The organism is Hymenobacter endophyticus, assembly GCF_032464715.1.
Lineage (GTDB): Bacteria > Bacteroidota > Bacteroidia > Cytophagales > Hymenobacteraceae > Hymenobacter > Hymenobacter endophyticus.
On record NZ_JAWDJT010000010.1, the window covers coordinates 57,672 to 171,822 of the forward strand.

103 protein-coding genes and 2 tRNA genes (2 of these 105 only partly in view) are annotated in these 114,151 nt (G+C 58.6%); 31 read left to right on the forward strand and 74 right to left on the reverse strand.

Translation table 11 applies throughout. The features are described 5' to 3' along the window. From ROI90_RS14895 to ROI90_RS14935, 9 genes are all read right to left on the reverse strand, one after another. Nucleotides 1–164, reverse strand: partial view of an SDR family oxidoreductase gene (locus ROI90_RS14895; protein ID WP_315999149.1) — the beginning only. Its footprint begins 904 nt before the window's first position; the window shows 164 of its 1,068 coding nt (coding positions 1–164); it begins with the start codon at nt 162–164; its stop codon lies off the left edge, out of view. A 173-nt stretch (nt 165–337) separates the two neighbouring features. Then, nucleotides 338–1,150 (reverse strand): SDR family NAD(P)-dependent oxidoreductase, encoded by an 813-nt coding sequence (locus tag ROI90_RS14900; protein ID WP_315999150.1) that lies wholly within the window; start codon nt 1,148–1,150, stop codon nt 338–340. Between the two features lie 140 nt (nt 1,151–1,290). Continuing rightward, a complete protein-coding gene (locus ROI90_RS14905) occupies nt 1,291–2,115 on the reverse strand; it encodes an alpha/beta fold hydrolase (protein WP_315999151.1) in 825 nt (274 codons plus the stop codon). 24 nt (nt 2,116–2,139) lie between these two features. Beyond that, nucleotides 2,140–3,144, reverse strand: a complete 1,005-nt coding sequence (locus ROI90_RS14910; RefSeq protein WP_315999152.1) for a hypothetical protein — start codon at nt 3,142–3,144, stop codon at nt 2,140–2,142. 101 nt (nt 3,145–3,245) lie between these two features. Further along, nucleotides 3,246–3,509 (reverse strand): barstar family protein, encoded by a 264-nt coding sequence (locus ROI90_RS14915; RefSeq protein WP_315999153.1) that lies wholly within the window; start codon nt 3,507–3,509, stop codon nt 3,246–3,248. 114 nt (nt 3,510–3,623) lie between these two features. Continuing rightward, a complete protein-coding gene (locus ROI90_RS14920) occupies nt 3,624–3,959 on the reverse strand; it encodes an REP-associated tyrosine transposase (RefSeq protein ID WP_315999154.1) in 336 nt (111 codons plus the stop codon). A gap of 27 nt (nt 3,960–3,986) precedes the next feature. Beyond that, on the reverse strand, nt 3,987–5,798 hold the full coding sequence (locus tag ROI90_RS14925; protein WP_315999155.1) for an ABC transporter ATP-binding protein: 1,812 nt from the start codon (nt 5,796–5,798) through the stop codon (nt 3,987–3,989). A 141-nt stretch (nt 5,799–5,939) separates the two neighbouring features. Further along, complete coding sequence (locus tag ROI90_RS14930; protein ID WP_315999156.1) at nt 5,940–6,914, reverse strand: proline iminopeptidase-family hydrolase; 975 nt, start codon at nt 6,912–6,914, stop codon at nt 5,940–5,942. Between the two features lie 94 nt (nt 6,915–7,008). Continuing rightward, complete coding sequence (locus ROI90_RS14935; RefSeq protein ID WP_315999157.1) at nt 7,009–7,830, reverse strand: alpha/beta fold hydrolase; 822 nt, start codon at nt 7,828–7,830, stop codon at nt 7,009–7,011. 271 nt (nt 7,831–8,101) lie between these two features. Between ROI90_RS14935 and ROI90_RS14940 the strand changes: the two genes are divergently transcribed. Then, nucleotides 8,102–9,676 carry a M28 family metallopeptidase gene (locus tag ROI90_RS14940; protein WP_315999158.1) on the forward strand — a complete coding sequence of 525 codons (1,575 nt, stop codon included), beginning with the start codon at nt 8,102–8,104 and terminating at the stop codon, nt 9,674–9,676. A 211-nt stretch (nt 9,677–9,887) separates the two neighbouring features. On the opposite strand, the gene ROI90_RS14945 is transcribed toward ROI90_RS14940, so the two are convergent. From ROI90_RS14945 to ROI90_RS14955, 3 genes are all read right to left on the reverse strand, one after another. After that, nucleotides 9,888–11,339, reverse strand: coding sequence for a carbohydrate-binding protein (locus tag ROI90_RS14945; protein WP_315999159.1), 1,452 nt, complete (start codon nt 11,337–11,339; stop codon nt 9,888–9,890). A 306-nt stretch (nt 11,340–11,645) separates the two neighbouring features. Next, nucleotides 11,646–12,053 (reverse strand): hypothetical protein, encoded by a 408-nt coding sequence (locus tag ROI90_RS14950; protein WP_315999160.1) that lies wholly within the window; start codon nt 12,051–12,053, stop codon nt 11,646–11,648. A gap of 158 nt (nt 12,054–12,211) precedes the next feature. Continuing rightward, nucleotides 12,212–13,072 carry a dienelactone hydrolase family protein gene (locus ROI90_RS14955; protein WP_315999161.1) on the reverse strand — a complete coding sequence of 287 codons (861 nt, stop codon included), beginning with the start codon at nt 13,070–13,072 and terminating at the stop codon, nt 12,212–12,214. A gap of 197 nt (nt 13,073–13,269) precedes the next feature. Here ROI90_RS14955 and ROI90_RS14960 point away from each other — a divergent pair, with 197 nt between their 5' ends. The 3 genes from ROI90_RS14960 to ROI90_RS14970 all read left to right on the forward strand — a co-directional run bounded on the left by ROI90_RS14960 (nt 13,270) and on the right by ROI90_RS14970 (nt 16,139). Further along, nucleotides 13,270–14,043 (forward strand): hypothetical protein, encoded by a 774-nt coding sequence (locus ROI90_RS14960; protein ID WP_315999162.1) that lies wholly within the window; start codon nt 13,270–13,272, stop codon nt 14,041–14,043. A 212-nt stretch (nt 14,044–14,255) separates the two neighbouring features. After that, complete coding sequence (locus ROI90_RS14965) at nt 14,256–15,305, forward strand: sensor histidine kinase (protein WP_315999163.1); 1,050 nt, start codon at nt 14,256–14,258, stop codon at nt 15,303–15,305. A 69-nt stretch (nt 15,306–15,374) separates the two neighbouring features. Then, nucleotides 15,375–16,139, forward strand: coding sequence for a LytR/AlgR family response regulator transcription factor (locus ROI90_RS14970; protein ID WP_315999164.1), 765 nt, complete (start codon nt 15,375–15,377; stop codon nt 16,137–16,139). Nucleotides 16,140–16,226: 87 nt separating this feature from the next. Here the strand turns inward: ROI90_RS14970 and ROI90_RS14975 are convergent, their stop codons facing one another. Further along, nucleotides 16,227–16,595, reverse strand: a complete 369-nt coding sequence (locus ROI90_RS14975) for a cupin domain-containing protein (protein WP_315999165.1) — start codon at nt 16,593–16,595, stop codon at nt 16,227–16,229. 68 nt (nt 16,596–16,663) lie between these two features. Next, a complete protein-coding gene (locus tag ROI90_RS14980; RefSeq protein WP_315999166.1) occupies nt 16,664–16,909 on the reverse strand; it encodes a Kazal-type serine protease inhibitor family protein in 246 nt (81 codons plus the stop codon). Nucleotides 16,910–17,171: 262 nt separating this feature from the next. Here ROI90_RS14980 and ROI90_RS14985 point away from each other — a divergent pair, with 262 nt between their 5' ends. Together ROI90_RS14985 and ROI90_RS14990 are read left to right on the forward strand one after the other, a co-directional pair. Then, entirely contained in the window at nt 17,172–17,606 is a 435-nt protein-coding gene (locus ROI90_RS14985) for a CsbD family protein (protein WP_315999167.1), read from the forward strand. Between the two features lie 149 nt (nt 17,607–17,755). Then, the gene (locus ROI90_RS14990) at nt 17,756–18,121 is read left to right on the forward strand and encodes a YtxH domain-containing protein (RefSeq protein WP_315999168.1); all 366 of its coding nucleotides are present in this window, start codon (nt 17,756–17,758) and stop codon (nt 18,119–18,121) included. Between the two features lie 567 nt (nt 18,122–18,688). On the opposite strand, the gene lysS is transcribed toward ROI90_RS14990, so the two are convergent. From lysS to ROI90_RS15025, 7 genes are all read right to left on the reverse strand, one after another. Then, nucleotides 18,689–20,251 (reverse strand): lysine--tRNA ligase, encoded by a 1,563-nt coding sequence (gene lysS, locus ROI90_RS14995; protein WP_315999169.1) that lies wholly within the window; start codon nt 20,249–20,251, stop codon nt 18,689–18,691. 221 nt (nt 20,252–20,472) lie between these two features. Further along, entirely contained in the window at nt 20,473–21,510 is a 1,038-nt protein-coding gene (locus ROI90_RS15000) for a hypothetical protein (RefSeq protein ID WP_315999170.1), read from the reverse strand. A 234-nt stretch (nt 21,511–21,744) separates the two neighbouring features. After that, a complete protein-coding gene (locus ROI90_RS15005) occupies nt 21,745–23,892 on the reverse strand; it encodes a carboxy terminal-processing peptidase (RefSeq protein ID WP_315999171.1) in 2,148 nt (715 codons plus the stop codon). A 318-nt stretch (nt 23,893–24,210) separates the two neighbouring features. Then, a complete protein-coding gene (locus ROI90_RS15010; RefSeq protein ID WP_315999172.1) occupies nt 24,211–25,041 on the reverse strand; it encodes a hypothetical protein in 831 nt (276 codons plus the stop codon). Nucleotides 25,042–25,224: 183 nt separating this feature from the next. Further along, complete coding sequence (locus ROI90_RS15015; protein WP_315999173.1) at nt 25,225–25,593, reverse strand: hypothetical protein; 369 nt, start codon at nt 25,591–25,593, stop codon at nt 25,225–25,227. Between the two features lie 138 nt (nt 25,594–25,731). After that, on the reverse strand, nt 25,732–26,922 hold the full coding sequence (locus ROI90_RS15020) for a proline dehydrogenase family protein (protein WP_315999174.1): 1,191 nt from the start codon (nt 26,920–26,922) through the stop codon (nt 25,732–25,734). A gap of 170 nt (nt 26,923–27,092) precedes the next feature. Beyond that, a complete protein-coding gene (locus ROI90_RS15025) occupies nt 27,093–27,467 on the reverse strand; it encodes a hypothetical protein (RefSeq protein WP_315999175.1) in 375 nt (124 codons plus the stop codon). A 209-nt stretch (nt 27,468–27,676) separates the two neighbouring features. Between ROI90_RS15025 and aroB the strand changes: the two genes are divergently transcribed. Then, a complete protein-coding gene (aroB, locus tag ROI90_RS15030) occupies nt 27,677–28,720 on the forward strand; it encodes a 3-dehydroquinate synthase (RefSeq protein WP_315999176.1) in 1,044 nt (347 codons plus the stop codon). 105 nt (nt 28,721–28,825) lie between these two features. Then, complete coding sequence (locus tag ROI90_RS15035) at nt 28,826–30,064, forward strand: 3-phosphoshikimate 1-carboxyvinyltransferase (protein WP_315999177.1); 1,239 nt, start codon at nt 28,826–28,828, stop codon at nt 30,062–30,064. Between the two features lie 234 nt (nt 30,065–30,298). On the opposite strand, the gene ROI90_RS15040 is transcribed toward ROI90_RS15035, so the two are convergent. The 7 genes from ROI90_RS15040 to ROI90_RS15070 form a co-directional block, all read right to left on the reverse strand. Next, nucleotides 30,299–31,054 carry a helical backbone metal receptor gene (locus tag ROI90_RS15040; RefSeq protein ID WP_315999280.1) on the reverse strand — a complete coding sequence of 252 codons (756 nt, stop codon included), beginning with the start codon at nt 31,052–31,054 and terminating at the stop codon, nt 30,299–30,301. Nucleotides 31,055–31,111: 57 nt separating this feature from the next. Beyond that, a complete protein-coding gene (locus ROI90_RS15045; RefSeq protein ID WP_315999178.1) occupies nt 31,112–31,696 on the reverse strand; it encodes a hypothetical protein in 585 nt (194 codons plus the stop codon). 68 nt (nt 31,697–31,764) lie between these two features. Next, the gene (locus ROI90_RS15050) at nt 31,765–32,835 is read right to left on the reverse strand and encodes a M42 family metallopeptidase (RefSeq protein WP_315999179.1); all 1,071 of its coding nucleotides are present in this window, start codon (nt 32,833–32,835) and stop codon (nt 31,765–31,767) included. 312 nt (nt 32,836–33,147) lie between these two features. Then, nucleotides 33,148–34,716, reverse strand: a complete 1,569-nt coding sequence (locus tag ROI90_RS15055) for an acyl-CoA carboxylase subunit beta (RefSeq protein WP_315999180.1) — start codon at nt 34,714–34,716, stop codon at nt 33,148–33,150. Nucleotides 34,717–34,827: 111 nt separating this feature from the next. Next, nucleotides 34,828–35,211, reverse strand: coding sequence for a hypothetical protein (locus ROI90_RS15060; RefSeq protein WP_315999181.1), 384 nt, complete (start codon nt 35,209–35,211; stop codon nt 34,828–34,830). 93 nt (nt 35,212–35,304) lie between these two features. Continuing rightward, nucleotides 35,305–37,929: an ATP-dependent Clp protease ATP-binding subunit gene (locus tag ROI90_RS15065; protein ID WP_315999182.1), complete on the reverse strand. Its 2,625-nt coding sequence runs from the start codon at nt 37,927–37,929 to the stop codon at nt 35,305–35,307. Between the two features lie 121 nt (nt 37,930–38,050). After that, on the reverse strand, nt 38,051–38,689 hold the full coding sequence (locus tag ROI90_RS15070; RefSeq protein WP_315999183.1) for a WbqC family protein: 639 nt from the start codon (nt 38,687–38,689) through the stop codon (nt 38,051–38,053). Nucleotides 38,690–38,963: 274 nt separating this feature from the next. Here ROI90_RS15070 and ROI90_RS15075 point away from each other — a divergent pair, with 274 nt between their 5' ends. Together ROI90_RS15075 and ROI90_RS15080 are read left to right on the forward strand one after the other, a co-directional pair. Then, nucleotides 38,964–39,845, forward strand: coding sequence for a hypothetical protein (locus tag ROI90_RS15075; RefSeq protein ID WP_315999184.1), 882 nt, complete (start codon nt 38,964–38,966; stop codon nt 39,843–39,845). Then, entirely contained in the window at nt 39,842–40,747 is a 906-nt protein-coding gene (locus ROI90_RS15080; protein WP_315999185.1) for a lysophospholipid acyltransferase family protein, read from the forward strand. The genes ROI90_RS15075 and ROI90_RS15080 overlap by 4 nt, the downstream gene beginning before the upstream one ends. 58 nt (nt 40,748–40,805) lie before the next feature. On the opposite strand, the gene ROI90_RS15085 is transcribed toward ROI90_RS15080, so the two are convergent. Together ROI90_RS15085 and ROI90_RS15090 are read right to left on the reverse strand one after the other, a co-directional pair. Beyond that, nucleotides 40,806–41,435, reverse strand: coding sequence for an L-threonylcarbamoyladenylate synthase (locus tag ROI90_RS15085; RefSeq protein WP_315999186.1), 630 nt, complete (start codon nt 41,433–41,435; stop codon nt 40,806–40,808). Between the two features lie 214 nt (nt 41,436–41,649). After that, the gene (locus ROI90_RS15090; protein WP_315999187.1) at nt 41,650–43,602 is read right to left on the reverse strand and encodes a Calx-beta domain-containing protein; all 1,953 of its coding nucleotides are present in this window, start codon (nt 43,600–43,602) and stop codon (nt 41,650–41,652) included. Between the two features lie 190 nt (nt 43,603–43,792). Here ROI90_RS15090 and mltG point away from each other — a divergent pair, with 190 nt between their 5' ends. From mltG to ROI90_RS15125, 7 genes are all read left to right on the forward strand, one after another. Beyond that, nucleotides 43,793–44,872, forward strand: coding sequence for an endolytic transglycosylase MltG (gene mltG / locus ROI90_RS15095; protein ID WP_315999188.1), 1,080 nt, complete (start codon nt 43,793–43,795; stop codon nt 44,870–44,872). Between the two features lie 88 nt (nt 44,873–44,960). Then, entirely contained in the window at nt 44,961–45,449 is a 489-nt protein-coding gene (locus ROI90_RS15100) for an acyl-CoA thioesterase (RefSeq protein ID WP_315999189.1), read from the forward strand. Nucleotides 45,450–45,608: 159 nt separating this feature from the next. Then, nucleotides 45,609–46,568 (forward strand): YihY/virulence factor BrkB family protein, encoded by a 960-nt coding sequence (locus tag ROI90_RS15105; RefSeq protein ID WP_315999190.1) that lies wholly within the window; start codon nt 45,609–45,611, stop codon nt 46,566–46,568. A 139-nt stretch (nt 46,569–46,707) separates the two neighbouring features. Continuing rightward, nucleotides 46,708–46,794, forward strand: a tRNA-Ser gene (locus ROI90_RS15110). 81 nt (nt 46,795–46,875) lie between these two features. Beyond that, nucleotides 46,876–46,960, forward strand: a tRNA-Ser gene (locus ROI90_RS15115). 197 nt (nt 46,961–47,157) lie between these two features. After that, complete coding sequence (locus ROI90_RS15120; protein ID WP_315999191.1) at nt 47,158–47,517, forward strand: hypothetical protein; 360 nt, start codon at nt 47,158–47,160, stop codon at nt 47,515–47,517. A gap of 33 nt (nt 47,518–47,550) precedes the next feature. Next, entirely contained in the window at nt 47,551–48,813 is a 1,263-nt protein-coding gene (locus ROI90_RS15125; RefSeq protein ID WP_315999192.1) for a PAS domain-containing protein, read from the forward strand. 86 nt (nt 48,814–48,899) lie between these two features. Here ROI90_RS15125 and ROI90_RS15130 read toward each other — a convergent pair whose 3' ends face one another. From ROI90_RS15130 to ROI90_RS15145, 4 genes are all read right to left on the reverse strand, one after another. Further along, the gene (locus tag ROI90_RS15130) at nt 48,900–50,060 is read right to left on the reverse strand and encodes an efflux RND transporter periplasmic adaptor subunit (protein WP_315999193.1); all 1,161 of its coding nucleotides are present in this window, start codon (nt 50,058–50,060) and stop codon (nt 48,900–48,902) included. Between the two features lie 47 nt (nt 50,061–50,107). Then, on the reverse strand, nt 50,108–51,361 hold the full coding sequence (locus ROI90_RS15135; RefSeq protein ID WP_315999194.1) for a TolC family protein: 1,254 nt from the start codon (nt 51,359–51,361) through the stop codon (nt 50,108–50,110). Nucleotides 51,362–51,511: 150 nt separating this feature from the next. Further along, complete coding sequence (locus ROI90_RS15140) at nt 51,512–54,673, reverse strand: efflux RND transporter permease subunit (protein WP_315999195.1); 3,162 nt, start codon at nt 54,671–54,673, stop codon at nt 51,512–51,514. Nucleotides 54,674–54,879: 206 nt separating this feature from the next. Then, nucleotides 54,880–55,296: a hypothetical protein gene (locus tag ROI90_RS15145; protein ID WP_315999196.1), complete on the reverse strand. Its 417-nt coding sequence runs from the start codon at nt 55,294–55,296 to the stop codon at nt 54,880–54,882. A 217-nt stretch (nt 55,297–55,513) separates the two neighbouring features. Between ROI90_RS15145 and ROI90_RS15150 the strand changes: the two genes are divergently transcribed. Next, a complete protein-coding gene (locus ROI90_RS15150) occupies nt 55,514–56,785 on the forward strand; it encodes a zinc dependent phospholipase C family protein (RefSeq protein ID WP_315999197.1) in 1,272 nt (423 codons plus the stop codon). 183 nt (nt 56,786–56,968) lie between these two features. Here ROI90_RS15150 and ROI90_RS15155 read toward each other — a convergent pair whose 3' ends face one another. The 4 genes from ROI90_RS15155 to ROI90_RS15170 form a co-directional block, all read right to left on the reverse strand. Next, nucleotides 56,969–57,151, reverse strand: a complete 183-nt coding sequence (locus ROI90_RS15155; RefSeq protein WP_315999198.1) for a hypothetical protein — start codon at nt 57,149–57,151, stop codon at nt 56,969–56,971. Between the two features lie 294 nt (nt 57,152–57,445). Next, a complete protein-coding gene (locus tag ROI90_RS15160; RefSeq protein ID WP_315999199.1) occupies nt 57,446–58,897 on the reverse strand; it encodes a TolC family protein in 1,452 nt (483 codons plus the stop codon). A 27-nt stretch (nt 58,898–58,924) separates the two neighbouring features. Next, nucleotides 58,925–62,005 (reverse strand): efflux RND transporter permease subunit, encoded by a 3,081-nt coding sequence (locus tag ROI90_RS15165; protein WP_315999200.1) that lies wholly within the window; start codon nt 62,003–62,005, stop codon nt 58,925–58,927. Between the two features lie 88 nt (nt 62,006–62,093). Continuing rightward, nucleotides 62,094–63,257: an efflux RND transporter periplasmic adaptor subunit gene (locus tag ROI90_RS15170; protein WP_315999201.1), complete on the reverse strand. Its 1,164-nt coding sequence runs from the start codon at nt 63,255–63,257 to the stop codon at nt 62,094–62,096. A gap of 273 nt (nt 63,258–63,530) precedes the next feature. Between ROI90_RS15170 and ROI90_RS15175 the strand changes: the two genes are divergently transcribed. Both ROI90_RS15175 and ROI90_RS15180 read left to right on the forward strand, forming a co-directional pair. Beyond that, on the forward strand, nt 63,531–63,887 hold the full coding sequence (locus tag ROI90_RS15175) for an MGMT family protein (RefSeq protein ID WP_315999202.1): 357 nt from the start codon (nt 63,531–63,533) through the stop codon (nt 63,885–63,887). 96 nt (nt 63,888–63,983) lie between these two features. Then, complete coding sequence (locus tag ROI90_RS15180; protein ID WP_315999203.1) at nt 63,984–66,734, forward strand: TonB-dependent receptor; 2,751 nt, start codon at nt 63,984–63,986, stop codon at nt 66,732–66,734. 79 nt (nt 66,735–66,813) lie between these two features. Here ROI90_RS15180 and ROI90_RS15185 read toward each other — a convergent pair whose 3' ends face one another. The 8 genes from ROI90_RS15185 to xseA all read right to left on the reverse strand — a co-directional run bounded on the left by ROI90_RS15185 (nt 66,814) and on the right by xseA (nt 72,186). Then, a complete protein-coding gene (locus ROI90_RS15185) occupies nt 66,814–67,239 on the reverse strand; it encodes a response regulator (RefSeq protein WP_315999204.1) in 426 nt (141 codons plus the stop codon). After that, nucleotides 67,236–68,048, reverse strand: a complete 813-nt coding sequence (locus tag ROI90_RS15190; protein ID WP_315999205.1) for a sensor histidine kinase — start codon at nt 68,046–68,048, stop codon at nt 67,236–67,238. Before ROI90_RS15190 ends, ROI90_RS15185 begins: the two co-directional genes overlap by 4 nt. Nucleotides 68,049–68,101: 53 nt before the next feature. Further along, a complete protein-coding gene (locus ROI90_RS15195) occupies nt 68,102–68,866 on the reverse strand; it encodes a hypothetical protein (RefSeq protein ID WP_315999206.1) in 765 nt (254 codons plus the stop codon). A 134-nt stretch (nt 68,867–69,000) separates the two neighbouring features. Beyond that, complete coding sequence (locus ROI90_RS15200) at nt 69,001–69,225, reverse strand: hypothetical protein (protein WP_315999207.1); 225 nt, start codon at nt 69,223–69,225, stop codon at nt 69,001–69,003. Between the two features lie 77 nt (nt 69,226–69,302). Further along, the gene (locus tag ROI90_RS15205; RefSeq protein WP_315999208.1) at nt 69,303–69,995 is read right to left on the reverse strand and encodes a hypothetical protein; all 693 of its coding nucleotides are present in this window, start codon (nt 69,993–69,995) and stop codon (nt 69,303–69,305) included. A 15-nt stretch (nt 69,996–70,010) separates the two neighbouring features. Beyond that, nucleotides 70,011–70,370, reverse strand: coding sequence for a hypothetical protein (locus ROI90_RS15210; protein ID WP_315999209.1), 360 nt, complete (start codon nt 70,368–70,370; stop codon nt 70,011–70,013). Nucleotides 70,371–70,451: 81 nt separating this feature from the next. Further along, the gene (xseB, locus tag ROI90_RS15215) at nt 70,452–70,676 is read right to left on the reverse strand and encodes an exodeoxyribonuclease VII small subunit (protein ID WP_315999210.1); all 225 of its coding nucleotides are present in this window, start codon (nt 70,674–70,676) and stop codon (nt 70,452–70,454) included. A 16-nt stretch (nt 70,677–70,692) separates the two neighbouring features. Beyond that, a complete protein-coding gene (gene xseA, locus ROI90_RS15220; protein ID WP_315999211.1) occupies nt 70,693–72,186 on the reverse strand; it encodes an exodeoxyribonuclease VII large subunit in 1,494 nt (497 codons plus the stop codon). A gap of 187 nt (nt 72,187–72,373) precedes the next feature. On the opposite strand from xseA, the gene ROI90_RS15225 reads away from it, so the two are divergent. Continuing rightward, complete coding sequence (locus tag ROI90_RS15225) at nt 72,374–74,485, forward strand: M13 family metallopeptidase (RefSeq protein WP_315999212.1); 2,112 nt, start codon at nt 72,374–72,376, stop codon at nt 74,483–74,485. A gap of 164 nt (nt 74,486–74,649) precedes the next feature. Then, nucleotides 74,650–75,012, forward strand: coding sequence for a hypothetical protein (locus ROI90_RS15230; protein WP_315999213.1), 363 nt, complete (start codon nt 74,650–74,652; stop codon nt 75,010–75,012). A gap of 127 nt (nt 75,013–75,139) precedes the next feature. Here ROI90_RS15230 and ROI90_RS15235 read toward each other — a convergent pair whose 3' ends face one another. Together ROI90_RS15235 and ROI90_RS15240 are read right to left on the reverse strand one after the other, a co-directional pair. Next, nucleotides 75,140–75,868 (reverse strand): peptidylprolyl isomerase, encoded by a 729-nt coding sequence (locus tag ROI90_RS15235; RefSeq protein ID WP_315999214.1) that lies wholly within the window; start codon nt 75,866–75,868, stop codon nt 75,140–75,142. Nucleotides 75,869–75,972: 104 nt separating this feature from the next. Further along, nucleotides 75,973–77,226, reverse strand: coding sequence for a zinc dependent phospholipase C family protein (locus ROI90_RS15240; RefSeq protein WP_315999215.1), 1,254 nt, complete (start codon nt 77,224–77,226; stop codon nt 75,973–75,975). A gap of 151 nt (nt 77,227–77,377) precedes the next feature. On the opposite strand from ROI90_RS15240, the gene ROI90_RS15245 reads away from it, so the two are divergent. Beyond that, nucleotides 77,378–78,421 carry a hypothetical protein gene (locus ROI90_RS15245; protein WP_315999216.1) on the forward strand — a complete coding sequence of 348 codons (1,044 nt, stop codon included), beginning with the start codon at nt 77,378–77,380 and terminating at the stop codon, nt 78,419–78,421. 243 nt (nt 78,422–78,664) lie between these two features. Here the strand turns inward: ROI90_RS15245 and ROI90_RS15250 are convergent, their stop codons facing one another. From ROI90_RS15250 to ROI90_RS15260, 3 genes are all read right to left on the reverse strand, one after another. Next, nucleotides 78,665–79,165: a CinA family protein gene (locus ROI90_RS15250; RefSeq protein ID WP_315999217.1), complete on the reverse strand. Its 501-nt coding sequence runs from the start codon at nt 79,163–79,165 to the stop codon at nt 78,665–78,667. Between the two features lie 177 nt (nt 79,166–79,342). After that, the gene (locus ROI90_RS15255; protein ID WP_315999218.1) at nt 79,343–80,002 is read right to left on the reverse strand and encodes a hypothetical protein; all 660 of its coding nucleotides are present in this window, start codon (nt 80,000–80,002) and stop codon (nt 79,343–79,345) included. Between the two features lie 65 nt (nt 80,003–80,067). Continuing rightward, nucleotides 80,068–81,360 (reverse strand): amidohydrolase family protein, encoded by a 1,293-nt coding sequence (locus tag ROI90_RS15260; RefSeq protein ID WP_315999219.1) that lies wholly within the window; start codon nt 81,358–81,360, stop codon nt 80,068–80,070. A 128-nt stretch (nt 81,361–81,488) separates the two neighbouring features. Between ROI90_RS15260 and ROI90_RS15265 the strand changes: the two genes are divergently transcribed. Beyond that, complete coding sequence (locus tag ROI90_RS15265; RefSeq protein ID WP_315999220.1) at nt 81,489–81,740, forward strand: acyl-CoA-binding protein; 252 nt, start codon at nt 81,489–81,491, stop codon at nt 81,738–81,740. A 75-nt stretch (nt 81,741–81,815) separates the two neighbouring features. On the opposite strand, the gene ROI90_RS15270 is transcribed toward ROI90_RS15265, so the two are convergent. Together ROI90_RS15270 and ROI90_RS15275 are read right to left on the reverse strand one after the other, a co-directional pair. Beyond that, nucleotides 81,816–82,097: a CDGSH iron-sulfur domain-containing protein gene (locus tag ROI90_RS15270; RefSeq protein WP_315999221.1), complete on the reverse strand. Its 282-nt coding sequence runs from the start codon at nt 82,095–82,097 to the stop codon at nt 81,816–81,818. A gap of 47 nt (nt 82,098–82,144) precedes the next feature. Then, on the reverse strand, nt 82,145–82,657 hold the full coding sequence (locus ROI90_RS15275; RefSeq protein ID WP_315999222.1) for a GNAT family N-acetyltransferase: 513 nt from the start codon (nt 82,655–82,657) through the stop codon (nt 82,145–82,147). 162 nt (nt 82,658–82,819) lie between these two features. Here ROI90_RS15275 and ROI90_RS15280 point away from each other — a divergent pair, with 162 nt between their 5' ends. Then, nucleotides 82,820–83,482, forward strand: coding sequence for a DUF6565 domain-containing protein (locus ROI90_RS15280; protein WP_315999223.1), 663 nt, complete (start codon nt 82,820–82,822; stop codon nt 83,480–83,482). A gap of 70 nt (nt 83,483–83,552) precedes the next feature. Here the strand turns inward: ROI90_RS15280 and ROI90_RS15285 are convergent, their stop codons facing one another. Then, nucleotides 83,553–84,011, reverse strand: coding sequence for an STAS/SEC14 domain-containing protein (locus ROI90_RS15285; RefSeq protein WP_315999224.1), 459 nt, complete (start codon nt 84,009–84,011; stop codon nt 83,553–83,555). 114 nt (nt 84,012–84,125) lie between these two features. On the opposite strand from ROI90_RS15285, the gene ROI90_RS15290 reads away from it, so the two are divergent. Next, nucleotides 84,126–84,749: a deoxynucleoside kinase gene (locus ROI90_RS15290; RefSeq protein WP_315999225.1), complete on the forward strand. Its 624-nt coding sequence runs from the start codon at nt 84,126–84,128 to the stop codon at nt 84,747–84,749. An 81-nt stretch (nt 84,750–84,830) separates the two neighbouring features. Here the strand turns inward: ROI90_RS15290 and ROI90_RS15295 are convergent, their stop codons facing one another. From ROI90_RS15295 to ROI90_RS15315, 5 genes are all read right to left on the reverse strand, one after another. After that, nucleotides 84,831–85,508, reverse strand: a complete 678-nt coding sequence (locus ROI90_RS15295; RefSeq protein WP_315999226.1) for a DUF2461 domain-containing protein — start codon at nt 85,506–85,508, stop codon at nt 84,831–84,833. An 89-nt stretch (nt 85,509–85,597) separates the two neighbouring features. Then, nucleotides 85,598–86,398 carry a DUF547 domain-containing protein gene (locus tag ROI90_RS15300; RefSeq protein WP_315999227.1) on the reverse strand — a complete coding sequence of 267 codons (801 nt, stop codon included), beginning with the start codon at nt 86,396–86,398 and terminating at the stop codon, nt 85,598–85,600. A 268-nt stretch (nt 86,399–86,666) separates the two neighbouring features. Then, nucleotides 86,667–87,482 carry an MOSC domain-containing protein gene (locus tag ROI90_RS15305; RefSeq protein ID WP_315999228.1) on the reverse strand — a complete coding sequence of 272 codons (816 nt, stop codon included), beginning with the start codon at nt 87,480–87,482 and terminating at the stop codon, nt 86,667–86,669. A gap of 256 nt (nt 87,483–87,738) precedes the next feature. After that, nucleotides 87,739–88,689 (reverse strand): YitT family protein, encoded by a 951-nt coding sequence (locus ROI90_RS15310; protein WP_315999229.1) that lies wholly within the window; start codon nt 88,687–88,689, stop codon nt 87,739–87,741. Between the two features lie 177 nt (nt 88,690–88,866). Further along, nucleotides 88,867–90,513, reverse strand: a complete 1,647-nt coding sequence (locus ROI90_RS15315; RefSeq protein WP_315999230.1) for a S8 family peptidase — start codon at nt 90,511–90,513, stop codon at nt 88,867–88,869. 325 nt (nt 90,514–90,838) lie between these two features. Between ROI90_RS15315 and ROI90_RS15320 the strand changes: the two genes are divergently transcribed. The 4 genes from ROI90_RS15320 to ROI90_RS15335 all read left to right on the forward strand — a co-directional run bounded on the left by ROI90_RS15320 (nt 90,839) and on the right by ROI90_RS15335 (nt 96,300). Next, nucleotides 90,839–93,427, forward strand: a complete 2,589-nt coding sequence (locus ROI90_RS15320; RefSeq protein WP_315999231.1) for a PIG-L family deacetylase — start codon at nt 90,839–90,841, stop codon at nt 93,425–93,427. A gap of 257 nt (nt 93,428–93,684) precedes the next feature. Beyond that, nucleotides 93,685–94,320, forward strand: a complete 636-nt coding sequence (locus ROI90_RS15325) for a phosphatase PAP2 family protein (RefSeq protein WP_315999232.1) — start codon at nt 93,685–93,687, stop codon at nt 94,318–94,320. Nucleotides 94,321–94,468: 148 nt separating this feature from the next. After that, the gene (locus tag ROI90_RS15330) at nt 94,469–94,609 is read left to right on the forward strand and encodes a hypothetical protein (protein WP_315999233.1); all 141 of its coding nucleotides are present in this window, start codon (nt 94,469–94,471) and stop codon (nt 94,607–94,609) included. Continuing rightward, on the forward strand, nt 94,606–96,300 hold the full coding sequence (locus ROI90_RS15335; RefSeq protein WP_315999234.1) for a sodium:solute symporter: 1,695 nt from the start codon (nt 94,606–94,608) through the stop codon (nt 96,298–96,300). The genes ROI90_RS15330 and ROI90_RS15335 overlap by 4 nt, the downstream gene beginning before the upstream one ends. A gap of 155 nt (nt 96,301–96,455) precedes the next feature. On the opposite strand, the gene ROI90_RS15340 is transcribed toward ROI90_RS15335, so the two are convergent. The 13 genes from ROI90_RS15340 to ROI90_RS15400 form a co-directional block, all read right to left on the reverse strand. Beyond that, complete coding sequence (locus ROI90_RS15340) at nt 96,456–97,349, reverse strand: DUF2911 domain-containing protein (protein ID WP_315999235.1); 894 nt, start codon at nt 97,347–97,349, stop codon at nt 96,456–96,458. Between the two features lie 111 nt (nt 97,350–97,460). Next, nucleotides 97,461–97,994, reverse strand: a complete 534-nt coding sequence (locus tag ROI90_RS15345; RefSeq protein ID WP_315999236.1) for a hypothetical protein — start codon at nt 97,992–97,994, stop codon at nt 97,461–97,463. Then, nucleotides 97,994–98,587 (reverse strand): hypothetical protein, encoded by a 594-nt coding sequence (locus tag ROI90_RS15350; RefSeq protein WP_315999237.1) that lies wholly within the window; start codon nt 98,585–98,587, stop codon nt 97,994–97,996. The genes ROI90_RS15345 and ROI90_RS15350 overlap by 1 nt, the downstream gene beginning before the upstream one ends. Then, nucleotides 98,577–99,221 (reverse strand): hypothetical protein, encoded by a 645-nt coding sequence (locus ROI90_RS15355; RefSeq protein ID WP_315999238.1) that lies wholly within the window; start codon nt 99,219–99,221, stop codon nt 98,577–98,579. Before ROI90_RS15355 ends, ROI90_RS15350 begins: the two co-directional genes overlap by 11 nt. Before the next feature lies 1 nt (nt 99,222). Further along, complete coding sequence (locus ROI90_RS15360; protein ID WP_315999239.1) at nt 99,223–99,789, reverse strand: hypothetical protein; 567 nt, start codon at nt 99,787–99,789, stop codon at nt 99,223–99,225. A 110-nt stretch (nt 99,790–99,899) separates the two neighbouring features. Beyond that, nucleotides 99,900–101,708, reverse strand: a complete 1,809-nt coding sequence (locus ROI90_RS15365) for an ABC transporter ATP-binding protein (RefSeq protein ID WP_315999240.1) — start codon at nt 101,706–101,708, stop codon at nt 99,900–99,902. Between the two features lie 133 nt (nt 101,709–101,841). Beyond that, a complete protein-coding gene (locus tag ROI90_RS15370) occupies nt 101,842–102,327 on the reverse strand; it encodes an energy transducer TonB (protein WP_315999241.1) in 486 nt (161 codons plus the stop codon). 195 nt (nt 102,328–102,522) lie between these two features. Then, complete coding sequence (locus tag ROI90_RS15375; RefSeq protein WP_315999242.1) at nt 102,523–104,004, reverse strand: sodium:solute symporter; 1,482 nt, start codon at nt 104,002–104,004, stop codon at nt 102,523–102,525. 139 nt (nt 104,005–104,143) lie between these two features. Further along, entirely contained in the window at nt 104,144–105,706 is a 1,563-nt protein-coding gene (locus ROI90_RS15380; protein WP_315999243.1) for a TolC family protein, read from the reverse strand. An 8-nt stretch (nt 105,707–105,714) separates the two neighbouring features. Beyond that, nucleotides 105,715–107,091, reverse strand: a complete 1,377-nt coding sequence (locus ROI90_RS15385; protein WP_315999244.1) for an HlyD family secretion protein — start codon at nt 107,089–107,091, stop codon at nt 105,715–105,717. Further along, nucleotides 107,084–108,097 carry an ABC transporter transmembrane domain-containing protein gene (locus ROI90_RS15390; protein WP_315999245.1) on the reverse strand — a complete coding sequence of 338 codons (1,014 nt, stop codon included), beginning with the start codon at nt 108,095–108,097 and terminating at the stop codon, nt 107,084–107,086. Before ROI90_RS15390 ends, ROI90_RS15385 begins: the two co-directional genes overlap by 8 nt. Before the next feature lie 375 nt (nt 108,098–108,472). Continuing rightward, nucleotides 108,473–109,489, reverse strand: a complete 1,017-nt coding sequence (locus tag ROI90_RS15395) for an MBL fold metallo-hydrolase (protein WP_315999246.1) — start codon at nt 109,487–109,489, stop codon at nt 108,473–108,475. A 107-nt stretch (nt 109,490–109,596) separates the two neighbouring features. Beyond that, nucleotides 109,597–110,178, reverse strand: a complete 582-nt coding sequence (locus ROI90_RS15400) for a hypothetical protein (protein WP_315999247.1) — start codon at nt 110,176–110,178, stop codon at nt 109,597–109,599. A 272-nt stretch (nt 110,179–110,450) separates the two neighbouring features. On the opposite strand from ROI90_RS15400, the gene ROI90_RS15405 reads away from it, so the two are divergent. Then, nucleotides 110,451–111,611, forward strand: coding sequence for a glucose-1-phosphate adenylyltransferase family protein (locus ROI90_RS15405; protein WP_315999248.1), 1,161 nt, complete (start codon nt 110,451–110,453; stop codon nt 111,609–111,611). Between the two features lie 194 nt (nt 111,612–111,805). Here the strand turns inward: ROI90_RS15405 and ROI90_RS15410 are convergent, their stop codons facing one another. Further along, nucleotides 111,806–113,647, reverse strand: a complete 1,842-nt coding sequence (locus tag ROI90_RS15410) for a M61 family metallopeptidase (RefSeq protein WP_315999249.1) — start codon at nt 113,645–113,647, stop codon at nt 111,806–111,808. Between the two features lie 132 nt (nt 113,648–113,779). Next, nucleotides 113,780–114,151: the 3' portion of a class I SAM-dependent methyltransferase gene (locus tag ROI90_RS15415; RefSeq protein WP_315999250.1), read on the reverse strand. 276 nt of this gene lie beyond the right edge of the window; the window shows 372 of its 648 coding nt (coding positions 277–648); its start codon lies off the right edge, out of view; its stop codon occupies nt 113,780–113,782.

The following is a 114,151-nucleotide window of genomic DNA, read 5'->3' on the forward strand; positions in this document are numbered from 1 at the left end:
CTGCCGGGTGATAGTAAGTCGGCCGGTACGGGGTGCAGGCCGGGTACATCGGTACGGGGTGAGCGGGCCAGGCCGTAGGTTGGCCAGCCGTGGGCCAACAGCTCCTGGGCCAGGTTGCTGCCAATGATGCCGCTGGCACCTACTATAAGCGCTGTATTTGACATTATGCGAAAGAAAAAAGGGGGGTAGTGAGTCGCGCTGTATGGGGCGGAAGCTACTATAACCGCTCAAACCGCAAATCTTCCCGCACCATATGGGAAATAAGTACTGCCCAGCTTGCCAAAAGCCCGGCCTTGTTTGGGCCGGGCCTGCACGGAAATGCTACAAAATGCCGGCTCTAGTGCGCGCTTTCGTTGTCATCAAGGGGCTTGCTTTCCTGATGAACTTTCGCGGCAACCAGCTCATCGGGTAGCATGTTGCTTACTGTTACCTGGGCCTTATTCATGAACCCAGAAATTACCCGGTTTTCGCCCGCCATCAGTGCTTTGTAGCCATCCTTGGCCACCTCCGCCGCCACCGACATGCCGCTTTTCTCGGCTACGTTCTTGGCCCGGGCCATGTCGGCTTTGTTGAAGAAGTCGGTGTCGGTAAGGCCGGGCAGCAGGTTGGTGATGGTGACGCCCTTGTCCTTGTTCTCGTTCTGAATGGACTCGGCGAAAGAATTCACGAAAGCCTTAGTGCCGTGGTACACCGCCTGCAGGGGGCCAGGCAGCTCCCCGGCAATGCTGCCTACCAGTAGAATTTTGCCTTCGCCCCGGCCCAGCATTTCCTGCAGGTACAGCTTGGTAAATGTCACGTAGGCCCCAATATTCAGCTGAATAATGTCCAGCTCCCGGTTGATGTCGGTGGTATCGAAGGTGCCATATTGGCCCTGGCCAGCATCGTTTACCAGTACGTCAATCTGCGTGCCGCTGGCCTTTACCTGCTCATACACTTCAAACGGAGCTTCGCGCTTAAATAGGTCCTTGGCAATGGTAGTCACCTCTACGCCGTGCTGCTGCTTGATTTCCTGAGCTGCCTGGTCGAGCTCCTGCTGATTGCGGGCCACCAAAATAAGGTTGTACTGATCCTGGGCAAAGCAAGTAGCCAGCTCCCGGCCAATGCCGCTGGTGCCGCCCGTAATAAGGGCCGTTTTGGATGTGGATGCCATAAGAATGGGAAGGCTAAGTTAGGCTAGGGCTAACGCACCCTTTTCGCACCCGGTTATTGTCGGGTTTTAAGTACATAGCCCCGGCACTCGCAAATTGTCAGGAAGCCGCTACTCACAGGTGCTTGAGTGTGAAGATGTTGTTAGTGAGCCGGGGCCGATATGGACTTGGCCCGGAAGAACTCATCCACCTTGCGGTTGAACTCATCGGCGTGCTCGTGCAGGGTGGCGTGGCCGCTGTTGGGTATAATCCAGAGCCAAGCCCGGGGTACGCTCTGGTAAATAGCTACCGTATGCTCCGGCCGAATCACGTCCCGGTCACCGGCAATAATGAAGGCGGGAGCTTTGATGCCCGCCAGCATTGGCAACGGCACGTGCGGGTGCCGCCAATCCAGCAGAAACACTTTCCAGTCGTTGCGGCGCTTGGGGTCAGTGAAGGTCTGGGTGCGGCCTTCCTGGTAGCCCCGTTTCATCTGCTGCCACAACTCGGGCATCAGGGCCGTGGAGTCGGGCCAGAGGTTGGCACCGGTAACAGCCAGGCGCTTTACTTTGCCCGGATGACGCTGCGCCAATAGCAGGGCAGTAATGCCCCCGTCGCTCCAGCCCAGCACGTAGGCCGAGTCGAGACGGAGGTGGGTGAGCAGAGCGGCGCAGTCATCGGCCAGCAGTTCAAAGCTCAGGGAGTCGCCGGCATCTACCGATTGGCCGTGGGCCCGGCTGTCGAGAGCAATGACGCGGTGCTTTCTGGCGAAGTAGGGAATGGTTTTGGCGAAATCCTGGCTGCTGCCACCGTTGCCATGTAGTAGCAGCAGTGGAGCGCCCGTGCCATACGTTTCGTAGTACAGCTTTATGCCGCGCACCGTGGCAAACTTGCCAGCGGCCGGATTTTGGCCGTATGGTACGGCCTTTTGGCCCCAGGCCAACTGGCCCAACACTAAAAATAACAGGATCAGTGGGCAGCGTGGCATAAGTAGCGGGTGTAAACGGAGGCGTTACTTCCTCTGAAGATACAGTAACGTGGATTGGCCCGAAGGCCCGTACTTGTCATTTATCAGAAAATACCCGCCCCGGTAGGCGGCCAGGCCTTCCCAGTTGTAGGTCATGTACTCCCGCGGCAGCTCGAACAAGGGCTTCCAGGTGATTTTGTCACGTCTATAGCGCAAACTAATTAGGCGGCAATAGTTGTGGTAGCTGCTGCCGTTTTGGATGAAGCGGGCGTTTGGGTCGGTGCCAGGCGCGCGGTACACGCTGTCTTCGTCGCCTTTGTAGAAGTAATTAATGGCCGTAAAGCGGTTTTTACCCTCGTACACCAGGTCGGTGATACGGAAGGGCAGGCGCTGCACCGGCACATAGTGCGGAATATCATTCCGGACGGCCGCGGTAGGCAGCTGGAAGGCCACGTTGTCGTGGGTGAAATAGTTGTACTCGAAGAGGAATAGCAGGCTCTGATTGTAGCCAGTGGCCGCCTCAAAACCAGCGTTGTGAATATGGGTGCCATTGGTAAGCGCCGGTTTTGCCAGCGGCGCCAGGTAGTTGGTGTCCATGGTGATAGTGGCGCTTTCTTCGCTCAACAGGCCTTTCACCACGTAGCAGTACGCCGATTGAGTAGCTGTTTCAATAGTGAAGTAGGCGTCGTTGCCAATCATAGTAAGGCCCTCCAGCCCCTCGTACAGTTGGCAGGCGCTATCAATTCGGGCCTTTATCCGGTCGAGCCCCTGAATACGGTATTTCTTGAACGCAGCAGTGGTTGAGCGGCCAGCTAGTTGGTCGTCCAGACTGCCAAGGCTGATGCCATACACTTTTGCCTCAGCGCGGTCCTGCAAGCGGCTTTCGGAGAGGAGCAGCAGCTCCTTGCCGCGCAAGAATAACCCGGAAAACTGGTTGTTCTTATCCGCAATTTCTGGGGGCAGCGAGATAGTACGAATAGTAAACGACGCTTTCTGAGCGCAGACCGGAAGCTGGGCTAGCAGTAGCGCAATAAGCAGGAGGTACTTCATCAGTTGCGAGGCAAATAGGCAGCGTAAAGGTAAACCTTCCTCTAGGCCGATACGATTAGCCAAAGGTTCTTCTATTCCTTTCCAACCACTTGCCGCATCATTTATCCCAGTACAATCCGCTTCGGGCGCATCTCCTCCTCATAATCCTGTATTACCTGCCGCAGAATCTCCATGTCGCGAGGGCAGCAACGGGCAAATTCCTCCCAGTTAGTGAGCGTTAGCACGGGTGGCATTTCCACAATGGCAATGATGGAATCCCAAAAGGCGTCCCAACTCGGGCCGTACCACTCTTCAAAGCCCAGCTGCTCTTTGAACAGCTGGTGAATGGCGGCTTTGCTGGTGATGCCGGTGAGGTCGAGGGTCATGGGGCTAAATGTAGCGCGAACTTTGTAGTTCGCGTCCCCGCGCCGGTTGGGCGGATCCAATGGCGCGGGGACGCGAACTGCAAAGTTCGCGCTACTGCTGTGTTGCTGTGGTTGTTATGTTACTTCGGGCCAGTACGTGTAAGGCCATTGTTCCCAGCTTTCGACTAATCCAGCTTTCACCGGGTTGTTCACCACGTAAGCAATTATCCGCTGCATTTCCTCACTGTTGCGTACAATATGGTCATAGGTTTCGCGCTGCCAGAACTGGCCAGTGCGGCCTAATAGCTTGTTGGCCTGTAGAGCGGTGTAGCCTTTGATGCGTTGTAGTGTTTCGGCTAATGATGGGGCATTTTCCGGCGGGGAAACAATTACGTGCACATGATTCGGCATAATGCAGTAGCAGAGCAGTTTATACGCTTTGCTATGGAAATGATGCAGGGAAGCCGCCACAAGGTGAGCTACGGTTGGTTCGCGCTACTACCCCGCCGTGTCGCCTACCTCATCTTCCTCATCTACCATCACCCGGGCCAGCTTCTCAATGTTGAGGCTGCGGGCGGAGGCGTCGAAGATTTCGCGGTAGGTGCCGCGCAGGTCGTAGAGGTACTCGTGGGTGCCGCTTTCCACCATACGGCCCTGCTTCATCACGTAGATGCAGTCAGAATCCACGATTTGGGCCAGGCTGTGGGAGATGATAACCACGGTGCGGCCCTGCTTGATGGCGTCGAGGGAGTTCTTGATTTGCTCGGTGGCAATGGCGTCGAGGGAGGCGGTGGGCTCATCGAGGAAGATAATGGGCGGGTTTTTCAGGAACAGCCGGGCAATGGCAATGCGCTGCTGCTGGCCCCCGGAGAGCTGCTGGGCGTCGCTCTGGTAGCCTTTCGGGAGCTCCATGATTTGCTCGTGCAGATACGCCTGTTTGGCGGCTGCCTTGATCTGGTCGAGGGTGGCATCCATTACCCCGTAGCGGATGTTTTCCTCAATGGTACCCTTGAAAATGTGGTTTTTCTGGAGCACCAGCCCAATTTGCTGGCGCAGGGCGTGGGTGTCGTAGTCGGCCAGGGGCTTGCCATCGAGCAGCATTCGGCCGTGGTCGGGGGCGTAGAACTTACACAGCAGGTTGATGATGGTGCTCTTGCCGGCCCCGCTGAGGCCCACCAGCGCCGTGGTTTTGCCCGCCTCAATGGTCAGGCACACATCATGCAAGGCCTGGGTGCCGCTGGGGTAGGTGAAATCCACGTTGCAGATATCGAAGGTGCCTTGCAGGTGGTCGGGCTTGAGCGGGCCGGTGGGCTCCACGGCCTCGTGAGCATCGAGAATATCGAAAAAGCCCTCGGAGTAGGTGAGGGCGTCGTTCATTTCATCGTAAATGCGGTGCAGCTGCCGGATAGGGGCCGATACGTTGTTGAACAGCAGGATATGGAACATGATGGCCCCAATGCTGATTTGCCTATCGAGCACCAGGTAGGCCGTCAGGATGATGATGAACACCACCCCAATCTGCTCGGTGAAGGTTTTGAGGCCGTCGTAGAGAAAGTTGGTTTTGCGGGTTTCCAGCTGGGCTTCCTGCAGGTTCTGCTGTACCTGGGCCTGCTTCTGCTCCTCATAATCCTCGCGCACGAAGCTCTTGATGACCACCGCCGAATCAATCAGATTCACGAGGCCCTGGCTTTTGGCCTCGCGCAGCCCGCGCAATGCCCGGCGGGTGCCGTTAAGCTTATCGGCCTGGCGGTAGCTCAACCAGAAGTACACGGGCAGCACCGCCACGGCCACCAGCCCCACGTACACGTTGGCCATAAACATAATTACCAACGCCACAATGGAGTTGGCAAACAGCGGCAGAATATCAATAAAGAAGTTCTGCACCAGCTTCATCAGGCTCTCCACGCCCCGATCAATGCGGGTCTGGAGCTTGCCGGTCTGGTTGCCGCTGTCGGAATAAAAGCCCAACTCGTAGCTCAGCACCTTGTGCACGGCATCCTGGGAAAGCGTGCTGGACACGTTGATGCGGATTTTCTCCCCGTAAAACTTCTGCCCGAACTGAATGAGCGTGTTGATGATTTCCTTGCCCAGCAGCAGCCCACTCACCAGCAGCAGTAGGTTGGCCCCGTGCACCAGTCCCTGGTTGCGGTCCAGCATTTCTTGCACCGTATCCACGGTGTAGCGTAGTACGAAGGGGTTGACCTGCGCCGCCAGCGAACCGACCAGCGTGAGCAGCAGCGTGGCAATGACGAGCCCCCGGTAGGGCCGCACGTAGGGCAGCAGGCGCTTAATAATTTCCCAAAGGCTCATGCAGCAGCAGCTAAGTAAGAACTAGCCGGTTAGACGAGCGGGGCAGGGGTGGGGTTATGGTAGGTGAATAGGTAAATCGAAATGGCAAATCGGCTAGTCAATTTGCTCTGCATTCTATTGGTCAGCCCAAAAACACCAGAGTTACCCTTTCCGCTCCGTTTTGCGCAGGAACTTGATCAGGGCCGGGAAGTAATGCTCGGGGTCGTCCCACATGGCGTAGTGCGAGCCTTCGGGGCAAACGTAAGCTTGGCAGTTGGGAATGTGCTTTTGCATGTAGGCAATGTCAACGGGCGGCACGAAATCGTGCTGGGCACCGATAACCAGCGTGGGCGGCTTGATGGCAGCCATACGGTCGGAGAAGTCCCAGGCCAACATGTAGGGCATAAAGTATGCTCCGTATGTACGGGTGATATGCGCCTGGCTGCGCGTGAACGTGGGGTGCTCCGGCTGGCGGCGCATCATGTGCAGGCTGCGGAACTCCGTGGTGACGGCCGGCGTGATGTAGGGTCCGAGGCTCATCAGCCCCATCGTATCAAGGCCGGCAATGACTTTCCCTTCCTGGGCCGCTTGCCGCCGAATAACGGCCGCGTACTGGCTGAACCGGTGCTTGTTGAACACGGTGGCCTTGTAGCCGATATTGGAGGTGATAAGCCCCTTGATATGTTCGGGGTGTTTGGCGGCGTACTCCAGGGCTAGCATGCCGCCCCAGGAGTGGCCCAGCAGGTAAAACTGCTCCAGGGCCAAGCCTTGGCGCACCTGTTCCACCTCCTCCACGAAGCGGGAAATAGCCCACACGCTTTTATCGTCGGTTTTATCGGAGTGGTAGGAGTTGAGCTGGTCGTAGTAGTAGATTTCCACGCCCTCCTTGGCCAGGTACTGAGGGAAATTCTCGAAGTATTCGTGGGTGTTGCCGGGGCCGCCGTGCAGCACCAACAGCTTTATTTTACCCGTGCCCACTTTCTGGGTCCATACCTTATACTTATTATCGATGGGTATCATCTTCACCCCCGGGGCTTGCAGCTTGGCCGCGTAGCTGCTGTCGGGGGCGGGCGTTTGGGCAGTGGCCAACCAGGGCAAGGTGCACAGCAGAGTGAATAACAGGGAGCGAAGCAACACGCAATAGCGAATAAATGTGAATCACAGAATGAAGCCCAATATCCGCAAAGATTTTGCTTGTTCAGTAGTGCGGCCTTCCAGCAGCGCCGTTGCGCTAGGCTGCCGCAAAAGCCTCAATGGCATTCAGAACCTCGGTGGGGGCGCTAACGTGGGGGCAGTGGCCGGCTACCGGTAGTGTGAGGAGGGTGGCGCCCATAATAGTCTGGCGCAGAAACTCGCCTACCTCCGGAGGGGCCACAAAATCCTGGGCGCACTGCACCAGCAGGCAAGGCGTCCGGAGCTGTTGCACGTCGGGGCGGTTATCGGAGAGGAAGGTGACGCGGGCGAACTGCTTGGCAATGACGGGGTCGTTCTGGCAAAAGCTATGAATCAGTTCTGCGGAAAGTGTGGGCCGGTCGGGGTTGCCCATAATGAAGGGGGCGAAGGAGTCGGCCCATCCCACGTAATCCTTTTCCATGAAGGCTAGCATCTGCTCAATATCGGCCCGGTCGAAGCCCCCGTGGTAGCCCGGCTCGTTCACGTAGCAGGGGGAGGGACACAGCAGCACTAGCTGCCGGAAAAGCTCCGGCTCCTGAATGGCGGCCAGCATACCAATTGTGGCCCCCACCGAGTGGCCTACCAAAGTAACCTGCCTCAGGTCCAGGGAGTGGCAGATTTCCAGTACATCCTGGGCGTAGCCATTGAGAGAGTTGTATTTGGTGTGTTCATAGGCTGCCACCTCCGAGAGGCCCAGGCCAACGTGGTCGAAGAGAACAAGCTGGAAACGCTCGGAAAGGGCCGGAAGTAAGTAGCGCCAAATACTTTGGTCACAGCCGAAGCCATTCACGAACAGTAGTGTGCGGCTTCCCTGACCAGCTACATGCACATTGTTGCGCTTCAGCACATTCATGGGTGTAGCATTATGTGAAAATAACATTGATTAATAGTAATATTTAATAAAATTACTATTCAAATCCTACGAATTATCAAAATAGGAACAAGCTGAACTGTACAGAGAGTAAGCACGGCATGAAACAGGCTGGCATAGTACTAAAACGAGAAATATTTTGTCAGTCCGCTTGTACCCACACAGTAGGGCCCGACCACCTCACCATTGCGGGAAATGACGCCCTGGTGCATAGTCTGCAACGTCAGCGGGTTTTGTGGTTCTTTAGCGGTAGAAACCTCCACTCTACAACCAACCCCGAATGAACAAACTTCAACTCCTGGCGCTGGCCGGCGGCCTGGCCCTAGCGGCTCCCGCTTTTGCCCAGCAAGGCACCAAAGCCGACCCGGCCATGCTGGCCAAAATCAAAGATGAGGGTATGAACCGCTCCAAAGTGATGGAAACGGCCTTTTACCTCACCGACGTGTGCGGCCCCCGCCTGGCCAACTCGGCCGGTCTGGCCCGCGCTAACGAATGGACGCAGAAGCAGTTCACTACCTGGGGCCTGAGCAAAGCCACCATCGAGCCCTGGGGTACCTTCGGGCGGGGCTGGGATATTGAGAAGTCGTACGTAGCTATGACGGCCCCGTACTATCACACCCTCATCGGAGCCCCTAAAGCCTGGACGCCCAGCACCAACGGCCCCCTCAAAAAGCAGGTGATTGTGGTGAAAGCCACCACTGAGGCGGAACTGGATAAGTACAAAGGCCAACTGCGCGACAAGGTAGTGTTGCTGGATGTGGCCAACCCGCCCAAGCCCAGCTTCGAGGCAGACGCCCGGCGCTATACTGCGGAGGAGCTGCAAAAAATGGCCGATTTCAAGCCCGAATCCCCCGCCGCTACGCCTGACGCCGCCGAAATGGAGAAGCGTATGGCCCAGCGCCGCACCATGATGGCCCTGCGCACCAAGATGTCGGATATGATTCTGAGCGAAGGTGCGGCGGCAATCCTGAGTACCCGGGGCGGTTCCGATGGTACCTTCTTTACCAGCAACGGCGCCCCTTACGCCGCCGATGCCAAGCCCGTACTGCCCGAGCTGGAAATGGCCCCCGAAGACCAGCTGCGCCTCATCCGTCTCGCCGAAGCCGGCATTCCGGTGGAAATTGAGCTGGAAACCCGCACCCGCTTCCAAACCCAGGATTTGAAAGGCTACAACGTGGTGGCTGAAATTCCGGGCACCGATAAAAAGCTGAAAAGTGAAGTGGTGATGCTGGGCGCCCACATTGACTCCTGGCACGCCGCCACCGGCGCTACCGACAACGCCGCCGGCTGCGCCGTGATGATGGAAGCCGTACGCATCCTGAAAGCGGCCGGCGTGCAGCCCCGCCGCACCATTCGGGTAGCGCTGTGGGGTGAGGAAGAGCAGGGTCTGTTTGGTTCGCGCGGCTACGTGAAAAACCACTTCGCCGACCCCGCCACCATGAAGCTGCTGCCCGAGCACGAGAAGCTGGCCGCCTACTTCAACCTCGATAACGGAGCCGGAAAAATCCGGGGCATTTACGCCCAGGGCAACGAGGCCGCCGCGCCCATCTTCCGGGAGTGGCTCCAGCCCTTCGCCGAGTTGGGGGCTACCACCGTTACGCTGCGCAACACCGGCGGCACCGACCATCTTTCGTTCGACGCGGTGGGCCTGCCGGGCTTCCAGTTCATTCAGGACCCCCTGGACTATGGTACCCGCACCCACCACACCAACATGGATACCTACGAGCGTTTGCCCGCCGATGACATGAAGCAGGCTTCCGTAGTGGTAGCGTCCTTCGTGTACCAGGCCGCCATGCGCGACGCCAAGCTGCCCCGCAAAACCCTGCCTGCCGCCAAGCCCGAGCAGCGGATGTAGCAGTAAGGGTGAAATTGTGAGGTGGCGAAATTGTGAGGCCATCTTATAAAGCACCAACTTCTGACCTATACAAAAGCCCCTGACGTCCGTGCTGGCGTCAGGGGCTTTTGCGTAGGTTGAGAGCTGGTGCTTCGTGAAGGATAGATTGCTTCGCGCTGCTCGCACTGGCAGCCCGTTCACAAGTTCACCATTTCACAACCTCACCCTTGTGCTATTGCACCAACAGCTTCTTCGTGACTTTGCCAGCGGCGTTGGTGGCCCGGATCAGGTAGAGGCCGCCGGGCAGGCTGCGGCTTACTTCCACCGAGTTGCCGAAGGCCGTGTGCTGCCACACCTGCCGGCCACTCGCATCCAGCACCTGCACGGTGGTGGGCTGGGTGAGGTCGGCGTTTTCCAGCTGAATGCTGAGCGGGGCGCCGGCTACCTGCGGGTTGGGGTACACGGCCACATCAAAGGGGCCGGTTGCTGCTGCGGGTGAGGCTGCAGCCGTGGCCGCAGAGCCGGCGGTCCGGGCGCTGCTGGCCCGGGAAATCCGAATCCAGTTGAGGTTCCAGCCGCCGGTTTGGGCAAACACGCCAAAATTGTAGGTACCCGCATTCACGTACACGGTTTTCGATACGGTAGTCCAGTTCTGCCAGCCGCCCGTGGCCGGAATGGCGGTGTTGCCCAGCTGCACGGCGCCGGCGTTCAAATCCGACGACAAGGTGCCGCCCGAGGGACTGGCCACGCGGTACTCAAGCAGGTAATTGCCGGAAGTGGGGAAGTTGACGCTGTTGTAGGCCAGCCAGTCGCCGGCGTCCACGTAGGCCACGTTCTGGCCCCCGCCTGTATCCGAGGTGGCTTCTACCTGCACACCGTTCATGGCGCTGTAGCTTTCGGCCTGCAAGGTTGTAGCCGTAGAGGCCGTGGTTTTCTGGTACACCCGCACATAATCTACCGACATGGTGGCGGGCAGCTTGCTCTCGTCCACCGTCTGGCCGGGCCAGTTGCCGGCTACGGCCAGGTTCAGCAGCAGGAAGAAGGGGCGCTGAAATTCCTCGGTGCCGCCCGCGTTGTTGCTGATGTTGATTTCGTGAAACTTAGTGCCATCCACAAACCAGCGGATGTAGGTAGGCTCCCACTCCACGGCGTACACATGGTAGGCATCGGGTGAGGTGATGGTGTTGCCGCCGTATTCGGCGTGGCCGTTGTTGTCCCAGTGCACGGTGCCGTACACCTTGTTTTCGGTGTTAACGTGCTCCATCACGTCAATTTCGCCGCAGGCCGGCCAGCTCACCGTATTGATGTTGCTGCCCAGCATCCAGAACGCCGGCCACAGACCCTGGCCCAGGGGCATCTTGATGCGCGCTTCTACCTTACCGTACTTAAACTCCTTGGTGCCCTGGGTTTTCATGCGGGCCGAGGTGTAGGGCATACCACCCACGGTTTGCTTGCGGGCAGTAATCTGCAGCTCGGTGCTGGTAACGGTGGCGTTGGCGCGCTGGTAGTACTGCTTCTCGTTGTTGCCCCAGCCGCCGCCGCCGGTTTCAAATACCCAGCTGGAGCTGATGCTGCCGTTGAACTCATCGGCCCACACCTGCTGGTAGGTCTGGGCTTGGGCAGTAAGGGAGCCGAGCAGGCACAGAGCCGCTGCTCCCAGAAGGGAGGTAAACTGGTGTTTCATTGGTTGTGTGGGAATTGGTGGAACGAAAGAGCGGTAGTAGGCCAGCTGAAAACCGGCCGCAACCCGGTGGCAAGGCCTTTGGGGTTGGCTAAGGTTTCACCCATTTTTCCTCAAATGCAAGCCTTGCTCCACCGGTCAACTGCCCCTTGTTGAACAGCTTATACGCCTACCGCACAACGCTCAAACCACCCCAAACCGGCAAAAAAGCGGCCCGCGCAGCTGGGTAGCTGGCGGGCCGGTGCGGCTAAAAAACAAGAAAAAAAATACTGGCTTTGCACTCCAGTAAGGCCAACGGTTGGTGAATAGCTACCCCGCCTGCAGCAGAAGTAGCTTCCGTAACTCCGCCACCATACGTGTAAGGGCGACCTTATCGGCAGGCGAGGATATGGTTGAATAGTCAATACACTGCCGGTCATAGCGTCGGAGGTAGTCACGAATTTCCGGCTGCCCTAGGTGGCGCAGAGAAGAAGCATCTGGCTGCCAGCCCTGTTGCGTTTTCCACCAGGAAAAATCAGCTAGCGTAATTTCATCTACGGCCGCCGCCTTATCCGCTGGAAAAGCTGATTGCTGATGTAGATAAGACATAAACGTATCTGGCAGCCGCACGGCATGATGTTCCAGGTAGTGAAGCATGCTTTCGGGCCAGTAGTATGCGCCATCAGTACAGCCCGTGCTGTGCAGGCGTTGTCCGCAGCCCAAAAGGCAGCGTTCCATACCCATCCAGTAATGCAGTGGGCGGCCTTGATGGAGATACTGTAAAGTAGTTTGGCGTTCCGCCTCGGGCCAGCTGTCATCTACAAAGCAGGCTACGTCCGGGTACTGAGGTTTCATTGGATTCCGCCATTCACCTAACCCAATCAACTCGGCCACCATTACCCCAGCTGCTCTTTAAACAACTTCAGCGTGCGGCTCCAGGCCAGCTGGGCGGCCTCGGCGTTGTAGCGGGCGGGGGAGGAGTCGTTGTTGAAGGCGTGGTTGACGCCCTCGTACACATACTGCTCGTAATGCACGCCGGCGGCTTTCAGGGCGGCTTCCCAGGCGTCTTTACCGGCGTTTACCCGCTCGTCGAGGCCGGCGTAGTGCAGCAATAGGTGCGCTTTGATGCGGGCCGCTTCGGGCGCGGGGGGCTGAGTGCCGTAATAGGCCACGGCGGCGTTCAGCTGGGCATCGTGCACGGCGAGGCTGTTGGCCAGGGCCCCGCCCCAGCAGAAGCCCACGCAGCCGGTTTTGCCGTTAGAGTCGGGGCGCTGGCGCAGGTAGCGCAGGCCGGCCAGGTAGTTTTCCAGGTTCTGCTGCTTATCTAGCTTGCCGATGAGCGTGCGGCCCTCGTCCTCATTGGCCGGCGTGCCCCCGAACACCGACAGCGCGTCAACGCCCAGCGCCAGGTAGCCGGCTTGGGCCACGCGCCGCGTCACGTCCTTAATATGCGGCGTGAGGCCCCGGTTTTCGTGGATGACCACCACCGCGCCACGCTTCTTCTTACCTTTGGGGTGCACCAGGTAGCCCTTCATTTCGGTGCCGGCCGCCCCGGGCCAGCTGACCGTTTCCTCCACCAGCTTGTCATCCGCTATGGATACCGTGGCGGCCTGGGCGTAGCCGGGTTCCAGCACGGCCAGGGCCGCCGCCGCCAGGGCCGCGCCGCCCGCCAGCTGGTGCAGCCGGTCCAGGAAGTCGCGGCGGCTGAGCGGGGCGTGGGTGTACTCGTCGAAGAGGTTGATGATGCGCTGGTCCATGCGGCGGGAGGGAGAAGTGGTGGTAGTCAGGGAAAGATAGACAAACCGGCCCGAAGCTGCACCGCCGTTCTGGCTTCACTCGCGCCCTGGTTTCCGGCACTCCCACGATTTTTCCGGCACTCCCGCGAAAAGGCCTGCATTCGGGCCGGCGGGGCCGCAGCTTTGGCGCATCAATCACCCGTAACAACCCCCTGCTCATGGATACGCACCAACTAGCCCGCGACGTAAAATTCCTCAAAGCCTACGCCCTGGGCGCTACGCTGGTCCCAATGGTAGCCCTGCTCTGCGCCTTCGGCAAGCCCGATAAACCCGTACGGTTCAGGGAAATTTCGGTGGAGCGCATCAACCTGGTGGAGGCCGATGGCACCCTGAAAATGATGATGAGCAACAAGGCCCGGTTTCCGCAGGGCGTTACCATTGATGGCAAGCACATCAGCTACAAGCGGGAGCACCCTGGCATGCTGTTTTTCAACGATAAAGGTGAGGAGTGCGGTGGCCTGATCTTCGGTGGGGAGCAGGGCAAGGACGGCAAACCCTCGGCCGGCGGGCACCTGTCGTTTGATCGGTTTGGGCAGGATCAGGTTATTGCCCTGAACTACCAGGAGCAGGGCGGCGGCTACAAAGCGGGGCTCACCTTTAGTGACGCGCCCGACGAATCGATGAGTGCTCTGGAAGAGAAATATAAGAACGCCACGCCCGAGGAAAAGCAGAAAGCCGTGCAGGAGGGTAAGCTGGGCCTGATGCGCCGCCTGTACGTGGGCACCACCGCCGGCCGCTCCTCCGCCATGATTATGGCCGACCAGCGCGGCGCTACCCGCGTGATGCTGGTCGCCAACACCGACCAATCCACCCTCGATTTCAAGGACAGTCGGGGCCGCACCCGCCTCACTATCGGCGTCGATAAGGATAACCAGCCCGTGCTGCGCTTCCTGGATGAGAATGGCAAGGATGCTAGGCCGGCCGGGCAGTAGGCCGTAGATGCAGGTTGGCCAGCGTACGAAACCACACTACTATACCCTCATGCTGAGCAAAGCCGGAGGCGTAGTCCAGGCATCTTTACCGCTTCGTTGCATTGCCTGTCGGCTGGGCGGAGATAGAGGTGCTTCGGCTTCGCTCAGTGTAATGGGCTGAATCTTCCATCGAAGGCAAACTCACCGTAGCTTGCCGCCGCATATTTCCTCTCATGCGTAAAAAGCCCTGGTTTTACTCGTTTGTGCTGGTGCTGTCGGTGCTGCTGGCACTCTACACGCGCCTGACTATGGCGGTAACGGTTGAGGAATTCTACCTGTTTCCGGACGCGCCGTTCTGGCTGTTTCTGGAAGCCTTGCTGGTGGTGTACGTACTCGACTGGCTGCACGCCCGCGCCACCCGCTTGGGGCGGAGCAACGGCCGGGCCAGCTACTACTTTGGATTGCTGTGGCGCGGGGTGCTGCTGTTCGTAGGGGGGCTGCAGTTGCTGAACGGGTTGCTGGTGCTAACCGGCGTGGCGCGTGGCGACTTTGGCAACTGGTACGCCCTGGTGCGCGGCTTATCGTCGGATGCGTTTTTGTACTTACTGGTGGGCAGCGTGTACCTGCCGTTTCTATACCAGCAGCACGCCGCCCAGGTGCGGGTGGAGGTGGAGCGGCTGGAAAAAGAAGCCACACAGGCCCGCTTGCAGGCCTTGCAGCAGCACGTTGATCCGCATTTTCTGTTCAACAACCTCAACATCCTGGCCGCCCTCATCGAGCCCAGCAATACCACCGCCCACGACTACGTAACCCACCTAGCCAGCCTCTACCGCTACCTCGTGCGTACCCGCCAGCAGGATGCCGTGCCCGTGGCCGAGGAACTGGCCTTCCTGCGCGACTACCAATTTCTGTTGCAGCGGCGTTTCGGGGCCGCGTATGTGTTCGAAGAGGATGTGCAGGTACCCACCCAGGAGCTTGAGCACCTGCTGATTCCGCCCGGGGTGGGGCAGGAGCTGCTCACCAACGCCCTCAAGCACAACCTGGGCAGCCGCACCCGGCCCCTACGCGTGCGCCTCACCCTCACGGCCTCCAGCCTGCAGGTAAGCCACGCCCGCCAGCCCCGGCCAGTGCCCGCCCCCGGCGAAGGCAGCGGCCTGGCCGGGCTACGTGCCCGTCTGGCGTTGCTCCAGGATACGCCCGTGCACATCGACGACACCCCGGAGCAGTTCAGCGTGACATTGCCCCTCGTGCGCCGCGCCTCAGTACCAGATGAGGTAGAGTAAAACCCGGTTCGTATGCTCTCTGCTCAGTTTCGCTTTTCTACATAATCGTAAATCCTTACTGCTCACCTCATGCTCCGCTTGCTGTTGATTGAAGACGAGGAGCCGGCCCTCGACCAGCTGCGCCGCTTTGCGCTCCAATACGCTCCTGAAGCTACTATCGTAGGTGAATGCCAACAGGTGAGCGAAGCAGCGGATTTTCTGCGCCAGCACCCGGCCCCCGACCTGATCCTCTCCGATATTGAGCTGCTTGATGGCAATGTCTTCCAGCTGTTCGGGCAGGTAGCCGTTAGTAGCCCGGTTATCTTCGTCACGGCCTACGACTCATTTCTGGTGCAGGCTTTCGAGCAGAACGGCATTGCCTACGTGCTCAAGCCGGTGCAATACGCGCAATTTGCCGCTGCCATGCAGAAGTTTGAGCGGCTGCGGCAGTCGTTTCAGGGGGCGGCGTTGCAGCACCTGGCCGCGACGTTGGGTAGTGTCGCGCCAGCCCCATCCTACAAGCAGCGGCTCGTCAGCAAGTCGCGGCAAGGTTTGTATCTGCTTGATGTGGTCGATCTGGCGTATTTTCAGCTGCGCAACGGCGTTACGCACGCGCTTGACGCTCAGGGCAGGGCCTTCGTGCTCAACGAAACCCTCAGCCAGCTCGAAACTCAGCTCGACCCGGCCCGCTTTTTTCGCCTCAACCGCACCGAAATAGTGCAGCTCAGCGCCATTGAGCGGCTGGAGCCCTACTTCAACGATACGCTGGTGGTACACTTGCGCGGCCAGCCTATAAGCCTTACCGCCAGCACCCACCGCACCCCCGAACTCCGCCGCTGGCTGGGCCTGAAATAACCGCCGGCCAGCGCAGAAAAGCCCGCCACTCTTCGCGTAAGCAAGAAATGGCGGGCTCTGTTGCGCTGTCGAAACGACCGACGTATTCTATTCTTCGCGGTGAACGGTGGCGGGCGAAAAGGCCGGTACACAGACGGACCAATACTCACACTCGGCATCGAAGGGGTTGGAATAGCGTACCCGCGCCCCAGCCTTAATTAACAATGACTCTCCCGCCCCAAGCTCTACCACGTCACCGTCAATTTCAAACTGCTTGCGGCCCCGTACTACAATTGTGACTTCGTCGAACTCGGGGCGCTGATGCGGCTCGCTCCACTGGGGCGGAGCCACCATATGCGCTACGCTGTATTGCCCGGTGCCAGAGCTGGCCAACCCAATATGCTCCTCAATGAGCTTGCCATCGGTGGTGGGAACTATAAATGGGTTCTGCTGGCGAAAATAGCGTTTCTCTGACATGGTAACGGGAAGAGTAAAGGACGGTACAGTAAGCGGTTAGGGTGGGGCCTTGCAGGCAAATAGCCCTCTTATCCTTTGGGCTGACCGGCGTCTGGGCAAGGGCCTTTTGTATAGGTTTTTACGCCCGCATTGGTGGCCTGGCACGCATTGCCGTAGGTTTGGTTGTTGCAGCCGCATACGGGCGCATACTCCATGGTACACATAGCGTCGGCTTTGATTTTGCTGGGGTCAATGCAATCAGCAGAGGAGGCGGTTTCGCGCTGGCAGCCTGCCAAAGACAGGAGTGCGACTGTGCAAGCAAGGAGTTTGTGCATGGTGCAAGGGGTGAAGGGTACGTGGCCGGTACTGGAGTTGGCGGCTAGGCAAGAAAGGCAGAAATGTGCGTAGTGTACGACGAAATGCAGCCAGAGGCGTACCAAGGATAGAAAAATCAAATATTTGAAAGGGCTAATTTTTTCGTGCAGCAAAACCCCGGCTGCCCCGGTGCGTATAGCTGCCCATAACCGGCCGCTACCTCAACAGCAACGCCGGTCTTATTCTGAACCCAATTTCTCATTCATTCTCTCCCCCAAAATCATGTCGTACCACGAAGAAGACAACTCCGGTAAAATTCTCCTCGCTGCTCTGGCCGGTGCCGGTGCTGGTATCATTGCTGGTCTGCTGATGGCTCCTGATAAAGGCAAAGCTACCCGCGAAAAAATTGGCTCCGCTGCTACCAAATACAGTGGCCAACTGGGCGAGCAGCTTTCCAAATACGGTGAAGACCTCGACTCGAAATTCAAAGGCTATATCGAAAAGCTGGAAGACCTGGGTATCTCGGGTGCCGGCTCCAAGCTGAAGCTGAAAGGCAACTGGGACGAGGCCAAAGGCAAGCTGAAGCAGCAGTACGCGCAGCTGTCGGATGAGGACCTGGACTATGCTGAAGGCAAAGGCGACGAGTTGGTTGGCCGCCTGCAGAACAAGCTAGGCAAAGCCAAGCATGAAGTAGTAAAAATGCTGAACGACCTGTAGGTCAAGCGGCACCTCGCAAAAGCCCCGACCTTGCATAGAGGTCGGGGCTTTTTTTAACCTCTTTGGGTAAGAGCCGTTAACCCCGTTAGCGTAAGCTCAAAGCAAATGCTTATCTCATCTACATTTCCTCACCTTACTTTCTCTGCGTTATGGAAGATACCAAAGGCAAAGTGATTCTATCATTGCTGGCCGGTGCCGCGGCTGGTGTTGTGGCCGGGCTATTGCTGGCTCCCGAAACCGGTGATGACGCACGGGCCGGCTTGAAAAAATCAGCCTCCCGCCTCGGCGACGACTTCAACAAGCTCCTGAAGGATGGCAAAAGCCGGCTTAGCTCGCTGAAGGACCAAGCCCCCGCCGATTCGGAGCAACACCGCACCGACCGTACCACCGCCGATGAACTGCTGAGTTCCCTAAATCAACCTAGCAGCTCAGACTCCGATACAGGGTCGGATTCAGACTCAGACTACGACGGCATCGGTGGCGACTCCCGGCATCAGCCAGGGTACCGTGGCTAGAAATAGGAAAAATTCTTTGTGGAGGAGTAACCTTTATCGTGCTGCTTCGTTGAAGAATGTACAACCGTCTTAAAAGAAGATAGGAGAGGTTATAAGAGTAAAATTGCCGGCCGTGGAGCTTCTGGTAGGAACTGGTAAAACAACCCGCTAGTAAAATCATACGTTGCCCATCGCACGCTTCTCTGGTACACCCCTTTCTGAAAGGTAAGTTGGTTGTATAATAGGAAAGCCTCCCGTCCATATTTTGACGGGAGGCTTTCTTGCTTTCGTAGCAATCAGTGTGAAGTAATTATTTCCCGCTGACTTGTAACCTTCTTCTGGCACGGGCGTTAAAGCATACATAACCGACTTACAAGATGTTGAACAGGCATCTGTTGTAAAATTGCCGGCTGTAGAGCTTCTGTTGGAGAATGGTTAACAAGACCCAGCAGTAAAATCGTACATGCCCATCGCAAGCTTCTTCAGGTTCTTTCCTGTTTAGCGGAATAATCAGTCAGTTATAAAAGAAAGCCTCCTGCTACTACTAGCAGGAGGCTTTCTGATTTTACGCTGATTCAGAACCGAAACCTATTCCTCTGTTTCAGGCTTCGGGGCATTTTCCGACTTCGTGAACTCCGGTTTCATCTGCGGGAAGAAGAGTACATCCTGGATGGAGTTGGAATTCGTCATAATCATGCTCAGGCGGTCAATGCCAATGCCCAAGCCAGCCGTAGGTGGCATACCGTATTCCAAAGCCCGCAGGAAGTCTTCGTCCAGCACCATGGCCTCGGTGTCGCCGCGCTTGCCCAACTCCAATTGGTCCTCGAAGCGCTGGCGCTGGTCAATGGGGTCATTGAGCTCGGAAAAGGCATTACAGATTTCCTTGCCGTTGCAAATGGCTTCAAAGCGCTCCACCAAACCTGGCTTGCTGCGGTGCTTTTTCGCCAGCGGCGACATCTCTACCGGATAATCGGTGATGAAGGTGGGTTGGATGAGCTTGGGCTCGACATGCTCCCCAAAAATTTCGTCGATGATTTTGGCTTTGCCCATGCTGGGGTCAAGGCCTACTTTCAACTCCTTGGCGGCGGCGCGCAGTTCGTCCTCGCTCTTGCCGTCAATGTTGAAGCCCGTGAAGTGCTCAATGGATTCGGCCATGGTAAAGCGCTTCCAGGGGCGCTGGAAGTTAATGAGGTTCTCACCTACCTGCACTTCGGTTTTGCCGTGCAGGGCCAAGGCTACGCGCTCCACCATCTCCTCCACCAAGTCCATCATCCAGTAGTAGTCCTTGTAGGCTACGTACAGCTCCATCTGGGTGAACTCAGGGTTGTGAAACCGGCTCATGCCCTCGTTGCGGAAGTCCTTGCTGAACTCGTATACGCCATCAAAACCGCCCACGATGAGGCGCTTCAGGTACAGCTCGTTGGCAATACGCAGGTACAGCGTCATGTCCAGCGTGTTGTGGTGGGTTTTGAATGGCCGGGCAGCGGCACCGCCGTACAAAGGCTGCAGAATGGGTGTTTCTACCTCTAGGTAGCCTTTGTCGTTGAGGTAGTTGCGCATGGCCTGCACCAGCTGGGTACGCTTAATGAAAGCTTCGCGCACGTGCGGGTTCACTACCAAATCCACGTACCGCTGGCGGTAGCGCTGCTCGGGGTCGGAGAAGGCATCGTAGGTAACCTTTTCGCCAGTAGCCTCATCGGTACGCTCCTTTACTACGGGCAGGGGGCGCAGACTCTTGCTCAGCACCGTAAGCCCGGTAACATGAATGGAGGTTTCCCCCACCATCGTCTTGAACACGTGACCCTTCACACCCACAAAGTCGCCCAGATCCAGTAGCTTCTTGAAGACGGTATTATACAACTCCTTGTCTTCACCGGGACAGATTTCGTCCCGATTGATGTAGAGCTGAATGCGGCCCGAAGCATCCTGCAGCTCAGCAAACGAGGCCTTTCCCTTCACCCGAATTGACATGAGGCGGCCAGCCAGGCTCACATCCTGAAAGTTATTAAGCTCGGGATGATAATTCTCGAGGATTTCCTGGGCGTAGAAGTTCACGTCGAACAGCTCGGAGGGGTAGGGCTCGATGCCGAGCTTCTGGAGTTCTTCCAGTTTGTTACGACGGATTATCTCCTGTTCGCTGAGGTGCTGCATGGTACGTTGAGTAAAAACAAGGCCCCAACGGGGCCGCCAAATCAAGCTGCAAAAATAGCGTGGTTCACACACTTATCTACATAAACCGGTGAAGAGTTGGTTGGTTGCCGGCAATGTAGCCGCAGTACCGGATACGTAAGCAAAAAGCGCCGACCCAAAAGGCCGGCGCTTACGTGTATATGGAGTCGGAGCTAAAGAAGGTTGGAGCATAAGGCGGCCCCTTAAGCGGCCATACGCAGCGTGGGTGCTTCGTCGCTGAGCGTGGGCTCAATGCGGGTGCGCAGGCGTTCCTGCACAAAGGTATTCTGCAGGTGCTTGGGCAGCTCGGCTACCAGTTGCTGGTAACGCTCCAGGCCAAGGGCCTTGGCCACGTAGGTTTCGTGCACGCCGTTGAGGTAGCTCACAATGTTGAGCAGGGACTGATGAAACAACTGGAAGTCAATGTCCGCTTCTACAAACCGCTCAATTTCTCGGCTGGTCTGCGAGATGCGCAGGCGACCCAGCAGGTCAAAAACGGTGGTGTAGCCCAAGCGCCAGGTAATCTGCTGCCAGTGCGCGGCCGTCCACTTGTCCAGTACTTTGCCAGTCTTCTGGCTGCGAATAGCCGTGTTGGGATTGGCCTGCACCTGCAAACGCGTAGCCTGTGCCTTGATCTTGCGGGTAGTGCGCAGGAATTGGCCAATCTGAGCCTGGGCGTCAATCTCCTTACCGGCAATATGCAGGCCTGCTTTGTAGCCCGCTAGAGGCAACCGATGAATGCTAAAATCACCGTAAGCGCCAGCCGCATAAAAGGAAACCGGACGCGGATAGGCATTGCGCACTACCAAGCGGCCCACTTCCCGGCGGATAAGGGAAGGGTTGGCGCTACGCACGCCAGCCGTGTACAGAAAAGCCTGTAAACCGGCCGTAATGGTGTGGTAAGCCTGTGGGAAAGTCCAGTGCAAGGCATTGCGCAAGTAATCCTCGTCGCCCAGCTCGGCCGTAGCACGCAGGGCATACTCCGTGCTCCAGCTGGCGTGCAGCAGTTTGGTAATGGCCTGCACATCCGTATCGGTCAGCTCAGCCTGATGGGCCCGGAAAAACGGGAGGTGCTGCAAGCCACCAGTGGCATCGTCGGCCTGCTCAATGTGGTAGTTAATAGCAAAGAAGTAATTCAGAAACACTTGCGCCGGAATCGATTTGCGCCAGGTTTCTTCGGCTTGCTTTTGCTCTTCGGTAATCAGCGGGATGATGGGCGTTTCCATGTCGTTCGTTGTCATATCTACTCAACCAAGATACTAATAAATAGGTTCTTATTTGCTAAAAATATGTGCAATATAAATTAGCTAGTAAATTGTTGTTTATGAGTAAGTTAACTGTTGTTATTGTTTGATACTGGCATCTGAGTTGTAAAGTCGATTTACTAACGTATTTCACTGTCAAGAATAAGGCATAATAAAGCCTCCCGACTACGGCCGGGAGGCTTCTTATTCACTTCTGTAAGCACCGAGTGCTTAGATCTGGTCTTTCAGTACGGCTACAGCTTCACGCAAAGTAATATCCTTTTTAAGGGGCTTAACGAAGCGCGAGGCACGGTTTACTTTAATGGTATCAGCGCCTATCTGACGGATATCGAAAGCCAGAGGGGCAATAGCCATGGGCTGGGCCGCATTCTGGATGGCTTCGTACTTATCCGATTCCGTTTTGGCCTGTACCTGCTCGGCACGGTAGTTCACCAGCTTCAGCGACACTTTAGTATCGTCCTTACGCTTCACCATGCGCTGCACCATGTCAGAAAGCTGCTTGAAGCTGGGGCTGGTGTTCACCCGGGCCGTGCTAGCCTGCCGCAGTTTATCGATGGCCGGAGCATTGCTCCAGGCGCGGTAGCGGGCGGGCGTAATTTCGTCCCACTTCAGGGGGTAATCGGTTTCCTTTTCGCCCTGGTCGAGGTAGCTATACGCGTCGGGCAGAACGATATCAGGAATAACACCCTTGAATTGCGTAGAACCACCATTGATGCGGTAGAACTTCTGCGTAGTCAGTTTCAGTGAACCGAATGGCTTGATGCTGTTGAATTCAGCGGGCATAGCGTCGTCCAGGTCGAAAATACGCTGTACAGTGCCCTTGCCATACGTGCTGGCTGAGCCCATAATTACACCGCGCTTATAATCCTGAATAGCAGCTGCCAAAATCTCCGATGCGGAGGCACTATACTTGTTCACCAGTACCACCAGGGGGCCGCTGTACTGAACCCGGGGGTCACGGTCGTTGAGGATAGTGGGGGCACCCTGGCCGCCACGCACCTGCACTACCGGGCCACTATCAATAAACAAACCGGCCATTTCCACCGCGTCCTGCAAGGAGCCACCGCCATTGAAACGCAGGTCGAGCACTACGCCCTGCACATTCTCCTGCTTTAGCTTCTCCAGCTCTTTCTTCACGTCGGCAGCCGAGCTACGACCACCGTTGTCATTAAAGTCAGCATAGAAATTCGGCAGCTTGATATAGCCTAGCTTCTTGCCTTTCTCGTCAATGGTAGCCGATTGAGCGTAGGTTTCCTCGATTACAACCACGTCGCGGATGATGGGAATAATCTTGGTGCTGTTGTCCGGCTTACGAACAGTCAGCCGGACCTGAGTTCCCTTCTTACCACGAATCAGCGTGATAGCCTTATCCAGACGCCAGCCCTCTACTGATACTGGTTCCTCGGCACCCTGTGCTACCCGAATAATGGCATCACCAGCTTTTAACTCACCCTGCCGGTAAGAAGCCGAACCCGGAACGATGTCAGCCACCTTAATCTGACCGTCCTTTTCCTGCAGTGTGGCTCCAATACCTTCGAAACGGCCGGTCATGGCAATATCGAAGTTGTCCTTGTCGCGGGGAGCGAAGTACTCGGTGTGGGGGTCGTAAGTGTTGGCAATAACGTTGGCGTACATAGCCAGCCGGTCATTAGCATCCGTCTGCGACAGATCCTTGAAATAGTCATCAAAATACTTCAGCACCCGCTTGCGGGCTTCAACTTCCATCTGAGCAGGCGTGCGCGTAGGCTCGGAAGTAGTAGCAGCCGAAGGCGTAACGTTGGTGGCAGCCAGCGGCTTGTCCTTTTTCTTGGTCTGCTCATCCATCATTTCCGAAACCCGCACCAGAGTCTGATACTTCAGAAACTTGCGCCACTCTTCGCGCTGAGCGGTGGCATTAGCAGCAAAATTGGCCTTATCAGGCTCGGTTTCAAACGTTTCTTCTGCGGTAAAGTCAAAAGGCTGAGCCAGAATTTCCCGGTACAGGCCCTGCACATCCTTCACCCGCTGGCTCATAAGCTCCGTGCTCTTGTCCAAGAACTCGTGGGTGCCGCGTTGCACTTCGTCGTCAATACTCTTCTGGTGCTGCGACAAAGCTGTTACATCAGATTGAAGCAGGAATTTCTTACTGCCATCCAGGCGCTTGAGGTACAAATCGAAAACGCGCTTGGAAAAGGCATCATCAATACGCTCAGGCTGGTAATGGGCTTGGCTTAGGCCCGATAACATGGCCTTTATGAGAACCTCGTCCTTCTGCGGAGAACTGCCGTCGTTGCGCCGGTATAGCTTGTAGGAAGCCAGCACAAACACCGCCAGCAACACAGAGGCATACAAGCCTATTTTGAGTCGGGGGGAAGACATGAACTAACGGGATGAAATGAAAAAAATCGGAATCAGGAGTTATCCTGCAATTGGGCTACGCAGAGCCTAAGCTACCGGTTGTGCATACAACGTGCCACCTGTTATATAAGTGCCCCACAACGGTACGCCTAGCTTGGTAAAGGGCTCGAAACAGGCCGGGAGGTTGCATCAGCCATACGTAGCTACCCGTGAATATAGGGGTTCGAAAAATAAACATCCAAAGATGAACAAGTGATGAGTCAGCTATTGGGATATTACAAAAAAGAGGGCCCCTCCCGTGTTGGGAGGAGCCCTCTCTAAAAGCTATTGAAGCTGAGACTAGTAGCGACGTACTTTGTCACCGCTGCTACGACGGAACTCCTCTTCGAAGTAACGCGCGTCTTCTTCGTTGCGAGGACGTACACCCATTACGATGTTGCCGCTCTTCACATCAGATTCGTACTCAGTAGCATGCTCTTCAGGAATACCCGAGCCTACCAGAGCACCTACCAAGCCTCCCGTCAGACCACCAGCACCGGCACCAGCCAGGGCAGCAGCAATAGGACCAGCAATGATCAGGCCCAGGCCGGGCAGAGCTACGGAAGTACCAATAGCGGCAATAGCACCAATAACGGCACCAGCAGTACCACCAATGGCCGAGCCTACACCGGCACCTTCCATGGCTTTATCACCAAGTTCGGTTTCAGGGGTTTCGTCACCGAAATGACGCTTGCGGGTGTCATCCGACATCAGCAGGTTCACATCGTCTTTAGTGTAACCACGCGACGACAGTGACTGGTAAGCACGCTCAGCGCTGTCACGGTCACGGAACGAGCCCGTGGTGTAATTGCTGCCTGAACCGTACGTATGGTTGCTGCCAGTTACGGCACGAGCGGCATCGCCAGCGGCATTTTGTGTGGCATCAATGCCAGCGCCTACTGTTGCACCTACCGAGCCAGCTACAGCTGCACCCTTCTGGGTAGCGCTGTGGTCATGGTGGGGGTTAGTGTCAGCGCCGGAAATCGAGGAGTCACCCGTTGACGAGTTACCCATGTTGCCGCTAGAGGTAGTGTTGGCACCTGTGCCGTAACCTGTGCCAGCCGAGCCAGTACCGTAGTTAGCGCCTGAACCAGTACCGGAGTTAGTGGGGTTGATCGAATCGTTGTTCATGGGGTGGAGAATTAATGAATGAATAGGAGAGAGACGCCGGCGGGGCTACGGGAAAGGAGTCCGCCGCAGGGTTTCGAGAGTCCTTAACGCAACCACAGTAGTGGGGTTGCAGAATATGTACCAGTCCACTCCTATTTATTCCTGCAATAAGTCCATCAACAAGCCGAAAACGCCATTTTTTGCTTACCCAAAATTTTCAAAATTCTTATTGTCCTGCCAAAAGGCCCGACACTCCCGGCGCATGTCTTTCAGGAAATTCTCCTGTTGCTTTAACGTGCGCCATTCGCCTAACCCAAGCCGCTCACATAGTTTATAGAAGGCATCACCTTGCCCTTTTGAGCCTTCTACCTTTACCAGGCAGCTTAAAATCGGGCGACCTGCTTCGTACTCATTGGTGGATATTTCAGCCAGAATCTCGTTGAGGCGGGCTTTTTCGTGGGAGATGTCCAGATTCAAGCCAAGCTCGGCTTCCTGAACCAGGTTGAGGTAGCTGGTAGTACCTACTTGCGTGCGAGAAAAGCGGATCAAATGGCTGCGTACTCGGCCAGTCATGGGCAGGGAGGATGGTGGAGTTGAAAGCGGAATGTAACAAAAAAAGTCCGTGACGGTAGGCCTACCCTTACCGCCACGGACTCGCGCTTGCCAAAAACTGTGCCGTTCAGATATTTACCTGGTTGGCACCAAGTAGTGCTATTGTACCTTCCGGCGGTTCATCTCCTTTTGAATCAACATAAACTCCCGGCTGGTTTGGCCGGCAATGGCCGTATTTTCGTCGGCCCGGCGCAACAAGTAGGGCATAACGGCGGCCACCGGTCCGTAGGGAACATACTTGGCTGTGTTGTAGCCAGCATGGGCCAGGTTGTAAGTGAGATTATCACTCATGCCAAAAAGCTGGGCAAACCAGATGCGGGGGTCGGCCGGTTGCACCCCTTGCTCCTGCATCAGTTGGGTAAGCAGCAAAGAACTGGCTTCGTTGTGCGTGCCGGCGCAAATGCTGATACGGTCAATGTGCTCTACGCAGAAGCGTAAAGCGTTGTCATACAGATCATCGGTGGCGTTTTTGGTGGCGTTAATTGGGTTTTGCCGCCCCTGCTGAGCAGCTACGCGGGCTTCTTTCTCCATGTAGGCACCCCGGACGAGCTTTCCGCCCAGATAATAGCCGCCGGCCACGGCATCAGCATGAGCCTTTTCCAAGGCCTCCAGCCGGTCGTGGCGGTAGAGCTGATAAGTATTCCAGACGATGGCCGACTCCCGGTTATAGCGGTGCATCATCTCATAAGTTAGCTGATCAATGGTGTCCTGGAACCAGCTTTCCTCCGCGTCTACAAACACCCGGACGCCATGCTGGTGAGCACGCGCACAAATTGCATTAATCCGCTTGCGGGTTTTTTCGTAGCTCATCTGCTCGTCTGCCGTCAGGGCCTTGCCAGCCTGCACCTTTTCTAAAATGCCAGCATCACCAACACCAGTCACCTTAAATACCGAGAAGGGAATGTGCTGGGAGCGGCCTGCCAGCTCAATAGTGGCCAGAATTTCGGTAGTAGTGGCATCAAAGCTCTTGTCGTTGCCCTCACCTTCCACCGAGTAGTCAAGGATGGTACCGATGTTGTAGCGCCCTAACTCCTGAATTACAGGCAGGCATTCCTGAATGGTTTCACCTCCACAAAACTGATCAAAAATAGATTTCTTGATCAGAAAGGCCGTGCCTGGGATGTGCCATTTCAAGGCCGTTTTCATGAGGCCACCCCCGGTTTTTACCAGTGTGTTGTTATTCATGGCCGCAAACAGCGCATACATTTTGCGCAGCTCTCCGTTGGATTTAGAGGCAAATGCAACGGCCGTGTCGTTGAAAGAAACTGGGGGGGCTTGCGTAACGGGCATAGATGGGGTGGTTGAGCAGGGAATGGGTGGTGACTGCGCCCACAAAGATAACCTGTAATCCTGCTTTTTGACTAGCAAAGCTGGAAAGAAGGGCAACCTGTAAACCGCCGAAAGCGGCCGGGAAATTCCCGCCGCTTGCTATTTACAACCAGCTGTACCAGTTATGAGTATTAGTGGGGCTTGTGAACAGGCAGATTGGCCGATACTTCGGGTACTACCCGCGTATAGCTATGAGCCAGCAGCTTGCCATTAGTATCCTGTAGTTGCAGGCGGTTGCCAATAACCGAGTAGTACTGATTGTTCTGGTAGCCCCGGTAAATGATCAGGTGCTTGGGCGGCTTACCGAAGCCGCCCATCTCACGCCGGACAGAGAAGGCCGCCGCGCTAATCAAAGTACCATCCTGGTAAAAGCGGGCCCGACCACGCCGGTCAAACTCCACCACCACTTGGTGGCTGGTATTGCTGGGAGTAAGAGCTGGCCGATCTTCAGCAGTGGTTTGCTGCCATTCCCAGCGGCCGACCAAACCCTCCTCGACAGTGGGCATGGCATCCTTACTGCAGGAGGCAAACAAAGCCCCAGTTACTGGAAGCCCTGCTACTAATACAACACGAGTAAAAGAGCGCATAGTTGAATAGAGAGTAAGTTGCGCATCCATGATGGAAACTTGAGGTTAAATAGTTGCATCAAAACAAGCTAATTTTGTCTGATTTCTTGCAACCGTTCGTCGAAATATTTTAAGAAAACCATAAAATTTTGAACGAAACACTGTTTATAGGAACCTCAGCTTTGGAGCAGGTAGCTCGTATAGCTCACCAGCCAGCGGTAAGCTCAATTATCGTACTGGTTGATACCCATACGGCGCGCCTATGCCTACCACTGCTGGAATACCATCTGCCCGCAGGCTATACCCTGATAGAAATTCCGGCGGGGGAGGAATTCAAGACGCTGGCCACCTGCGAAAACGTATGGCAGACGCTTACTGGTATTCAAGCCGACCGCCATGCGTTGGTTATTAACCTGGGTGGGGGAGTAGTAACCGACCTGGGTGGTTTCGCGGCGGCTATCTATAAGCGTGGAATCCGGTTTGTGCAGGTGCCTACCACGCTGCTTGCCCAGGTGGATGCCAGTGTAGGCGGCAAAACGGCAGTGGATTTTATTGGCTTCAAAAACCAGTTGGGCGTTTTTCAGGAGCCCGCGGCCGTATGCATTGATCCGCGTTTCCTGCAAACCCTCGATCCACGTCAGTTGAAATCCGGGTACGCGGAGGTGGTAAAACACTGGCTGATTGCCGATGCGGAGGCCTTTAATCGTAACCGTTTGATCGGGGTGCTGGGTATTTCTGACTGGGCTTCTATCATTGAGGAGTCGGTGGCCTTGAAGCAGCGCATCGTTGCTCAAGATCCCCTGGAAAACGGCTTGCGTAAGCTACTCAACTTTGGGCACACGGTGGGCCATGCCCTGGAGAGCTATCTGTTACAGCAGCCCGGCCGTGAGATTCTGCACGGGGAAGCCGTGGCAGCGGGAATGATGTGTGAGGCTTGGCTGAGCCACGAAGAAGGCTTGCTGACCCAGGCAGAGCTGGAGCAGATTGAAACGTTCTTGTTTTCGGTGTTCGAGAAAGTCCAGTTCATCAGCCTGGAGACAGAGGCAATTGCCGAATACGCCCGTCAGGACAAAAAGAATTCGGGCGGCGTTATCAATTGCACCCTCCTGCAAGGTATTGGCAACGGAGTGTACGACCAACCCGTGACTTTGCCCGAAATTGCGGCTTCCCTGCAACACTACCACCGGCTCTGAGCCGCCACTAGTCCGTTGCGTTTTGTCTTAACCTAGGTCGGGCCATTGGTCGTCCTGCATTGTACTTGTTCAATTATCGACTCCGTTCTAACTCTTACCGGGCCCGTGGGGCCACTGCGCGGTAGTGCACAAGTGCCGGCTTCCAAAAGTGAAAGCAACCGGGCCCTCATTATCCGGGCGCTGGCGGGGGGCGGCACGCTGCACAACCTGTCCGATGCCAACGATACCCAGCTTATGCAGCGCCTGCTGCAACAGCCTGCTGCTACCATAGTGGATGCTGAGGATGCCGGTACTGTTATGCGCTTCCTCACAGCATATTTGGCCATGACGGGCCGGCAAGTTGAGCTAACCGGCACGGCCCGCATGAAGGAGCGGCCCATTCGGGTGCTGGTAGATGCGTTGCGCGAACTTGGAGCTCGTATTGAGTACCTGGACCAGGAAGGCTACCCGCCCCTACGCTTACTAGGCTGCACACCTCAGCCCGCCACTGAAGAAACGTCCAATTTCACGGAGCTGCGCGTACGCGGCGACATTAGCAGTCAGTACATTTCGGCCTTGCTGATGGTGGGCCCTACGCTGCCCCATGGCCTGCGCATCTGGCTGGAAGGCAAGGTGGGCTCCCGGCCCTATATTCGAATGACGCAGGCGCTGATGCAGCATTTCGGAGCACAGTGCCGGGATTTGGGTGAGGTACTGGAAGTGCGCCCCCAGGCGTATCAGCCTACTGATTACACTGTGGAAGGCGACTGGTCGGCGGCCAGCTACTGGTATGCGGCGGTAGCCCTAGCCCCCGCCGGCTCCCACCTCACATTGCCCACTTTGCGCCGCTACTCCTGGCAGGGTGACCAGGCCATTGTCGGCATTATGGCGCAGCTTGGTGTGCACACCGAGTACCTAGCCGATGAGCAGGTACGACTCAGCAAAACCACGCCGGCCAAAGAAGTGATGCAGGACTTTACAGATTGCCCTGACCTAGCCCAGACCGTGGCCGTGGTAGCTGCTGCTTTGGGCATTAGTGTTACTATGACCGGGCTGGAAAGTCTGCGTATTAAGGAAACCGACCGGATTGCCGCCCTGCAAATTGAGCTGGCCAAATTCGGTGGGTTCTTGCTGGATGAGGGCGAAGGCCGCTTCCGGGCCGGGTCGGAGGGTTTTCGGGTGGCAGGCCAGAAGGTAGCCACTTACCACGACCACCGGATGGCTATGGCATTTGCGCCGCTGGCTTTGTTGGGTTCCCTTGCCATTGAAGAGCCCCGCGTGGTGCGGAAGTCGTATCCGCAGTTTTGGCGAGAGTTGGAAAAAGTAGGTTTTGTAACTGACCCAGCTCCAGCGCCGATGTTTTAGCTATAATCTAGGCTGTGTGGACAGTAAGCAAGCCTAAATAAGGTCAGTCATGCAGAGCGCAGCGAAGCAGCTCGCGTGCTGAGGTTGTGATAGTAACTTCAATGTCAGCACGCGAGTTGCTTCGCTGCGCTCTGCATGACATTCCGCTTGGTAGTAAGAAGCATTACGGTACACACAGCCTGGTGTATATACCGAGGCCACTTATCAGCACCGGATAAGTGGCCTCAGTGTTCATTAGATGTGCAGCTGCCGGAAGTAGCTGGCTGAATGTTGGAGGCGGCTACCATACCAGCTGAACAGTTCACCATCCACAATCCGTATCGTGGCATCCGGGCAAATGGCCTGGAATTCCGCAAGGTGCTTTTGTCCGAAAGGATAGGGCTCCGAGGAAAGCAGAATATGATGGGGAGCAGCGGCTTGCAGCTGTTCGGGCGTTATTTCAGGGTAACGGCCCAGGTTGCTGAATACATTACGAAAGCCTGCCCGCCCAAGCATATCATCAATAAAAGTGTTGCCAGCTGCTACCATATAGGGTTTCCGCCAGATGAAATAAGCTGCCGATGGTAACGTAGCAGGTGCTGCCGACACGGCAAAAGACGTGGTAATTTCAGCTGCTAGCCTCTCGGCAGCCTCTTTGCGGCCCACTAACAGCCCTACCCGCCTGATCATCGTCAGCGAATCTGGTAAGGTGTTGATGTCGCTCATCCATACCGGATAGCGCCGGGCCAACTGCTCAATGCCTTCCCGATAGTTTTCTTCCTTGTTGCCAATAATGAGGTCGGGCCTCAGGGCGTCAATTTTCTCGAAGTCGAAATTTTTAGTGCCCCCGATAATTGCCGCCAACTTGCGGGCCTGCGCCGGATGAATACAGAACTTGGTAACTCCCACCACCCGTGCGCCCACCCCCAGTGCAAACAGCAATTCGGTTTGGGATGGTACCAACGATACAATCCGCTGGGGCGGGAAAGGCACCGCAACCCGCCGGCCCATCTGGTCGGTTACGGTAAGCGGAAGCGTAGGGATTGGGGGATGTTTCAAGCTGGATCTTTAAGGCGTACTGTGGATAATGTCTGGTCTCTGATATGGGCTACACAAAGAGCTCATTATGACAGCTTGCTGTAATAATGGTCTAAGCTCTCTGATTATTGCTTGACGGGAGGCTTCACGATTAAGTGAAGGATGATAGGTAGATATACTGCCGTATTCAAAGTAGCGGTACTGTTTGCCAGATGTATCCAACACAACTTCTCTCTCACAGTAAGGGGCCAGCAATGGAGGCACAAACTTGAGCTGATTTTCCTTTTCAACCGCCCACCCTCTTTCTGAAACGGTGAAGGCGAAAAAAGAAGACCGTAAATTAATTGCTTCATATAAGCAACTATCGGTAACAAGCCTAGCCCAAATAGCAGTATCGTTTTTAGGCCAGATTAAGAGACTATACATCCGGTATGCTTTGGTGTCACAAAGCAGCGCTTGGTAAACGAGCGTTTGATGAATGCCTCGTTTGTGCAAATCGGTTGACACCTCCTTTATAATTTGCTTATCGATAAAGCTATGTGGTTTAAGATAGAGTTGTTGAGCCAAGCAAACTGGCCCGATTAGCGACAAGCATAAACTCAAAAAATATTTCATATAATAAACGGATTAATAAGCAGCATAAATAAAACGGCCGCTTAACTAAGCGGCCGTTTTATTTATGCTTATGTAAAATACCGGAAATCGTGCTTGTCCTCTATGCGCAGCAATGCTTCGTAAATAAGCTCAATCACGCTCTGCACATCGTCTTTGTGCACGGTTTCAACGGTGGTGTGCATGTATTTCAAGGGCAGCGAGATGAGAGCGGAGGCTACTCCGGCATTGGAGTAGGCAAACGCATCGGTATCGGTGCCCGTGGCGCGGGTAGCGGCGGCTCGCTGGAAGGAAATTTCCGCACTCTGAGCCGTTTCAATAATAAGGTCGCGCAGGTTGTTCTGCACGGCCGGGCCGTAGGTGATAACGGGACCTTTACCGCAGAAAATGTCGCCGGACGTCTTCTTCTCGTACATCGGCGACTGAGTATCGTGGGTTACATCCGTTACAATGGCCACGTCCGGATTGATACGGTGAGCCACCATTTCGGCCCCACGCAGCCCCACTTCCTCCTGCACTGCATTCACGATGTAGAGGCCGAAAGGCAGTTCTTTCTTGTTCTCTTTCAGCAAACGGGCCACTTCGGCAATCATGAAACCCCCAATACGGTTATCCAGGGCCCGGCCCACATAAAATTTATCGTTAAGTACCGTGAATTCGTCCTCGAACGTAACAACGGAGCCCACGTGAATACCCATTTGCTCTACCTCTTCCTTTGAAGATGCGCCGCAGTCGAGGAACACGGTTTCAATGGTAGGTGCTTTGTCCTGCTCCACTTTACGCACATGTATGGCCGGCCAGCCAAACACCGCCTTCACGATGCCTTTTTTGGTGTGAATATTCACCCGCTTGCTAGGAGCCACCAATGGGTCAGAGCCACCGTTTTTGCGCAGATACAGGAATCCTGATTCCGTGATAAAATTTACGAAGTAGCTGATTTCATCGGCATGGGCCTCAATCACCACCTTGTACTCCGCCTTGGGGTTCACCACGCCCACTACCGTACCGTAGGTATCCACGAAGTACTCGTCGATGTAGGGCTTGAGGTAGTCCAGCCATATTTTTTGACCTTCCTTCTCGAAGCCGGTGGGGGAGGGGTTGTTGAGATACTTCTGCAGAAAATCGAAAGACTCTGGACGCATGCGCAAAAGGGAAATTAGGATGTCAACTTGCTAGCCATTGCACGTAGGGCCAGCCCAAGCAGGGCGCACAGCCCACCACCCACCAAACAGTAGCGGCTGACAGTGCGCGTAGAGGTGTTTACGTCGGGGGTTTCGCTGAGGCTGTGCAAATCCCCAGACATTAGGGACCCCAGAGTAAGCAGTAACCACACCGCCGCCAAGAACCAGCGCCCCACCCTGAACCGGAGCAGCAACCCCACTACGAAGGCTAAACTACCCAGAACAAGAATGATGTTGCCGGTTGCTTGCCAGTTCATGGAGGCTCAAGGTTCGTTACAATGGGATGTTGCCGTGCTTCTTACGCGGTAAGGTGTCCACTTTGTTTTCCAACATTTTAAACGCCCGAATGAGCTTCTGGCGCGTCTGAGAAGGCAGGATTACTTCATCTACGAAGCCCCGATGGGCGGCGCGGTAGGGCGTGGCAAACTTCTGCTGGTACTCGTCTACCTTCTCCTGCAGCTTGGCTTCGGGGTTTTCGGCTTGGGCAATTTCGCGCTTGAAGATGATTTCAGCTGCGCCTTTGGCACCCATTACCGCAATTTCGGCCGTGGGCCAGGCGTAGTTCATATCGGCCCCGATGTGCTTGCTGTTCATCACATCGTAGGCCCCGCCGTAGGCTTTGCGGGTAATAACGGTGATGCGCGGCACGGTGGCTTCGCAGAAAGCGTAGAGCAGCTTGGCCCCGTTGGTGATGATGCCACGCCACTCCTGGTCTGTTCCGGGCAGGAAGCCGGGCACGTCTTCCAGCACCAGCAGTGGAATGTTGAACGAGTCGCAGAAACGCACGAAACGGGCCGCCTTGGTGGAGGCGTTGATGTCGAGCACGCCGGCCAGCACTGCCGGCTGGTTGCCCACAATACCGATGCTGCGGCCACCCAGGCGGGCAAAGCCTACCACGATGTTTTCGGCGAAGTTCTGGTGCACTTCCAGGAAGGTGCCCGCGTCGATAATGCCGTCAATCACCTCCCGGATGTCGTAGGGCTGGTTGGGGTTGTCGGGAATGATAGTGTCCAGGGCGGGGCGGTTTTCGTCCTGACCGGCTTCGTAGGGTACCATGGGGGCGGTTTCCTCGCAGTTCTGGGGCATGTAGCTCAGCAGCTGCTTGATGTGGTTGATGCAGGCCACCTCGTTGGCGCACGAAAAGTGCGTTACGCCGCTCTTGGCCGAATGGGTGCTGGCCCCGCCCAGCTCCTCGCTGGTCACGTTTTCGTGGGTGACGGTCTTCACCACGTTGGGCCCGGTCACGAACATGTAGCTCGTGTCCTCCACCATCAGGATGAAGTCGGTGATGGCCGGCGAGTACACCGCGCCGCCCGCGCACGGCCCCATAATGGCCGACAGTTGCGGCACCACGCCCGAGGCCAGGGTGTTTTTGTAGAAGATATCGGCGTAACCGCCCAGGCTCACCACGCCTTCCTGAATCCTGGCCCCGCCCGAGTCGTTGAGGCCGAGAACGGGCGCGCCGTTCTTCATGGCCAGGTCCATGATTTTCACGATTTTCTCGGCGTGAGTTTCGCTCAGGGAGCCGCCAAACACCGTGAAATCCTGCGAAAACGCGTACACCAGCCGGGCGTTTACGGTGCCATAGCCCGTCACCACACCGTCGCCGAGGTAGTACTCCTTGTCCAGGCCGAAGTCCTTGGAGCGGTGCATTACAAACTTGCCGATTTCCTCAAACGAGCCCTCGTCAAACAGCAGGTCAATCCGCTCCCGAGCGGTGAGCTTGCCTTTTTTGTGCTGGGCATCAATGCGGGCCTGGCCGCCGCCGAGCAGGGCCTCCTCATTTTTGCGGGCGAGAATTTCGGTTTTGCTTAGTTGGGCGTCAGCGTGCGGGTCAGACATTGTGGGGTGGGAAAGAGTCAGGGTGGCTACTTCGGTAAGAGAGTCAAAGGTAACGCACGAGGTAAGAAAAGCCGCACCAGAATTCTGGTGCGGCTGGGTACTAAAATATGGTTAGTCGCTTCCTTCACAGGTAACCTGCCCCGTGCTGCGTTTAATACTCAAGAAGCTGTGTTTTCCATAAACGGCCTCCAGCTTGTTGGAAGTGAGCTTGAGGTAACGAACAGCTTGATGAATTGTCGCCAATCCACATTCACTGGAAGCGTTGACTCGCCATATAACTTTATTATCACGGCAAGCAATGATGACTGATTTGTCAGAATCAGGAACGAAGTAAATGGTCCCATCTGCTGACATGATGCCTCGCTTATCGGTGGAAGCAAAGTTGATTTCGGTTTCTTTGGTAATAAGCTTTAAATTGTACGGACACGGTGGGTGCTGCTGACAACTTACGTTCGACAGTACGATTATCAATACGGCTGTGAAAACGGAGGACATATGCAGACAGGTGTAAACGATACTAGGCACAATAAACAAAACCGGCCGGTTCCTTTGCAGGAACCGGCCGGTTTTGTTTTCAGACGAATCTAATTATTCGCCTTTCTTTTTCGAGTCTTTCGGCTCGTCGTCGTTTGGCTCGGGCGCTTCTTCCGGCCGCTCGTCGCTGGCCAGGTTGGGCGCCTCGCCGCTCTTGCTTACCGAGAAGGTCAGTTCCTCAGCGCCAGCCGTGTAGTCGGCGGTGATGACGTCGCCCTGGGCAATTTCCGCCTTCAGGATTTCCTCGGCAATCGGGTCTTCGATGTACTTCTGGATGGCCCGGTTCAGCGGACGTGCGCCGTATTTGGGGTCATAGCCCTTCTCAGCCACGAAGTCCTTGGCGGCGTCGGTCAGCTCCACGCGGTAACCCAGCGTCTGGATACGGCCCAGCAGCTTGCTGAGGCTGATGTCGATAATCTTGTGGATATCGGCTTTTTCCAGCGAGTTGAACACGATTACGTCGTCCAAACGGTTCAGGAACTCGGGCGAGAAGGTTTTGCGCAGGGCATTAGTAATGGTGCCCTTCGTCAACTCGTCCATGTTCTCCTGCCGGGCTTTGGTACCGAAACCGATACCGGCGCCGAAGTCCTGCAAATCACGCGCCCCGATGTTCGAGGTCATGATGATGATGGTGTTGCGGAAGTCCACCTTACGACCCAGGCCGTCGGTCAGGATACCGTCGTCCAGCACCTGCAGGAGCAGGTTGTACACATCGGGGTGCGCCTTTTCAATCTCATCGAGCAGGATAACCGAGTACGGCTTGCGGCGGATTTTCTCCGTCAGCTGACCGCCCTCTTCATAGCCCACGTAGCCGGGAGGCGCGCCCACCAGGCGCGAGATGCTGAATTTCTCCATGTACTCCGACATGTCAATCCGCACCAGCGAATCTTCCTTGTCGAAAAGGTAGGTAGCCAGCACCTTCGCCAGCTCCGTTTTGCCTACGCCCGTGGGGCCCAGGAATACGAAAGAGCCGATAGGCTTCTTGGGGTCTTTCAGGCCCACACGGGTACGCTGGATGGCTTTCACCAATTGCTTAATGGCCTTGTCCTGCCCAATTACCTTGCCTTTCAGCTCTTCGCCCATGTTCAGGAGCTTGGAGCTTTCCTTCTGGGCCACGCGCGAAACGGGGATGCCGGTCATCATGGCAATAACCTCGGCTACGTTTTCCTCCTTCACGGTGTAGCGCTTCTTCTTGGTCTCCTCTTCCCAGTCTCTTTTAGCTGAGTCGAGCTGATCAATGAGCTTCTTCTCCGTGTCGCGGAGTTTGGCAGCTTCCTCGTATTTCTGCGACTTCACCACGCGGTTTTTCTCACCCTTGATGTTCTCAATCTGCTCTTCGAGCTTGAGAATATCCTCGGGCACCACGATGTTATTGATGTGCACGCGGGCTCCGGCTTCATCGAGAATGTCGATGGCCTTATCGGGCAGGAAACGGTCCGACATGTAGCGGTCCGACAGCTTTACGCAGGCTTCAATAGCCTTGTCGGTGTACACTACGTGGTGGTGGTCCTGGTATTTGTCCTTGATGTTGTTCAGGATTTCAATCGTCTCCTCGGGCGTGGTGGGGTCTACCATCACCATCTGGAAGCGACGGGCCAGGGCACCATCCTTTTCAATGTACTGACGGTACTCGTCGAGGGTAGTGGCACCGATGCATTGAATTTCGCCGCGGGCCAAAGCCGGCTTGAACATGTTGGAGGCATCCAGGGAGCCGGAAGCTCCGCCGGCACCCACAATTGTGTGCAGCTCGTCAATGAACAGAATCACGTCGGGCGACTTTTCCAGCTCGTTCATTACGGCCTTCATGCGCTCCTCAAACTGGCCGCGGTATTTGGTACCAGCTACCAAAGAAGCCAAATCCAGGGTAACTACCCGCTTGCCAAACAGCACGCGTGACACTTTCTTCTGGATGATACGCAGGGCCAGGCCTTCGGCAATGGCAGTTTTACCAACGCCCGGCTCCCCGATGAGAATAGGGTTGTTCTTCTTGCGGCGCGACAGGATCTGGGCAACGCGCTCAATTTCCTTTTCGCGGCCCACAATGGGGTCGAGCTTGTCTTCCTCGGCCAGCTTGGTCAGGTCGCGGCCAAAGTTGTCGAGCACCGGAGTGCGTGACTTCTCGTTGCCTTTTTTAGGGGCAGCGCCGGCGCCGGCGCCACTACGGCCTTGGCCACTGCCGCCGAAGAGGCGGTCATTGTCGTCGTCATCGGCCTCGGGGCCGGAGGTGGGGTTGTTCGCCGTGTTACCGTGGTAGTCCAGCGAATCACGTACGGATTCGTAGTTCACGTTGAATTTGCTCAGGATTTGGGACGAAATGTTGTCTTCATCACGCAGAATCGAGAGGAGCAGGTGCTCCGTGCCGATAATCTCGCTCTTGAAGATTTTAGCCTCTAGGTAGGTAATCTTGAGGACCTTCTCGGTTTGCTTCGTCAGCGGAATCGAGCCGGTGATGCTCGTGCCTTGCGTAGCGGTATTGCGGGTAGCCTGCTCCAGGGCGTATTTCAGCTCCTCCACCGATACACCCAATTTCTTGAGCAAACCAATGGCGGTGCCTTCCCCTTCGCGAATCATACCCAGCAATAGATGCTCCGTGCCGATATAGTCGTGCCCGAGCCGGATGGCCTCTTCCCGGCTCAGGGAGATGACCTCCTTGACTCTATTTGAGAATTTAGCTTCCATGCAGATAAGGTAGTGAAGAAAAACGGTACCCCGCAAGGCTCAAATGAAGTAGCTTTGCGGGTTGGGCCGATGTAACCTGAAAACAGATTGAGTCGGGCGTTGGTTCGGGGCGACAGGTACACTACGCAAGAAAACTGCCGGCGGCCGGACCCTGCATAAAGAGCAGGTCTAAGATGCTGAGGCCCGGTACAAAATCTTTACCAAAGCTCTGAGCATAGGGCCGGCCCGACGTCCTGTCAGGTTCGGCGGCGGCTTTCGGTGTCAGCCAGTCGCGCCGGTCCAGGAGTGAATGAGTGAATGAGCGAATGAGTGAATCAGGGGCAGGCGAGACGTACTCGGTGGTGAGGTGAATGGGCAGGCGCAGGCGCAGGCAGCGGAAGTAGAAATGCAGCAGGGCCGTGTTCAGCTCAAACAGGTGGGGGAGCTTCTGCGCGTAGATATCGTGCAGATAATCGGCGTAATACTCAAAGTACGGGGTGCCGCCGTACGCGGTTTGCAGGGTGCGCCAGTGGCGGTGTACCCAGTTTTGGCGGTAGTCAATTTCGATGGCGGAAGTAAGCACTTTTTCGCTGCGGTTACCATCAATTACGGGCACCGTGAGGGCCTGCACACCCTGGGCGGTCAGGATAAGGCACCGGTTGCGGTAAGTTTGCTTGTGGTAATGGTCTTGGGTTTCCAGCCACAAGGCATCGGCTCCTAATAATGCCGAAAAGAATGCCGCGGGCGGATTATACTGGGACTCAAACAGAACGGCAGGCATAGAGCAGAAGAAAGGCCCGAAAACCGGGCAAAGAGGGTAAAAACACGGGGGCAAATAAACGGAGCGGAGTGTATTGCCGATGCCGGACTATAAAGAGTAGATCTTGTTTTCCGGCAATGACAGAGCTGGGAACCAAAGTAGGATACTGGAAATGTAACGCTTATGCGCGGCACCGTGTTAGCGTAAGAATCAGCCGAAAACGTGCACTTTTGCACGGCCGAAGGCTGAAAGTAAATACTGCCAAACAGGTTTATTTTCCCGCCAATCTGACACTATGCCGCTGCCTCTCCGATTTCTGCCGCTTGCTTTTCTCCTGTTTACGGGTGCGGCGCATGCCCAAATGCACCAGCTGCAGCTGGATGTAGCCCGCTTCCGGAGTGAGGACGTGGCCATAAAGGGAGGCGTGGTGGAGGTGTATGCCACGGTAGCCGGCAAGCAGCTGACGTACCAAAAGCGCGGGCCGAAAATGTACCAGGCCGGCGCCACCGTAACGCTGGAAGCAGTGCGGGCCGATGGCGTGACTGTGTACCAGGAAACCGTTACGCTGAAGCCCCCGGTGCTGCGCGATACTACGGCGGCCATCAAAAACCCCATCAGCTTCCAGAAGCGCCTGAATCTGCCTGAGGGCCGCTACACACTGCGCGGGCACCTGAAAGACCTGTACCGCACCGGCTCCACCGACATTGTAGAATTGCCCCTGGTGCTGGAGTTTGCAGGTGCTAAGCCCGCCATGAGCGACCTGGTGCTCTTACTAAAACCAGCCAGTCGCTCGGCGGTAGAGGCCAACACGTTTATGCGGAACAATCTGAGCCTTACCCGAGCTCCGGGGGGCTTGTACGCTCGAGGGCAGGATAAGCTGTTTTTTTACTCGGAGCTGTATAATAATGCCCCCGGCCAAGGCATTACGCTGCGTTACCGCTTGCGCGCCGCTAAAGCAGCCAAGGACGCGGCCAGTGGGCAGGGGGTAGTACAGGGTGCCGATGGGCGCCCAACGGTGCTAACCGGCGAACTGGATGTGAGCAAGCTGCCCGCTGGCAGCTACGCGCTAACCGTGGAAGCACGCAACGCAAAAAATCAGCTGTTATCAACCCAAACCATTACCATGCGCCGCAACCCGGCCGATTACGCCCCGGCTGGGGCCATCATGCCCCGATGAACAGTACTTCCTCCGTTTCTACATCTTATCCGTGGTATTACCGGCCGCTGGAGTGGCTGTTGCTAGGTTTGGCCCATTTGCCATTGAGTGTCTTGTATGTACTGGGGCGCGGCATCTATGTATTGATGGCCTACGTGGTGCGCTACCGCAAGCGGGTAGTGCTGGAAAACCTACGCAACTCCTTTCCTGAAAAATCGGCGGCCGAAATAGCCCAGTTGGCCCGGCAATTCTACTGGCACTTTGCGCAGGTAATGGTCGAAACTATTAAGCTGGCGGCTATGCCGGCCGCGGAGCTCAAGAAACGGGTGCTATTCCGGAACCCCGAGGTGTTGGAGCGGCATTTCGCGGCGGGGCGCACGGTACTGGGCCTGTCGTCGCACGCGGGCAACTGGGAATGGGTGCTGACCTCGGGAGCTGTGTGGTTATCGGCCCACGCCGATGGGGTGTACAAACCGCTCAGCAACCCGTTTTTTGAGCACTTTCTGTACCGGCTGCGCACCCGTACCGGCGCCGGCCTCATTCCCATGCGGGACACGCTGCGCGACATGCTCCAACGGAAAGGCGAAGTGCGGGTAGTGAGCATGCTTTCCGACCAGGCCGCCGGCCCTGAGGACCGGCCCTACTGGACAACCTTCATGCACCAGGAGGCCGGTTTCTATACCAGCAACGAGCGGCTGGCCAGCCGCTTCCGCTGCCCGGTAGTGTACGTGAGCATCCGGCGCATGCGACGCGGCTACTATGAGATACTCCTGACGGAGCTCTACGATGGCGACGCGCCGCTGGAGCCCAACACCTTCCCCATTACCGCCGCATTTGTGCAGCAGCTGGAGCACGATATTCGCCTGTATCCGGCTGATTACCTCTGGACGCACCGTCGCTGGAAACACAAGCGGCAAGGGTGAAATTGTGAAGGGTGAAGTTGTGAAAGGATGTTTTGTCCTTTCACAATTTCACCCTTGCTTACAGGTACTGCTCAATATCACCCGCACCCTGGCGAATGATGTCGAAGTCTTCGTTGGTGCAGTCAACTACCGTGCTGGCGATATTGTTGCCATAGCCGCCATCAATAACCAAGTCTACCAAAGGGCGGTATTTCTCGAAAATCAGGTCGGGGTCGGTGCTGTACTCCAGAATCTCGTCGTCGTCGCGGATGGAGGTGCTTACGATGGGGTTGCCCAGGGCCTGCACCAGCTGAATGCAGATCTGGTTATCGGGTACCCGGATGCCCACGGTTTTGCGTTTTGCGCCACCATAGCGCGGGGCCTTGGTGCTGGCTTCGAAAATAAAGGTAAATGGCCCCGGCAGAGCTTTTTTGAGCACTTTGTACACGGGCGTGGTAATGCCGTTGGCGTAATCGGTGATGTGCGAGAGGTCGGAGCAGATAAAGGACAGGTTGGCCTTATCGGGCTGGATACCTTTCAAGCGGCACAGCTTTTCTACCGCTTTAGCATTGTGAATGTCGCACCCCAGCCCGTAAATCGTATCGGTGGGGTAAATGACGAGCCCTCCGTTGCGAATAATGTCAACGGCTTGCTGAATGCGGTTCTGGGGCGGATTATCGGGGTGAATGCGGAGCAGCGTGGCGGCCATAGTGCAAGTGCGGAAGGATAGGTGAGAAGTCAGACCCGATACCAGCGGACGGCGGGGCGGTCAAGGTACTGGCTCAGGAAGTAAAGTGATACTCTTTTCGGCAAAAAGCGTTGTGCGGTTGCCTCCGTCACGGGGTTGGCGGCAAAAAAGACCACAAAAAAAGTCCCCGGCCAAACGGCCGGGGACTTTTCCTGATGGGGCTGAGAAGCGGTGCTTACTGCTTCACAATTTTGTGCGAGGTGAGGGTGCTGCCATTCTGAACCAACAGAATGTAGCTGCCCGCACGCAACGAGTGCAGGCTGAACGAGCCATCGAGGGCGGAAGTGCCTTTCAGCACGGCGCGGCCCGTCAGGTCGGTTACCGTAACGGTAGCTTTGGCAGCGCGGCCGGCTACCTGAATCGTCAGGTTGTCGGTAGCGGGGTTCGGGAATACGCGCACATTGCCGGCGTTCAGGGCGTTGCGGGTGCCGGTGAGTACCGAGCCAACGTCTTCCTTCGTGCGGGGCACTAGCTGGTAGCCGCCGGCGTAAGGAGCCGCTGCGGAAGCGAATTGCGAACCAATGCCGGTGATGGAGAACGAGCCGGTAGGTACGGGCTGGTTGAACAGGGTAGAAGCGGGGTTGATGCGCACATCATATGAAATGCCGGCGGCCGTCTGCACCTTCACCGTGTAAGCAGCGGTGGCGGTAGTCGTCCACTCGCTGGGCGTGGTGGCCGTTACGTTCGGCAGCACAATCAGCTGCGACTCCTCGGCTTCCGTCAGCGGGCCGGTTACTACGCGGGCGCGCATCAGCTTGCTGGTGCCCAGCTTGGTGATGGATGTAACCGTGAGCTGCGACAAGCCCCGGAAGGTACCCAGCGTGCCGGTTACCTGCACCGAGTCACCCTGAACTGGGGCAAACGAGAGGTTGCTGGAGCTGAACAGGCCCAGGCCGCCGGTGCGGTCCATGATGGTGCCCTGGTAGCCGGCCGTGCGGTAATTCGGGCCGTAGATGACGCCAGTTACTGTGAACGAGCCGGTTTGCGTGGGCGTACCGTCGGCGTTAACCGGCTTGAGGGCCGAAATGGCGGTAACGGTAGGAGCCGGAGCCGTATCGTTGTCGGTGATGGTAATGGTGTAGGTACCTATGCCAACAGTGGCCGCACCGGCGGGCAGCACGTTGCGTAGCGTTAGCGCAATGGTTTCCGACTGCTCAAACACCGCGTCATCCACAATCGTGATGGTGGCGTTCTGGGTGGTAGTACCAGCCGGGAACGTCAAGGTCTGGGTCGTGAAGGTATAGTCGGCGGGCGAGGTAGCCGTGCCGGGTGCCGTGCCAACGGCTACTTCCACCGATACTGCCTGGGTGCTGGCGGCGCTCAGCGTCACCGGAATCTGCACGGTGCCGGCGCTTTCAGCTACCGTAGCCGTTGCCGAGCCGAACGATACTGTGGGGGCCGTGGGGGCCGTAATAGTAGCGGCAGACAAGGTGAAGTCATCGAGAGCCAACAGGGCATCTGCGCCGGCATCGTTGGTATCCTTCCACCGAATCCAGATGGTGGAACCCGCCGCCCAGGTAATGGGGAAGGTAGCCGTAATAGCAGCGGAATTAGCCGGATCGTTACCGTTAAGCGTGGCCGGCGTGGCCGCAACAGTACCCAGCTCCCGAATATCGAGGGCCGATACGGCAGTCCAGGTACCCGTGCTGAGGCTGGTAGCATCGGTGCTGTACTCGAATGCCAGGCTTTCAACCAGCGCGTTTTCACCGGAGCGCCACTGCTCAGCACGGCCGGCCAGCGTCAGCCCGCTGATGGCAGCCCCGCTCTGGTTGGTGAAAGCCGCGCCAAATGCAGGTACCGTGCTGTTCGAGGAGATGCTGCCCAGGGCCCGGTCGGTAGTGGTACCCGTAATGGCACCGGCATTGTACACAGTGCCGGCGTTGCTGTTGTCGGCCTGTACGGCCATTGTCAGCACCGCGTTCAGCGTGCCGGTGCCGGCCAAACGAATGCCGGACCAGCCATCCGGATACGTGGTGCCGGTAGCCGTCAGGCCGTCAAAATTCTGGTTGTAGGTGGCTCCGGTGAAGGCTACCGGAGTAACCGTCTGGGCCTGGGCCGTAGCCGTAAGGCCGCCCAATGCGGCCAGTACGGCCATGCGCTGCCGCCAAGAAGTGTACGAGTGCTTCATAAAAGAAAAAAGGGGGGTGATTGAAGGAAAGGATTACGTGAACAGACGCAGCTTCGGGGAAAAGGTTGACGCTGTGGTGCAGCCGCAGAAACCGCGTACTTTTGAGCCGCAAAGCTACCCCCGATTCCGGAACTGCCCCAATAGCCGGCTGGTCTGGCAATGTTACCGTTTTGTTACCACTTCCCGCCTCATGGCTAAAACCCGCATTGACTACAAGGCTAACGCCACCCGCCGCCGCAACCGTTTCTCCTACACGGTGGGCATACTCGGGCTTATTCTCATCACGTTTTCCTACTACTTCTACCAGGTGTTCTTCACGCCCAACGTGGAAACCAAAGGCAAGCGTACCTACGTGCTGATTCCGCGCGGGGCCGACTGGAAAACGGCCCTGGGCCGCGTGGAGAAAACCGGGGCGGTAGTCGATAAAATGTCGCTGCACTTTGTGGCCCGCATGATGAAGTACGACAAGCCGGGCGCCGTGAAACCGGGCAACTACGAGCTGAAGGAAGGCCTTACCAACCGCCAGCTCATCAACGTGCTGAAAAGCGGCTCCCAGTCGCCCTTGCAGCTCACCTTTAACACGGTGCGCTTACGGAAGGACCTGGTGGACCGCCTGGCCGCCCAGGTAGATGTGAAGCCCCGCACCCTCGACTCCCTGCTGCGCAGCCCCAACTATACCCGCAGCCTGGGCTTCGATACCACCTCGGTGCTGACCATGTTCATCCCGAACACCTACGAACTGTACTGGAATACCTCGGCTGATAACCTCATGCAGCGCATGAAGAAGGAGTACGAGAAGTTCTGGACGTCGGCCCGCGACACCAAGCGCAAGACCCTTGGCCTCACCCGGGCCGAAGTGAGTACGCTGGCCAGCATTGTGGAAGCCGAGCAGCAGCAGCACGCCGACGAGCGGCCCCGCGTGGCCGGGGTGTATCTTAACCGGCTCAAACGAGGTATGAAGCTCCAGGCCGACCCTACCGTGGTGTACGCCAACGGCGACTTTGGCATCAAGCGGGTGCTCAACGTGCACCTGACCAAAGACTCGCCCTACAACACCTATAAGTACGGCGGCCTGCCGCCCGGCCCCATCAACCTGCCCAGCATTGCCAGCATTGATGCCGTGCTGAATCCCGAAAGCCACGACTACCTCTACTTCTGCGCCAAGGAAGACTTCAGCGGCTACCACGCCTTCGCCCGCAACGAACAGGAGCACCTGGTAAACGCCCGCCGCTACCAGGCCGCCCTCACGCGGAGCGGGATTATGAAATGAGTTGTCAGTTGTTGGTTGTCAGTTTGTTCTGTTAGCTTCTGCACCCAATAACTGACAACTGACAACCAGCAACTGACAACTACTCAATATGTATTCCTCCGACACCCAGATCCGCGTGCGGTACGCCGAAACCGACCAGATGGGCTACGTGTACCACGGCAACTACGCGGCCTACTTTGAAGTGTGCCGCACCGAGGCCTTCCGCCAGCTGGGCATCAGCTACAAAGCTCTGGAGGCCGACGGCGTGGGCATGCCGGTAGGGGAGATACGCACTCGTTTCCGCCGCCCCGCCCGCTACGACGACCTGCTGACGGTGCGCCTGCTGCTGAAGCAGCCCGCTGAGGGCTCCCGAGTACTATTCGAGTACGAAATTTATAACGAGACGCAGGAACTGCTCACGGAAGGCCACACGCTTATGGTGTTTGTGAGCATGGCTACTGGCCGGCCCGTACCTATTCCCCAGGCCATTGCTGCTAAGTTGGCCCCTTACTTCACCGATGAGGAAACGGCCGGCCCGCTCACCCCGCCCAAAGCCCCGGTGGACGCGCCCGCCCCGGCGGCGTTTCTGAAGAAGTAAGTGAAAATGAAAAGAACGTCATGCTGAGCGAAGCGGAGCGGAGTCGAAGCATCTCTACCTCTGACTAACCAATTAGCATTGCAACAAAGCGGGAGAGATGCTTCGACTCCGCTCCGCTTCGCTCAGCATGACGTTCTTTATCTGTTCCTCATTGACCCCATGCGTATTCCCGTTCGTCGTTATCATTTGCCCGATGTGCGCCGCCGCCGCAGTGTGCGCCGCGCCATTGTGTTCCTGAAACAGCTGCGGTTTGCGGGTGGTAAGGCTTCGGTGTATGATGTGGTTGACCGGCTGCTGCAGGAAATAAAGCTGGATGGTATTGCCAAGCGGGCCAGCTACATGGCCTTCAACCTTACCATTGCCATTTTTCCTACCATCATCTTCCTGTTCACGCTCATCCCCTATATTCCCGTTCCCAACCTGAACATCGACATCCTGCAATTCCTGGCCGACCTGATTCCGCGGGAAATGTACGCGGCCATATCGGGCACCATCGAGGATATCGTGAATATTCCGCACGGGGGGTTGCTGTCCTTTGGTTTTGCCACGGCTCTGGTGCTCAGCTCCAATGGCATCATGGCCCTGCTGGATGCCTTTGAGAAGAAGTACCCCTCGTTCAAGAAGCGCACCTACCTGCGCAAACGGGTAATTGCCACGCTGCTTACGGTGGTGCTGTCCTCGGTGCTGCTGTTTGCGGTGGCGGGTATTTTCTTTGGTACCTATATCATCGATGCGCTGGTATTTCAGGAAATCGTACCCGAATCCATGACCGACCAGCTCACCAGCGTGTTGCGCTACGGCTCCGTCACTGGCCTGTTTCTACTCACTACCTGCTTGGTGTACTACTACGTGCCGCCCGTGCACGATAAATGGCCGTTCGTCTCGGCGGGGGCAGTGGTGGCCACTCTACTCATCTTCGCGGTATCCTTCCTGTTTATCCTCTACGTCAAGATTTTCGACAGCTATAACCACTTCTACGGCTCCATCGGCACACTGGTGGGCTTCATGGTGTGGCTGGATTTTGTGTGCATGACTCTGATTCTGGGGTTTGAGATTAATGTGAGCATTGACGCCGTAACCGGCCGCCTCAAGCGCCCGGTCGCGCTGCAGAAAGCCTAAAAACCTGTTGAGAATAAATAATTTGTACCTGAAAATGAGGAATTAAGCGGAGGGGCTCAGAAAAAAAGGCCGGAGTAGCTTGTGCATTCCTGAATCGTACCTACTTTTGCCATCCCAAACCACTCATTTTGGGCCTTACAGAGAGGTGGCAGAGTGGTCGAATGCGACGGATTCGAAATCCGTTATACCTGCAAGGGTATCGGGGGTTCGAATCCCCCCCTCTCTGCACTTGGCTTTTTCAATTCGTGAGAAAGCCTTTTTTCTTGGCAACCAGAGCGGCAACGCACTTGAGTTCCTCACTATACCCAGAGGAGTGGCAGAGTGGTCGATTGCGGCGGTCTTGAAAACCGTTGAGGGTTAAACCTCCGGGGGTTCGAATCCCTCCTCCTCTGCGAAGCAGTTCTGATGCCCAAGAAAAAACGCCTTCCAAGCCAGCTTGGAAGGCGTTTTTGTTTGCCCTTGCAAGTAAGCTGAACAGTAAAGCATAAAAAACCCAAACACAAATCAGTAATCCATAGTTATACTGTTGTGCTTGCCCAGGCCGGCGCATTATTTGCTTTGCTGTTGCCTGCTACCTTTGCTCGTATCTATGACCGAAGTACTGTTTGATGTTAACCTGCAACAGCTGCCCGATGAGTTTCTGAACGGAAACTGGCGGGTATCTGACCGGGTGCTTAATCACACTGATCCTGCTAGTATGCTGGCCCGCGCCGAGCTGTTTGCCCTGCAGCCGGGCCGGGTAGAGGTGCAGGCTGCGCATGGGCAGGATGCGGGTAAGTGGCAGATTCAGCGGGATGAGCTATTAAACCGGCCCTATCTGGAGTTGATGCTGGGCCAGGAGCAAACCCGCGCACTGGTAACGCGCCTGCGCCGCTCCCGCAATGGTGCCGAAAGCCAGTTGAACCTCTACTTCCAGTCGGGGATGGAAATGCAGCTCACGCAACCGTAGGCTCCGTATTATCACCACACTATTTGATTTTGTATGGCTTCCGCCACTTCTGATATGCCGGAGTTGTCCTCCTCTGCCACCAGCCGCCCTTCACGAGGCGAAAGTATTCTGTTGAGCGTGACAGATGCGGCCGGCACTACCTTGTACGCCAGCCCCCAACTGCTGCAGTTTACGGGCCTTTCTTTGGAAGACCTGAGCGCCGGCTGGTTGGAACTGGTGCATCCCCAGGACGGGGAGCGGGTAGCCGCGCAGGTGCAGCGCATGAGGGAGGCGGCGCAACAGTACCAAATCGAGTGGCGCATCCGTCGACATGATGGCCAATACCGCTGGGTGCGTACCACGGGCTACCCGCAGCTGGACACCAGCGGGCGGGTGCATCAGTGGATTATCGGCACTATCGACATTGAGGACAGGCGCAACAACCCTGGCGGCTACTCCGGAGAAGACTTCAGCTTCCTGGCTGAACTAATTCCGCAGTTGGTCTGGACAACGGACCCAATGGGCTTCCACACCTATTTCAACCAGCGCTGGACTGACTTTACGGGCTACACCCTGGCCGACAGCGTGGGCCCCGATATGTGGAACAACCTGCTGCATCCCGATGACCGACAGCTGGCCCGCCAGGTGTGGGGTCATTCCCTGGCCACTGGCGACTTCTACGAAATCGAGTACCGATTTAAGTCACAGCAGGGGGACTACCGGTGGTTTTTGGGCCAGGCATTGCCCGTGCGCGATGCGGCCGGGGAAATTGAAAAGTGGTTTGGTACCTGCACTGATATTCACGACCAGAAAATGCAGGAAATAGCCCTGCGCAAGCGGGAGCAGGATTTCACCACCCTGGCCAACGCCATTCCGCAGCTGGCTTGGATGGCCGATGAGGCTGGGCACATCTTCTGGTACAATGAGCGGTGGTTCAGCTTTACGGGCACCACGCTGGAGGAAATGCAGGGCTGGGGCTGGCAGAAGGTGCAGCACCCGGATTATGTGGAGCAAGTAACCGAAACCTGGAAACAAGCCCTGGCTGCCGGCACGGAGTGGGAGGACACGTTTCCGTTGCGCCGCCACGACGGCGAGTTCCGGTGGTTTCTGAGCCGGGCCGTGCCCCTGCGCGACGAGGCAGGCCGCGTGCTACGCTGGTGCGGTACCAATACCGACATAACCGAGCAAAAGCAGCTACAGGAGCAGATTGAGCGCGCCTACTCTGATCTGGAAGCCAAAGTGATGTTCCGCACCCTGGACCTGGAGCGCGAGGTGCAGGAGTTGCGCCAGCAGCTTGGGGCTGCGGGTAACAACTGACCAGCTGCCAAAGCTGCTGCTTATTGAAAAAGGCCGCCTGCGCATCAGTAGGCGGCCTTTTTATTGTCAAAACCCGAGGGCTGCGGCTACTCATCCGCATCCTGTCCCTTTTTCAGCTCGGCATCCAGGAAATAGGCCCCGCGGCGCACTACGTGGGTGGAATCGGGGAGGGGTTCCAGCAGGCGCAGGGCTACGTCGCCGTTTTCGGTGGTGCCAGTGGCCACTTTCACGCGCCGAAACGCACCGGGCGCGCTTTGGGTGAAGATATAGCTGAACTCCCCGGCCTGCACAATGGCGTCTTCGGGGAGGGTACGTTGCCGGGCCGCACCGGTCTGGATGGCGGCGGCCACGTACTGGCCCGGAATCAGGTCAGTGCGCTCGGGCTCCAGGTGGGCATGCACGTTCACGGTGCGTTTTTCGGGGTCGAAGGATTTGCCGACGAGGTAGACGCTGGCTGTCATTTCGGGGCCGCGCTGCTGGCTGGGCACCCGGAACAGCACCGGCTGACCGTTGCGCACCTGGTTCACGTCGCGCTCAAATACCTGCAGCTCCAGGTGCATGTGGCTGGGGTCTACCAGCTCCACCAGCACATCCTGGGGGTTCACGTACTGGCCCGGGTTGATGTGTACCATGGCTACGTTGCCGCCGATAGGTGCCGTGAGCGTAACGGTGGGCGAAATCCGGCCCTGGTTGAGCCGCTCAGGAGAAATGCCCAGCAACCGGAGCTGCCCGGCCGTCGACTGCAGATTGGCCTGCTCGGAGGCATAGTCGCTCTGGGCCTGCTGCAGCTTGCGCTTGGCCCCTACGTCCTCGGCATCGAGGGTTTGCTGGCGCTTCAGCTCCTGCTGCAGAAACGTGACGCGGGCCCGGCTTTGCAGGTATTCCTGCTGCAGCTTCAGGTAATCGGGGTGGCGTAGTACGGCCAGTACGGCCCCGCGCCGCACCTGCTGGCCCGGCAGCACCGCCACGCTCTGCACGTAGCCGCCCATTACCGCCGATATGGAGGCCCGGTTCTGGGGCGGCACATCCACCACACCGTTGGCCTGTACATCGGCGGCCAGATTTTTCCAGGTGAAGCCCCCCAGTTCCAGCCCGGCCGCCTGGGCCTGGGCAGGGCTGATGCGCACCTCGTCGGGGGTAGTAGGCCGGGTAGGGGCGGCGGCTACGGGCGTTTGCTTTTCCGGAGCGTTATTCTGACCGCAGGCGGTCAGCAGCGTGGCCAACAATAAAAGGGAAGTGGGTTTCATGAGATTGAGTCTAAGAAGTCAGCCGGCCGCTACAAAGCCGCAGTCGGTTATCGGGCATCGGCGCCGGTGAGGGCCAGGAGCTGCAGGGCCAGCTCGTTGTAGTGGCTCACCTGGTCGAGGTAAGCGGCGCGGATCTGCCAGGCCGGCTCGGTGTTCACCACGTACTCCACGTACTCGATGTCGCCGGCCCGGAAGCTTTTTTCGGCGGTATCCAGAATCAGGCGGGCCTGGGGCAGGGCGGTTTGCTCGTAGTAGGTGAGGGAGGCCCGGGCCCGCTGCAGTTGGCGGCGCAGGCCGGCCAGTTGCCCACCCAGCTGGGTGGTGGCGTAGCGCAGCTGGGCTTCGGCTGCCTGTTCGCCAATACGGGCGGCCTGAATCCGGCCCTTCTGCACGCCACCCAGCAGCGGCACGGCCACCCCGGCCTGGGCCACGTGAAAACCGGCTTCTTTGTTGATGGTCTGGTTAAAGTAGCCCAGGCGCACATCGGGCAGACGGCGCAGCTGCTCTACCCGGGTCTGGCGGCGGCTCACTTCCACTTCCTGCTCCAGCAAGGCCAGAGTAGGGTTGGAGCCCGCGGATAGCCCGGCTGTATCGGCTGCCGTCAAAACCAGTACCGGCGTGGTTGTGGTATCAATGAGGGCGAGGCCGGGCTGGTTGAGCAGTACCGCCAGCTGCTGCTGCTGCACCTGCTGCTCGGTGCGTAGCGTGGCCAGCCGGTTCTGCAGCTCCAGCCGCCGCGCCTCGGCCGAAACCTGCTCCAGACGGTTGGTTTCGCCGGTCTGGTAGCGGATGCGGGCGGCGCGGGCGGCTCGTTGGTAGAGGCTGTCCTGGCGGCGCAGCAAAGCGGCACGGCGGTAGCTCAGCAGCAGCTCGTAGTAGCCACTGCGGATGCGGAACGCCAGTTCCCGGCGCTGCTGACGCACCCGCTGTTCGGTCGTGAGCACCTGGCCTTCCAGCAACCGGCGCTGGGCCCCATACACGCCCGGCAGTGCCGTTTGCTGAATTACGTTGAAGCTCTGGTCGCGCAAGGGACCCGAAATCTGGCCTACCTGGTAGTCAAGCACGGTGCGGGGTACGTCGTAGCCGGTGCGGGCCAGGGCGCGCTGGCGTTCAATCTCCAGGCTGCCGGTTTGCACCAGCAGGCTTTGGCTGAGGCCGGTTTGCAGGGCCTGGTTTAACGTAAGAAGGCTGCCGGGCGGCCCCAGCGGAGCCGGGGCCGCCGCGGGCGGCGGCAGGGTGCGGGGCGTGGTCTGGGCCTGTGCCCAGAAGGGCAGCAGGAACAGGCAAAGGATATATTTCATATAAGTGCAATTGCTTAGGGCGGAACCTCACCCCCCGGCCCCCTCTCCTCAGGGAGAGGGGGTGCGTTCTGGCTTGCAGCTTTCAGATATAAGCTATAAGCTGACGTCAGGCTCCCCCTCTCCCTGAGGAGAGGGGGCCGGGGGGAGATTCTACAACTCGTGGTTTTCCTTGATTTCAGCCAGCAGCTCAGGGGTGGGTTCGGTGGGGCTGGGCTCACCGTCTTTGGTGAAGAAGGTATAGAGCACCGGCAGCACCACCAGCGTGAGCAGGGTGGCCGAAATCAACCCGCCGATAACCACCGTGGCTAGGGGCTTCTGCACCTCGGCGCCGCCGGAGGTACTCAGGGCCATGGGCAGGAAGCCCAGCGAGGCTACGGCCGCCGTAAGTAGCACCGGCCGGAACCGCTCGTGGGTGGCTTTCAGCACTCGCTCCCGCACCGAGTCGATACCGGCCAACGCCAGCTCGTTGATGCTGGCCACCAGTACAATGCCGTTGAGCACGGCCACCCCGAACAGGGCAATAAAGCCCACGCCCGCCGATATGCTGAACGGCATGCCGCGCAGCCATAAAGCCAGAATGCCGCCAATGGCCGCCAGCGGAATACCCGTAAAAATGAGCCCCGCCTGCTTCACCGAACGGAAAGACAGGTAGAGCAGCACGAAAATCAGGAGCAGCGACACCGGCACGGCCACCGCCAGGCGGGCCTTGGCCTGCTGCAGATTCTCAAACTGGCCGCCGTACTTCAGGGTGTATCCCTCGGGCAGCTGTAAACCGGTGCTTAGTTTCTGCTGAATTTCCTGCACCAAGCTCTCCACGTCGCGGTTGCGCACGTTCACCCCGATGTTGATGCGGCGGCGGGCATCGTCGCGGGAAACCTGGGTAGGGGCGTTGCGGAAATCCACTTCGGCCACTTCTTCCAGCGGTACTTTCTGGCCGCCGGGTACATCCACGTACAGTTGGCGCAAATCCTGCAGGCCGCGGCGGTTGGTGCTGTCCAAACGTACCACCAGGTCGAAGCGCCGCTCGCCCTCGTACACCTGCCCGGCCACATCACCGGCGAAGGAGGCGCGCAGCAGCGTGTTCAGGTCCTGCACGCGTAGGCCGTACTGGGCCATTTTCTGGCGGTTGTAGCGCACGCGCAGTTGGGGCAGGGCGGCAATCTGCTCCACCTTCAGGTCGCCCACGCCGGCCAGGGGCCGAATGAGGGTGGCGGCTTCGTTGGCCTTCTCGAACAGAAGGCCCAGGTCGTCGCCGTAAATCTTGATGCTGATATCCGACTTTACGCCCGAAATCAGTTCGTTGAAGCGCATCTGAATAGGTTGCTGGAACTCCAGGTTCACGCCCGGAATGCCGGCCAGCGCGGCACTCATCTTGTTGGCCAGCTCTTCCCGGGAGTGGGCCGAAGTCCACTCCGCGTGGGGCTTGAGCACCACAATCTGGTCAGAATCCTCGAACGACATGGGGTCGGTGGGAATTTCGGAGGTGCCGATTTTGCCTACCACCTGCTCCACTTCCGGAAACTGCTTTAGCAGAATTTTCTGCACCTGGGTGGTGGTGGCAATGCTTTGGGCCAGCGAGGAGCCCGGGGCCAGCGTCACGTTCACGGCGAAGTCGCCCTCGTCCAGCTGCGGAATAAACTCGCCGCCCATGCTGGCAAACACCACGCCCGCCAGCACCAGCAGGCCCACGGCCGCGCCGGCCACCACCCCGCGCAGGCGCAACGCCCCCCGGATGATGGGCTCGTAGCCGCGGTACAGAAACTTCATGATGCGGTCGGCCACGGTGCCTTCCTCCTTGATATCCTTGCGCAGGGCCCAGGCCGATACGGCCGGTACGTAGGTAAGGCACAGGAGCATAGCGCCTACAATGGCGAAGCTTACCGTAAGGGCCATGGGCCGGAACATCTTGCCCTCGATGCCGGTGAGGGCCAAAATGGGCAGGTACACGATGAGGATAATGAGCTGCCCAAACAGCGCGGAGCGCATCATGCGGGTGGCGGCCGTTTCGGCTACCTGGTCCATGGTTTCGCTTTCGGCCTTGGCCCGGAAGTGCACGAGGTGGAAAATCATGGCTTCCACGATAATCACTGCCCCGTCCACAATCAGCCCGAAATCCAGCGCGCCTAGGCTCATCAGGTTGGCCGATACGCCGAAGGTGCGCATTAGGCCCAGGGCAAACAGCATGCACAGCGGAATCATGGAGGCTACTACCAGCCCGGCTCGCCAGTTGCCCAGCAGCACCAGCAGCACCACCATTACAATAATGCCGCCCTCGATGAGGTTTTTGGCCACGGTGTGAATGGCAGTATCCACCAGCTTGGTGCGGTCCAGAAACGGCTGCACGTACACACCTTGAGGTAGTGCCTGGTTGATTTCGGCCACGCGGGCTTTCACGCCCTTAATGGTTTGCTCCGACGATGCGCCTTTCAGCATGAGCACGATGCCGCCCACGGTTTCGCCGCGGCCGTTGCGCGTCATGGCTCCGTAGCGCACCGAGTGGCCGAAGCGCACGTCGGCCACGTCGCGGACCAGCAAAGGCGCGCCACCGTTCTGTTTGATAACGATACTGCCCACATCCTGCAGGGAGGTAGCCCGGCCTTCGCCCCGGATGAAGTAGGCGTTGCGGCCCCGCTCCAGGTAGCTGCCGCCGGTGTTGGCGTTGCTGGCCTCCAGGGCCGAAAACAGCTCGGGCATGGTTACGCCGCCAGCGTTGAGCCGCTCGGGATTCACGCTCACCTCGTACTGGCGCACGTAGCCGCCGAAGCTGCTCACGTCCACCACGCCGGGTACGCCGGCCAGCTGGCGTTTCACTACCCAGTCCTGCAGCTCGCGCAGGCGGGCCAGGGAGTATTTTTGCTCGAAGCCGGGCTTGATGGCCAAGCTGTACTGAAAAATTTCGCCCAGGCCGGTGGTAATGGGGGCCATTTCGGGGCGGCCCAGACCGGCTCCCAGGTCGGCTTCGGCGGTGCGCAGCTTCTCGGCCACCAGTTGGCGGGTTTGCAGCGTGGGCACGTCGTCCTCGAACACTACGGTAATCACCGAGAGGCCGAAGCGCGACACAGAGCGCACCTCCGTTACGCCCGGAATGGTGCGCAGGCTCTGCTCCAGCGGAATGGTTAGGAGCTGCTCGACCTCCTGGGCCGCCAGCGCGGGGCTTTGGGTGAGCACCTGAACTTGGTTGTTGGTTACGTCAGGAATGGCATCCAGCGGGAGGGTAGTGGCCGAGTAGCCACCCCAGACTACCAGCGCCAGGAGCAGCAGCACCACAAACAGCTTGTTGTGGATGCTGCCCCGGATAATGCGGGCAAGCATATAAAGAAATGGGTTGCCGTCGGTCAATAACTCCTGTCATCCTGGGCGGAGCGAAGGACCTTATCACGTCAGCTTATTCCTGAACAACTCGTTCTGACGTGATAAGGTCCTTCGCTCCGCCCAGGATGACAGAAATCATATTATAACGGAATGAGCGAAAAGACTACGGGAAGCCGGGACGCACTGCGCCCAAGAGCTTCGGGTAGCTACGCTCGGGGCGGCTGCAGCAGTGGGTTGCTCACGCTGAAGGCGTAGAGCGGGCCGGGGGCCACGCGGTAGGCGGCGGCGGGCCAGGTGAGGGGGCGTGGGGGCAGGAGCACCCGGCCAAGGGGCAGCACGAAACCAACCATCATGCAGTCGTGGTGGTGCTGTTCCAGCGGGAGCTTGTGATGGTCCTGCTCATCGCGCTGGGAGTAGGGGTGGCGGCGGTGGTTGGCGCCGTGGGGGCCGTAGTGCAGCGTCAGAAACGCCAGCGGCGACAAGCTGCCGCCGGCCAGGGCCCGGTGGTAACGGTAGTGCTGGGCCAGCTCGGGCAGTTTCCCCAGTTCCGACAAGTCATTCTGCGGCACCAAGCCACTCACGAGCATCAGAATCCCCAGAAAGAAGGCTACCACTTGCTTCACGGCGTAAAGGTACGGCTGAACGGCTGGATTGGACGGATAAACCTATGTTGCTACTGAAATTTGGAAGGTTTCTGAATTCAGATGCTACTAAAACCGCCGACGGCTTTTCGCAACTGGAGCTTTTCACTGCCCGGAATCATGTACCTACAACCACCTTACCAGCGCAACCGTACTGAGGAAGCCTGTGGTTGCCTAGTATCTGCCGGGGCCCCTCTGTATGTACAAATGGATACTTGCCTTGGCCGTGCTGCTGGGGCTGACTGCCTTACCCGCCCGCGCTTACTCTGTACTCACGCACCAGGCCAACATCGACTCTAGTTGGCAGCGCTGCCTGGTGCCGTTGCTGCAGGGCCGCTATCCTGGCACCACCGAGGAGCAGCTGAAAGAGGCTAAGAGCTATGCGTACGGGGGCTCCATTCTGCAGGATATGGGATATTATCCGTTCGGCTCGGTGCTATTCACCAACCTCACGCATTACGTCCGTTCCGGTGACTTCGTGCGCAACCTGCTCAACGAGGCCAACAGCCGCAATGAGTATGCTTTTGCCCTGGGGGCGCTGGCGCACTACGCCGCCGACATCAACGGCCACCCCGAGGGTACCAACCGCGCCATGCCCAGCGTGTATCCCGAGCTGAAAGCCAAATTCGGCGACCATATCACCTACGAGGAAGCCCCTATTCAGCACACTCAGCTGGAGTTTGCCTTTGATGTGGTGCAGGTGGCGGCCGGCCGCTACCGCACGGCCGATTACCAGCGCTACATTGGGTTTCAGGTAAGCAAGCCGGTATTGGAGCGGGCTTTTCTGAAAACGTATGGGCTGGAACTGGGGCAGGTCATCTTTAACGTGGACCTAGCCATCAGCTCATTCCGGTTTGCCGTGCGCAGCCTCATTCCAATTGCCAGCCGAGCAGCCTGGCAAAGCCAGAAAAAGGAAATCCGCCGGCTCAGTCCCCGGGCCCGCCGCCGCGAGTATGTATACAAGGAAAGTGAGCGGGAGTACCGGCAGCGTTACGGCACCGATTACGAGCACCCCGGTACCGGGGCCCGCATGCTGTCCTACTTTGTGCGGGTGCTGCCCAAAATCGGGCCGCTTCGGCCGTTTGCTTTCAAGCTGCCCACTCCCGAAGCCCAGGAGATTTTTAAGGCCAGCTTTCAGGATGTGCAGCGCAAGTACTGCACTATGCTGGAGAAGGAGCCGCGCGACAGTACCGCCGCCTCCCAACCGCTGGCCAACACCGATTTTGACACGGGCCGGCCTACCAAGCTAGGCGAGTACGCGCTTACCGATGAAACCTACGGGGAGTGGCTGCGCAAGCTGTCGGATAAGAAGTTTGAGCACCTTACGGCAACGCAGCAGCAGCACATACTGGCCTTTTTCAGCACCCCCACCCAGGAGCCGAAAGGCGAAGAGGAAAAAGAAGGCGACAAGCGCAAGGAAACTATAGAGGCACTGCAGCAGCTGCGTACTTACAAACCAGAGCAGCAGTAAGCCAGCCGGAAGTCAGCAGTATGCTGCTTGGAACCGAGCTTCCTTCCACTTGCCCGCATGCCAGCTAAAAAGGCCAAAATGGCTAATAATAAGGGTGCCTGACTGACACCTATGCTGCAAAAAGAACCTCACGCACACCACTTGGCTATGCGTGAGGGATTATGAGTGCTGGGTAGCCAAATCTTAGCGGTGATAAGGGCGGTACAGGCGGTAGTTCGGACGGTGAACGTGTGAGTAGCCGCGCAGCTTGGCCTTTACCGTGGGCAGAAAACGACCTCCAAACAAACCAGCCGCCGATACCTGATTGGGTAAGCAAAACGACAAAGCGAACAGAATGAGGCTGAGTTTGAACAGGCGTAAGACCATGAGCAACAGGTGTGTGAAGTGGGAGAGGCGTAGTATTGCTACAAACCTAACAGACACGCTTTGTTCAGCCCCATTACTTCGCCGGACCGGCTGTATTTCTCTCTGAATTCGGTTGCTTTGAGGGTGGATTACTTGTTGCCAAACAAAAGCGCCCGCTCCCTAGGTACAAGGGAACGGGCGCTCAAAAGCTCAAAAACTCTGATTTTAAGGAGTTGATCAGGATGACTAAACTCCGGCAATCCTTCCAAGCCCCCTGATTTTTTAAGTGATGAGTGTGCCCGCGTGAGGGCGGCCTCAGTTGGTAGCGGCCGTTTCTTGCACCAGCCCGCTGCTGAGGCGTCGCAGTACAATTTCAGCCTGCTTGGCCTGGTAACGGATGTCCAGCAGGCGTACTTCCGCATCGAGCTGGGTGCGCTGAGCCACGCGCAGGTCCAGGGGCGTGAGCAGGCCGAGGCGGTAGCGCTCCAACGCAATGGCCACGTTTTCGCGGGCTAATAGAATATTTGCTTCCTCCAGCTCCAACAACTGCAGACGGTTCTGGTACTGGGCCCAGGCCTGTTCGGCCTCCGTATCCAGTTGCAGTTGGGTTTGGTCGAGTTGGAGCTGGCTTTGTTCCTCGGCAATACGGGCGTTCTGCTCCAGGCGGTTGCGGTTGAAGCCGTCGAAAATGGGTACGGAGGCCACTACGCCGTAATTTAGGCCGTAGGTGCGGCCGGTGTTAGTTACTAGCTGGTTACCGAAAAATGCCGCCCCGTTGATATTACGGTTTAGCCCGTATCCTGAGGTCAGCCCGATTTGCGGAAACCGGGAAGCGCGCACCAGTTTCCGGTCGTAGGTGGCCACTTCGGTATTGGTACGCGCCTGTTGCAGGCGGGGGTTACTCTGCCGAATCTGGGCTAGCACCGCGTCCCGGTTCAGGTCCTGGGCTACTACAATAGAGTCCTGAGGCTGAAAGTTAAGGTTAGGGTTGCGACCCAATAGATTGTTGAGGTTGATTTTGGCCGTTTGCAACGCCTCCTGCTGCTGAATGAGGATGGAGCGGTCAGCGTTGTAATCCACGCGGGCCGTGAGCACCTCTACCTTAGCTGCCACGCCCACATCCACCCGGGCCTGAGTCAGGTCGATGCGGGCCTGCCCGATTTTCAGGGCTTCCTCAATCGACTTGATTTTGCCCGATTCGCGCACTACCACAAAATAGGCATCGGTAATGCTGGCTACATTTTCCTCCACCGTGGCCCGCGTGAGCTGTTGCTGACTCTGCTCCAAGGCCTGCAGCCGGTCGTAGGCAATGAACATTCCGAACCCATCGAAAATGGTCCAGGTGGCAGCCACATTGCCGTTCAGTTGGTTGGATTTAGCACCGTTGGCAATGCTGGGTTCAGGCCGGCTCGATGATTCCTGCCGCACATTGTTGCGGTTGAAGGTGCGGGTGAAGTTGCCGTTCACTACCGGCAGCTGCCCGGCGTTGCCCCGCGTTACGTTGTTTTCGGCAATACGCTCGTCCTGCCGGGAGAGGCGGATGTTATAGTTGTTTTCAATACCCATCCGAATGGCCTCCGCCAGCGTGAGGGCGGGGGCCGGAGCCACGGTTTCGGGCTTTTCCGTCTGGGGTTTGCTCTGGGGCTGCGTGGCCGGCGTGCGGGCCGGTAATACTGGCCGTTGGGCCAGCAAGGGCAGGGGAGCAGCCAGCAGCAGGGCGAAAAGGAAGGAACGAGGCATGAGGGAAATCAACTGCGAAACGGGCATGGAGGGTGGAGCAGAACGTGCCGGTTCCTAAGCAGCCACGGCTTTTTCTTCGGCTTCGGCGTGCTTGTGCTTCTTGGCCGTAGCAAAGTAGGAATACATAACCGGCACCACGTACAGCGTGAGGGCCGTGGCAAAAAACAGCCCGCCCACTACGCCGATGCCCATGGCCCGGCGGCTGAGCGCACCCGCGCCAGTAGCCACCGCAATGGGCAGAATGCCCAAAATGGCGCAGAGCGAAGTCATCAGAATGGGGCGGAAACGGGCCGTGGCCCCTTCAATCAGGCCGGTCATGTAGTCTTTGCCATTTTCCACCTGCTGGTTGGCAAATTCCACGATGAGGATACCGTTCTTGGTCACCAGGCCCACCAGCATGATAATGCCGATCTGGGAGAAGAGGTTGAGCGTCTGGTTGAAGTACCACAGGCTGAGCAGCGCCCCCGACAACGCCAGCGGTACCGTCACCATGATAATCACAGGGTCGCGGAAGCTCTCAAACTGTGCCGCCAGCACCAGGTAAATCAGCACCAGGGCCAGCCCGAAGGCAAACACGAGGCTACTGGAGCTTTCCTGGAAGTCGCGGGAGGAACCGGCCAGTTCGGTGCTGAAGGTGTCGTCGAGGTTTTTGTCGGCAATGGCCTGCATGGCGGCAATACCATCCCCGAGGGTACGGCCGGGGGCTAGGGAAGCCGAGAAGGTGGCGGAGTTATAGCGGTTGAAGCGGTAGAGCTGGGGCGGGGTGCTGCTTTCCACCAGCCGAATCACGTTGTCCAGCTGGATCAGCTCACCGTTGGCGTTTTTCACCGACAGCAGGCGTACATCCAGCGGCTGGCTCCGGTCTTCGCGGGCCACCTGCCCGATAATCTGGTACTGCTTACCCTCCCGGATAAAGTAGCCGTAACGCTGCCCGCTCAAACCCGACTGCAAGGTCTGGGAAATGCTCTGTACCGATACGCCCAGGCTCTGGGCCTTTTCTCGGTCAATATTTACGCGCAGCTCGGGCTTGTTGAACTTGAGGTTCACGTCCACGAACTGGAAAGTAGGATCCTGGCGGGCCGCGTCGAGGAATTTAGGTACGGCCGTGCGCAGCTTATCGAAGTCCTGGGTCTGGATAACGAACTGCACCGGCAGGCCGCCGCCCCCGCCGCCTATGCTCTGGTCCTGGCTCACGGAAGTGCGAGCCGCCGAGAGCTTTTTCACGCCCGCGCTCAGCTTGTCGGCAATGGCCGGCTGGGGCAGGGGGCGCTTGTCGGCTTCCAGCAGCAGCACCCGGGCCGTACCCGAGTTGGAGCCGCCCCCGAAGCCCGGGGAAGTCACGGCAAATACGCTGCTCAGGTTCTGCTCCCCGGCCGAGTCCATGGCCATTTGGGTAAGCTGGGCCATGTAGGCATCCATGAACTCAAAAGAGGCACCCTCGGGGCCGGTGGCGTTCAGGTTGATGCGGCTCCGGTCTTCCACCGGGGCCAGCTCCGAGGGAATGGCACCCATAAAATACCAGATGCCTACGCCCGTGCCCGCCACTACCAGCCAGGCCAGCCAACGGTTGCGCAAAAAGGTTTCGAGGCTGCCTTTGTAGCCGTTAATCATCTTCTCGAAGAAGGGCTCGGTTTTGCGGTAGAACCAGTTATGCTTTTCCTCCCGCTTAAGCAGCACCGAGCACATCATGGGCGTCAGTGTCAGGGATACAAACGCCGAAATCAGTACCGAGCCGGCTACCACAATGCCAAACTCCCGGAACAGGCGCCCCGTGATACCCGTGAGGAACACCACCGGCAGGAATACTGCCGCCAGCACCACCGTGGTACTGATAACGGCCATCAAAATTTCCTCGGAGCCCTTGATGGCGGCCGTTTTGGGGTCCTCGCCCTCCTCAATGCGGGAGTAGATGTTTTCCAGCACCACAATAGCGTCGTCCACTACCAGGCCAATGGCCAGTACCACGGCCAGGAGCGTGAGCACGTTGATGGAGAAATTCATCAGGTACATCACGAAGAAAATACCCACTAACGACACCGGAATGGCTACCACCGGAATAATGGTAGAACGCCAGTCGCGCAGGAAAAGGAAGATAATCACCACCACCAACACGAAGGCCTCAATGATGGTATGCTCCACCTCGTTGATGGATTGACGGATGAACACTGAGTTATCGAAGCCCGGCTTGAGCACCAGGTCCTTGGGCAAGTCCTTGCCGTACAGCTCGATGCGCTTGTTGAACTCGTCGGCAATATCAATCTGGTTGGAGCCCGGCTGCGGAATAACGGCCAGGCCCACCATGGGCACGCCGTTTACCTTGAAGATGGTCTGGTCGTTTTCGGGGTAGAGCTCGGCGTAACCAATGTCGGAGAGCCGCACCAGGGAAGACGCATCCTTGCGGATAATCAGGTTGTTAAAATCCTCCACGGAGCTCAGGCGGCCCATGGTACGCAGCGTGAGCTGAGTGGCTTGGCCCTGCACCGCGCCGCTGGGCAGCTCCACGTTTTCGCGGGCGAGGGCAGCCTGCACGTCCACGGGGCTTACGCTCAGGGCTGAGAGCTTCACCGGGTCCAGCCACAGGCGCATGGAGTACTTCCGCTCCCCATACACCCGCACCTCCGACACGCCCGGAATCGTCTGCAGGCGCTCTTTCAGGGTGTTATTGGCGTAATCGGTCAGCTCCAGCAGCGTGCGTTTGCTGGAGCTGAGGTAAGTCATCACAATGGGTTGGGAGTCGGCGTTGGCCTTGCTCACAATGGGCGGGTCAATATCCCGCGGCAAGCGGCCCTGGGCCCCCGAAACTTTGTCGCGCACGTCGTTGGCGGCCGTTTCCAGGTCGGCGTCGAGGTCGAATTCTACCGTAATCTGGGTGCGGCCGTCCCGGGAGTTGGAGGTCAGGTTTTTGATGCCCTGGATGCCGTTGAGGGCTTCTTCCAGCGGCTCCGTTACCTGGCCCTGCATTACGTCGGCCGAGGCCCCGGTGTAGCTGGCCGACACGGTAATGATGGGTGGGTCCACGCTCGGGTATTCCCGCACGCTCAGATACCGGAACCCAATCACCCCGAAAATCACAATCACTAGGCTCATCACAATGGCGAGAACCGGGCGGTTGATACTAGTGCTGGATAAGCTCATACGTTTGTTTCTCGCGGTGTTTCGCAGTGGAAAAGCAGTGTTTCGCAGTGGTCAGTCGTCAGCACACTGCGAAACACTGCGAGAAATCTTACTTGGTCACCTTTACTGCGTCGCCTGGCTTCACTTGTAGAATGCCGGTACGGATGACGGAGTCGCCCACGGCCAGGCCGTCGGTAATCTGGATGAGGCGGTCGGAGCGCACCCCGATTTTCACCTTTTTCGGCACCATTTTGCCCTTCTGCACGGTGTATACGCTGTAGCCGGTAGCTTCCGGAATAACGGCCTCGGTGGGCACCTGCAGAGCGTCGGCGGTCTGGCCCAATTGCAGGTTCACCTTCACAAAGGCACCAGGGCGTAGCTCGTCGCGGGTGTTGGCATAGCGGGCGCGCACGGTCTGGGTGCGGCTCACGGGGTCAATCTGCGGGTCGAGGGCGTACACCTTAGCTTCGTACTTCTTGTTGGACGCCTCGTCGGTAATGACGATAGGGTCGCCGGTGCGCACCAGGCTGGAAAAGCGGCTGGGCACCGTGAAGCTGATTTTGACGGGCCGCACCTTGGAAAGCGTGGTAATTTCGGCCCCGGGGCTCACGTAGGTGCCCACCGTGGCGGTGGTCAGGCCCAGCACGCCGGCAAACGGAGCCCGCACGTAGGCCTTGGCCAAAGAGGCTCGCAACGACTGCAAATCGGCCTGGGCCGTGAGCAGCTGGTTGTTGGCCTGCTCGTATTCCTGGGCGCTGATGTACTCCTTATCCAGCAGAGTACGCTGGCGCTTTTCCTGGTCGCGGAACAGCTTGATGTTGTATTCCTGCTTGCGCAGGGCCGCCTGAATTTCATCGGCGTTGATGCTTAGCAGCAGCTGGCCCTTGCTCACTGGCTGGCCCTCCCGGATATTGAGGCTGGTAATCTTGCCCGAAATTTCGCTTTTGATTACCACCGATTCTTCGGCCAGAATGGAACCGGTGGCGGCTACCTCGTCGGCCAGGCTGGTGGCCTTCACCACGTACACCTGCACCGGCAGCTTCTGGCCGCCTTTGCCGCCCCCGCCACCGGGCCCGCCTTTACCGCCGCCCCCGGCGGCACCCTTACCACCGCCACCTTTAGCATCGGGGCTCTGGGAGGGGAAGTATTTAATCTTGACAAACGCCAATGCGCCCACCACCGCCAATGCCACCAGCAGCCAAATAATGCGGCGGCCAGCGGTGCCGGAGCGGGTTTCGGTTACGTCAGAGGTTGGGTGTTCCTGGGTTTGCATGGAGGTACTTCGGATGGAGCCCTGTTCGGGGAGGAGACGAGGGGGGATGGGCGCAACTGCCACAACGCGAACCACCTGGTTTTGGTTGACGCCGGGGCCGGAAGGGAAAGATGGGGGTAAGACACCAAAAACGCCTTCGGGTTGCGCGGGGAAGGGGAGAGGTGAAATTGGGAAGTGGTGAAATGGTGAGTTTGATGTTGCACTTGCACTACTTGCATCATCAAATCTGGCTGAACGTCCAACTCACCACTTCACAATTTCACCCTTCCCACCGTGTCCATTCCTCGCAACCCCACGGAGCAGCAGCGTAACTTTTTTCAGGATGTGCATGAGGTGGTGCGGCTAGTGCCGGTTGGCCGCGTAACTACCTATGGCACCATTGCCCACTACCTGGGGGCCCGGCACGGGGCCCGCATGGTGGGCTGGGCCATGATGGCCGCCCATACGGCCAACGAGTATGTGCCGGCCCACCGCGTCATCAACCGCAACGGGTTACTTACCGGTAAGCAGCACTTTGCCACGCCCACTGCCATGCAGGAGGCCCTGGAGGCGGAGGGTATACGGGTGATAGATGACCAGGTCCAGGACTTCAAGCGGCTGCTCTGGGACCCGGCTACGGAGCTGGAATAACCGCCCGTTGGCTGGGGTATTTTCTGCTTCGCGCTACCTGTCAAAATCTTACCTTTACAGCCTTAAATTCCTTTGCGGGTTGTATTTCCCTTTTTCATGAAGCACTTTTTACTTGCTGGAACTCTACTAACTACCTCGGTGGGAGCCATGGCCCAGGCTACGTATTCCATCAAAGGACGCGTACTGGACAAATTAACGGGGGAAGCGCTGCCCGGCGCTACCGTGCAGGTGGTGGGCAACGGGGCCAATACCGGAGCCGGGGCAGAAGAAAACGGTTCCTATATCGTGCCCAGCCTGAAGCCCGGCACCTACACCGTGCGGGCTTCCTTTATTGGGTACAAACTGCTGGAGCAGCAGGTGACGGTGGGCAGCCAGAATGCCACGGCTACCTTTAACCTGACCTCCGACGGCGCGACGCTGAACGAAGTGCAGGTGGTAGGCTCCCTGGGCGTGGCCGTGGAGCGCTCCACGCCGGTGGCGTTTGCGGCCGTGAACGAGGTGAAGCTGCGTGAAACCCTTTCCAACCGCGACCTGCCGATGATTCTCAACGAGACGCCCGGTGTGTACGCCACCCAGGGCGGCGGCGGTACCGGCGACTCACGCATCAACATCCGGGGCTTCGACCAGCGCAACGTGGCCGTGCTGGTGAACGGGGTGCCCGTGAATGACATGGAAACCGGCCAGGTATTCTGGTCGAACTGGGACCTGGGCGACGTGACCAAGAGCCTGCAGGTACAGCGCGGCCTGTCGGCCTCCAAGATTTCGGTGCCTTCCGTGGGCGGTAGCATCAACGTCGTAACCAAGGGCTTTGACGACAAGAAAGCCATTCTGGCTCGGGTAGAAACCGGCTCCAACAGCTACCAGAAATATTCCCTGATGCTGAGCACCGGCACCATGAAGGGCGACTGGGCCGTGACGGTGTACGGGTCCCGCCGCTTATCGGAGGGGTGGGTAGATAAAGCCTTTGATGATGCCTGGACCTACTTCGGCAACATCAGCAAGCGGGCCGGTAACCACCGCATTTCCCTCACGGGCATGGGTTCCCCCCAAAGCCACGGTACCCGCAGCTTTGCCCAGCAAGTAGGCCTGTTCTCAACGCAGAAAGCCCAGGAAATTGGGGCTGCTCCGCTAGCCAACGGTGACCGGGGCTTCAAGTACAACCCCTACTGGGGTACGCTCAGCCGCTTCACCCTCGATGGCAGCGGCAATAAGGTGGCGCAGAAACAGGAAAACCTGAATGAGCGCAGCAACTACTACCACAAGCCCCAGATTAACCTCAACGACTACTGGCAGGTAAACAGCAAGCTGTTTGTGAATGCCGTAGCCTATGCCTCCTTCGGGAACGGGGGCGGGGTAACCGGCCTCACCACGGGCAACTCCAGCACCATTCTGCAGAACGGTACCACGCTGCAAACCGATTTTCAGCGCATTTACGAGCTGAATTACAACGACCCGCGCAACAACCCCACCCGCCGCGCCCAGCAGTTTCTGGTGAATAACGTGAACAGCCACCGCTGGTACGGGGGCGTGCTGGGCGCCGACTACTCGCTCGGCGACAAGCTAACCCTCTCGGCCGGGGTGGACGGGCGCCTGTACCGGGGTCTGCACTACCGCGAGGTGCGCGACCTGCTGGGTGGCGACTACACCAACCTGAACCCCAGCATCACCACTGCTGGCAACCGCAACGAGGACCCCACCACCCGCCTGTACGAGGGCGACAAAATCAGCTACAACTACGACGGTAAAACCCAGTGGCTGGGCGGCTACGCGCAGTTGGAGTACAAAACGCCGGTCCTGTCGGCCGTGGTGAGTGGCACCGTATCGCAAATCAACTACAAGCGCATCGACTACTTCCGGCCCAAGCAGGTAACCGTGGATGGGCAGAGCTACGACGTGGCCTTCAACCAGACGCAGACCATCAACGGCCGCACCTACACCGCCGCCGATGGCAAAACCCTGGAAACCCCCTGGGCCGAGTTTACCGGCTACAGCGTGAAAGCCGGGGCCAACTACAACGTAACGGAGCGCAACAACCTGTTCGTGAACGTGGGCCACAACAGCCGGGTACCCTTCTTCAACCAGGTATACACCTCCCAGGGCCAACAGTACCGGGACGTGAAGCCGGAAGGCATTACCTCCGTGGAGCTGGGCTACGGTATCAGCTACCCCAGTCTGAAAGCTACCCTGAACGCCTACTACATCCTGTGGGCCAACAAGTCAACCAACTCCATCTCTACGGCTACCGGGGAGCCAGTGTACAGCACCGTCCGGAACGTAAATGCCCGCCATATGGGCGTGGAAATGAGCGTGGCCCAGGAAATCAGCCGCAGCCTGCAACTGAACGCCGCCATTGCCGTGGCCGACTGGCGCTGGGTGGGCAAGGGCCTGCTGAACCAGGTAACGGAATCGGGCATCCAGGTAAACCAGCTTGACCAGCCGGTGTACCTGGATGGCGTGCACGTGGGCGACGCCGCCCAAAATCAGTTTCAGCTAGGCTTGCGCTACGAGCCTATCCGGGGCTTCTATGTGCGGCCTTCCCTGCTGGTGTTCTCGAAGTATTACGCGGCCTTCAACCCGGAGAGCATTCTGGATGAAAACTCCCGCACCGATGCCTACCGCCTGCCTACCAGCAAAAACCTGGACCTACACTTTGGCTACGAGCTGCGCCCCATGTACAACGAGAAAGTACGCATCGGTTTCCGGGCTTCAGTGCTTAATGTGCTGAACGAGTTTTACTTCACCGACGTATCGAACCGTAACAGCACCAACGTGGCCGACCCGAATCTGCTGCAGGCCTTCTTCAACCGGGGCCGCACATTCACCCTGGGTATGTCGGTGGGGCTGTAGCGCCCCAGAAATACGCAGCCAACAGAAAGCCCCTGGCCACGTTGGTCAGGGGCTTTCTGTTGGCTAAGCTGTTGCTTTCCTAAAAAGAGGCAGTAAGAATAGCCCGGGAGTTGCCCGAGCCGGGGCGGGTGTCAATGGCCCGCTGAATAGCGCCCAACACTTCCTCAGGGCTGGCGTTCTTAAGCAAGTAGCCGTGAGCACCTTCCGCCCGCAGCGAGTCAATCAGCTCAGGCTCATCGTGCATGGAGATGATGATGGAGCGCACCTGTGGGTATTGAACCCGCAGCAGCCGCACGGTTTGCAGGCCATCGAGCACGGGCATCTGCAAATCCATCAGTATCACATCCGGAATGGTGCCTTGGTCCAGGCGCTCCAGCAGCTCCTGCCCGTCGCCGGCCTCAAACAGGACCTCCATGCCCGGAAAACCGCTGATGAGGGCGCGAAGTCCCTTTCGAAATAAAATGTGGTCGTCAACGACAGCCAGGCGAATGGGAGGTGTGCTCATGCTAGGGATAGGTTGGGCGCCTGATTGGCGAGATGATAGGGCAGGGGCAGCGAAATCCAGACCTTGGTGCCCTGGCCCGGTGCCGACTCGTGGCGGAGCGTACCACGCAGTACGCCCACGCGGCTGCGTAGGTTGGTGAGACCCAAGCCCGTACGTATGCCTGGTAGCGGCTGCTGTTCCGAAACGGTGGGGTCGAAGCCAATGCCGTTGTCGGAGTATTGCAAAGACATTTGATCTGAGCCGTACTCCACTATGATGTGAATCTGGCTGGCGTGGGCGTGGCGCAGGCCGTTACCCAGCAGCTCCTGCACTACCCGGTACACAATCAGCTCGTGCTTGGGCTCAAGGCGGCGCGGCGTGCCCACCTGCTCCACCACTACGTGGGTAGGGCCGTCGGCGGGCATGGTGCGGGCCAGGGCTTCCAGGGCAAATGATAACCCGAACTTCTGGAGGGCTGCCGGTAGCAGGTTGCGCGAAATGCGCCGTACCTCATTGATAGCCTGATCCAGTAGCAGGGAGGCTTCCTCGGTGAGGTCGGGCTGATTGAGCGTGTTTAGGTGCAGCTTCACAATAGCCAGGGTGGTGCCCACACCGTCGTGCAAATCAGCGGCAATGCGGCGGCGCTCCTCCTCCTGGGCCAACAGGGCCGCCTCCAACGCCTGCTGCTGGGCGCTTTCGTGCAATTCCTGTACCTCCTGATGCTGCTGAATCAGCCGCCGCTGGTAGCGCACCACAAAGCCCACGATGCCCAGTGCCAGCAAAAGCAGAATGGGCGTCACCAGGACTAAGGGTAAAAGTGCGTCGGGCATTGCAGAAAAGCAGGTAGTTATATACCTATTCGGCTAAAGTAAGCTAAACGCGGCTATTTCGAATGGTTAATGGGATAGTGAATATTTGGAGGCAAGGCTACGGGCGGCTTTCCGAACCGGAAGCGCAACCACCCGGGTAATGCCCGCCGGGGAGCTGGCCCACCCGGCAAAATGCTCAGTAGGTAAATCAGCAGCCCCACTTGCAGTACCCGGAGCGGTGGATAGAGTAGCATACTACTGATAGCGGCACTGTTGCCAGGAAATCGGGCTATGAGGCTGGCCGGTAGTAACTCCTGCACAATGAATACTAAGGTAGAGCAGGGATAATACAGAAGTACCATGGCCCCCAGAACAAGCTCCGGATTTTTTTCCGGACGACCGGCCGGCTGCAAATTCCAAATCTGGTACATGGCCAGCATCGTCAGGAGGCTGTTGCCGGCTATGCGGCTGACTACATTGATGCTACTCATGAATGGATCCAGCCAGAGGGCATCACCGAGAGCTATCAGCGCGAATATGGCCCAGCACCAGCCAAGTATCCGGCGCTGCTTGTGAGGCAGGAGCCCGCCAAACAGCCAGCAAAGCGTTGTAACATCAAGAGCAGTAGACAGGTGATAGACAAAGCTATTGTTACGTAGTACTTTCCGGCCATACATATCCAGAAAGATGCAAATCACGTCGCCGGCCAAGTAAAAATGCAGCGGCCGAAAGCTCCCTTGGGACAGAAGCTTTCGGCCGACACAGATGGCAAATGGAACCACAGTCAAAACACTGCTAATTCGAATTAATGCCACCAGGTTGCTCAGGTATTCGGTCACATCAACTGTTCATGGGGCTTGCAGAATCACATACTGACGGACATTTCAGCGAACCGTCTCCCACAATACCATCCTCATTCAGCAACTCGCCGGTTGGGCCAGCAGCTGGTACTCGTCTTTGCTTTTGTCGCCGGTCAGGTCTTCTTCCAGCCCCATGTAGAAGCGGATGCCCACGCAACCAGTTGCTGGATAGTATCCAGCAACTGGTTGCCGAAGTAATAAGCCTTAGTGCGCTTGCGGCCGGCCAGTTCTTCCTGGGGCTGGTTGCGGTAGTTGGCGGTCCACTGCTCGGCCTCAGTGGGAGCAATGGGGGCTCCTGCATTGGGGTTAAACCCGGGAATGGGGTCGGTGAAAGGCATCAGGTGTGCGTGGGTCGGGAGATATATATATTCAATGGTAATATAGGGACATATCTACCCGAAGCGGTAATAAAAATCTAGGAGCCCGCTACGCCCAGCTCTCCAGATGGTGTTGTCTGGCGGGCCAACCAAAAGGACCGGCTGAATAAAATAGCCATGATGCACAATAAAACGGAGCTGGAAGAATAAACCAACTGAGTATTTTCTCCGTCGTTCTTATTGATTAAATAATTAGTAATCAGGTATAGTACGACGGTGCCGACCAAATACAATATAATGCCGATAGAGGCAATAAACATTGGTTTTTGCAAAGCCGCAATTTTCTGGCTTCTCACAATATGTACTTCAAAATACAGCAGCGCGAGCGTAATAATCAGTACGCTTTCCACCAGGTTGGTGTAAGCATTGATTTGATGAAAACCCTCCAGCCAAAAGGAATCAACGCAGGCAAAACACAGGAATACAACGCCCGCCACACGAATACGGCGTTTGATGACGGTGCTCGTAAATTCATCATGGTACACCTTCAAATACAGCAGTGTCTCCCCAACCGTATTCACATGGTTAAGTGGCAGGCCGTACGCCCACAAGCGGATGGCCACTTGCAGGCAACAGTACATACCCAGCAGAAAGAGCGGCACAAAACGCAGTGCCCGGAGGCCGCCAACCAGCCAGTGGCGGTTGTAGTAGGCTATGGCAATAGGAATTACCATAGCCCAATAGGCTACCAGTTCAAGGATGTCGCACAGTGTGTCAAGCCAAACGGGCATTTCGGTAAACAGTATTTAACTGTTTAGTGGGTTATCAATGCTACAGCAAGGTGGGCAAGGTGGCAAAGCTGTTGCTATCTGTGCGGAAGAACTGAGTGACGCAACTGCTTCATTTTCCTCACTCATCATGCCGCGCGCCGCTACGGTCGTAACGCTGAGGATGTCGTTGTCATTGGCGTCGTAGCCTACCAGTATCAGCTTGGGCGCACCAGTATCATCCAAGCCGTAATAGGCCCGCACGCCCACACAGTCGGTCTGGGATAAAATATCGTTCAGGGTAGCAGCAGGAATGCAGTGTCCTTTAATACCGCCGGGATTCTGGGTGCGATAATTGCGGGTCCAGTCGCTGGCTTGTTGCAGGTCGTTGGTGGCCATAGGTGTGAGGCAGAGAGAGTATGAGGAGCAGAAGTGGCCAAATATAAATGATATCCTATACCCGATAGGCCCGGGCCTGGTTTATTCTTCGGGATATTCCTCGTCCTCCTCTTCCAGGTTCTCGAACACCTGGTCAATGGCCGTTTCGGCGGAGCGCAGCTTCTGTTTGCACAGGCGAATCAGCTCGGCGGAGCGCTGTACGCGGGCCGTGAGGTCGTCCACGTCCACGGCATCGGTTTCGAGGGCGCGCAGAATGGTTTCCAGCTCTTCAATGGCCTGGCGGTAGGTGATATTCGGGGGTGACATAGGCGGGGAAATACGGTTAGGGAAGAAACAGCGGCAGTTGCCCGCCCACGCGGGCCGGCACTACCGCCGCATCGGGGAGGCGCAGCAAAAACTCCTGGCCCGGCCGCAGCGGGCCTTTCCAGGGGCGGCCTTTGGGCGTGAGCAGGCGCACGGCCGGCCCCTGCGGAACCGGCTGGCCGTGCACCTGCGCCAGGCGCAGCTCCTGGCGGTGCAAAAGGCGCAGAGCGGCCAGCTGCACGGCAAACTGCCGGTGCAGCAGCTGCTCGCGGCGGCGGCGGTGCAGCCAGCGAAACCGTTTGGCCAGCGCCCGGCCGCGTAGCCGCAGCCCCTGCTCCTGGTGGCGCAGGGCGGTGCGGGCGGCCCGGTGCAGCTGGTGCCGCCGCCGCGTAAGCAGCTGCTCCTGCTGCCGCAGCTGCGCTCGGGGGGCCTGGGCCGACAGCCGGATACGCTGGTGCAGCAGGTGGCGGTGGTCCTGGAGCTGAGTTTGGGCGGCCGCGTGGGCGTGCCGCAGCCGGCGGTTGAGCCGCGTAGTTTCCTGCTGTACCCGGGCCTGGGCCAATTCCCGGATGCGGCCCCCGTAGCCTTCCAGCGCCGCCTCCAGCCGGGCCAGCCGCTCTATCAGGAAGGCGGCTACGGCGGTGGGCGTTTTCAGGGCGAGGTGGGCCGTGAGGTCCACCACGGCCTCATCCCGCTCGTGGCCGATGCCGGTGAGTACGGGCAGCGGAAACGCGGCCACGGCGGCGGCCAGGCCGTAGTCATCGAAGGCCAGCAAATCGGTTTTGGAGCCCCCACCCCGGATAATCACCACGGCATCAAACTCCGCCCGGCGCGGCCGAATGGCATCCAGCGCCGCCCGAATGCTGGCCGGGGAGTCGTCGCCTTGCATGGTAGCCGGAAACAAAAGGAGGGCGAAGTCATAGGGTGCCTCACGCAGCTGCTGCACAAAATCCTGCCAGCCGGCCGCCGTGGGCGACGATATAACGGCCACGCGCTGCACGCCCAGCGGCAGGGTCAGGCGTTTCTGCCGCTCCAGCAGGTCCTGGGCCTGGAGCTTGCGCAGGGTTTCCAGGCGCAGCCGGGCCAGGTCACCCACGGTGTAGGTGGGGTCGAGGGCCACTACATCCAGGCTCAGGCCAAACTGCTCATGAAACTTCACCTGCACCCGCAGCATCACCTTCAGACCGGTGCGCAGGGTCAGGCCGGTTTGTTCCTCAAAAGCGGCGGAGAGCTGCTGGTAGCGGGCACTCCAGATGGTGGCCCGGGCCTGAGCCTTGAGCTGGGCCCCGCGGCCGGTGGTATGCTGGTCGGAGAGGGTGAGGTAGCAGTGCGCACCGTAGGAGCGGGGCAGGGTGAGGTCGGCAATTTCGGCCACCACCCAGTAAGAGTCGGCAAACCGCTCACTCAGCGTCTGGCGCACCCGGGCCAGCAGCTCGCTCAGGGGCATGGCGGCCGGGGGCAGGTGTTTGGCAGCGGCGGGGCCCGGCTCGGGGCGGCGGTTGTACAGGGGCATTGCAGCAGTAAAGGTAAGGGGGAGTGGGGGTGAGTTGGATAGCTAGAGCTATCTACCCATTCACTCCATCCCCAATGCAACGGCTAACGGTAGGGGTTCGTCTTTGCGTTCCGCAAAAGCAGCGGCCCGGATTTTCTTTTACCTTGCCCCTTCCATTGCATTCCCCACTCCACCAGTTCCTACCTGTATGAAGAACCGCAACAGCCTTTCGCTGGCTGCTCTGACTGCCGCCGGCCTGTCGTTGGCCGGCTGCGCCTCCAGCAAAACCGCCGCGCCCACCGCGGCGGCCTCCACGCCCGCAACCACTACGCCCGCCCCAGCCCCCGACCCCGCCGGCACCGGCCTCAACGTGGCCAACATCGACAAGTCGGTGAACCCCTGCGACGACTTCTTTCAGTACGCTTCCGGTAGCTGGCTGAAAAATAACCCTATCCCGGCCGCTGAGGTGCGCTGGGGCTCGTTCAATGAGCTGGCCGATAAGAACAACGCCGTGATGCGCCAGATTCTGGATGAGTCGGCCGCCAACACCTCGGCCGCCAAAGGCTCCAACGCCCAGAAAGTAGGCGACTACTACGCCTCGGCCATGGACTCCATGAGCATTGAAAAAGCCGGCCTCAAGTACCTGCAGCCCGAACTGGCCCGCATCAACGGCGTGAAAGACCTGAAAGGCCTGCAGAACGAAATCGTGCGCGCCCAGAAGCTCCAGACCGGCGCGTTCTACAACGGCTACGTAGGTCAGGATGACAAGAAAAGCGACGAGTACGCGGTAAACCTGTTCCAGGGTGGCCTGAGCCTGCCCGACCGGGACTACTACCTCAAGGACGACGCCCGCTCCAAGGGCATCCGCGCGGCCTACACCACCTACCTCACCAACACCTTTAAGATGTTGGGCGAGAATGAGGCCACGGCTGCCAAAAACGCGGCCACGGTAATCCGCCTGGAAACCCGCCTGGCCAAAGCCAGCAAGAGCCGCGTAGACCTGCGCGACCCCAACGCCAACTACAATAAGATGACGGTGGCGGAAGCCAGCAAGCAGTTTCCCAACCTGAACCTGCCCAACTCGCTGGCTCAGATGAAGCTGAGTTCGGCCAAAACGGTTATTGTGGGCCAGCCCGCTTTCTTCAAGGAAGTAAGCACCATGCTCAAGCAGGAGCCCCTCGGCGACCTGAAAACCTACATGCGCTGGCACCTGGTATCGTCCCTGACTTCGGCTCTGCCCAAGGCCTACGGCGACGAGTCGTTCCGCTTCTCGCAGGTGCTGAGTGGGGCCAAAAAGCAGCAGCCCCGCTGGAAGCGCATGCTGCGCTCCACCGACGGGGCCCTGGGCGAAGCCTTTGGGCAGGTGTACGTGGAAAAGGCCTTCACGCCCGCTACCAAGCAAAAGGCCCAGGAGATGGTGGCCAACATCAAGGAGGCCATGGGGGAGCACATCCAGAAGCTGGACTGGATGAGCGACGCCACCAAGGCTGAAGCCCAGAAAAAACTGGCCGCCTTCACCGTGAAAATCGGCTACCCCGATAAGTGGAAGGACTACTCGGCCCTGAACATCTCCCGCGAATCGTACCTGAAAAACGTGCTGGCCTCCCGCGAGTGGGGCTTCAACGACAACGTGAGCAAATTCGGCAAGCCGATTGACCGGCAGGAGTGGGGCATGACCCCGCCCACGGTGAATGCCTACTACAACCCGTCGATGAACGAAATTGTGTTCCCGGCCGGTATCATGCAGCCTCCGTTCTTCGACCCCAACGCCGACGACGCCGTGAACTACGGTGGCATGGGCGCGGTCATCGGCCACGAAATCACCCACGGCTTCGACGACCAGGGCCGGCAGTACGATGCTCAGGGCAACCTGCGCGACTGGTGGACCAAGGAGGACGCCGCCAAGTTTGAGCAGCGTGCCGACATGGTGGGCAAGCAGTACTCGGCCTTCTCGCCCCTGGACTCGGTGTTTGTGAACGGCAAGCTGACCATGGGTGAAAACCTGGCCGACTTCGGCGGGCTGGCTTTGGCTTACTCGGCCCTGGAAAAGCAGCTGGCCAAGCAATACGCCTCCGGTGCCCGGCCCAAGTTCGATGGCTTCACGCCTGAGCAGCGCTTCTTCCTGGCCTGGGCCCAGGTGTGGCGCACCAACGCCCGCCCCGAGTACCTGCGCCAGCAGGTAATGACGGACCCCCACTCGCCCGCGCAGTACCGCACGGTGGGCCCGCTTATGAACATGCCCGAGTTCTTTGAAGCTTTCGGCTGCAAGGAAGACGCCAAAATGGTACGCGCCCAGGCTGACCGGGCCCGCATTTGGTAGTACTTATCTGGCCGATAGTTATTGGCTGTTAGCTGATGGCTTACCGTTGAAAAAAGGCGTTCCGTGCAGAGCACGGAACGCCTTTTTTGTGTCTGGGTCAGCGGCGGGGCGTTGCCGGGCTGGGGCGAACCGGTGAGGTTAGCGAAACGGCTCTATCTTGCTCCATGCAAAATCTTGTTCGGGCCCTGATAGGTGGAAGTATGCTGGTGCTGGCGGCCTGCCGGTCCAACGTCAACGTGCAGGAACTGGTGCAGCAGCCGCAGGTCGGCGACGTGTACGTGGTGCAGTTTCAGCCGCCGGGCACTGCCAAGCCACAGTTCTACCTCTACCGGGTGCAAACCGTGCGCCCTGATGCCGTGGATTTAGCAGCGGCCCGCCAGCCCGTACCCGAACTGCCCACAGCCCCGCCCGCGCCCGCTAGCTTTTCCACCACCCTGGAAACCTACACCCGCGCCGAAGCCCTGGAACTGCTGCACGAGCAGCCGGGCGACATCAACCACGCCCGGCTGGTGGAAGTGCTGCGGTAACGAGTGGTTAATCACATACCGGTCCGGCGGGCGTAGCCTGGCGGGCCGCCTGTCGTTGTCAGAAACTCGAACGGTACCCTCACAACGTCGGCGGGTGGTAACCGGCCCATCGGCCCGACAGACCAGCTTACTTCAATATCTTCACCTTGATGCCCACGTCCTGTACCGGCCACTTGTCGTTGCCCACGGGCTCGGCGGCAATTTTATCGATAACGTCCAGGCCCTCCACCACTTCCCCGAACACGGTGTACTGCCCATCCAGGCTGGGCACGCCGCCGGTGGTGGTGTAAGTGCGCAGTTGGGCGGGCGTGAGCGTGCGGCCGGTGCTGGATTGGGCTCCGTACTCCGTCAGCTTCTGGCCCTGCACAATGTAAAAATCGTGGCTGGAGGACAGGCGGCCGGGGTTCTGCTCGTCGTCGTAGCGGGCCATACCCACGGCCCCGCGCTTGTGAAAATGTTCGGCCCGGATTTCGGGGGGCAGGCGGTATCGGCTTAGGCGCAGAGCCAGCTTATCGGAGGTACCCCCCTGAATAGCAAAGTCCTTGACCACCCGATTGAACACGGTTTGGTCGAAATACCCCTTGCGGCTGAGTAGTAGAAAGTTGGCCGTGTGCAGGGGCGTTTCCTCGTAGAGGCGGATGCGCATATTGCCGTGGCGGGTCTGTAGCAGCACTTCCCGGCCCGGGTACTGGCGGCCGTAGTCAGTGAGCAGCTGCACCACGTTGGAGTCGGCCAGGGAGCGAAGGTCGGGGCCAGGAGCTTCGGCTTTGGCGACGGTGGCGGCCGTATCGGGCTGGGGCTGGTTGCAGGCGGCCAGCAGGCTCAGGGCGGGTAGCCAGAACAAACGGAGTTGCATCGGAGGCAAGCAAGTAGGTGGGTAGAAGCGCAAGAAACCAAAAAAGTGCGGCCCCGCCGGAGCGGAGCCGCACTTTCATGCTATACGGTGCCGGCAGGAGCCGCCTACCAGCCCGAGCCGCTGGGCGTATCCCACCCATCAGAAGCAGGTTTTTTCTTGGCCTTGGCCGGTTTGTCGACTTTGGTTTTCTCCTTTTGAGTGGGGCCGTCGGCGGGCTTGGTCTTCATTTTGACCTTGGTAGTGCCGGCCGGGAGGGCGGGGGCACCGGGCACCGGGCTAACGGGGGCGGCGGGGGCCGGTTTGGCAGCTTCCGCGTCGACGGGCAGTGGGGCCATGTCGCGGGCGGCGTTGATGAGGTCGGGGCGGACTTCGGCGGCTACCTTCTGCATCGACAGCAGCAGACCCTGCTCCAGCAGCAGGTTATCCTTCCAGGCGTCCATTTCCGCGTCCAGCTTCTCTTGTTCCTCCTTCGAGGGCTTTTTCTTCAGCAAGGTGCTCAGGTCGGGGGAGCCGGCATCTTTCCAGGCCGTCATCCACATGGAGGCCACCATGGTAGGGGCCAGCTTCAGGCGGAAGGCCACCTCCCCGCCTACTTTTTCGTGGTAAGAGTCGGCAAAGGCATCGGAGTAGGTGCGGCGGGTTTTGCCATACTTGTGGCTGAACACGTACTTGGTTTCGGGCGTGTACTTGCGGGTCACTTCCTCTTCCTTGTCGAAGGTGTCGCCCAGGAAGCCGTACGATTCCTGAATTACCTGCCAGATGCCCTTCAGCGGGTCTTTCTCGTAGCGGCCCGGCTCGTTATTAAGCTTGTACTTGCCAATGTGGCGCTCGGGTAGCTTGCTTTCCCAGAGCGAGTGAATGCCCTCTTGCTTGGTGAGCTGCCCGTCGTAGTTTTCGGTGGTGTGCAGGGGCACGTAGGCATCGGCCACATAGTGGCCTAGGTCGGCCGAGAGGGCCAGGATGGCGGTGGTATCCTTTTCCCGGAAAGCCGTAGTGAGCTTTTCCTTGGTTTCCATCACGGCCCAGGGCAGAGTACCGTACTTGCGCAGGGTATCGGCGGTGTATTTGGCCACGGCTTTATCCCAGGCCTTGGGCATGAGGCCGAAGGGGTCGTCGCCGTAGTGGTCGATGTCGATGAAGTGCTTGCTGGCCTCGGTGGGGTCTTGGTCGCGGCGCTCATCGGGGGCGGTGCTCAGCTTCACCAGCTTGCCCATGTTGCGGAAGTAGAAGCTGCGCATGCCCGACGGCAGCGAGTACACGGCCAGCTGGGTGATGGTGCGGTGCCCAAAAAAGCCCCAACCCGGCGACAACACCGGGCACAACAGCACGATAAAAAGGGTGAGTAGTAGTTTTTTCATGGCACGGTCCTGACGAAGGAAAGACGAGAGGCGAAGGTACAAACCGCCCGCTTGACGTGCTGATTTTTTGCGGGTTGCCCGCTTGAGCCAGCCGGCCGAAACCGGAAAACCGCGTATCATTAGCGCCATCCTACCCCTATCTGCCCCACCCGTGACGCTCATTTCCAAAAAGAAAATAAACTACGCCATCCGGCCCCGCCTGCGCGCTTACCTGCACCAGTACGACCGGGAAACCCACCTGCCCGTCACCTACCAGGAACTCACGCGCTTCACAGGCTCCTTTCCGCTGCTTAACCGCCAGGGCCGTGACACGCTCTGGGAAACGGTGTACTATGAGCCCCAGGCCCTGCGGGAGCTGAGCGAAGGCCTGGCCGAGGTGTACGCCCTGCTCAAAACCGCCGGCGACTTATCCTTCACCGACCACCTGGTGGCCGACCGGGTGGATTACTGCCGTTTCGGGAACAGCAACCCGTTTCGGGTGCGCATCGTCAACCAGCTCAACGACAACTACGACTATTTCTACGTGAAGCGGGCCGATGCCTCGCGGGTGTACGGTCTGGAGCTGGAGCACCTGCTGAGCCCCAACAGCATGAACTACCTGGTGCACGGTGATACGCTCATTGAGGAGCACATTGCCGGCATCCCCGGCGACGACTTCATCCGCGACCATCTGCAGCGGCCTCACCTCAACCAGGTGCGCATTGCCAAGGAGTTCGTCAAGTTTAATGAGCGGTGCTTTGCCCGTTTGCTGGGTGATATGCGCGCCTACAACTACATTATTGATGTGACGCCCGACTTCGAGGATGAGCAGTACCGGGTGCGGGCCATCGACTTCGACCAGCAGTGCTACGAGGGCAAAAAGAACATGTACCTGCCCCAGTTTTTCAAGGATAACCGGGCCGTGGTGCAGCTCTGCGGCCAGCTGCTCACGCCCGAAAGCATCCGCCAGTACCAAACCGAGGAGCGCACCCTCATGGCCCGGCGCGTGCGCTCGGAGCGCCACCGCCTCAAGGACCTGATGGACTGCCTGCGCCACGATGAAGTCTCGCCCGCGGAGAAGGTCAACCAGCTCAAGCAGCAGCTCAACCAGCACCACCGCACCCAGCAGTTCAGCCGCTGCCGCAGCATGGGCGACGTGGTACGCCTCAACCTGAAAATTATGTTACTGGCCCCCAATAAGGCCTTGGAAGGGTAAGGGTTGCTAGTTGCTAGTTGTCAGGTGTTAGGCTGTGTGAATAGTTGCGCCGAAAGCACGTCATGCAGAACGTAGCATCTCACGTGCTGGTGTCTGGATTGTCGTTGCAACGTTGGCGTGCGAGATGCTTCGCTAAGCTCTGCATAACGTGCTGTGTACGATATTTCGTCTGCTGTCAACACGTACCAGTACAGGTCTAACAACTGACAACTAACAACCCGCCACTACCATCCGGCAGCTACCTTAAGCCGGGGCCAGCTGCTGCCGTTCGATGAGCTCGTTTAGCTTCTCATAAATAAACTCAGTGGCGCGCTGGCGCAGGGCGTCGCCGGTGCCTTTGAATTGCTCCCGGTACTCATGAGCCTTGCCCTGGAACAGCACCGTAACGAACACCGTGCCTACCGGCTTTTCGGGCGTTTCTGATTTGCCGGGGCCGCAAAGGCCGGTTACGGCCACGCACACATCGGCGTGGGGTAGTTGGCGATGCAGGCCCAGGGCCATTTCGTTGGTGGTTTGCTGACTCTCGGCGGAGTAGGCCGTCAGGGTGGCTTTCTTCACGCCCAGCAGCCGCTGCTTGGCCTCGGGGTGATAGGTCACCACCGAGCCCAGCAGCACTTCGCTCACGCCCGTGGCCGAGGCCAGCTGGGCGGCGGCCAGCCCGCAGGTGCAGCTTTCGGCCAGGGCCAGCGTAAGCTTGTGCTTGAGGAAATTCTGGACTAGCTCGTCAGGAACGGACTTTTTCATAGCAGGGAAGGAATGTACCCCGCCTACGCACGCCCCTCCGGGAAGGGTGCAGCCGAGCTTGCAGCTACCCCAACAGTAGTAGGCGGCAGGCTAGCAGTTCAGAAACCGGTAGCCCACCGCCCGCAAGTGGCAAATAGATACGTTCAGGAACAAGGAAGCCCGGTTGCGCGGGCCATGTTATCGTCCTAGGCCAACCACTATGCCCACCGAAACCTCCACGCCCCCAGGGCTGATAATATCCACGAAGTTCCGTAGCTGCGGTGAAGGGTTATAGGCCGGATCATACACTACGGGGTTGCCACCAAGCCGAACACCGTAGCCACCCGTGGCCAGTAAGCCCACCCGGCCCGGCTGCCAGCGCACCCCACCCCGCAGGTGCAGCGTTGCGCTGGAGGCCATGGAATACACGGCCTGCTCCCCATTCAACTCCACTGATACTTGATCAATACGTCCGGTGCGCACTACGTTGGCACCCACGTAGGGCGTAAACGTGCGTTCTGGTTTAAGAAAATACCGAGTGCCAATTCCGATTTTACCACCGATACCGATGCCCAGGCCACCGTTTATATCCCAGTTTGGAGTGAGGTGGTGCGCGTACGAAACGCCAAAGCCGTATGGGGCTCCCCAACCCAACTCCAGCGCCAGGCTACCTTGGTAGCGCGGGTAGTCATCGTCGGTGGGGCGCAACGGCAGCTGCGGGTAAGCGGGGGCAGGCGTTGCCTGAGAGGGCGTCATGCCGGGTTGGGGCCGGCTGTTCAATTCCGTTTGGGCGTGGGCTTGGCCCACAGTAAAATATGCCAGCCCGCCGGCTAGTAGTAGCGTAGATAATTTCAGCATGTGATAGGGTAGAAAAGTGTGGCTATATAGCGTCGGGCAAATACAAGGCCAAAGTTTCCGTTGTCCTATTCCTGCCGGTACACTACCCCCTGCTTCATCACGAAACGCACCCGCTGCATGGCGTTGATGTCCTGCACCGGGTCACCTTCCACGGCTACCACGTCGGCCAGCTTGCCGGGCTCCAGGGTGCCCAGGGTGCTGGTTTGGCCCAGCAACTCGGCGGCCGATACGGTGGCGCTGCGCAGGGCCTCGTAGGCGGGCATACCGGCCTCCACCATGTAGCGAAATTCCAAGGCATTCACGCCGTGCCGGTACACCGAGGCATCGGTGCCAAACGCAATTTTAACGCCCATTTTGTAGGCTTTGCCGAAGGTGCCCTGCAATTTGGGACCGATAGCCAGGGCCTTGGGCGTTACTAGGGGCGGATAGTAGTTCGGAATTTTGGCGGAGTCGGCTACCGATTTCCCGGCCGTGATGGTGGGCACATACCAAGTACCGTTTTTCTTCATCAGCTTCATGGTTTCCTCGTCCATGAGGGTGCCGTGCTCGATGCTGGTGACGCCCGCCCGAATGGCCCGCTTCATGCCCTCAGCCCCGTGGGCATGGCAGGCCACGGCCAGGCCTAAATCCCGCGCCGTTTCCACCACCGCCCGTATTTCCTCCTCCGTAAACTGCGGGGCCGAGCCATCCTTGGCCACGCTGAGCACCCCGCCGGTGCTGGCAATCTTGATGAGGTCGGCCCCGCGCTTGTACTGCTCGCGCACGGCCTGCCGGCCCTGGTCGGGGCCGTTGGCTATGCCCTCGGCCGGGCCAGGCATACCCATCAGGTCGAGGCGGTAGCCGTTGGTAGGGTCCATGTGGCCGCCCGTGCCCGATATGGCCTTGCCCGCCGTGAAAATGCGCGGGCCCGCCACTTGCCCCCTATTAATGGCGTTACGCAAAGCAATGTTCACGCCGGAGCCGCCCAGGTCGCGCACGGTGGTAAAGCCAGCCTGCAGGGTTTTGCGGGCATATTCCAGGGAGCCAAACGCCACGTCGGCTGGGTTCTGGGTGAATTCCTTGAGGTAGTTGTCCTTGCTGGTTTCGCCCTCCAGGTGCACGTGACAATCAATAAGGCCCGGCAGCACGGTGCGGTTTTTCAGGTCGATAACCTTATCCTGGGGGTTGGCAGGGGCCGAGTAGCCCGACTCCACGGCCACCACGCGGCCGTTTTCCACCACCAGCGTTACGGTGGTACGGGCCTGCTCGGTGCGCATATTCAGCAGACGGCCGCAGTGCAGGTAGGTTTTCTGGGCCTGAGCGGTTGGGGCCAGCAGTAGGCCGGCGGCTAGCAGAGGGAAGCGTAGATGTAGGGGCATGGGTAGCGGCTGAAAGTGGGAGAGATGGGGGAAGATAGGGGAGAAATAAATGCTGCATGCAGCCTAATTCCACCGCAGTCCGTATCTTTTGCCGCAACCTCATTCATTTCCCATCAACCCTCTGCCCCATGGCCACTCCCGAAGAATTTGAAGCCGCCGCCGCCCGCAGCAAAGAACTGACCGCCAAACCCGACAACGCTACCCTGCTTAAGCTGTATTCCCTGTATAAGCAGGGCAGTGAGGGCGACGTATCCGGCGACCGTCCGGGCGGGTTCGATTTCAAAGCCATTGCCAAGTACGATGCCTGGGCCGGGCAGCGTGGCAAAAGCCAGGACGAAGCCCGCCAGGAGTACGTGGATTTCGTAAACTCCCTGTTCTAGCCCGTTCAGGCACCAAAAAGCCGCCCCGCTCAGCATCATGCTGGGCGGGGCGGCTTTTTGGTGCCTGAACAGGCGTTAGGCCAGCGGAGCCGCGCCGGCATCGGGAGTGGCGGGAGGCGTTATGGGTGGCGTGGCTGGCTTGGGAGCGGGCAGGTCGAAGGCCTCGGCATTGTGCTCGAAATGGCCCTTGTGCGAACCGTCGCAAAAGGGCTTGTTTTTGGAGAGGCCGCAGCGGCAAATGCTGATTCGCTCCCGGCCACCGAGGCCGTAAGAATTGCCCTGGGCATCAACCAGCTCGAAGTCGGTGCCATCTACGCGCAGGGAGCCATTGCTCAGGACGGTGAGTTTTGTGGCCATAAAAGAAGAAAGTGGGAGTGAAGAAGAGAAAGAAAATACGGTAAAATCTACAGGTGCTTACGCATTACGTAGTCGTTCATCCAGTAAGGGCCAATGGCAATGTCCTCCTCCCGGTGGCGCTGAAACCCCTGGTGCTCATAGAAAGCCTGGGCCGGGTTATGCCGATTCACGTTGAGGTCGAGCATGTGCCCGCCGGCCTCGCGCACGGCCAGCTCCACCGCCTGCAGCAGGCGCTGGCCCAAGCCCATACCCTGGCGGGAAGGCAGTACGTATATTTTGTGGAGCTTGTAGAGGCCCGCCTCGCCCTGCTCGGAGAAGGAAGCATAACCAGCCGCCTGCTCATCTACGTACAGCAGCAGAAACGTGTGCCCTTGCTCCGTCATCTGTCGCTGGAGCGAAGCGGGGGTATAAATAACCCGGTACATGTAATCAATCTGCTCCCGCGAAATGATGAAGCGGTACGTTGGCTCCCAGGTGGCCTCGGCCAGTTGCATGATGGCTGGCACATCGGCCAGCGTGGCGGCCTGAATACGAATTGCGGGGGCTTCGGTAACGGACATAGCCAGCAAAAAACGGCATTATCTGCGGCAAAACCGAACCCAAATACCGGTTTCATTCGTTTTTTGGGCCGGAAATTGCCTGCTTCCAGCATACAGGTCCGGACTGGGGAGCCGTTTCTGTTGCTTCTTTTCCACTACCCACCTTTTCTCCTTACTTGCCCTATGAAACTTCCTGTTGCCTATACTTTGCTCACGGCGGCCAGCCTACTGGCCTTTTCGGCCTCGGCCCAGCAAACACCCCGCAAAACCACCAAGCCTGCTACCGGCACGGCCACTACGGCCGGCCTGGAACGGGATTTAGCCGATTTTAGCGACTGGGTAAATGATAAAGTAAGCCGCGCCGCTACCACGGCACGCCGTGAGCTGCCGCGCATCAGTGAGGAGTTTGACCGCCAAAGCCGCCGCATAGATAAAGCCGTGGATAGCCTCACGGTGGAAGGTAAAAAGGAATACAGCACCCAGAAAGTGCGCTACCAGCGCTGGGCCACCCGCCAGGATAGCCTGGATGCCGCCGCCCGCCGCCCCGCTACCGCCGACCAGGCCCAGCGCCGCTTGCTTAATGAAGATGTCAACATCAGCAAGGCCCGCGCTACGGAACTGCCCGACCTGTACTTCCGCCTGGTAGAAACCATGCGCACCGATAAAAAGGACTGGACCCAGGCCGATTGGAGCGCCGCCAGCGCCGTACTGAGCCGCCTGAATGCCCGCTACGACCAAGTGCGCGACCAACTGCCCCTGGAGGAGCGGTTGCGCATCCGGAGCCTGCAAGGGGAATTCCGGACCCTGGAAAAAGCCCGGGACGTGAAGGACGTTATCCGCGAATAGTGCCTGCGTACAGTGCTATACTGGCCCCGGCTGCTCAGGCAGCCGGGGCCAGTGCGGTTTGTATACGTGCCTATTGAGGCAATGCTGCAGTGCGAGGCGGAAGCCCTTGCCGGCGCAGCCATTGCCAGGCCGCCGGTACATCCTGAAACATCTGGATAGGGATATACTGCCTTACTCGCTCGAAAAACTCCATACTAGCCAACTGGTTGTGCATGTCGGGCGAGAATACGTAGGCTATACTCCGCAACCCACCCTCCATAGCCCGGGGCAGCCACTCGTATTCCAGCCAATCCATGGCCTCCACCCAGTCGCCGGTAGCGTTGGTTTTGTCATTCAGCAGGAGGGTAAACGGATATTGCCCCTGCAGCTTCAATGCTTCCTGGGCCACCAAGGTTACCTCACGGCTGGTTAGGTTGCCAAACCACCGCACGTATAACACCTTTTGGGGGGCGGCGTACTGCAGCTCCACCAACACTGCCCCATTTGCATCCGGCAGGGTACCAATCGGCTGTAAGTGCAGCGAGTCCATATGATGAGGCGTAATATAGAGCGTACACTATTCTTGTACGAAGGCGTTGATAATGCGTTGGGTTCGGCGGGTATCCGCTATTTTTGAGCCTTCGTTTTTTTTCGTGTCTCGCTCATGCACATTGCAATAGTCGGCAACATTGGGGCTGGCAAAACCACTCTGGCCAACAAGCTGGCCCATCACTTCAACTGGGAAGTATTTCTGGAGGACGTCGACCATAATCCTTATCTCAAGGATTTCTATGATGACATGCCGCGCTGGGCGTTTCATCTGCAGGTATACTTCCTCAATAGCCGCTTCCAGCAAACCCAGCGCATCAAGGCGCTGCAGCAGAACAACAAGGGGGTTATTCAGGACCGCACCATCTACGAGGATGCGCACATTTTTGCGGCCAACCTGCACCAGTCGGGCCTCATGTCGGAGCGGGACTACCAGAACTACCTGAACCTGTTCCAGTCCATGATCAGCATGGTGAATCCGCCCGATTTGTTGCTCTACTTGCGCGCCGACCTGCCCAAGCTGGTGCAGCAGATTGAAAAGCGCAACCGTGACTACGAGAACAACATCAAGATTGACTACCTCAAGCACCTGAACGAGCACTACGAGGAGTGGATCAAGGGCTACACCGCAGGCCGTCTGCTCATCGTGGATGTGAACAACCTCGACTACGTGAATAACCCCGAAGACCTGAGCGTCATCATCGATAAAATCAACAGCACGTTATTCGGGCTGTTTTAGTGCTTAGTTGTTAGTGCTTAGTGCGTATGAAAAGAGGCCCTGCCGTAACCTGGCAGGGCCTCTTTTCACACGCACTAAGCACTACTCCTCCGCTTTCATAGCTTCATTCAGAAAATCCACGAAGGGTTTGGCGGCCTGCCAGGCTTCCAGCACCCGGGTCGTAAAATCCGGGCGGGCTACTTCCGCGTCGGAGAAAGACTGCCATACGAAGTAGCTTTTCAGCTTCAGCCATTCAATGTCGGGGTCGGTACGGTCGTAGCCCTTGGGAGCGGTTTTGAGGCTCTGAGACGTGTCAAGGCCCAGGGGGAAGTGGCGCAGGAGCCGGGTGTCCTGGCGGACGGCGTGAAAAGCGGGAGCATTGTAGTGAATTTCTTGGCGGATGCGGGCCAGTTGCTGGGGCTCCGGCATCCAGCGCCCCGCGCCAATGTAGGTTTCGCCGCCGGGCTCCAGGGCAATAAAGTAGCCCGCCCAAGGGCTATGCCGCCCGCCCGGCTTCAAGCCGGCTCCCATGTGGCGCTTGTAGGGCTCGTCGCTCTGCTGAAACCGGTCGTTTTTATTGATGCGAAACATCACATCTGAGGGAGTAAGGCCTCGCAACCCGGGCTCCAGACTAGCGGAAGCGTCGCGCAGTAAGCTGGCAACCAGGGTCGTGTATTCGGCGCGGGCCTGGTGATAGTCGGCACGGTGGGCGTCCATCCAGGCTTTGTTATTGTTCGCGGCCAGCTGGCGCAAAAAGTCCAGAACGAGGGGAAGGTTCATAGGTGAGAAGTACGTGAGGCAGGGCCATACACAAACGCCCCGCACCGCTAAGCGGTACGGGGCGTTGCTAAGTGAGGTTAGCGGAAGTCCTACTGTTTGCCCAGGGCCTGGGAACTGCTGAGGCCCGTGCGGTCATTCAAAGCCCAGCTGAAAGACAGGTATTCTACCTTCGCAGTGGGCAGTACCGGTACACGAGCGTACTGATTTACGAATTCCAGCAGCTGCGCTTCGGAGCCAAACTCGGCTCCATACGCTTCAAAAAGCCCGGATAGCTGCACCTGTTGGGGGCTAAGCTGGTTGAAGGCCGGGTCATTGAGGAAGCGGCGGGCCTGTTGGTCTAGTTGCTGGCTGAGGCGGGCGCCATCGTAGGCCTCGGCCAGAATGGCTGGAGCGGAGGCTGCACCGTACATCAGGGCGAAATGGACCCGAGGGTCGTGAAACTGGTTGCGGAGCATTTCCCGCTCAATCTGGTTTAGGGAATAGTTCTGCCCACCCACATTGACAACCGGCGCTTCCCAGGGCGTTTTAGTGCCCCCCACCACTTTCACCCGAATGTCGTTGATGCTGGCCACGGGGTAGTACTGTAGAATCAGGTAAGTGGCGGCCGCGTTGTAGGTGTTTATCCAGAACGCCTCCGTATCGGCAGGGGGCCAGGTTTGCGGGTCAGGTTTTACTTTGCGCAGGCCTTGCAGGTACCCCAGCAGCTCATCTTCCTCGTCCAGGAGGCCCGCATAGTCCAGGCGACCATCGGGGGTTACATAGCGGTGCAGCAGCGTATTCCACGGGGCCTGCAACTCACTACTGGTGGTAGCGTATCCAGAAGTTGCCAGCAGGAGCCCGCCAAGCAGCAGGCAAAAAAAGCGTACGAGGAAGCGGTGGGTTGCAGGCATGTGCGGAGGGGCAAGACAAAGAACGGAGAGGTCGGCAGGGCAAAACTGCTGCAGAATGGCTCGTGAGGAAACAGCGGGCCTAACTGAAGCAGCAGTATTTCAAAACCAGGAGGTTGACAAAGATACTGATTTGCTTTCGGCTTGGCAAAACACAATTATTCCGCTGAATATTGTTTTATCGGGCCTGTTACCTGCACGGTAAGCTGCTCCATTGCAGTATGTCCTGCCACCTTTCGGGACTTGGTTAGTGGGGTGTATTCAGGACTTGCTAGCGGGGAGTGAGCGAGTCGCCGACGCGCAGGAAGCCGCTGCCGGACCCCGTAACGTTTTGCCCAAACATGACCTTGCTGCCCTCGGTCCGGTAGGCGGCCAGCGTCCGGAGTGGCTCGCCCTGGGGGTGCTTCTGGGCAGTGTGGGGGTTAATGGTGGTGAGCACGCACCTGCCGCAGCCGCGCACAGCCCGGAACTGCAGGTCACCAATGCTGAAATACTCCCAGGCATCCTCCGCAAAGGCTTCACCACCACTAAACACCAAGTTAGGTCGGAACCGGTCCATTTCCACTGGCTCGGCCAGGCGCGTATTCAGCTCATTCAACGACTCCTGCCCAATAAGCAGGAAGGGGTAGCCGTCGGCGAAGCTCACTAGCTGGCCCTCGGGGTTGTGCTCCGGCTCCACGTCGCGGCGCACCATATCCGACATATACACCAGCTTGGCGGGCTGCCCCAGGGCCTCCGAAAGCCACTCATCACACTCCGGCTTGGCCCGCCAGGCAAATACCATATCATCCCAGATGGTGACGAACAGCGTCTTTTCGGGGGTAGCGGTGAAGGGTACATACAAGGGCAGTAGCTCAGGGCGCTGCTGGTGACTAAGCAGGAAGCCGTTGTAGGCCGGGGATACTTTCAGGTGGGCCATGGCGGCCGTTTGCCGCTGCGTCATGAAGCGGTTGCGCTCATCCACAATCAGCCAGCGCCGGTCGTGGCGCAGGCCGCGCGGCTCTACTGTGGCTTCCGTGAGGCGGATGCCGCCCAGGGATTTTACCGGATAAATGTACAGGTCGGAGAGAAGGAGGGGTGCAGCCATGCTGCAAAGATGGTGAAATGGTGAGGTTGTGAGAAGTGAAGTTATGGGTAGGGCCAAGCAGTTCGGCCTTGCCAGTGCGCTAAGCCCTACAAAGCACAAAGCCCCGGACGTGGGTACGCCCGGGGCTTTTGAACAGGTCAGAACTTTCGTATCTGTGAATGGGAAGCACGTTATGGCAGAAAGCGAGAAGCCGTGACATGTTCCTGGTTTACAGCTTTACCATTTCACAAGGTCATTCATTTTACACCTGCACCGCTTAGTGCAAGGGCCGCTTTTTGATCATGCCGCCCTTGGTTTCTTTCACGCTGTGCATCACCATGAAGGCGTTGGGGTCAATTTGCTCTACTTCGGTTTTGAGCTTGGTTAGTTCCAAGCGGGTAATAACAGTGAATACAATGTCGATGGCATTGGCCTGGTGGCCGTGGGTGCCGTAGCCGCCTTTGCCGCTGTACACGGTAGCGCCCCGGCCCATTTCCTCGGTAATCATGCGGCGCACCGCATCTGCCTGCCCCGACATGATGGTAACGCCGGTATACTCCTCCAGGCCATCAATCACGAAGTCAATGGTTTTGGCCGCGGCCAAGTAGGCCAAAATGGAGTACAGAGCCGTTTCGATGGACAGGATATAAGCCGCTACCCCGAAAATCAGGATGTTGAACACCAGGATAATATCCCCGATGGTCATGCTGGACTTCTTGCTCAGGTAGATGGCCATAATTTCGGTACCGTCGAGTACGCCGCCGCCCCGCATGGCCAGGCCAATACCAGCACCCAGGAAGAACCCGCCAAACACAGAAATCAGCAGCTTATCCTGCGTGATGATGGGGTAGGGCATAACCGCCAGCACAATAGCCAGCGCCACAATACCAATCAGGCTACGGACGGCCACGCCCGTATCCAGCTGGCGCCAGGCCATGAGCACGAAAGGAATATTGAGCACCACAATGAGCACCGGCAGCGGCAGCCCGAATACCTGCACCAGCAACAGGGAAATACCCGTAACGCCCCCATCCAGGAAGCCCCCGGGCAGCAGGAAGCTTTCCAGCCCGAAACCAGCCGAAAACACGCCCGTTACCATCAACAGGGTATTTACTATCTGTCGCCGCCACCACAGGGCGTCGCGGGTGGGTTTGCTGGGGAGGCTGGTAGTAGATTGGGAGGAGGCCGCGGACTGGTTACCGGGCTGAGGTAGTTGCTGTGAGGACATAAGTCGGGGGTAAAAAGCAAAGGCACAAGCGCCACCTGGGTATAGAATACGCCAGAGCGGCCCAAGGGTTAAATCTGAACGGTGAGGCCGAAAAACCGCTGCCCCCGCTGCCCGCCTGCGTTTAAGCAGGAGGTGGCAGCGGGGGCAGGGTTGCGCGGGGCGCAGAAACGGGCGGGGTTATTGGGCTGGTTGCTGAGCCAACTGCACGGCCCGGTACAGGTTTACAATGCCACCCGTGCGCGACAGTTCCGCAAAGTCAACCAGCTTAGTGCTACCGGGTTGGCGCACTTTGGTATGTACCGGCTGGGCCGAGGCCAGAATGATGCGCTTAAGCTGGGCTGCCGTGAGTTGGGGAAAGTACGATTTGAGCGTGGCGGCAATGCCCGCAACCACCGGTGCAGCCATGCTGGTGCCGCTGAGGTTGCCGTACTTACTGCCGGGCAGGGTCGAATAAATCTGGTTACCGGGGGCAAACACGTCTACCTGCACTTTGCCGTAGTTGGAGAAGTCGGCGGCCAGGGATTCGTCGTTGAGGCGGGAAGAGGCACCCACGGTAATCATGTTCGGGATGCGCTGCCCGTTCAGGAAATTGGGCGAGGGGTACTGGGTGGTATTGTCCAGGTTGTTGTTCTCGTTGCCGGCTGAGTGAATCAGCAGCACGCCCTTGGTATCGGCGTAGCGGATGGCCTCCTCCACCGCCGGGCGCTGGGGCGAATAGTACTTGCCGAAGCTCATGTTGATGATCTGGGCGCCATTATCCACGGCGTAGCGGATGGCGTTGGCCACGTCCTTGTCCCGCTCATCCCCGTCCGGAATAGCCCGCACCGACATGATCTGCACGTTAGGGGCCACACCTAGTATGCCCGCATTGTTTTCCCGGTCGGCCCCGATGATGCCGGCTACGTGGGTGCCGTGCATGGGGTCGGGGCCGGCTGCGTCCCGGTTGCCGTAGTCGCGCTGCTTCAGGTCGTCGGGCCGGTCGCCCACAATGGAGCGGGGGTTAAACTTCAGGTTCAGGCCGTACTGTTGCTGGTCCTTGGTTTCCTGCAAGCCCCTCTGCATTTCTACCAGCACATCATCCAAGGAGGCAAAACCCGTCTGGATGAGCGTTTGGTAAAGGCCCGTGGTGACTTGGCGCAGCTCCGGGTTTTGGGTGGGCGGGTTGCGCAGGGTGGCGGTGTCTAGGCGCTCCACACCCAGGGCCTGCTTGAGGCCCTCGGCGCCTTGTTTGTTCTCGGCGTAGGCCTGGGCAAACTGCTGCAGCTGCTCGGTGTTTTCCTTCACCTTGGCCTCGTAGCTTTTTTTTACCTTCAGGTATAGGTCGTACTCCGCGCGCTTGGCTGCCGGCACGCTGGTGCGGGTTTTGCCCTGGTAGAGGGGCTGTAAACGGGCCAGCAGGCGGGTTTCCTCCAGGGCTTCCTCGTTGATGTTGCGCCCATCGGCCCCACCCAGGAAGTTCCAGCCGTACACGTCGTCCACGTAGCCGTTTTTGTCGTCGTCGAGGCCGTTGCCTGCCACTTCGCGGGGGTTGCGCCAGAGCACGCGGCGCAGGTCGGCGTGGGCGGTATCAATGCCGGCATCTATTACGGCCACCAGTACGGGGGTAGAGGCCTTGCCCTGCAGCAGCTCCCGATAAGCCCGCGTCACGCTCACGCCCATCACCCCCCCGTCCTGCTGAGCATCCAGCAAGTACCATTGGGGGGAGGTGGGCGCTACCGGGGCCGGGGCGGCGGAGGCAGGCGGGGTGGTTTGGGCTGAAGCTAAAACCGGAAACAGCACGGACAAGCCCAGCAGGCGCAGCCGGGAGGGGAAGGAAAAATGCATACAGAACGAAAGCAAAAAAGTATCGGACGCAATGACTACGCAACCGAGACATAAGTGGCACGAAAATCAGGAAAAGACGGGACAAACCCGGGCACTGGCTGAAGCCAGCCAGTGTGCATCCGGCTAATTCCGTGCCCAACGCCCGCCGTTGTGAAAAAAGTCCGGTGGCAGCCGCGCGTCAGGGAGCAGCCGGCAGCCGGCTTGGCGCAGGGCTCTTTGGGAGCGGAGTACCTTGTCCTATCTGCCCAAAGGGTAGGCGGCGGGGGCTGCAACCTCCCGGCTGGCCTTCTATCTTTACCGCCCGGCCACCTCAACCGCCTCGTTCATGCGCCTTCGCTCTTTCTACGCCGCTTTATCGGCATTCTTACTTCTTACTTCTCAATTCTTAATTCCCGAAGCCGCTGCTCAGGCCCCCAAAACCTGGTCGTCCGGCGAGATTCTGCTGGGGCTGAAGAAACTGAACGTGCTGGGCTCAGCCCTGTACCTAGCCGCCCACCCCGACGATGAAAACACTCGCCTGATTGCCTACCTGGCCAACGGCCGCCTGGTGGAAACCGGCTACCTCAGCTGCACCCGCGGCGACGGGGGCCAGAACCTCATCGGGCCGGAGCTGCGCGAGGGGCTAGGCGTCATCCGCACGCAGGAGCTGCTGGCCGCCCGCCGCATTGATGGGGGCCGGCAGTTCTTCACCCGCGCCAACGACTTTGGCTTCTCCAAAACGCCCGAGGAAACCTTCACCATCTGGGACAAGGAGCAGGTGCTCTCCGATATGGTGTGGGTCATCCGGCAGCGTCGGCCGGATGTAATGATAACCCGCTTCCCGCCCGACGCCCGGGCCGGCCACGGCCACCACACGGCCTCGGCCATGCTGGCCATCGAGGCCTTCTCGGCCGCCGCCGACCCCAAGCGCTTCCCCGAGCAGCTGCAATATGTGCAGCCCTGGCAGGCCAAGCGGCTGCTCTGGAACACCGGCTCCTTCTTCGTGAAGCCCGGCGAGGACATGAGCCCGTACTTCAAGCTCGATGCCGGCGGCTTCAACCCGCTGCTGGGCCAGAGCTACGGCGAAATTGCCGCCCGCAGCCGCTCCCAGCACCGCAGCCAGGGCTTCGGCAGCAGCGCCCAGCGCGGCGAGGCCCCGGAGTATTTCCAGCTGCTGAAAGGCGAGCCCGCCAAAACCGACCTGTTCGACGGCGTGGACCTGACCTGGAACCGGGTACCCGGCGGCGCAGCCATTGGGAAGATGCTAGACGAGGTAATCCGCAAGTACGACCCGGCCAATCCGTCGGCAAGTGTGGCGGGGCTACTGAAGGTGCGGGCGGCATTGCAGAAGCTACCTGAAGTGGCCGGTTTCTGGAATGACGAGAAGCGGGAGGAAATTGATGAACTGATATATGGCTGTCTGGGGCTGAACTTGTCTGCAATTTCGCAGGAAACCACCGCCACACCTGATGGGAAGCTTGATGTGGTCATTGAAGCCTTAAATCGCTCATCGGTACCAGTGAAGCTGAAGTGGCTGGAGGTTCCGGCTATTGATTTCAGCTTTCAAACGGTAGGGAATATGGCAAAGCAGGAGGTCAACGAGCAATTGACCAACGGCAAGCCGTTTCTGAAAAAAGCATCCATCACCATCCCGGCTAAGCAATCAGTCTCACAGCCATATTGGCTACGCGAAGCCGGAACGATAGGCATGTACAAAGTGCCGGAAATAGTAGAAGAATTTGCTTGGCCTGAGCATCCGCATAAGGGCCAGCGGATAGAAAAACGGGAAGTGCTGGGCCGGCCTGAAAACAGGCCTGTGAATGAGGTGCTATTTGCCATTGAAGTGGCCGGAGTACCCTTTTACTACACCAAGAACCTGCAATACAAAAGCACCGACCCGGTAGAAGGGGAGAAGTACCGCCCGCTGACAGTCGTGCCGCCGGTGGCCGTGAACATCGGCGGGCGGGCCTACGTGTTTGCCGATAACCAGCCCAAAACGGTGCCCGTGACGCTGCGTGCCGCCAAAGCGGGTGTGAAGGGTACCCTGGCCCTGAGCCTGCCCAAAGGCTGGACCGCCGAGCCTGCCAGCATCCCCTTCGAGCTGGGGGCCAAAGACGCCGAGCAGACCGTGCAGTTCCGGGTGCAGCCCGGCGCGGGGGCCGCAGAAGGCAAATCGGAGCTGCGGGCCGTGGCTACCGTGGAGGGGCAGGCGTACTCGCGCGGCTACCAGACCATTGCCTACACCCACATTCCCACCCAAACCCTGTTCCCGGAAGCCGTAGCCCCGCTGGTGAAGCTGGACCTGCGGCGCAAGGGCCAGGAAATCGGCTACCTGATGGGGGCCGGCGACGAGGTGCCCGACGCCCTGCGCCAGATCGGCTACACCGTCACCCTGCTCAAGCCCGAGGACATCACCGACCAGAACCTGCGCCGCTTCGATGCCGTGGTGCTGGGCGTGCGCGCCTACAACACCCTCGACCGCCTCAAAACCCTGCAACCCACGCTGCTGAAGTACGTGGAGCAGGGCGGCAACCTGGTGGTGCAGTACGTGGTGAACCGCGGCACCGTGCTGCCGCAAATCGGCCCGTACCCGCTCACTCTCAGCACCGACCGGGTGACGGTGGAAAACGCCCCCGTCACCTTCCTCAACCCCACGCAGCCCCTACTCAACACGCCCAACAAAATCACGAGCAAGGACTTCGAGGGCTGGGTGCAGGAGCAGGGCCTTTATTACCCCAGCCAGTGGGACCCCAAGTACCAAACCGTACTGAGCAGCCAGGACCCCGGCGAGAAAGCCAAGGAAAGCGCCATCCTGGTCGCCGACTACGGCAAAGGCCACTACATCTACACTGGCCTCTCGCTGTTCCGGGAGCTACCCGCCGGCGTGCCCGGTGCCTATCGGATACTGACCAATATGGTGTCGTTGGGTAAGTAGAGACGCGTATTCGCGTCTGGGCGGCCGCACCGTTGGGGGCTTCTTCGTTCCGCTAAACACCATCAGCACGCGCAGAGACGCGAATACGCGTCTCTACAACCTCACGGCGTATGCGCCGGTCCGGCGGCTGGCAGCCGCCGGGCCGGTTGTCGGCCGGACCGTCAGCACAACATCGTAATAACGTCAGCAGGCGACGACCGGCCCGACGGCTGCCAGCCGCCGGACCGGCGCATACGGTCTTCAGTGATACTATGTCTATGCGAAACTATATCCGCCTTGTACTTTTTGCGCTGGCTTCGGTACCGCTCATTCTGCTGTTGATATGGGCCATGGACGAGCCACTGGCCGAGCTACTGCACCGGCACGACGCGCCGCTACGGCCGTTTTTTACGGGCTTCATGCGGGTGCATGATGCGGTTACGGATAAGCTGATGCCGCTGTGGCTGTGGCCGCTGCTGCTACTGCTGTTTGCCGTGGCCCGGCTGCGGCGGTGGCCGCACTGCACCATCTGGCTGGTGGCGCTGCTGACGATGATAAGCAGTCAGGGCCTGCGCAACCTGCTGGCCATGTATTTCAACCGGCCCCGGCCGGGTCAGGTGTTCGGGAACTTAGCCGCCAATGCTGATTTCTGGCAGTTGGCGGGGCGGTTTGATGCGTTTCCCTCGGGGCACGCGGCGGGCGCGGCGGGGCTGCTGCTGCCCTGGGCACTGCGGTTCTCCAGGGCACGGCCCTGGTTGCTGGGGTGGCTGGGGCTGGTGTGCCTGGGCCGGGTGGTGCTGGGGTTTCACTGGCTCAGCGACGTGGTAGCCGGGGCGGCGCTGGGGTTGCTGCTGACCTGCCTCTGGGAATTGGCCACTGGCTGGCTGCGGCCCCGGCCAGTGGTTGCGCCGTAGTGCGGAGCTTCTGCCTTGTGTGCTGTTGGAAAAATGCTGCTTGGTTTGTTCTGGGATGCACGCAGCAAAGGCTTCGCGCTGCAACGCTGTTAGGGCGCTGGTGCTACGCTTTCCTGCGTTATCTTTCGTCCGTAATTCCCTTTCCGCCGTGCCGCACCCCGCAACTTCCGAAACCGAATCTGATTTGCCGCCGCTGCTGCCTTCATGGCGGGCGTGGTACTGGCTGGTGCTGGGCGCGCTGGCCCTGGAAATCGGGCTGTTCGTGTACCTGACCCGGGCGTTTGCATGAGCGGGCTCGACTGGCTGATTCTGGGCGGAACGCTGCTGTTCATTGTGGGCTACGGCACCTGGCGCACCCGCCGCGCCGGCGAGTCGCTGGATGGCTATTTGCTGGGCGGGCGGCAGGCCTCGTGGTGGGCCATCGGGCTCAGCATCATGGCTACCCAGGCTTCGGCCATTACCTTTCTGAGCACCCCCGGCCAGGCCTACGACGACGGGATGCGCTTCATCCAGTTCTACCTGGGGCTGCCGGTGGCGATGGTACTCATTGCCATTTTCGTGGTGCCCATCTACCACCGCCTCCAGGTATTTACGGCCTATGAGTACCTGGAAGGCCGCTTCGACCGGCGCACCCGCACCTTCGCGGCACTACTGTTTCTGGTGCAGCGGGGGCTCAGTAACGGCCTGAGCCTGTACGCGCCGGCGCTGGTGCTGTCGGCCATTCTGGGCTGGGATATTCAGCTGACGGTGTGGCTGCTGGGTACCGTGATGATTGCCTACACCGTTTCGGGCGGTACGCGGGCCGTGATGGTAACCCAGCAGGGGCAAGTGGCCGTAATTTTCGTGGGGCTGCTGGTGGCGGGCTACCTGCTGGTGCACTATATGCCGGCCGAGGTTGGGTTTACCGATGCCATGCGCGTGGCTGGCCACCAGGGTAAGCTCAACCTCATCGACTTTCACTTCGACCCCACCGACCGGTACAACTTCTGGTCGGGCATGACGGGCGGCTTGTTCCTGGCCCTCTCGTACTTCGGCACCGACCAAAGCCAGGTGCAGCGCTACCTCACCGGCCGCAACATTACCGAAAGCCGCCTGGGTTTGCTGATGAACGGTCTGCTCAAGATTCCGATGCAGTTCGGAATTCTGCTGCTGGGCGTGCTGCTGTTCGTGTTCTACCAGTTCAACCCCGCCCCGCTCACCTTCAACCGGCCGGTGTACATGCAGGTGGCCCACTCCGAGCAGTACGGCCCCCGGCTACGCGAGCTGGAGCGCGAGCACGCCACTCTGTTTGAGGTGCGCCGCCGCGCCACTGGCCGCCTCGTGCAGGCCCTGAAAAGCGAGGACCCGACCGCCATTGCCGCCGCCGAAACCCACCTGCAAGCCACCCAGGCCGCCAACCTCGGCCTGCGCCAACAGGCCCAGCAGCTGCTCAAAAAGGCCGAACCCACCACCGAAGCCAAGGACACCGACTACGTGTTCCTCACCTTCGTGCTCAACTACCTGCCGCAGGGGCTGTTGGGCCTTCTGGTAGCCGTGGTGCTGAGTGCCGCTCTGGGCTCGGCTGCCGCCGGCCTTAACGCGTTGGCCTCCACTACGGTAGTTGATTTGTACAAGCCGCGCCGGCCGGGGCAGGCGGAGGCGCACTACGTGCTGGCGTCGCGGGCGGCGGCCGTGGGCTGGGGCGTGCTGGGCATCGGGTTTGCCACCTTCGCCGCCCGCCTCGAAAACCTGATTCAGGCCGTGAACATCCTGGGCTCGTTGTTCTACGGTACTATTCTGGGCATTTTCATGGTGGCCTTCTTCCTGAAAGCCGTGGGTGGCCGGGCCGTATTCTGGGCCGCTGTGGTAGCCCAAGCCGTCGTTCTGGTTCTGTTTTTTACCACCGATATCGGCTACCTCTGGTTCAACATCATTGGCTGCGGCGTGGTGGTGCTGGGGAGCATTTTAGGGAAGTCAGACTACAAAGGGCTAAAAAGCTAGTTCCCCTCCTTGGAAAGGAGGGGCTAGGGGTGGTTGACCTTGCGCTAGAACTGTTTCTAGAAATTAGATTCTAGTATCGTTCAACGATTGTCAACCACCCCTAGCCCCTCCTTTCCAAGGAGGGGAACTAGCTTTTTAGCCCTTTGACTTCCTGATTACAGCTTGCCGGCTTTCTTGGCTTCTATGATCAGGTCCTCGTTCATCTTCACGTAATCGGCGTTTTTGGCGTCGAGGGCGAGCTTTTTGGACTGCTCGGCGGCGGTGATGGTGCCTTTGTAGTCCTTCATCTTCATCCGGATTTTGGCTTCGGTGAGCAAGTTCCAGAACTTGGGGTCCTTCTCGTTGGCCTTCTGCATCCAAGTTAGGGCCTGCTTCAGGTCCTTGTTGTTGTCGAGGTAGTACACGGCGGCGGCGGCTAGGTCGCCGTTGCTTGGGCTGGCGTTCTTGATGACTTTCTCGTCAATCTGCGCCATCACCTTGGGCTCCACGTCGGTGGTGATTTTGAACTTGGCGCCGGTCATTTCCCACTGCATGTCCACGTTGGCGGTGGCGGGGGTGAGGTCGGTGAAGTTCATGGTGAAGGTTTCCACTTTGGTGGGCACCTTATAGGTTTTGATGGTGAAGCGGGCCACGTCCTCGTCGTCCTTGAAGGCGTCCACATCAGCGCCCATCTTGGTGCTCTTGTTCAGCACCACAATCCACTCCGTTTTGCCGGGAATGGTATAAATGCCGTACTCGCCGGCCGGTACCTTTTTGCCTTCCACGGTTACATCATCCGAGAATTTGATGCTGGTGGTGGCGTTGGCACCCGTGCGCCACCGCTTGCTGAACGGCACCAGGTTACCGAAGGCGGCGCGGCCGCGCAGGCTGGGGCGGGAGTACACCAGCGTTACATCGGTGAGGCCCACGCGCTGCTGAATGATGCTTTTGGGGCTGGCCTGGGGTGTGCTGATCTGAGCTTCGGCGGCGGCGCTCAAGAGGAGGCCGCTTACCAGCAGTGTGGCGCTCAGGGCGCGGGAAGAAGACTTGAAGAAAGTCGAAGTACTCATGCGAGAGATTAAAAGAGGCGTTGGGAATTCGAAGCGAAAGTAGGCAAATCTGCCCGGGTAAGCGGTGCAACCTACCGGCGTACAGACGGGCAGTTGCCCGGTGGGTTGCGGCTAGAGCTGCTGTTGCGCAATGTTGTGGCGGGTGAGCAGAGCGGCCACCTCGGCGGGCGTGGCGGGCGGTTGCAGGCGGCGCATATCCAGGTAGTAAGAGCCTAACTCATTAGGGTAAAGCAACAGCCAATTATGCCCTACCCACATGGCCCGCTGAATCTTTGGCCATTGCACCGGAAAAGTGCCTAACGGGCTCTGCTGAATAACTTCCGTATCGGTTAGCAGGTAAGAAATGCTTGGTGCGGGCATCGGGTTGCGGGCGTAGCCCCGGCGCAACTGGTAACGGGTCAGGAGAGGTAAGGAAAACGCACAGACCACCAGCACACCTAAGAAAATAACTACGAAGACGTGTTCCAGCCGGCCGTTCTGCAAAACGTCAAGCCCTACGCTCAGGCTTAGTAGAAGTATCAACAGGCCAAGTCGCCACTTGATACCGCGCGTAGCTGGCTGCAACTGCCACAGCCGAAAGTTTAAGGCCACGTAATCGTCAGTAGTCAGACTTGTAGCAGACAGGGTAATGGGGGTTGGTTTCATCAGGAGGCGAAGGTAGCCGCTGGGCCGCTTTCTTCCCTTTTGCCAATCAGGGCCAGCACATCTACGGAAGTGTAAGGCTCCGGCACCTGCCGCAAATCCAGGTAATAGGCGAAATTGGGGCCGGGGTAGAGCAGCAGCCAGTCGCCTACCTGCTGCACGCGGGTGAGGGAGTGCCAGGGCAAAAATTGCCAATCCTGAGGCCATTGCACCGTTATGCCAACAGACTCAATATTGATACTTAGCGGCTGGGAAGATGCTTGCTCCCGAAAAGCGCAGTAATACTGTCGGCGCCTCCGCAATGCGCCTACTGCGTTAGCGAAAAGTGTAACGCCCCAAAATACTGCAATGGCAATGAGCGGTTTGCCGGATAGAAGCCAGCCCCACCATTCGGGCCAGTTGAAATCCGAAATCAGGAGTTTTAGCAGCAGAATCACCAGCACCACACAGCCTAACCATTCGACTGCATGGCGAAGTACGCTTTTGGCAGCCGGGGCTGGGGTTGCATTACCCAAAATCCGTTGCCGCTCCTGCGTCCGGTGAATCAGCTGGTACTCCGGGAAGGTGGGCGGGGTGGCGGGGAGATTAATAACCACTTGCAGGAGCGTAGCGCACTTGTTCTGCTTCAGCAACTAAAACAAACCTGTTAACGCCTTGCTGCTGAATTTGATGTAGAAAAGGCATGACAACCGAGGCCGGCAGCCGGGCATCCAGTCGTAAACATACAATGGCTGGGTGGCCATGAATAGCGTAGCCGGCTCGATTGGCAACTTGTAGTAATGCTGTTAATTGGTCATTTGGGGCAGAATACGGAATACCGCTGGATAGTTTTTTTCGCTGCCAGCCTGAGGTGGCCAGCCAAACCGGTAATTGTCGAACATCGGAGCCCAGATACGGTAGCTGCTGCAACTGCTGACGTTGCTCGCTTGAAAATTGCAGGCCATAGTTTTGCGCTAACAGTTCAATGGCTTTAGTCTGTAACTCGCTTGTGCTGGCGTGCATAGATAACCGCCTATGCATATCCAGTGAGAGAATAAGCTGAACTTCAGATATGCCCCTGCTGCATCGTTCCATACTACTGGGTAAGCGCACAATGGGTAAGTCAGCCGAGAACTTGGCCGAGGACATGAACAGTGTGCTTAGCAGCAACATAACGCCGCCCCACAGCCCCAACTCCGGCCGTAGCAGCTCGATGCGTGATAGGCGGGCATAGTGATACCGGATGGCCATTTTATCGGGGGTAACTATATGCCAGGCTTACATGACGAATTCCGTGTTCCTGCAACTGGTTCATTAACTCCCTAATGCGGAAAGCCGGGGTACATTGATCAGCTTCCAAGATGAAATTGGTGTGGTAAACCGGATTGTATTCTGGATAGTAATACGGGTTACGCATGATTACCTGCTTATGTGCCTGTAGCCAGCGGGGCAGGAATTTCAGGTCTAGGCCGGGCTGCCGGAAATGGTTCAGGTTAATAGTATTCTGCCCGAGCACTGTGGGCAAGGCGTAACCTGCTGTCAGGTGCCGCATTAGTTGTATGTGAGTTAACGAATCACCTTCTTCCATGTAAAAACGTCCTTGCTCAGTCAGGTAAATAGTTGTAATCGGACTCTCCATTAGTTGGCAGGTGAATGGCGTGTATTTCATAACTGGAAGCTGGATACGCGGCTGATTGGAAAAACGTGGTGGCGCAACCATCAATAGCAGGGCCGTGAGAAGCAAAGCCACGCTGGCCAGTGCTGGCATGCCGTATAAAGGCTGAAGACTGAGGCGACGTGGGTACGCTAAGGCAGGCATAGGAGAAAGAATAGAATAAGTAGATAAGATAGAAAATGTCAAATAAAAAACGGGCAACGCCACCGCGCCGCCCGTTTCAGTTAATCCGTGCAATCCGATAAATCCGGGCCTTACGTCAGCTCGAACTGTAGTTTCAGCAGGTTGGCGTAGAGGCCATTTTCGGCGTTGTTGAGTTCTTCGTGAGAGCCTTGCTCCACGATGCGGCCGCCGTCGATGACCAGAATCTTGTCGACTTTGCGGATGGTGCTCAGGCGGTGGGCGATGATGATGCTGGTGCGGTTCTGCATCAGCTCGTCCATGGCCTGCTGCACCAGCTTCTCGCTTTCCGAGTCGAGGGCGGAGGTGGCTTCGTCGAGGAGCAGAATGGCGGGATTTTTCAGGATGGCGCGGGCAATGGCAATGCGCTGGCGCTGCCCGCCCGAAAGCTTGATGCCCCGCTCGCCCACCAGCGTATCCAGCCCCTCGGGGAAGGACTGGATGAACTGCCAGGCATTGGCCTTGCGCGCCGCCTGAATAATTTCCTCGTCGGTAGCGTCGGTTTTGCCGTAGGCAATGTTTTCGCGGATAGAGCCCCCGAACAGAATGGTTTCCTGGGGCACAATGCCGATATGCTGGCGTAGCTCGGTGAGGTCGTATTGGCCGATAGGGCGGCCGTCTACCAGAATTGCGCCGCCGCTCAGCTCATAGAACTGCATTAGCAATTGCACAATCGTGGATTTGCCGGCTCCCGAGGGGCCCACCAGCGCAATCTTCTCGCCGGCCCGGATGGAGAAGCTGATGTCTTGGAGTACCGTCAGGTCAGGGCGGGTGGGGTACTGGAACTGCACGTGTTCGTAGGCAATATCGCCCCGCAGGTGGATGGGCTGTGCGCCGGGCTGGTGGGTGGGCTCAGTGGGCTCGTCCAGTATTTCCAGAATCCGCTCCGAAGCGCCCAGCGTGCTTTGCACCTTGCCGTACAGCTCACCCAGACCCGCAACCGAAGCCCCGATGAACATGGTGTACAAGGCGAATTGCGTCAGGTCGCCAATTGTCATCTGGCCGGCCTGCACCAGCGTGGCGGCGCGCCACAGTACCAGCACGATGCCCCCAAACAGGCCAATAATAACGAACGACACGAAGCCGCCGCGGTACAGGTTGCTTTTCAGGGCCGCCCGCACGGTATTGGTGAGCGAGGCAGTATAGCGCTGGGTTTCAAACTGCTCGTTGGTGAAGGCTTTTACCGTGTTGATGCCTTGCAGGGTTTCCTCCACAATGACGTTGGTTTTGGCCAGCTCATCCTGGGTGGTTTTGGCCAGTACCCGGATTTTCTTGCCAAACACCATGGCCAGTACTACAATCGGCGGAAACGTTAGCAGCATAAACAACGACAGCTTCACCGATACTATCATAATGAACACGATACCTGCCAGCAGGGTTGTCACCTGCCGGAACAGTTCGGCCAGGGTCAGGGAGAAGGAATCCTGAATGATGCCCACGTCGGAGGTGATGCGCGAGGTGATGGCACCCACGCGGTTTTTCTCGAAGTAGGGAATGGGCAGCTTCACGAACTTGCGGTAGAGCGCCTGCCGGATGTCGCGCACGGTAAACTCGCTTACCTGCGTGAAAAACCAGATGCGCCCGAACGAAAACAAACCCTGCAACAGAATCAGCACCCCAAAGCCCAGGGCAATCTGGTTGATGGAAACGGCCGTGCCGTTGGGCAGCACCACCGGGTTGCCGCTGGCGGCGTCGGCCAGCTTGCCAATCAGCCAGGGGAAGGCCATGGTGCTGGCGCTGGACAACGTAAGCAGCACCGTGCCCACGATGAATTTGGCGCGGTAGGGCAGCGTGAAACGGAAAATCCGCAGGCCTTGCTGAAAACTCTCTTTGGTAAGCTTGACCTTGGGGGCATCAGGCCCCGCCTGGCCACTGGTATTCATTCCGCTTCTGGCTGCCATTTCTTTTAGAAGTGAGCGTTTAGAAGTGAGAAATGAGACAAGGTTCCGGTGCCCATTTCTTGACGCCGGAATCTTGTCTCACTTCTTATTTCTAACCGTCTCGGGTCTCAATTCACTATTCAAATTTATTCTTGCCCTGCTCCACCTTCAGGCCTTCGGAGTTGCCGAAGGGGATGGGGAGGCGCACCTGGGTGGCAACGGGCTGGCCCTTACGGGTGGCCGGCTTCCAGGCCGGCATCTGGCCCAGCACCCGCAGCGCCTCCGTGTCGCACTCGGGGCTGAGGGGTTGCACCACCGAGGGGTTGGTGAGGTGGCCGTCGGCTTCCACCGTAAAGGTCATCACCACGTTGCCGCTGATTTGCTTGACGCTGGCCGCTTCCGGATACTTTAGGTTCTGCTGAAAAAACGTGCTCAGGCCCTGCACTCCACCCGGAAACTGGGGCGGCGCATCGGGGCGGTTGGGGGCGGGGCGGGCCTGGGCCTGCATGCGGCCCGGTTGCAGCTCCACGGGCTGCTTCGGGGCCGGAGCCGGGGCTTGCTGGGCCTGTGCCGCTCCAGCGGTTAAAGCTACGAGCCCGAGCATGAAGAACAGATGTTTCATAGGGTTGGCAGGGTTGATAGGGGAAGGAGCGAAAAAGCCCGTCATGCTGAGCTTGTCGAAGCATCTCTACCGCTTCGGCGCAATGCTAATTAATTAGTCAGAGGTAGAGATGCTTCGACTCCGCCTTTGGCTACGCTCAGCATGACGTTCTTCCAGGCTTGCTCTACTACAAAGGTACGCCTCCCTTAACAACGGCTACGCAACGGGGTTCAATTCCAGGTTGCGGGGGCGCGAAATGGCCAGCAGACCCAGGAAGGTAATCAGGCCGTTGAGCATCAGAATCTCGAAGCCGAACTCGTAGCCCCACCAGGCCTTGGAGTTGGAGTTAATAAACCAGGTGAGCAGCGGGGCCACCACGCACACGGGCAGCACCAGCTTATCATTGAGGCCCCGGCCGGTGAAGATGCCGAAAGAAAACAGCCCCAGCAGCGGCCCGTAGGTGTAGCCCGCCGCCTTAAACACCGAGGTAATCACGCTCTGGTCGTTGATGGCCCGGAAGATCAGAATGATGATAATCAGTACGATGCTGAACCCGAAGTGCGTGGCTTGGCGCAGCTGCTTCTGCTTGGCCTCATCGTACTGCTTGATGTCCAGCATATCCACGCAGAAGGAGGTGGTCAGGGCCGTGAGGGCCGAGTCGGCGGAGGCGTAGGTAACGGCAATGATGCCCAGGATGAACACAATGCCCGCAAACAAGCTGAAGTGGTTGGTAGCCAGCAACGGAAATACATTGTCGCCGATGACTTTGCCGGTGGTTGGGTTCATGGGTAGGGCAATGCCCTTAGCGGCGGCAAACTTATAGAGCAGTACGCCCAGCGAGAGGAAGAACACGTTCACCACCACAATGGCCAGCGTAAACCAGAACATGTTTTTCTGGGCATCGGGGAGGCTGCGGCAGCTCAGGTTTTTCTGCATCATGTCTTGGTCGAGGCCGGTCATGACGATGGTGATGAAGGCACCCGAGGCGAACTGCTTCCAGAAGAACTTGTCGTCCTTGGGGTCGGAGAAATAGATCTGCGACATGGTGCTTTCCTTCACCGTTTTCACCAGCCCGGCAAAGCCCAGGTTCAGCTCGTCGGCCATCAGGTAAATGCTCACCGCCACGCATACCAGCATGGCCATCGTCTGGAAAGTATCGGTCCAGAGGATGGTTTTGAGGCCGCCCTTAAAGGTGTAGAGGTAAATCAGAAAGATGCTGACCGTGACCGTCACGGCAAACGGCACACCCAGCCCATCAAACACAGCGAATTGCAGCACACCCGCCACCAGAAACAGCCGGAACGCCGCGCCCACGGCCCTCGAAATCAGGAAAAACAGCGCCCCGGTTTTGTAGCTCCAGAACCCGAACCGCTGCTCCAGGTAGGTGTAAATGCTCACCAGCCGCAGGCGGTAGTAGAGCGGCATCAGCACGGTGCCAATGACCAAATAGCCCACAATGTAGCCCAGCACCACGGCCATGTAGCTCCAGCTTTGCGAAGCCACCATGCCGGGAATGGAAATGAACGTGACGCCCGACAGCGAAGTCCCAATCATGGCAAAGGCCACCATGTACCAGGGCGCGTTGCGGTTGGCTATGAAGAACGACTCACTCGTGGCCTTCCGCGAAGTGAGGTAGGCAATGATGATGAGGACGACGAAATAGCCCGCAATCAGGCTCAGAACGAGGGTGGGCGACATGTACTTACGCTATTGGCTGTTAGCTGCTGGCTGTTAGCTTTTCGCATGGAGGAGAGTGAACTCCTCCTGCCATGCGTTGAACAGTGCAACAGAACGTCAAAGCTAACAGCTAATAGCCAAAAGCTAACAGCGCAGGCAACTACTCGGCGCGCAGGGTGCGGGTGCCGGCGTAGTAGTAGAGCTCGGCCAGCGCCTTCTCGTAGCTGGCGCGCATGCTTTCCTGCTTCAGACGCAGGTCGATGAGCTTGGTTTCGCGGGCATTGATGAGGAAAATCGTGCTTTCACCCAGCTCAAACTTCTGCGACTCGGCTGCCAGCAAGATGCGCTGATTGGCAATGGCCTGGGCCTGCACGGCCAGCTGCCGCTCGTAGGCCTTGAGCGTGTTGTACTTGGCGCCCACCTGGTTGGTAATCACGCGGCGGCTGTTCTGCTGCTCCAGGCTGGCATCCTGCACTTTGAGGCGGGTTTGCCAGAGCTTGCCCCGCTCCTTGCGCAAAAACAGCGGAAAGGCGAAGTCCACGCCCACTTTGTAGTTGTCCCGGCCGAAGTCGTAGTAAGCGGGCACTTCCGGGCGGTAAAAGTCGCCGCGGCTGAGCAGGTAGCCGCTCACGTTGATGGTGGGCTTGAGCAGCTCGCGCCGGTACCGCTCCTCCACGCCCAGCTGCCGAATTTTCGCATCGAGCTTGAGCAGAGTAGGGTGGCGGTTGGTGGCAAAGTCCAGCAGCTGCTCGTAACCGGCCGAATCGAGTGGGGTGAGGGGCGGAGTTTGCGGTACGGCATAAGCGGGTAGCTCTACCGGCTGGCCATCCTTGTTCCAGAGGTGGTTGGAAAGCAGCAGGCGGGCGTTTTGCAGCTCCACGCCCAGCTGTTCAAACTGCACCTGGCGGTCCTGCACCGTAATCTGGGCTTCTACCGAGTCGATGGGAGCCTGGTCGCCGAGCTGGGCACGGCGGCTGGTGCCCCGGAACCGGGTTTCGGCCAGCGCAATGCCCTCCTGAATCAGCAGCATCTGCTGGTAGGTGTAGTACCAGTTCCAATAATCCTGAGCCGCCTGCAGCCACACTTCGTTGATTTGCTTGACCCGCTCGGCCTCGGCCGCATCCACCAGAATGCGGGCCTGGCGCAGGGTACTGCGGCGCTCATCAATCAGCAGCCCCTGACCCAGCGGCACCGACAGCCCGGCCACCGCCAAACCCTTTTGCGGGGTGCGGTACTCGGGGTTCACGTAGGTACCCACCATGCGGTCGTAGCCCACTTTCAGGTCGATGCCGCCGGGCCAGATGGGGACTTTCAGCTCATTGGCCCAATTGTTATAGTAATCAGTGCCGCCAAATATTTTGCGGTCGAAACCGGAGCCCAGCTTGGGGTCGAAGCCGCCCCGGGCCTGCTGCACCTGGGAGCGGGCGTCGTCGCTGAGTAGGGCGGCTTGCTTGACTACCGGGTGGTTTGCATACACCAAGTCGGCCAGGTCCTGCAGCGAAAATACCCGCGCCGTATCCGTCGGGGGGCGGTCTTGGGCCAGTTGGCGGGTTTGCAGAGGGGCCGCCTCCAGGCCTGGTTTCTGGGTGGGCAGGCGCAGGTCCTGGGCTTGGGCAAGAGAACTGCACAACAGACTGCCCAGCACCAGCACAGCCGGGCGGCTTACTGCCCAATCAGGCAGTAATGCGGCGACCAGGCGCCGAAACACACGCGGGAACAGCATCGTCACTGTTACTTATCCTTGGTAGCAGTTTCCTTAATGGGAGCCTCAGCGGTAGGCGCCTTCAGGGTAGGCGGGAAACCGTTAAGCTGCCGCCAGATTTCGTACCATACCGGCACCGAGTCCAGAATAACCCAGCCGTATACCCCCGAGCCCAGGCGCAGCTGCGCCGGCCAGGGGTTGTCCCGCTCGTGGTGGCGGTCGGGGCGCACCAGCAGGCGGTACTTTCCATTGGTGCTGCTTACTACATCAATTACCGTAACGGTGCCGCCAAACGTGCCCACGGCCACGGAGGGCCACCCCGAGAACTGGATGGCGGGCCAGCCGTCAAACTGCAGCCGTACCTGCCGCCCGCGCTGAATAAGGGGCACGTCCATGGCGCGTACGTACAGCTCGGCGGCCAGCAGCGGCGCGTCGGGCTGCAAGGTGGCAATGGATTCTCCTTCCTTAATGGTTTCACCGATGCCCGCTTTGAGCGTGCGCACTACGTAGCCGCTCTGGGGGGCACGCACCACGTACAGGCCCCGGCGCACATCCACGTTGGCAATCTTATTGCGCAAAGAAGCCACTTCACCTTCCGAGGAAACCTTGCTGGATACGGCCGAGCTGCGGTCAGAAAGGGCTTTAGCCACGTCCTGCTCGTACTTGGCCCGCAGGTTAGCCAGCTCAATTTGGGCGTTGGCTAACGACTGCTGAGAATTGCGCAGCTTGTTGCGCTGGGCCACTACCTTGGCCAAATCCTCCTGCAGCTTCAGGCGGCGGGTTTCAATATCGGTGAGGGAGAACAGGCCGTTTTTGTAGCCGTCCTCGTAGCGCGCCAGGCGGGAGCGGGCAATCTGGTAGAAGTTGGTAACGGCCACCAGGTCGGCACTGTCGATGGAAACCGTGTTGCGGGCCTGGGTAATGCGGTTGCGCGCCGCCGAAAGCTGCACATCCAGCGTCAGGCGCAGGGCATTGATTTGCTGGTCAGTGGCAACTACTTTGGCATCGTAGGCCCCCACGGTGCCGCGTTTGGCGGCCAGCTGCTCGTTTAGGCGGGCCGGCAGGTTGGGGTCGAAGTACTCGTCCTTGATTTCAGAAATGGTCAGGATGGTGTCTCCACGCTTCACCAGTTGGCCTTCCCGCACATTCCAGTGCTCAATACGGCCCGCAATTTGGTTTTGTACGGTTTGGGGCCGGTCCTGGGGCCGCAGGGTGGTGAGTGAGCCAGTACCCTCAATAGTTTGGCGCCAGGGCAAAAACAGGATAATCAGAAACACCACGCCTACTATGAGCAGCACCCGGCCCAGGCGGCGGCCGCCTTTGGGGTCCAGCAGCTCCCGGTGGGAAAGTTTCAGCTCCTCATCCCACACGGTATCGTCTATGTCTTGGTTAGATAGGTTAAGCATGGGGTTGTTCAGTTGTATGCTCCTCTATCGGTAGGTCCGTTACCACGGCCAGCTTTTCCACGCCGGTCAGCATGTCGAAAATGGTGCTTACGCCGGTCATCAGCTTCTCAATGGAGCCGCTGATCTGCACAATCAGCACCTCGGCAGCCACAAACTGGCCCAGCGTCATCTGCCTCGATACCACAAACAGCGTACCGGCAATCAGCAGGCCCGCCGTGAGCACAGTGCGCAGGGCTATGGCCCAGCCAAAGTAGGATTTCAGCACCCGGAAGTGGCCGTTGCGAGCTTTCAGGTACTCGGCCGTCAGCTCGTCGGTGCGGGCCAGGGCGTGCCGTTGCTCCGCCTCGTTATGGCGGAACCGGGGCAGGTCACTGGCTATCTGCTCCAGCCAGCTTGCAGTTTTGTACTTGTAGGATGATTCCTCCAGGCTGGTACGCAGGGCCCGGCGGTAGTTGAGCACATAAATCAGCGCCAGCATAAGCAGGGTAAGCAGCCCGAAACCGATAAAAATGGGGTGGTAGAAGGACAGAACGATAACGGCAAACAGAATCTGGAAGCCGGCAAACATCAAGTCAATCAGCAGCTTGGTAAGGCCCTTTTGCACCGTCAGAATGTCAAAAAACCGGTTCACCAGCTCCGGTGGGTTTTCGCCCTCCAGGGCCTTGGGCTCAATGCGGGGCAGGCGGTAGGCAAACTCAATGGCGGCCTTGGCAAACAGCCGCTGCTCAATAACTTCCACCATCGTGAGCTGCCCTACCAGCAGCAGACCACCCAGCAGTACGCCCAGCACTACCACCCCAATCAGGATGTAGGAAGAGCTGAAAATGGCACCGGTAGATACCAGGTTGAATACTGCCTGCGTACCCAGCGGCAGGGTGAGGCCAATGAGGCCCGTAACAATGGCGTAGTAAAAAATGTAACGAATGGAGCGCCGCTCAGTGTCGAGCATGCGGGTAAGGCGCTGCCATGGGGTAGGCGGTGGTAAATTCAGGGTTTTGGAGGCCATGCGGGCAAACAAATAACAAGAGCAACGGTGGGCAAACTACCAGCCGGGAGTCAGAAGTCCCGGCTAGCAACTGATGAGCTAGAGGACAGGGAAGCAGCAATACGTGGAAAGCCAACGGGTAGCTATGTACTTCAGCCGTCTGCTTTCAAGCCCACTTCACTTTCCAACCGCAAAAGTACGCTCGAGGTTATGGCAGTAGGATTTAATTATAGTTAAAATGGTATTAAATTGATTTAATGCCACTTCCCCCTTATGGGTACGTGTTGTACTATGCTCATCAGAAACGAACTAAGGGGTAGTATTTTGCCAGCCGAGGTGAGGTGCACCTTGCTCAGCTTCCAGTACAATGCCTTCATGCCTGTGGACTTCAGAGAGTTACTCCCAATCCTGCCAGCGCAGTACTTCGCCCACGGCCGGCACATGCAGCTCCCCGCGCAGCATTCCGCCGTTGGCTACCAGCTGCAACTCCCGAATTGGCTCGGAGGCAGGCTCATCGGAAAGGTCGAAGGTGCCGTAGTGCATGGGCACGATGTGGCCTGCCCGCAGCAGATTTACCCCCTTGGCTGCCTCGTGGGGGTTTACGTGGCTCAGCTGCATCATGTAGGGGGGCTTGTAGGCCCCAATGGGCATGAGCACGGTATCCAGGGGCCCAAACTGCCGCTCAATTTCCTCAAAATGCCCCGCCATGGCCGTGTCGCCGGCGAAGTAGAGGGTGCGGCCATCGGGCAGGCGCAGCAGAAAGGAGCCCCACAGCACGGTATTCAGGTCTAGCAGGCCCCGGCGGTGCCAGTGGGAAGCCGGCAGGTAAAATAGCTCAAACGGCACCTCCGGGCCCAAATCAAACTGCTGCCACCAGCCGGCCTCCTGTACTGGCACACTAGGAGCCATACCACGCAGCAAACCCGCCATTCCCAGCGGCCCAAACGCGCGCAAGTTGGGGTTCTGCTGGCTCAGCACCTGCACCGATTTCGCGTCCAGATGGTCGCGGTGGCCGTGGCTGAGCAGTAGGTAATCGAGGCCACGGAGCTGGGCCAGCTGGCAGGGCAGGGCGTGGCGGCGGCGCAGGCCCAGGGAGCTAAGTAGCACTGGGTCGAAGATGAGCAGCTTACCGGCTACGCGCAGCAGAAAGCAGGCATGGCCCAGCCATACCAAGCCATCTTCCTGACTTTCCAGAAATGTCGTGCAGTCTACCACCTCGGGTACCCAGGTATCAGCCTTCTTTTCTTCCTTTTGCGGATTTTTGCTGAGTTGCCACTTGAGTACTGTGCCGAAGTTGGGTTCGTACAGCTCTTCGCCATTGCAGTACTCGCGCCCAACCATCTTATTGCCGGGGTAGTTGGGCTTGATGATGGGCAGTTGCGGATTATGCGCAAAATGTGGGGCGGCAGCCATAAGCAGGCAAACAGGAAAGAGGGAAAATCAGCCCAAAGAAACGCCAAAAACGAACGGGCCGCCCGAACCAGGTTCGGGCGGCCCAGGCCGGCCGGAGCGGCAGTACATTAATAACCCAGCGGTGCGCCTGGCCCAAACAGGGGAGAGTAGCCGCCCGGGTACGCCGTAGCACCATTGCTCACCCGCACGCCACCCGAAACCGAGAAGTTTTCGGTGATGTGGTAGTCGGCGCGCAGGTTTACGCCCGTACCCATATTACCGCCAAAACCAGCATATGGGCTCACCAGCGGGCCGGCAGTAGGCGAGAGGTCTTTCCAGGCGGAGCCCGTAAGCACAACCCGGGGCGAAAGGGCGTACTGGCCGCCGCCCTGCACAAGGTAATGGTTAGTGCCCTGGGGCAGTGGGCGGCCGGCTTCGCCAAACGGCGCGTAAGCCAGGCCCGGCATGGTGCGCAGGTAGGTAACCCCCCCAAATACCGAAAACCGCTGCGTAACCGGCACCGAAACCGTAGGGCTTAGGTAAGTGGCCGAGCCGTAGCGGCCGGCAAACGTAGCGCCGGCCTGCAGGCTGTACTGGGGCCGCAACCCCAGCCGTGCCGGGGCCGCAACCGGCTCGGTAGTTTGGGCCTGGGCCGAAGCCGCCGTCAGCAAAAAGGCCAGGGCCCCGCAACATAAAAAGCGTGAAAGCATACAGATGGTACTGCCGGGCAGTGGTACGGATGGACAGCGAAGATACTAACGCAAACCAAGGCTAACGCGTGCACTTGCTCGCATAAGAACCAGGTTTGCGCAGGTAGGTTGCGCTCTGCCAGTACAGTGCTCGATATAAACCAGCCAAATGGCAAAGGAAATGGCTGGCGCAACTTGCGGGCTGGCACAAACCAGTACTTTCCGGCATTTGTCTGGCGGGCTGCGTATGAAAACGGGGGGAGGCTGTTCTCGCCCAATGGTTACGCTTCTGCATGCAAACTCCCGTCCTCAATCAGGCGCGCGGCACGCGCTTACTCGGCCAGAAAGTGCTGGTATTGGTGCTGGCCGGTGGTAAAGGCTCCCGCATGGGCCTGCTCACTCAGCGCCGGGCTAAGCCCGTACTGCCTATTGCGGGCACCTACCGGCTCATCGACTTTGCCTTGTCTAACTGCGTGAATTCGGGGTTGACCGATGTGTGGGTGCTGGAATCTTACGAACTGCACACGCTCAACGACCACCTGGGCGGGGGCCGGCCCTGGGACCTTGACCGTACCTACGGGGGCATGCGCGTGCTACCCCCGGTAACCGGGCCGGAGGGGGGCGGATTTGCCGGCGGCAACGCCGATGCCTTGTACCAGCAGCTGCCCCTGATCCGGCAATTTGCCCCCGATGTGTTGCTGGTACTGTCGGCCGACCACCTGTACACCCTCGATTTTGGGTTGGTGCTGGCCGAGCACCTGCGTCGTCGGGCCCACGTAACGATGGTAACCACTGCCGTGCCACCCCAGGATGAGGCCACCCGCTTCGGCAACGTAGTACTCACTCGCACCGGCCGCGTGCGGCGCTTTGCCTACAAACCCGCCAAGGCCGTATCGGATATCATTACCACCGAGGTGTTCCTGTACGATATGCCAGCTCTGGACCGGACACTTACGCAACTAGCCGAGCAGCACACCAACCTGAAGGATTTCGGGGACTACCTGCTGCCGACGTTGGTGGAGGAAGGGCAGGCGTACTCCTTTCCCTTCCAGGGCTACTGGCGCGACGTGGGCATTCCGCAAGCCTACTGGCAAGCCCACATGGACCTACTCGATAATCAGGGCGTAGCCCTGGCCCAACCCGATTGGCCCCTGTACACCCTAGTGCTGCCCCGGCCGCCATCCCTGGTGCAAGCCGGTAGCCTAGTGGAGGATAGCCTGATTGCGCCTGGCTGCCGCGTAGCCGGTACCGTGCGCCGCAGTGTGCTAGGGCCCGATGTGACGGTGGAGGCCGGAGCCGTGCTGGAAGAGTGCGTGCTACTAGGCGGCAGCCACATAAAGGCGGGAGTGCACCTACGCCGGGTGATAGTCGATGCTGGCTACCAGGTGGAAGAAAACCGCAAGTGGTGGGGAGAGCAGGTGAAAGTGCTGGGTGATAAAGCTGAGGATGTCTGACTTACGAGCATGCCAAGGCCAACCCGAGTGTAGCCCGAGCCCCTTTACCAGATTAACAGGCCACTATTTCCCGGCTTCGCTCAAAATGAGCGGCTGGTAACTTAATTCTGCGGACTACTTAACAAAAAGCCCCAACAACCTAGGCTGTTGGGGACTTTGTTATGCGGCAAGCTGCAAAGTGTATAGCTGATAAATTACCCTTTAGCCTTGCCATTCAGCCAGTCGGCCCGGAACTTCTTCTGGGCCTTGGTTACGGGGCGCTTGGCCTGCTCGTAGGTAACTACTTCCAGCGTATTATCCTGCTGCAGCGTTACCGAGGCTGTACGCACTTGGCCCCGGGAGCGGTACTCCAAGGGCAGCACATCGCCGGGCTTGTGGGCCGCTAGCAGGGCCTGCATTTCCTTGGCGTTGGTGGGTTTGCGGCCGTCTACTTTCAGCACCACATCTTCCCGGTCGAGGCCGGCCTGGTAGAGCGGGCTGTTCAGCAGGGTAGTGCCCAGGGTAGCCGTACTGTCGGGGTTGAACTGCAGGCGGGCGGCCAGCGTAGCTTGGCCGGCGCGGGCCGGGCGCACCAGCAGTCCGGCCGGGGCCAGTAGCTCCTCGTAGTTAGGCAGCTCGTGGCCGGTAATGTGCTGGCGGAAAAACTGCCCGGCAAATGTAGTGTCCTTGGTTACCTGGCCCAGCACCTGTTGCAGGTCGCGCAGGGTGTAGGGCTTGGCGGGGGCGTAGTTCTGTTGGGGGCCGTGCTCCTTCCAGAGGGCCCGCATGTAGGTATCAAGGTCGGTTTTGAAGCGCTGGCGCAGCTCCAGATCCAGGGCCAGGGCGTTGGCCGCGCCAATGTAGTAGTAGCTTAGGTAAGTGTTCGAGCGGTTGTTAGGGTCGATGGCCGCCGCCGCATCCACAAACGGGGCCTGCTGGCTCATGTACACCGGTGAGTACCGCTTCGGGCCCGGCATGGTTAGCATGGCATCTACCACGCCGCTCAGGGCTTGCTGGCAATACTGGTCATCGGTCTGAATGCCGGCCCGGCGCATCAGCAACTGGCCGTAGTACTGCGTAAATCCCTCAGCAAACCACAAATTGCTGCTCATGTTAGCCCGCTGAAAATCAAACGGCTCCAGGTCCTGGGGGCGCAGGCGCTCCACGTTCCAGCTATGGAAAAACTCGTGGGCCACCGTACCCAGGTTGTCCGTGGCTCCCGGGCCGCGCAGGGGGCGGTTGCTGGTGAGGCTGGTGGAGTTGCGGTGCTCCATCCCGTCGCCGCTGGTTTGGGGCAGGTAGTTGGCAATGAAGGTGTAGCGGCCAAAATCGTACTCCGGCAAGCCCCCGAAAATGGCGGCGGCTTCCTTCACCACTTTCTTGGTATTGGCCGTGTACGCGTCCAACTCGGCCGGCGCACCATCGTGGAGCACCTGCAATTCAATAGTGCGGCCCTGTTCCTGCCAGGTGCGGGTTTGCTGCGGCCCCAGCGAGGTAGGCGAATCCATGAGGTACTGCAGGTTGGGGGCCGTCCAGGTACCGCCAGCTTCGGGTTTCAACTGCGAGGCCACGGTCCAGCCTTCGGGTAGCTGAAACTTCACGGCGGCCGGCCGCTGCTCCAGACCTTGGGCGTAGGCGAAGGTAGCTGGCGCGTTCAGGTGAGCGTGGCGCTGGTCGATGCCGGCGTAAGTGCCATCGGTCCGGTCGCCGAATAAGGTGTAGGTAAACACCACCGTGCCGCTGTGGCCGGCCACCGTCCAGCCGTAGGGGTCGGGCTTGGTTACGGCTAAAGGCTTGCCCTGGGCATCAGTAGCCTGCACGTCATACACATTCTTGGCAAACTCGTGCAAGGCGTAGCGGCCCGGCGAAGAGCGCGCCATGCGGACCTGCAACGGCCCAGCCGGCACTTCCCGAAACGTGACCGTAACGCGGGCTTCGTGGTGAACGGCGTTGGGAAAGGCCAACTCATACTGTATCGGGGCTTGGGCCAGAGCCGACTGGCTGAGCCCGAGGGGGAGGGCCAGCAGCAACAGGGCGGCAGTTTTGCGCACTATCATAAGGGGAAGAAAAGAGAGAAAGACGGATACAGACACGAACCTACGGGTTTCCGTTGCTAGTTTCTCGGAATGAATTGGGGAGTGCCCGGTAAGAAGGCTGAGCACGGTTTCTGACGCCTATCCGGCGGCCTGTTACTGATTTCGCCACACACTGGCCTGCACCATATGGCCAAAAAACTGTCCGGCAGCTTGGGCTTGCAGGTTCAGGCGGCGCAGCTCTGCCTCCATGGGCGGCCGTTGCCGGGCGCTGATACCGGCGCTGAAGCCAAAAAATTGGTACATCAGCCAGAGCAGCACCCGGTGCCACCAACGGCTGGGCGGCCCAAAATCAGCCAGCAACCACCTACCATCAGGCACCAGCACCGAATACAGCCGCTCCACGATGCTACGTAGTCGGTTTGGGGCGAATAAATCCAGGAAAAAGAACGTCAGCACCGCGTCAAACTCCTCCTGGGGTTGCAGAGCGGCTTCTGTGCCCAGCCGAAATACTACCTGCCGGGCCTG

Bases quoted from the DNA above. Each gene is read 5' to 3' on its own strand.
- ROI90_RS14900 (WP_315999150.1), bottom strand. From the start codon at position 1,150: ATGGCATCCACATCCAAAACGGCCCTTATTACGGGCGGCACCAGCGGC.
- ROI90_RS14905 (WP_315999151.1), bottom strand. From the start codon at position 2,115: ATGCCACGCTGCCCACTGATCCTGTTATTTTTAGTGTTGGGCCAGTTG.
- ROI90_RS14910 (WP_315999152.1), bottom strand. From the start codon at position 3,144: ATGAAGTACCTCCTGCTTATTGCGCTACTGCTAGCCCAGCTTCCGGTC.
- ROI90_RS14915 (WP_315999153.1), bottom strand. From the start codon at position 3,509: ATGACCCTCGACCTCACCGGCATCACCAGCAAAGCCGCCATTCACCAG.
- ROI90_RS14925 (WP_315999155.1), bottom strand. From the start codon at position 5,798: ATGAGCCTTTGGGAAATTATTAAGCGCCTGCTGCCCTACGTGCGGCCC.
- ROI90_RS14935 (WP_315999157.1), bottom strand. From the start codon at position 7,830: ATGTTATTTTCACATAATGCTACACCCATGAATGTGCTGAAGCGCAAC.
- ROI90_RS14940 (WP_315999158.1), top strand. From the start codon at position 8,102: ATGAACAAACTTCAACTCCTGGCGCTGGCCGGCGGCCTGGCCCTAGCG.
- ROI90_RS14945 (WP_315999159.1), bottom strand. From the start codon at position 11,339: ATGAAACACCAGTTTACCTCCCTTCTGGGAGCAGCGGCTCTGTGCCTG.
- ROI90_RS14950 (WP_315999160.1), bottom strand. From the start codon at position 12,053: ATGGAACGCTGCCTTTTGGGCTGCGGACAACGCCTGCACAGCACGGGC.
- ROI90_RS14955 (WP_315999161.1), bottom strand. From the start codon at position 13,072: ATGGACCAGCGCATCATCAACCTCTTCGACGAGTACACCCACGCCCCG.
- ROI90_RS14960 (WP_315999162.1), top strand. From the start codon at position 13,270: ATGGATACGCACCAACTAGCCCGCGACGTAAAATTCCTCAAAGCCTAC.
- ROI90_RS14965 (WP_315999163.1), top strand. From the start codon at position 14,256: ATGCGTAAAAAGCCCTGGTTTTACTCGTTTGTGCTGGTGCTGTCGGTG.
- ROI90_RS14970 (WP_315999164.1), top strand. From the start codon at position 15,375: ATGCTCCGCTTGCTGTTGATTGAAGACGAGGAGCCGGCCCTCGACCAG.
- ROI90_RS14975 (WP_315999165.1), bottom strand. From the start codon at position 16,595: ATGTCAGAGAAACGCTATTTTCGCCAGCAGAACCCATTTATAGTTCCC.
- ROI90_RS14980 (WP_315999166.1), bottom strand. From the start codon at position 16,909: ATGCACAAACTCCTTGCTTGCACAGTCGCACTCCTGTCTTTGGCAGGC.
- ROI90_RS14985 (WP_315999167.1), top strand. From the start codon at position 17,172: ATGTCGTACCACGAAGAAGACAACTCCGGTAAAATTCTCCTCGCTGCT.
- ROI90_RS14990 (WP_315999168.1), top strand. From the start codon at position 17,756: ATGGAAGATACCAAAGGCAAAGTGATTCTATCATTGCTGGCCGGTGCC.
- lysS (WP_315999169.1), bottom strand. From the start codon at position 20,251: ATGCAGCACCTCAGCGAACAGGAGATAATCCGTCGTAACAAACTGGAA.
- ROI90_RS15000 (WP_315999170.1), bottom strand. From the start codon at position 21,510: ATGACAACGAACGACATGGAAACGCCCATCATCCCGCTGATTACCGAA.
- ROI90_RS15005 (WP_315999171.1), bottom strand. From the start codon at position 23,892: ATGTCTTCCCCCCGACTCAAAATAGGCTTGTATGCCTCTGTGTTGCTG.
- ROI90_RS15010 (WP_315999172.1), bottom strand. From the start codon at position 25,041: ATGAACAACGATTCGATCAACCCCACTAACTCCGGTACTGGTTCAGGC.
- ROI90_RS15015 (WP_315999173.1), bottom strand. From the start codon at position 25,593: ATGACTGGCCGAGTACGCAGCCATTTGATCCGCTTTTCTCGCACGCAA.
- ROI90_RS15020 (WP_315999174.1), bottom strand. From the start codon at position 26,922: ATGCCCGTTACGCAAGCCCCCCCAGTTTCTTTCAACGACACGGCCGTT.
- ROI90_RS15025 (WP_315999175.1), bottom strand. From the start codon at position 27,467: ATGCCCACTGTCGAGGAGGGTTTGGTCGGCCGCTGGGAATGGCAGCAA.
- ROI90_RS15040 (WP_315999280.1), bottom strand. From the start codon at position 31,054: ATGGGCCGGCGGGTTGCGGTGCCTTTCCCGCCCCAGCGGATTGTATCG.
- ROI90_RS15045 (WP_315999178.1), bottom strand. From the start codon at position 31,696: ATGAAATATTTTTTGAGTTTATGCTTGTCGCTAATCGGGCCAGTTTGC.
- ROI90_RS15050 (WP_315999179.1), bottom strand. From the start codon at position 32,835: ATGCGTCCAGAGTCTTTCGATTTTCTGCAGAAGTATCTCAACAACCCC.
- ROI90_RS15055 (WP_315999180.1), bottom strand. From the start codon at position 34,716: ATGTCTGACCCGCACGCTGACGCCCAACTAAGCAAAACCGAAATTCTC.
- ROI90_RS15060 (WP_315999181.1), bottom strand. From the start codon at position 35,211: ATGTCCTCCGTTTTCACAGCCGTATTGATAATCGTACTGTCGAACGTA.
- ROI90_RS15065 (WP_315999182.1), bottom strand. From the start codon at position 37,929: ATGGAAGCTAAATTCTCAAATAGAGTCAAGGAGGTCATCTCCCTGAGC.
- ROI90_RS15070 (WP_315999183.1), bottom strand. From the start codon at position 38,689: ATGCCTGCCGTTCTGTTTGAGTCCCAGTATAATCCGCCCGCGGCATTC.
- ROI90_RS15075 (WP_315999184.1), top strand. From the start codon at position 38,964: ATGCCGCTGCCTCTCCGATTTCTGCCGCTTGCTTTTCTCCTGTTTACG.
- ROI90_RS15080 (WP_315999185.1), top strand. From the start codon at position 39,842: ATGAACAGTACTTCCTCCGTTTCTACATCTTATCCGTGGTATTACCGG.
- ROI90_RS15085 (WP_315999186.1), bottom strand. From the start codon at position 41,435: ATGGCCGCCACGCTGCTCCGCATTCACCCCGATAATCCGCCCCAGAAC.
- ROI90_RS15090 (WP_315999187.1), bottom strand. From the start codon at position 43,602: ATGAAGCACTCGTACACTTCTTGGCGGCAGCGCATGGCCGTACTGGCC.
- mltG (WP_315999188.1), top strand. From the start codon at position 43,793: ATGGCTAAAACCCGCATTGACTACAAGGCTAACGCCACCCGCCGCCGC.
- ROI90_RS15100 (WP_315999189.1), top strand. From the start codon at position 44,961: ATGTATTCCTCCGACACCCAGATCCGCGTGCGGTACGCCGAAACCGAC.
- ROI90_RS15105 (WP_315999190.1), top strand. From the start codon at position 45,609: ATGCGTATTCCCGTTCGTCGTTATCATTTGCCCGATGTGCGCCGCCGC.
- ROI90_RS15120 (WP_315999191.1), top strand. From the start codon at position 47,158: ATGACCGAAGTACTGTTTGATGTTAACCTGCAACAGCTGCCCGATGAG.
- ROI90_RS15125 (WP_315999192.1), top strand. From the start codon at position 47,551: ATGGCTTCCGCCACTTCTGATATGCCGGAGTTGTCCTCCTCTGCCACC.
- ROI90_RS15130 (WP_315999193.1), bottom strand. From the start codon at position 50,060: ATGAAACCCACTTCCCTTTTATTGTTGGCCACGCTGCTGACCGCCTGC.
- ROI90_RS15135 (WP_315999194.1), bottom strand. From the start codon at position 51,361: ATGAAATATATCCTTTGCCTGTTCCTGCTGCCCTTCTGGGCACAGGCC.
- ROI90_RS15140 (WP_315999195.1), bottom strand. From the start codon at position 54,673: ATGCTTGCCCGCATTATCCGGGGCAGCATCCACAACAAGCTGTTTGTG.
- ROI90_RS15150 (WP_315999197.1), top strand. From the start codon at position 55,514: ATGTACAAATGGATACTTGCCTTGGCCGTGCTGCTGGGGCTGACTGCC.
- ROI90_RS15155 (WP_315999198.1), bottom strand. From the start codon at position 57,151: ATGGTCTTACGCCTGTTCAAACTCAGCCTCATTCTGTTCGCTTTGTCG.
- ROI90_RS15160 (WP_315999199.1), bottom strand. From the start codon at position 58,897: ATGCCCGTTTCGCAGTTGATTTCCCTCATGCCTCGTTCCTTCCTTTTC.
- ROI90_RS15165 (WP_315999200.1), bottom strand. From the start codon at position 62,005: ATGAGCTTATCCAGCACTAGTATCAACCGCCCGGTTCTCGCCATTGTG.
- ROI90_RS15170 (WP_315999201.1), bottom strand. From the start codon at position 63,257: ATGCAAACCCAGGAACACCCAACCTCTGACGTAACCGAAACCCGCTCC.
- ROI90_RS15180 (WP_315999203.1), top strand. From the start codon at position 63,984: ATGAAGCACTTTTTACTTGCTGGAACTCTACTAACTACCTCGGTGGGA.
- ROI90_RS15185 (WP_315999204.1), bottom strand. From the start codon at position 67,239: ATGAGCACACCTCCCATTCGCCTGGCTGTCGTTGACGACCACATTTTA.
- ROI90_RS15190 (WP_315999205.1), bottom strand. From the start codon at position 68,048: ATGCCCGACGCACTTTTACCCTTAGTCCTGGTGACGCCCATTCTGCTT.
- ROI90_RS15200 (WP_315999207.1), bottom strand. From the start codon at position 69,225: ATGCCTTTCACCGACCCCATTCCCGGGTTTAACCCCAATGCAGGAGCC.
- ROI90_RS15205 (WP_315999208.1), bottom strand. From the start codon at position 69,995: ATGCCCGTTTGGCTTGACACACTGTGCGACATCCTTGAACTGGTAGCC.
- ROI90_RS15210 (WP_315999209.1), bottom strand. From the start codon at position 70,370: ATGGCCACCAACGACCTGCAACAAGCCAGCGACTGGACCCGCAATTAT.
- xseB (WP_315999210.1), bottom strand. From the start codon at position 70,676: ATGTCACCCCCGAATATCACCTACCGCCAGGCCATTGAAGAGCTGGAA.
- xseA (WP_315999211.1), bottom strand. From the start codon at position 72,186: ATGCCCCTGTACAACCGCCGCCCCGAGCCGGGCCCCGCCGCTGCCAAA.
- ROI90_RS15225 (WP_315999212.1), top strand. From the start codon at position 72,374: ATGAAGAACCGCAACAGCCTTTCGCTGGCTGCTCTGACTGCCGCCGGC.
- ROI90_RS15230 (WP_315999213.1), top strand. From the start codon at position 74,650: ATGCAAAATCTTGTTCGGGCCCTGATAGGTGGAAGTATGCTGGTGCTG.
- ROI90_RS15235 (WP_315999214.1), bottom strand. From the start codon at position 75,868: ATGCAACTCCGTTTGTTCTGGCTACCCGCCCTGAGCCTGCTGGCCGCC.
- ROI90_RS15240 (WP_315999215.1), bottom strand. From the start codon at position 77,226: ATGAAAAAACTACTACTCACCCTTTTTATCGTGCTGTTGTGCCCGGTG.
- ROI90_RS15250 (WP_315999217.1), bottom strand. From the start codon at position 79,165: ATGAAAAAGTCCGTTCCTGACGAGCTAGTCCAGAATTTCCTCAAGCAC.
- ROI90_RS15255 (WP_315999218.1), bottom strand. From the start codon at position 80,002: ATGCTGAAATTATCTACGCTACTACTAGCCGGCGGGCTGGCATATTTT.
- ROI90_RS15260 (WP_315999219.1), bottom strand. From the start codon at position 81,360: ATGCCCCTACATCTACGCTTCCCTCTGCTAGCCGCCGGCCTACTGCTG.
- ROI90_RS15265 (WP_315999220.1), top strand. From the start codon at position 81,489: ATGGCCACTCCCGAAGAATTTGAAGCCGCCGCCGCCCGCAGCAAAGAA.
- ROI90_RS15270 (WP_315999221.1), bottom strand. From the start codon at position 82,097: ATGGCCACAAAACTCACCGTCCTGAGCAATGGCTCCCTGCGCGTAGAT.
- ROI90_RS15275 (WP_315999222.1), bottom strand. From the start codon at position 82,657: ATGTCCGTTACCGAAGCCCCCGCAATTCGTATTCAGGCCGCCACGCTG.
- ROI90_RS15280 (WP_315999223.1), top strand. From the start codon at position 82,820: ATGAAACTTCCTGTTGCCTATACTTTGCTCACGGCGGCCAGCCTACTG.
- ROI90_RS15285 (WP_315999224.1), bottom strand. From the start codon at position 84,011: ATGGACTCGCTGCACTTACAGCCGATTGGTACCCTGCCGGATGCAAAT.
- ROI90_RS15290 (WP_315999225.1), top strand. From the start codon at position 84,126: ATGCACATTGCAATAGTCGGCAACATTGGGGCTGGCAAAACCACTCTG.
- ROI90_RS15295 (WP_315999226.1), bottom strand. From the start codon at position 85,508: ATGAACCTTCCCCTCGTTCTGGACTTTTTGCGCCAGCTGGCCGCGAAC.
- ROI90_RS15300 (WP_315999227.1), bottom strand. From the start codon at position 86,398: ATGCCTGCAACCCACCGCTTCCTCGTACGCTTTTTTTGCCTGCTGCTT.
- ROI90_RS15305 (WP_315999228.1), bottom strand. From the start codon at position 87,482: ATGGCTGCACCCCTCCTTCTCTCCGACCTGTACATTTATCCGGTAAAA.
- ROI90_RS15310 (WP_315999229.1), bottom strand. From the start codon at position 88,689: ATGTCCTCACAGCAACTACCTCAGCCCGGTAACCAGTCCGCGGCCTCC.
- ROI90_RS15315 (WP_315999230.1), bottom strand. From the start codon at position 90,513: ATGCATTTTTCCTTCCCCTCCCGGCTGCGCCTGCTGGGCTTGTCCGTG.
- ROI90_RS15320 (WP_315999231.1), top strand. From the start codon at position 90,839: ATGCGCCTTCGCTCTTTCTACGCCGCTTTATCGGCATTCTTACTTCTT.
- ROI90_RS15325 (WP_315999232.1), top strand. From the start codon at position 93,685: ATGCGAAACTATATCCGCCTTGTACTTTTTGCGCTGGCTTCGGTACCG.
- ROI90_RS15335 (WP_315999234.1), top strand. From the start codon at position 94,606: ATGAGCGGGCTCGACTGGCTGATTCTGGGCGGAACGCTGCTGTTCATT.
- ROI90_RS15340 (WP_315999235.1), bottom strand. From the start codon at position 97,349: ATGAGTACTTCGACTTTCTTCAAGTCTTCTTCCCGCGCCCTGAGCGCC.
- ROI90_RS15345 (WP_315999236.1), bottom strand. From the start codon at position 97,994: ATGAAACCAACCCCCATTACCCTGTCTGCTACAAGTCTGACTACTGAC.
- ROI90_RS15355 (WP_315999238.1), bottom strand. From the start codon at position 99,221: ATGGCCATCCGGTATCACTATGCCCGCCTATCACGCATCGAGCTGCTA.
- ROI90_RS15360 (WP_315999239.1), bottom strand. From the start codon at position 99,789: ATGCCTGCCTTAGCGTACCCACGTCGCCTCAGTCTTCAGCCTTTATAC.
- ROI90_RS15365 (WP_315999240.1), bottom strand. From the start codon at position 101,708: ATGAATACCAGTGGCCAGGCGGGGCCTGATGCCCCCAAGGTCAAGCTT.
- ROI90_RS15370 (WP_315999241.1), bottom strand. From the start codon at position 102,327: ATGAAACATCTGTTCTTCATGCTCGGGCTCGTAGCTTTAACCGCTGGA.
- ROI90_RS15375 (WP_315999242.1), bottom strand. From the start codon at position 104,004: ATGTCGCCCACCCTCGTTCTGAGCCTGATTGCGGGCTATTTCGTCGTC.
- ROI90_RS15380 (WP_315999243.1), bottom strand. From the start codon at position 105,706: ATGCTGTTCCCGCGTGTGTTTCGGCGCCTGGTCGCCGCATTACTGCCT.
- ROI90_RS15385 (WP_315999244.1), bottom strand. From the start codon at position 107,091: ATGCTTAACCTATCTAACCAAGACATAGACGATACCGTGTGGGATGAG.
- ROI90_RS15390 (WP_315999245.1), bottom strand. From the start codon at position 108,097: ATGGCCTCCAAAACCCTGAATTTACCACCGCCTACCCCATGGCAGCGC.
- ROI90_RS15395 (WP_315999246.1), bottom strand. From the start codon at position 109,489: ATGGCTGCCGCCCCACATTTTGCGCATAATCCGCAACTGCCCATCATC.
- ROI90_RS15400 (WP_315999247.1), bottom strand. From the start codon at position 110,178: ATGCTTTCACGCTTTTTATGTTGCGGGGCCCTGGCCTTTTTGCTGACG.
- ROI90_RS15405 (WP_315999248.1), top strand. From the start codon at position 110,451: ATGCAAACTCCCGTCCTCAATCAGGCGCGCGGCACGCGCTTACTCGGC.
- ROI90_RS15410 (WP_315999249.1), bottom strand. From the start codon at position 113,647: ATGATAGTGCGCAAAACTGCCGCCCTGTTGCTGCTGGCCCTCCCCCTC.